The organism is Salinivibrio sp. SS3, assembly GCF_001722105.1.
Classification (GTDB): domain Bacteria; phylum Pseudomonadota; class Gammaproteobacteria; order Enterobacterales; family Vibrionaceae; genus Salinivibrio; species Salinivibrio kushneri.
This window is the reverse complement of sequence record NZ_MEBQ01000016.1, coordinates 1-90924: the sequence shown is the minus strand read 5'-3', so window position 1 is coordinate 90924 and position 90924 is coordinate 1. Positions and strand designations below refer to the sequence as shown.

The window sequence follows — 90924 nt, the reverse complement described above, 5'->3', positions numbered from 1 at the left end:
GAGCCAGAGCCAGAGCCAAGCAATGAGCCAGAGCCAGAGCCAAGCAATGAGCGTGACTATGAGTTTGACTCTTTCTCGCTTGATGAGCTGGGCGAGTTTGGCGAAGACGACGCACTAAGCGCTGCGCTCGAAGAGCAGCGAGAGCTAGAATCTTATTTAGATGAGCAGCAAGAGGGTGACGTCGCCAAGGAAACGCCTGAGCGTGATGAGCGAGATATCAGCGATCTCGACGATGACGATCACCAAGTGGGTGGCTTAAACATGGAGGCACTGCTCTCCGAGTCAGACGATGACACGCCACTGGATCTTTCCTCACTGTCCGATGAAGAAGCGGCAGTGTGGCAAGCTGATAATGAACCTGAGCCTGAAGCAGAGAGTGAAGACTGGAGTCAACAGCCCGCCATCGATCCGGCGTCATTGGAAACCTTTGAACTCGAGGAAGCCTTAGATGAGGATCTTCTGAGTGAGGGAGAAGCAGAGAGTGAGCTGATTGGTGAAGAGCAAGAAGAAGATGACTACATCAGCATTGAGGAGCTCATGCGAGATGATGGTTCTACGCCAGATATCGATCCTGATAAAGCGGAAATGAATCTGAATGTGGGTTTAGATGAGTTTCCTGATGTGTTAGAAGATATCAGTGCCATTGATGTGGATGGTGATACCGCGAGTACTGAAGCATCGACGAATCTTGACCTTGCCAAAGCGTACTTGGAAATGAACGATATCGATGGGGCGATTTCTTTGCTCGAAAAAGTGATGCAGTCGGGCAACAAGGCCTTACAGCAAGAAGCACGTCAGTTGCTAGAACAGCTGAGGTAGTGAAAAAACAGGTAGCGAATGCTGCCTGTTTCTTTATGGCGGCAGTGATGGCCAAGCACGCGCTTTTCACCTGCAACTCGAGGGCTTTATGGGTATAATGCGGCGCCTTATTGACGAGTAACGAGAAGGCAGGGCATGAGATTCGCGTTAGGCATTGAGTATGATGGCGCTCAGTTTTACGGTTGGCAGAGGCAACGAGAAGTCACCAGTGTACAGGAACACCTCGAGCGTGCTTTATCGACGGTCGCCAATCACCCTGTCGCCGTACAGTGTGCGGGACGTACCGACTCTGGCGTGCATGGAACAGGACAGGTAGTGCACTTTGACACTGATAATCAGCGTCCATTAAAAGCTTGGACCATGGGTGTCAATGCGAACTTGCCGGATCCGATTGCGGTGCGATGGGCGAAGCCTGTGACAGACGAGTTTCATGCCCGTTTTAGTGCGACCGCGCGACGCTATCGTTATGTGATTTATAATCATCCCTTGCGCCCGGCGATCTTAGCCAAGGGAGTCAGTCACTATCACGCTGAACTTGATGAAACCTTAATGCACCGAGCGGGTCAGTATCTCCTTGGGGAGAATGATTTTTCCTCATTCCGTGCCGCTCAGTGTCAATCGAAATCCCCTTGGCGGAATGTGATGCACTTATCGGTCAACCGTCAAGGACGCTTTATCGTGATTGATATTAAAGCCAATGCGTTTGTGCATCATATGGTACGCAATATTGTGGGGAGCTTAATGACGGTCGGTCGTCAAGAGCAGCCGCCTGAGTGGATGGCTTGGTTGCTGGCACAAAAAGATCGTACCCAGGCGGCTGCGACCGCGAAAGCTGAAGGCTTGTATCTGGTTGAGGTGGACTACCCCGACACATTTGGGTTGCCTCGTTCACCCATTGGCCCCCTGTTTTTGCCGGATTAGGTGATTGTGGCGGCAAGTACGCTGTACTCATAAAGCACGGAGAAAGAATAGGTAGTACCAGTTTTTTATCCCAAGTCTGACAGACTTGTGATTTAATTCGGTCTAATTTGTTACGAATCCAAGATAGTTGTCCGTTCGCGAGAGCTATCACTAAGTAAAGGTTGTCCATGAGCTGGCTAGAAAAAATATTAACCAAAAGTAATATTGGTTCATCACGCAAGGCGTCGATTCCAGAGGGCGTGTGGACCAAGTGCACGTCGTGTGATCAAGTTCTCTATCACGCGGATGTCGAGCGTAACTTGGAAGTCTGTCCAAAGTGTGAACACCATATGCGCATGCCAGCACGCCGCCGGCTCGACGTGTTTTTGGATAAAGACGGGCGTGAAGAGATTGCCAGTGAGCTTGAACCCAAAGATGTGTTGAAGTTTCGCGATTCGAAAAAGTACAAAGATCGTTTAGCGTCGGCGCAAAAAGCAAGTGGCGAAAAAGACGCCCTGGTGGTCATGAAAGGCAGCGTGCTTGATGTACCCGTGGTGGCCTGCGCCTTTGAGTTTAAATTTATGGGTGGCTCGATGGGAGCCGTTGTGGGCGCTCGCTTTGTTAAAGCCGTGGATGCGGCGATTGACAATAACTGCGGTTTGGTGTGTTTTTCTGCCAGTGGCGGTGCGCGTATGCAAGAAGCGCTCACGTCACTGATGCAAATGGCCAAAACAAGTGCCGCATTGGAACGCCTTTCTCGCCATAACCTGCCGTTTATCTCAGTATTAACCGATCCGACTTACGGTGGCGTGACGGCCAGTTTTGCCATGTTAGGTGATATCAATGTGGCCGAGCCTAGAGCGATTATCGGTTTCGCGGGGCGCCGAGTGATTGAACAGACCGTGCGTGAGAATCTTCCTGAAGATTTCCAAACCAGTGAGTTTTTGCTAGAGCATGGTGCGATTGACATGATTGTCGATCGCCGAGAAATGCGTCAACGCTTAGCGGGTCTGCTTGCCAAATTGAATAATCGTCACTCACCACTGGTGGTCGATGTAGAACAAGGCAAGCCTGATCTTGAGCCTGAAGCGGCACCGCCTTCTCAAGAGCAATAATTGACCGTGTCCCACGGCGCTATCCTTGGTATCATTTACCCATCATGGAGTAACTGACCAAGCCAATGTCTGAACAACAACACCCAACAGCCACGTCCTCTTTAACGACGTGGCTGTCTTATCTCGAAAGCATCCATACCCGTGCCATCGATCTTGGCCTTGAACGCGTCGCGGCAGTGGCCGAAAAAGCGCAACTGACTAAGCCAGCGCCGACAGTGATTACCGTCGCGGGAACCAATGGTAAAGGCACAACCTGTGCGCTGCTAGAATCGATTTTGCAGCATGCGGGTTATCGCACCGGTGTCTATAGCTCCCCGCATCTCATTCACTATAGTGAGCGCGTGCGCATTAATGGCAAACGGCTAGACGATGCCGCGCACAGCGAAGCGTTCGCGACGATTGAACAAGCGCGTGGTGATACGAGCCTGAGCTTTTTCGAGTTCGGCACCTTGGCCGCATTGCACTTGTTCAAGCAGCATTCGCTGGACGTGGTTATTTTAGAAGTGGGTCTAGGTGGACGCCTCGATGCCACCAACGTGGTGGAGCATGACGTATCGGTGATCACCAGCCTCGCGCTCGATCACTGTGATTGGTTAGGGGATGACATTAACCAAATCGGCTACGAAAAAGCAGGGATTTTCCGAGCAGGTAAACCCGCTGTTTGCGGTCAGCCCTCTCCACCGGCGAGCGTGGCTGCACATGCTGACAGCATTGGCGCCGAGCTACACCAGTTGGGCTATCAATATCAATATACGCTCACGGATAATACCTGGTGTTGGGCGGCAGGGGCGTTTGAGCTGACGGCGTTGCCTATCCCGGCAATACCGTTACAAAATGCCGCCACTGCCTTGATGGCTTTGGGGGTTGCCGAGCTGGAGATCGCAGACACACACATCTCTGACGGGTTAGCCTCGGTGTCGGTACCCGGGCGAATGCAGGTTGTTGCCAATGCGCCTTACACTGTGTTTGACGTTGCTCATAATCCGCACGCGGCCGCTTATTTGGCAGAGAAGTTGGCTGAGTGCAAAGCGGAACGCGGCGGACACGTGCATGCGGTGGTGGCCATGTTGTCCGATAAAGACATGGCGGGTACCTTAGCCTGCTTGGACGGAATCGTGGATCACTGGTATCCGGCATCGTTATCTGTGCCTCGAGGTGCACCCGCCGACAGCTTGCCTGTGCCGGCATCACAACAGTTTGCATCACCCAGTGAGGCTTATCAGCAGGCATTAAAACATGCTGAACCTGCGCGAGACTGTGTGGTCGTATTTGGGTCGTTTCATACCGTTGGGCAGGTAATAAGCGCGCTTAACTAAAACGGAGTCATTGTGGCCAGTAAGTTACAAAAAAGAATCGTGGGTACCTTGGTGTTGGTGTCTATCGGGGTGATAGTGCTGCCAGATGTGCTTGATGGCAAAAAAGAGCATTATCAAGAGAGCTATGAAAGTATCCCACTACGGGATGATTTTGATAGTGAGGTGAGCCAAGCACCGATTAAAGCCCCACAAGTGGTTGAGGTGGACGCGCCAGACACCAAGGTAAAAGAGCGTCAGACAAACGAATTGGACAACGAGCCTGCGCCTAAACCGGCGTCTAGCGACACCGCCTCTTCGTCAGCCAGTGCTCAAGAAGGGGCGTGGATGATTCGGCTTGGCACCTTTCGCAACCAAGACAACGCCCGACGTTTGGTCAAGCAATTACGCGAAAAAGGCTACCAAGCACATATCTTACCCAAAGCCATCCAACCGGGTGATTTAGCCAAGGTGGTCGTGGGGCCTCACGTCTCTAAATCGGCGTTAGAATCGCAACTGACTGATTTGCAATCTTTGACAGGATTGAAGGGTCAATTGCGTAAATTTGACCCACTCACCCAATAAGAAAACGTTTGCGTGAGCATTTTTTCTGTTAGAATGCGCACGTCTCGAGCAAGTGAATACGATGAATTGGATTGATTACCTCATTATTGGCGTCATTGGTTTTTCGGCGCTAGTTAGTGTGATTCGAGGCTTTGTTAAAGAAGCATTGTCATTGGTGATATGGTTTGGTGCGTTTTTTATCGCCAGTCAGTTTTATACGCAACTGGCGGTTTACCTGACCAATATTGAAGATGCCGTTATTCGTAATGGTAGCGCAATAGCCTTATTGTTCATTGCCACCTTAATCGTGGGGGCGGTGGTCAATTATGTGATTGCTCAGTTGGTAGAGAAAACCGGGTTGTCTGGTACCGATAGGGTGCTGGGTATGGTGTTTGGAAGTGTGCGTGGTGTACTCATTATTGCCGCAATGCTCTTCTTCCTGGATGCCTTTACGTCGGTCGCTCACACCCAAGCATGGGGGCAGTCGCAACTTATTCCTAACTTTGCGGTAGTGATTGAATGGTTTTTCCACTATCTCGAGAACAGTTCCAGTTTCTTACCTGAGATCGCCGGATCTTAGGATGATATTCGCGTAACAAGGAATCGCTGACATGTGTGGTATTGTTGGAATCGTTGGTAACACCCCGGTCAATCAGTCCATTTATGATGCACTGACGGTGCTACAACACCGGGGACAGGATGCAGCCGGGATTGTCACTATTGACGACAATCGTTTCCGGCTTAGAAAAGCCAATGGTCTGGTAAAGGATGTGTTTCAACTTAAGCATATGCAGCGCTTACAAGGCCAAGTGGGTATTGGGCATGTGCGTTATCCAACCGCGGGGAGTTCGAGTGCGTCAGAAGCGCAGCCGTTTTATGTCAACTCGCCTTACGGTATTACCCTGGCGCACAATGGTAACCTCACCAATGCCCAAGACTTGCGTCAGTCGCTATTCGAGAAAGATCGTCGTCACCTGAATACCACCTCTGATTCTGAAATCCTGCTTAACGTCCTTGCCCACCAGTTATCAACCGCGACATCGCATCCATTAACGGTTGACGATATGTTTGCCGCGGTGGCGTCGGTGCATCGCCAAGTGTCGGGGGCTTATGCGGTCGTGGCCATGGTCATTGGTCATGGTGTGATCGCGTTCCGTGACCCTAAAGGCATTCGGCCACTCTGTTTAGGTAAGCGCGATACGGAGGCGGGCACTGAATACATGGTGGCGTCGGAGACAGTGGCGTTGGATGCGGTCGGGTTTGATTTTGTCCGTGATGTGGCACCCGGTGAAGCTATCTATATCACGCTGGATGGGCAACTGCATACCAGTCAATGTGCGGATACGCCGAGTTTAAACCCCTGTATCTTTGAATTTGTCTACTTCTCTCGCCCTGACTCCTTTATCGATAAGGTTTCCGTGTACGGCGCGCGTATTCGTATGGGCCAAAAACTGGGGGCTAAAATTCAACGTGAGTGGGATGACGCTGACATTGATGTGGTGATCCCAATTCCAGAGACCTCTTGTGACATCGCTTTGGAGATTGCCCAAGTGCTGGGTAAGCCTTACCGCCAAGGCTTTGTCAAAAACCGTTACGTCGGGCGGACCTTTATTATGCCTGGGCAACAAATGCGTCGGAAATCGGTGCGCCGTAAACTCAATGCCATTCGTTCTGAATTTAAAGACAAGCGCGTTTTGTTGGTCGATGACTCGATAGTGCGCGGCACCACCTCGGAGCAAATTATCGAAATGGCGCGCGAGGCGGGAGCAAAAGAAGTGTATATGGCATCAGCCGCTCCCGAAGTGCGTTTTCCTAACGTCTATGGCATCGACATGCCCAGTGTCAACGAGCTGATCGCCCATGGCCGTGAAGTTGATGAAATTGGTCAACTGATTGGTGCAGATGGTTTGGTCTACCAAGATCTTTCTGACTTGGTGGCGGCGGTTGGCGAAGCGAACCCAGCTATTGAGCGCTTTGAGACATCCGTATTCAGTGGTGAATATGTCACCCAAGATGTCGATCAAGCTTACCTCGAGTATATACAAAGCTTGCGTAACGACGATGCGAAAACGGTACGCGAGCAGCAGCAAGAGCTAGCGAACTTAGAGATACATAACGAGGACTAACTGAAAACGCCGCGACAGTTATCGCGGCGCTTTTCACTGTGAGCCTGCTACGCCCATGTTGACTAATGGGTAAAGACAGGCCCCATGCCGACATTCCACAGGATGACCGAGGCAGCCAGAATCGCGACCAGCAATACTAACCCGCAAGTGACGACAGAGCTGGCATAGATGAATCCTCGCTCTTCAGGGATCTCCATCAATATCGGAACCCCCGTGTAGAGGAGGTAGACAGAGTAGGCAATACCAATCAAGCCGACGATCATCACAAACCACACCACTGGGTAAAGCGTGGCGAGTCCCACCATAAAGATTGGCGTTGCGGTATAGGCTGCCAGTTCAAGACACTGGGTGTAAGTCGGAGCGGAACCGAACGTACGACTCATCCATAATGTGAGATAGGCCAACGCCGCGACACCGCCCAACAAAGCAAGATACATGGCACTGGCGATGAACAGGGCGCTTTGCGGGGTCATAAAGATGGGATCCCCCGCGCCGATTTGCCAACCAATGTGGACGCTCGCGTAGTAGGCACAAACAGGCGGGATTAACGCGAGTAACAACGCGTGACCAATGCTGTTTGAAGCGGCCTCGTGGCGCTCGCCAATCGCTTTCCATTCCTTTTTGGGATGGGTATATAACCCTAGTAAATGACTCAAAATCATAGTAACCCCGCTCGTTATTCCCTCAGTGAAGTCAGGTGCAACGGTTGGCGCACGACGCCTCAAGTAACTGCTTCTTCTCTGCTCGTATGCGGAGGATAGATGCCGTGTACACTCTTCTTTAGTAACGAATAGTTGTTGGTACCTGAATTGGCAAGTTTTCTTCTCGACAAAAATCGCCTTTCTGCGCATGGCTCACTGGCGCGATATTGAGATAATGCCGATATACATTCTTGTGATAGACATCATGTATTAATTGTTACAAGTCTTACTTTTAATACAGAGTAGCGTACTCTTATAGTGTCATTGATTTTCAAGCCTTTTTTATGCTGCCGATAAATGGCTTTGACGGCTCACCTGCTTGAATGCTAAGAAAATTATTATTTTAAACAGCTGTTTATAGAGCGCTTCTGAATTAAATCTCATTAGCGATCACAGGTGTGCCTGAATTCAACTACGATTAGTGCAGTGAGAATGAAAACAGCCGCTGCTTTGCAGTCCTGGAGGAGAGCGTCGTGTTGCATAATAAAGAGATCTTAATCGTCGAAGATGATCCCGTCTTCAGTCGGATGATTGCGTCTTTTCTCGAAAGAGAGGGAGCGGTAGTACGTGAGGTCGAAAATGGTTTAGAAGGGTTGCAAGCGCTGAGGCAATCGATTCCTGACTTATTGATCAGTGATCTATCGATGCCGGTAATGACAGGCTTAGAATTCGTTGAGGAGGTGAGCCTTGAATACCCAATGCTACCTATGATCGTGATCTCTGGCACCGGGGGGATGGCAGATGTAGCTCAAGCGCTTCGCTTTGGGGTGAAGGACTTTTTGATCAAACCGATCGAAGATATCAATGTGGTCAAAAAAGCCATCGAAGCGGTGGTTGATGATGCCAACGACGATGTACACGCCAGCGATGATTTTAGTCAACAATGGTTTAAGGTGAGTGAGGACGCGGATCGCGGCGCATCAGAGACGGAACTGAAATGGCACCTTGATGCCTTACGCCACAACCCAGGTAGCGCACGTGAACTATTAATGGGGTTGATGCCAGAACCCGACTCGCAACAAGGTGCTTGGCGTCTTTCCTATCACTCACTGCAATCGGCAGATACCAACCCCATTGTGTTGGATTATGCATGGTTGATGGGCGGGAAAATGGCATTTTATGTGGTCGACTCTGCCTCGGCAGAGGAAGACGGTACCGCGACCACCTTGATGATCCGTGCGTTTTTTAATGATTTTGTCCGCTCAGGTGATGTTAATGAAAGAGGGTTTCTCACCCTGGTAAAACGGATCGAGGATGCGATTCGCGCCTCAGCCTATACGTCGCCGGTTCGTGCGATGTTCGGTGTGCTAAACACCGCCGATAATCAGCTTGATATTTTACCGGCGGGGATAAAAGCCACGGTGGATAGCTGCGGGTCGACAAGCCTGGTTCACAATGATCACTGGTTGGGGCGCGATGCGTTCTCGAGCCAGTTTCAAAGTGTTGATCTTCAATCAGGTGATGCACGTGTGTCATTGAGTGAAGTGGGCTTGAACAGTTTCAGTGTCGATATTCAAAAAATCGCTTAACGACCCAGCGATGCAATGTCGAATTGTCAACCCTATGTAAAGGTGAGTGGCCGTGATGGGTGCTCACCTTTGTTGCTGTGCGGGCTTAACATCCGTATACTTTCGTCGCTCTGGACAGGCTGCTACTGGCGATAGACATCAGGGACAGAACGACATGAAACATTGGTATCTACTTTATTGTAAGCGCGCGGAACAGCAACGCGCAGAGCAAAATTTGAAGCGCCAAGGCGTTGATTGTTACTACCCGATAGTGACTGTGGAAAAGCTGCGTCGTGGTAAGTGTCAGCACGTTGAGGAGCCGCTCTTTCCCAACTATATTTTTGCCGGTTTTGATCCCGACCTTGTGCAGTATACGAGTGTTCGCTCCACGCGTGGTGTGGTTGATTTCGTTCGCCAAGGTGCGTATCCCATCAAGGTCGACTTGGCATTGATTCAACAACTGATGACGATAGAAGACTGTGACGAACAACGCGACGCGCTCTACCAAGGCTTCAAGCCCGGACAGTCGGTGATGATTGAAAAGGGGCAGTTTGCAGGCACGGAAGCGATCTTCAAAGAAAAAGACGGCGAGAAGCGCTGTATTTTGCTGATAAATATGCTTAGCAAGCAAACTGAACTTCATATCGATAACGCCGATATCAGTGCTTCCAGATAACCCGCTCTCCCGGTTTGGCTGCTACACTCGTTAAGGGGACAGTTTAAAGTAGGGGAGGCAGTCGTTGGAGTCGGTACTTATCGTTGAAGACAGCCGGTCGTTTCGCATGCTGGCTGAGCAGCAGGTGAAAAAAGCGGGGTTTGCCCCCGTGACCTGTACCTGCCTGGCTGAAACACGGGATGTGCTAGCTCACAACACCCCCTTTCTCTGTGCGATCCTCGATTATAATCTGCCAGACGCTCACCACGGCGAAGTCATCGATTTATGTTTATCCGCAGGGCTTAAAGTGGTTGTCCTCACCGCCTCGCAAAGTGAGAAAACGCGTGATGAGATCCTATCAAAGCCCGTTATTGATTATATCCTCAAAGACAGTAGTCATTGTATTGATGCGGTTTGCCGACTCATTAAGCGTTTAGCTGACAATCAAGGCCATCGTGTGCTGGTGGTGGATGACTCAGCCTCGATACGTCAACGTATCTCTGCGTTGTTGGCGCGCCAGTATTTAACAGTATTGGAAGCAGAAAATGGTGAACAGGCACTTGACGTGGTGGAAAAAACGCCAGATATATCGCTGGTTATCACTGATTACGACATGCCTAAAATGAATGGTCTTCAGCTTGTATCTGCACTTCGCAAGAGAGATACCGAGTGTTCCCAGGCGATCATTGGCTTGTCTGGACATCATGATAGTGCGCTAACGGCACGCTTTCTCAAAGCAGGGGCCAACGATTACCTGCCCAAACCGTTTAATCAGGAAGAGTTTTTCTGTCGCGTTCATAGCTGCTTGAATGCGATTGATATCGAATGGCGGTTATTTCTTTTAGCCAATACAGATTTTCTCACGCAGCTTTGTAATCGACGCTATTTCTTTGAGCGAGGGGAGCAGCTGGCGACTGAGGCGCGTAAGCATCTAGCGATTATTGATATTGATTATTTTAAACGCATTAATGATGAGTTTGGTCATCATATCGGTGACGATGTGTTGGTTGAGATCGCGCAAATGCTGGCAGACGCTTTCCCGGAGGACACGGTCGCCCGCTTGGGGGGAGAAGAGTTTTGTGTGTTATCACTTGGTGATTTGGCGGTGTTTCAGCAATCGTTAGACACGTACCGCCAATCGGTGGCTGATCGCCCCATACAGGTGTTAGATCAGACGCTGAAAGTTACGGTGAGTATTGGCGTGGACTCGCAAGCTGCTTCTCTTTCACGCCTTTTACACATGGCTGATAAAGCCTTGTATCAGGCAAAAGCGTCTGGTCGAAATCAAATGGTGGTATATCAAGGGTAAATGGCTGCATTGCCTAAAAAATGATACGAAATAACGCATAAAGTGTACGCTCAGTTGTAGGTGTTGCGTCAAATTTCTGCGAGATATGTGTCATTGTTGAGAAATTTGCGCAATTTCTGTCTACACGCACTGAATTGCCCTTACCCTGTATCGCTTCTTGCCCCGTTGCGTGTATTGTCGCGCAAAATTAACGTGAAGACGTGGTGCGTTGCAGATGGAATATAAAGTGTTGGTTGTGGAGGATAGTCGACCTTTCAGGCGGTTACTTGAAGCCGAGATACGAAAGGCCGGTTACATCCCATGTATAGCAGACTCAATCGAGCAAGCAGAGAAGATCCTCAACCAAGAGACCGACTTTCTTTGCGCTATCCTCGATTACTGCCTGCCCGACGGGCAGGACGGTGAAATCATTGATGTTTGTTTGTCGCTGAATATAAAAGTGATTGTGCTCACTGCGATGATGGACGCCCGGACTCGGGAGCGTGTGCTAGCCAAAACCGTTATTGATTACATCCCCAAAGATAGTCCTTCGTGCGTGTCGTCGATAGCGCCTTTACTTAACCGCTTGGAAAAGAACCATCAGCACCATGTGTTAGTCGTGGATGATTCACTGACGGCACGCCGTTACGTGCGTAGCTTATTGGAACGGCAATACCTTAATGTCCTCGAAGCACAAAATGGCCAAGAGGCCTTGGCTATGGTGCGGCGTGATAAGCGAATTTCTTTGGTGATTACTGATTACACCATGCCAGAAATGGATGGCGTGAGCGTGGTCAAGGCACTACGCAAGCTGAAGACAGACGGCCAGCTGGCGATTATTGGCTTATCGGGTGAGGAGGATTCCAGCTTAACGGCACGGTTTTTGAAAGCAGGGGCGAATGACTTTTTGGCCAAACCATTTAATCAAGAGGAGTTTTATTGTCGTTTGCATAGCACACTGAATGCGCTCGATACCGAACGTCGTCTATTTAATATGGCCAACACGGATTATTTAACCCAGGTGTGGAATCGACGTTATTTTTTCGAACACCCCCACACTCGCTCACACAAAGGGCCGCGGAATTTGGCGCTGATTGACATCGACCATTTTAAAAAGATCAATGATCAATTTGGCCATCATATTGGTGATATTACGCTGATTGAGCTGGCAAAAATGATGAAACGTTATTTTCCAGAAGGCATGGTCGCTCGCTTTGGTGGGGAGGAGTTTTGTATCCTCTACGGCAATGACGAGCTGGGCTTTGTGCGCCGACTTGAGGCCATGCGAGAAGAATTGGAAAAGACCGTTTGGTCACCCTACGACAAGACGTTTTCAATCACCATTAGTATTGGGATGGTCCATGCCGATGCGCATATTGATGAACTTGTTCAGCGTGCCGATTGGTGTTTGTACCAAGCCAAGGCAGGGGGAAGAAACCAGCTCATCCAAGACAGCCAAACGGATTTAGTCTCGTGAAAAAAGAGGGCCAATGTGACCCTCTTGCCTGCTAGTGACCGTCGTGGTATTGCTCACAGGCCATGAGCGTGTTTTCAATCAAGGTTGCGACAGTCATGGGGCCCACACCACCGGGGACAGGGGTAATATGACTGGCTTTTTCATAGGCGAGATCGTATTCGATGTCGCCAATCAGTTTGCCGTTTTCCATGCGGTTAATGCCCACATCAATCACAATCGCGCCGGGTTTAATCCATTCGCCAGGAATAAACTTAGGCTTACCGACCGCCACCACCAGGACGTCGGCCTGGCGAACATGCCCCTCTAAGTCTTGAGTAAAACGGTGGCACGTTGTGGTTGTGCAGCCAGCCAACAACAGCTCCAATGTCATCGGGCGACCAACAATATTGGAGGCGCCGACGACCACAGCATGTTTACCACGAAGAGGCACATTGTAGCGGTCTAGGAGGGTAATGATCCCTTTTGGAGTGCAAGAACGCAGCGTTGGCATGCGTTGACACAGGCGGCCGACATTATAGGGATGAAAGCCGTCGACATCTTTGTCTGGGCGGATGCGCTCCAACACGGACGTGGCATCAATCCCTGCAGGTAAGGGCAGTTGGACGAGAATGCCATCAATGCTGTCATCTGCATTCAAGGTGTCGATGAGTGAGAGTAACTCTTGTTGAGAGCAAGACGTGGGGAGGTCATAGGACCGTGATACAAACCCCACTTCATCGCAAACACGGCGTTTACTGCCAACGTAAACCTGTGACGCAGGATCGTCTCCAACCAGAATTACCGCCAATCCGGGGGCCCTACGTCCCGCTTGCGTGCGAGCAGAGACGCGAGCGGCAACTTCTCGGCGCACGGTTTGCGCGATCAGCTTTCCATCAATCAGTTGTGCGGCCATAACTATCCTTCGGCTAAAGCAATGTTGGCAATAGTGTGACAAAAAACGCGCCTAAAAGCTATTGCGCAAACGTTTGCTTTTGCACTTTAATGAGGATGAAGGAAAAAATAATAAGCCGTCCATGGCGGCACGATGCTTTGTTAGACGGAAACACGAAAAGAACAGGCTTAGCGCTCTTGCCTCCCTGCGTCGCATCAATGGATAACCAGTAAACGATGTGGTTTTGAGCAACCGCGTCAAGATTTTAGGGAAAAGCGTTGACGACGCCTAACGTCGCTTTATAATCCACGCTGCGTAAAGACAGTGCGCCCTTAGCTCAGTTGGATAGAGCAACGGCCTTCTAAGCCGTGGGTCACAGGTTCGAATCCTGTAGGGCGCGCCATTTTACTTTCTCCCCCGTTTCCTCTCCCAATTGCTCTGAAAATAACCAAACGCGCATAAAACCGTAAAAACTGTGATCTTACGCGGTTGAATTGTGAGATATCACCCCAATTTCGATATTGAAACGCCATCGGTCGCCCCTTGTCTCGACTCAGTTGACGGGTGCCGCTATAATAGCGCGTCTTAATTTTCAGTCTCGGATGAGATAGCTCGATACGCCAATCGCGTGTATCCGGATTCGCAGGGGCTATGACGGATTCATAGCTCAGATGATGCCACCAGTAAAACTGGTAAACATCACTCAGTACCCCTGAGTAAATTTGAGGTTAAATTTATAATGCAAGTTACCGTTGAAACCACCGAAGGCCTTAAGCGCCAAATGACCATCACAGTGCCTGCTGCCAACATCGATGATGCAGTCACTAAAGAGCTACGCAATATCGCTAAGAATCGTCGTTTTGATGGTTTCCGTAAAGGTAAAGTTCCATTGAAGATGGTGTCACGCATGTACGGTGACACAGTACGCCAAGACGTGCTGGGCGAAGTGATGCAGCGTCACTTCATTGAAGCGATGATCCAAGAAAAAGTGAACCCAGCAGGGGCGCCAAGCTTTACACCCGTTGAAAACGAAGCGGGTCAAGATTTGGTCTTTAAAGCTGACTTTGAAGTGTACCCAGAAGTGGAGCTGCAAGGTCTAGACGCGATTAGCGTTGAAAAGCCAAAAGCCGAAGTGCAGGAAAGCGATGTGGATGAAATGCTTGATACGCTACGCAAGCAACAAGCAAGCTGGGTAGAAGCAGACGGTGAAGCGAAAGAGAACAGCCGTGTCACCTTAGACTTTGTGGGTACCATCGACGGTGAAGAGTTTGAAGGCGGTAAAGCTGAAGGCTTCCAACTAGAAATGGGCCAAGGTCGTATGATCCCAGGCTTTGAAGACGGCCTAGTGGGTAAAAAAGCCGGTGAAGAATTCACTATCGATGTGAACTTCCCAGACGACTACCACGCTGAGAACCTAAAAGGTAAAGCAGCACAGTTCGCGATTAAACTGCATACAGTGGAAGAACAAGAGCTGCCTGAGCTGACTGAAGAGTTCGTACAGCGCTTTGGCATTGCTGATGGCAGCGTAGAAGGCCTGAAAGCAGAAGTGCGTAAAAACATGGATCGCGAGCTAAAGCAAGCGATCAAAAACAAGGTAAAAGAGCAGGTACTAGACGGCTTGGTTGAACAAAACCAAATCGATGTACCGTCTGCGCTGATTGAGCAAGAAATTGGCACCTTGCGCCAGCAAGCGGCACAGCGCTTTGGTGGCAACATGGACAGCGCGTCTCAGCTACCCCGTGAGCTATTTGAAGAGCAAGCCAAACGCCGTGTAAGCGTTGGCCTGCTGCTTGGTGAAGTGATCAAGTCGGAAGAGCTTGAAGCGGATGATGAGCGCGTTAAAGCACTGATCGAAGAAATGGCATCGGCGTATGAAGATCCATCAGAAGTTGTCGCTTACTATGAGAAAGACGAAAAGCTGATGGAAAACATGCGTAACGTCGCGCTAGAAGAGCAAGCGATTGATGCACTGCTGGCAAAAGCCACTGTCACCGAAGCTGAAGTCGGCTTTAGTGACTTGATGAACGCTTCGCAGCAAGCTTAATCAAGGTTAAAAAACGTTTGTGTCGCATTGACACTGCGTAAATGGATTTGCTTACAATGGCCCTAATGACTTGTCATTTGGGCCATTTTTTCCATCTACTGAGTCGCTATACGGGCCGCTTAGCCGTTGAGAGTGCGAGACGTTTTAGCCACAAAAAATCTTGTTGGATCATTAAGCTGCGTTCATCGATTTAAGATTTTAGTGACCTGTTACAGCGTTTTGTGCTAAACCTTGGTTAAGGCAAGAGTTATAACGAATTCGATTAGGGATATTACGCTATGAGCCAACAACACAATAATGCCATGCCGCCAATTATGGACGCCCTTGTCCCTATGGTGGTAGAACAAACCTCGCGCGGCGAGCGCTCTTACGATATATACTCTCGCCTGCTTAAAGAACGCATCATCTTCCTCACTGGGCAAGTGGAAGATCAAATGGCAAATTTGATTGTGGCGCAGATGCTGTTCTTAGAGTCAGAGAATCCAGAAAAAGACATTTATTTGTACATCAACTCACCAGGTGGCGTGGTCACGGCGGGGATGGCGATTTATGACACCATGCAGTTTATTAAACCAGATGTGAGCACTCTGTGTACTGGCCAAGCCTGCTCAATGGGGTCGTTCCTGTTGGCAGGGGGAGCGAAAGGCAAACGGTATTGCCTACCGAATTCACGGGTGATGATTCACCAGCCGCTAGGAGGCTTCCAAGGCCAAGCGTCTGACATTGAAATTCATGCCCAAGAAATGATCAAAACCAAGCACCGTCTCAACACTATATTGGCTGAACATACTGGCCAGCCGATGGAAGTGATTGAGCGTGACACCGACCGTGATAACTTCATGGCGGCGCAAGAAGCGGTGGACTATGGCTTGGTTGACGCCGTATTAAGTCAACGAGACTAAACCCAACATGCCTTAGGGCGTTGAAATCAAGCAAGCTGCGTGAACAAGTGCAAAGCTTGTCAGTGGTTGGGTCGGAAAAAGTGGCCGATTTGTTGTAAACTCAACATAAGGCAACGACGGGCAAATGCCCCAAAGAGGTTAGCGAATGACAGACAAGCGAAAAGACGGTGGAAGCGGAAAGCTGCTTTACTGCTCATTCTGTGGTAAGAGCCAACACGAAGTTCGTAAGTTAATTGCCGGGCCATCGGTCTACATATGTGATGAGTGTGTTGACCTGTGTAATGACATTATCCGCGAAGAAATCAAAGAAGTGATGCCGAAGCGCGAGGGAGATACCTTGCCCGCGCCGAGTGAAATTCGTGCACACCTTGACGATTATGTCATTGGTCAAGAGCAAGCGAAAAAAGTGCTCTCGGTTGCAGTATACAACCACTACAAACGCTTGCGAAACGGTGACAAAAGCGCAGATGGCGTGGAGCTGGGCAAGAGTAACATCTTGCTGATCGGCCCTACCGGTAGTGGTAAAACACTGCTGGCCGAAACGCTTGCGCGCTTTTTGGATGTGCCATTTACCATGGCAGACGCCACCACATTGACCGAGGCCGGTTATGTGGGTGAAGACGTAGAAAACATTATCCAGAAGCTGTTGCAAAAGTGCGATTACGATGTCGCCAAAGCGGAGCGTGGAATCGTCTATATCGATGAGATTGACAAGGTCTCTCGTAAATCCGACAACCCATCTATTACCCGAGACGTTTCTGGGGAAGGGGTGCAACAAGCACTGCTTAAATTGGTAGAAGGAACAGTCGCGTCGATTCCTCCTCAGGGAGGACGTAAGCATCCACAGCAGGAATTTTTGCAAGTAGACACGTCGAAAATCCTGTTCATCTGTGGCGGTGCGTTTGCGGGCCTCGATAAAGTGGTGGAGCAACGTGTCGACACAGGCTCTGGCATTGGCTTTGGTGCACAGGTCAAAGGTGCCACGGATCGTTCAGCTGACGAGTTCTTTGGCAAAGTTGAGCCTGAAGACATGGTGAAATACGGTCTGATCCCTGAATTTATCGGGCGTCTGCCCGTCACCGCGGTGTTGAGAGAGCTCGATGAAGATGCCTTGGTGCAAATTCTACGTGAACCTAAGAACGCACTCACGAAGCAGTATGGTGCCTTGCTTGAGCTAGATGGTGTCGAGCTTGAGTTCCGGGACGACGCACTGCGTGCTATCGCTAAAAAAGCGATGGAGCGTAAAACAGGTGCACGTGGCCTGCGCTCGATTGTCGAAGCTGTGTTGTTGGATACCATGTACGACTTACCGTCAATGAAAGACGTGAGCAAAGTGGTGATTGACGATTCAGTGATCCGAGGTGAATCTGCACCTCTACTGATGTATGAACACACGGATAACCAAGCGGCGGGTGGCGAGTAATATCGTTACATAAGGTTATCAGTGATATAGAAAAAGGGAGTGACAACTCCCTTTTTTATTTTCTGACGGTTGAGCCGTTGAAACCTGTCCAACAGACCCCATATACTCATAATCAGATTGAACGGAAGAGAGAAGCATATGAACTTGGAGCGTTCCGAGCGCATTGACATTCCGGTGCTGCCACTTCGGGATGTGGTGGTTTATCCTCACATGGTGATCCCGCTTTTTGTGGGAAGGGAAAAGTCGATACGCTGCCTTGAAGCGGCGATGGACAACGACAAACAGATTCTACTGGTTGCGCAAAAAGATGCCGCCACTGATGATCCAAGTATCTCAGATTTATACACCGTTGGTACGGTGGCAACCATTCTCCAGCTTCTTAAACTTCCAGATGGCACGGTGAAAGTGCTGGTTGAAGGGATGCAGCGTGCGCGCATCGAGCAGTTTAGTGAAGATGATTTCTTCACTGCGCAGGCCGAGTATTTGACCACGCCAAGCTTGGATGAGCGTGAGCAAGAAGTGTTGGTTCGCACGGCGATCAGCCAGTTTGAAGGCTTTATCAAGCTCAACAAGAAGATCCCGCCAGAAGTACTGACATCCTTAAATGGTATTGAAGAGGCGGCGCGTCTCGCTGATACCATTGCTGCCCATATGCCGCTTAAGCTTGAAGACAAGCAAAATGTGTTGGAAATCGTTGATATTTCCGAGCGTCTTGAATACCTGATGACCATGATGGAGTCTGAGATTGACTTGCTTCAGGTTGAGAAGCGCATTCGTGGCCGCGTTAAAAAGCAAATGGAAAAGAGCCAGCGCGAGTACTATCTCAATGAGCAAATGAAAGCCATTCAGAAAGAGCTGGGTGAGCTGGATGATGCGCCGGATGAGTTTGAAGCGCTGAAGCAAAAAATCGAAGAGTCAAAAATGCCGCAGGAGGCGCGGGAAAAAACCGAGCAAGAACTGCAAAAGCTGAAAATGATGTCTCCGATGTCGGCGGAAGCGACTGTGGTACGCAGCTATATCGATTGGATGATTAGTGTGCCATGGGCGAAGCGCTCAAAAGTGAAGAAAAACTTAGCCCGGGCGGAAGAAGTATTGAACGCCGATCACTACGGGCTTGAGCGTGTCAAAGACCGCATCTTGGAATACCTCGCGGTACAGAACCGGATGAAGAAGCTGAAAGGTCCGATTCTTTGCTTAGTGGGACCGCCAGGGGTGGGTAAAACCTCGCTAGGGCAGTCTATTGCGCGTGCCACCGGACGTAAATATACCCGTATGGCCTTGGGGGGCGTGCGTGACGAAGCGGAAATCCGTGGTCATCGCCGGACTTACATCGGCTCATTACCCGGCAAGCTTATCCAGAAGATGTCCAAAGTGGGCGTCCGTAACCCGCTGTTCCTGCTTGATGAAATCGATAAGGTATCGTCTGACATGCGCGGCGATCCATCATCAGCGTTACTTGAAGTGCTCGATCCTGAGCAAAACAACGCGTTTAACGACCATTATCTAGAGGTCGACTATGATCTCTCGGATGTGATGTTCGTGGCGACGTCTAACTCGATGAATATCCCCGGCCCGCTGCTGGATCGGATGGAAGTGATCCGGCTTTCAGGTTACACCGAGGACGAGAAGCTCAACATTGCTAAACAGCATTTGATTGACAAGCAAGTGGCGCGCAATGGCTTGAAAGCGCATGAGATCACCATTGAAGACTCGGCAATCATCGGCATTATTCGTTACTACACACGCGAAGCGGGCGTACGTAGCCTTGAGCGAGAGATTTCTAAGCTATGCCGCAAGACGGTAAAAGAAATCCTGCTTAATAGCGAACTTAAGCAAGTGACGGTAACGGATGAGAACTTGCCAGATTACTTAGGCGTCCGCCGCTTTGATTATGGTAAAGCGGATGAGCAAAACCGCGTGGGTCAAGTAACTGGGCTTGCTTGGACTGAAGTGGGTGGCGACTTGCTCACTATCGAGACCGAAGCGATGCCAGGTAAAGGCAAACTGACGCACACAGGCTCGCTGGGCGATGTGATGCAAGAGTCGGTGCAAGCGGCGATGACCGTGGTGCGTAGCCGTGCTGACAAACTGGGTATCAATAGCGACTTTTACGAGAAGCGTGATATTCATGTCCACGTCCCTGAAGGCGCTACCCCGAAAGACGGACCGAGCGCAGGTATCGCGATGTGTACCGCGTTAGTTTCAAGCTTAACCGGTAACTCCGTGCGTTCCGATGTGGCAATGACCGGCGAGATCACCTTACGTGGTGAAGTGCTCCCGATTGGTGGCTTGAAAGAAAAACTATTGGCTGCGCGTCGTGGGGGTATCAAAACCGTTGTCATTCCAAAAGAGAACGAGCGCGATCTGGAGGACATTCCTGCTAACGTCAAAGAGGATTTATCTATCCATCCAGTGCGCTGGATTGATGAGGTTTTAACCATTGCGTTAGAGAATAACCCACTCGGTATTGAGCTGGTTAACGCCGAAAAGAGTGACATGCAGCAAAATTAAGCAACGTAAAACGCTGACAGGCAGTAAAAGGCTTGTCAGCGTTTTTTTTGCTCGCTAACGTTGCTCTGACGCATTGCCTGCATGGGGCGGGCAAGCGCGCTTTCAACGTCTTTCGTCGACAAAGCGTCTGTTATTGAACACCGCAACATTGATAGGTTTGCGGAGATGTAATCTAAGGGGATGAAAAAGTGAATAAGTCGGAACTGATTGATCATATTGCAGAAGGTGCGGATATTTCTAAGGCCTCAGCAAACCGTGCATTGGATGCCTTCGTCGAGGCGGTGTCTGACACATTGAAGTCAGGCGACCAAGTCGCGCTAGTGGGCTTTGGCACCTTCTCTGTACGCGAACGTGCCGCACGCAAGGGCCGTAACCCGCAGACTGGCGCTGAAATTGATATCGCAGCGGCCAAAGTACCTGGCTTTAAAGCAGGTAAAGCGTTAAAAGACGCCGTTAACGAGTAATAATCACGTGACTCGCTGCCGAATTATTCGCGTTTGACGGGGCGTTGGAGCTGCAAAGCCACTAACAACCGCGTATAATTCTGCACACAAGAGCGTAAAGGCGCATCACATGATGCGCCTTTTTAGTTGAAAACCAACCAGCCCAAACCAGTTGGAGTACCGGCCAGTTATGATGGAACGTATACGCGAAGGCACCAATAGTCTTGCGGTGAAGATCATTTTAAGCCTTATTATCTTTTCCTTTGCTTTTGCCGGTGTCGGCAGCTATCTGGCAGGCGGTTCCAACCCGCCCGCTGCAACCGTCGGCGATAAAGAAATCAGCCGTGCAGAGCTCGATCGAGCTTATCAAAACGAACGTGCTCGTATGCAGCAACAGGCGGGAGAGCAGTTTAATCAACTGCTGGGTAACCCAGAGTATGTGAAGCGTTTTCGTCAAAACATCTTAGATCGAATGATCAATGACTTGCTGTTAGAGCAGGCAGCCAGCGACCTTGGCCTGCGTGTGAGTGATGCACAAGTCAAAGCCGCGATCCGTGCGATGCCACAGTTCCGTCAAGGCGGGCAGTTTAACAACGACCGCTACCAGGCCGCTCTGCGGCAAACGGGCATGAGTGCCGATGAGTTTGCCAATTACATGCGTACGGATTTAATGCGTCAGCAACTGGTAAATGGCTTACAAAGTTCGGGGTTTGTGTTACCGAGTGAGCTGGAAAGCCTGTATCGCCTAGAAGCACAGAGTCGGCAAGTGCGCACCATCACGCTCCCGGTAGATGATTTTGCGGAGCAGGTAACGCTCACGGACGATGAGCTAGAAGCATACTATCAAGCTCACCGAGAAGATTATATCCAGCCTCGCATGGTCAAAGTCGCTTATGTAGAGCTAACGGGAGAGGGACTGGCTAATGAGGTTCAGATCTCGGATGACGCAATCGCGACCTATTACCAAGAGAACCAGTCTCAGTATGGCTCACAAGAACGTCGTAAAGTCAGCCACATCCTAATTGAAGGAACAGGTGATGAGGCCAAAGCCAAAGCTGAGCAAGCGTTAGAGCGCCTGAACCAAGGCGACGCATTTTCCGCGCTGGCAAAGGAAATGTCTGATGACACCTTCAGTGCTGAGCAGGGTGGGTCACTGGATTGGATTGAACCTGGTGTGATGGATCCGGCGTTCGAGAAAGCGGCGTATGCGTTGTCAGAGAAAGGCGATATCTCTGGGCTGGTTCAATCTGACTTTGGTTATCATATTATCCGTTTAGATGATATTGATCCGGCGGATGTCACTCCGCTTGCAGAGGTAAAAGACGATATTCGTAGCGAATTGCAACAAGCGCGTGCGGCGGATCGTTTCTACGCGCAGTCTACCACACTGGCGGAAGTCGCGTTTGAAGAAGCGAACGGTTTGGAGCCAGCGGCTGACGCGGTGAATGGCAAGGTGCAGTATACTGATTACTTTGCGTTAGACGCGGCGACTGGCTTGATGGCTCGCCCTCAAATCCAGCAAGCGCTTGACAGCTATGATGTACGTGAAAACGGGCTCAACTCAGAGTTGATTGAATTGTCTGGCGAGCATGCCATTGTCGTGCGTCTTGATGATGTGAAGCCGGAAAAGCAGCTCAGCTTTGCTGACGTGAAAGAGCAAGTTCGCGAAACGCTTGCTGCCGAGAAAGGGCAAGAGCAGGCGAAAGAAACGGCTGGAGACTTGATTGCCCAGCTCGAAGAAAGCGGTGAGTTAACGGAAAGCGATTACACCTTTAGCGCACCGATGACACTTAACCGTGTGTCGCAACAACAAGCCGTCGCGGAACTGGCGTTTTCTCTGCCACAGCCTGAATCAGAGACGGCGAGTTATGGCGTCACACAAAACCGCCAAGGTGACGTAGTGGTTGTCGCACTGGACAAGGTGGTGACCCCTGAGGTGCCGGCTATCAGCCCGCAAAGTCAAATGGCGGCGCGTGTTCAACGCGCGATGAGTAATACGTCATTGTCTGCGACCTTACAAGCATTGCGTGAAGACGTCGATGTGACTTACGCGGAGTCAGATGCACAATAAGTGAGACGGCGACGAGAGAGTGAGATCTCTCGCATCCCATTCGCTTAAGCAATAGAAACGGCGCTAGGATTTTGTCCTGCGTCGTTTTTCTTTTATCACTGACATGCAAATAGGCGTGCGCGGACTTAGGGTAAGGTTGACATTTTTACAAGGAGTCAACCATGAAACACCTTTTATCCTGTCTGTTATTCACCATGGCGTTAATCACCGCCCCGGTCGCATGGAGCGCGGATGAAAACACCTCGCAAGCAACTGAGCAAGTTGAGCGTCTTTCCGTTAACATCAATACGGCGAGTGAGCAGCAGTTATCAGATCAACTCACGGGGATTGGTCCGGCGAAAGCCAAAGCCATTATTGAGTATCGCCAAGCCAATGGTGAATTTAGCTCGCCAGATGCTCTGATGGAGGTCAAAGGTATTGGCACCGCAACGCTGGATAAAAACCGTGATCGCATCAAAGTGTAACCAGGCTCGCGCAAAGTGGTGTTTGCCGCTTTGCGCGAATAATACTTGTGTCTGTTGGCCTGAATGCACACAATGACAGCGATGTGTAGCATGGTAGCAGGATGCGATGACTCAAAAACAAAGCCACTTTTTTGCCCACCTTGCGCGAATGAAGCTGATTTATCGTTGGCCTCTGATGCGCAATGTTTCCGCCGAAAATATCTCTGAACATAGCTTACAAGTTGCCTTTGTGGCGCATGCGCTAGCGTTAATCAATAACAAACGCTTTAATGGCCACTATCAACCCGAGCGTGTTGCGGTATTGGCGATGTTCCATGATTGCAGCGAAGTGATCACCGGTGACTTGCCTACCCCAGTCAAGTACTTCAACCCTTCGATTGCGGGGGAGTATAAAAAAATAGAGAAAATGGCTGAGAAAAAGCTTATCGCGATGTTGCCGCCTGAGTTGCAAGAGGAATATAGCGGGCTGATAGACTCAGATCACATCGCGCCGGATGATTACCAGCTGGTTAAACAAGCCGACACCTTATGTGCGTATTTAAAGTGCCTAGAAGAAATTGCCGCGGGGAACCATGAGTTTGAGCAAGCGAAGAAGCGGCTGGAAGCCTCGTTAGAAAAAAGGCGCTCCCCGGCGAGCGATTACTTTATGGCTACCTTTGTGGATAGTTTTACACTCTCGTTGGATGAGATCAGTGATGATGGATTTTGACCTGTCTGACGCCTGGCAAACTCGCCAGATGGCGAATGAGAAAAAAAAGCGTCGTCATGATAAGCGCACGGCCTATCAGCGCGATCGTGCGCGAATTCTGCATTCAGCGGCCTTTCGACGCTTGCAAGCTAAAACCCAGGTGCTCGGTGCCGAGCACAGCGACTTTTATCGGACTCGGTTAACCCATTCACTTGAGGTCTCGCAAATTGGTACCGGTATTGTCGCGCAGCTCAAAGAGAAACAACCCGCATTTCGCCCTCTGCTGCCATCGACGGGTTTGATGGAAAGCCTCTGTTTGGCTCACGATATCGGCCATCCGCCTTATGGTCATGGCGGTGAAATCGCACTGAATTACATGATGCGCGATGACGGTGGTTTTGAGGGCAATGCGCAAACTTTTCGCATTGTTACGCTGCTTGAGCCCTATACACAAGCTCACGGGATGAACTTGGCGCGTCGCACCTTACTGGGAGTGATGAAGTACCCTGCGTTGATCAGTGCCGCTCACAATGGCAATCAGCCTGCGCCGGTTAATGACTTTCGCCATCTTAAAGCGCGGGAGTGGCAACCTGCTAAGGGCATTTATGATGATGATAAAGCGCGGCGAGATTGGGTGCTTGCGCCGCTTAATGAAGCGGATCGCGCGTTATTTTTAACGTTTCGTGATCACCCGGCCGCCGACCAACACCGCAAAACACGCTATAAATCTCTCGATTGCTCTATTATGGAGCTGGCCGATGACATCGCTTATGGCGTCCATGACTTGGAAGATGCCATCGTGATGGGCTTGGTGACCCGAGAGCAATGGCAAGAGGCGGTCGCCAGTCATTTGGCAGAATGCGGTGACCCTTGGCTAGAGGCCAACATTGGCGAGTTGAGCGAGCAAATGTTTGGCCCACCGTACGAGCGTAAAGACGCCATTGGTGCCTTGGTGAATACCTTATTGACCTCGGTGGAAGTGGCGCCGAGCAATCAAGATGGCACCCACAGTTTCACCTCGCCGCTATTGGCGTGGAATGCCTATTTGACTGAGGTCATGGCCGGTGTTTTGGAGGTGCTAAAGCGCTTTGTCAGTGAGTTTGTGGTTAAACAGCCAGAGCTTCAGGTGGTGGAGTACAAAGGCCAGCAGTTGGTGATGGAGCTGTTTGATGCCTTTGCGTCTGATCCCGAGCGTTTGTTGCCAACCGACTATCGACGCGATTGGCTAGCCGCCAGAGAGCGGGGAGAATCAGGGATGCGGGTGATTGCTGATTACCTGTCGTCGATGACTGATAGCTTTGCGCAAAAGCTTCACAGCACCATGTTCACTGCCGCCAGCAATGGCCCGCTATACGCGATTCGTTAGCCATGGGCAGAGCGAGGACGTGGATTATAACGCCCTCGGTATAAGCAAGTCGCTTACTCAGTCGCGGCGTTGACTCGCATTGGGTAAAAAAGCGAGTTGGCGTGCAATCATGGTGTTGAAGCTATCGAGCAAAGGCTGGTAGCGTTTGGCATTATCCTCCAACTGACTCAGCGCTATGTAGCCGGCCTCGAGCGTGGAAAGCGCCCCTGGCTTGCGACTTTTACGAATCTGATAGTGGCTGGGCATCTTTGCGGCAATACTGACACTCGGAAGTGCCTGTAAATTGGTCGACAACTGATACATTTTATAGGCTTTCTTCCAGGTCCCATCCAGTAGAATAATCCCTTGTTTGGCACTCGCCCCTTCGGCCATCATCTCACTGAGTGGCAGTGCGTTTTCACCGGGGTAGAGCACGACATAATTGATGTCTGGATCCGCCAACAACCCATTCAGTTGGGGATGCTGGCTAAAATCTTCTCCGACTAGGGTAACGCAATGTTGTAGCGAAAGGCTCAGCAGGCAGGCACTGTTCTTAGGGTGTGAGACTTCATCAGGGTGCTGAAGCAGGATCACTGGATTGGGGTTATCAATCTTGGTAATGGCATCGCAAATGCAAATGGCGTGGGCTTTATGGCAGCGAGAGCAGTATCGAGACATACGAATCAGGGCGCTATAAATGGAATACGGCGATCAATAACATAACGCAAGCCGTGTCGCACGTACTTGCGTTATCAATGGCTTCGCGTGATCAGGCTTTTTGGCTGTACCCGCTCAGAAAGCGTTCAAAGCGACTGATCGCCATCTCCAAGTCATCCACACGGGGAAGGGTCACAAGCCGGAAATGATCGGGTTGATGCCAATTAAACCCCGTACCATGCACCATAAGCACTTTCTCTTGGAGTAAAAAGTCGAGCATGAGCTTTTCATCGTTATGGATGTTATACCGCTTGGTGTCGATTTTCGGGAAGAGATAGAGCGCGCCTTTCGGCTTTTTACAGCTTACCCCAGGAATTTGGTTGATAAGCTCATAGGCTTTGTCGCGCTGCTCCAGCAATCGACCGCCGGGTAAGATAAGCTCATTGATGCTCTGGTATCCCCCCAACGCGGTTTGAATCGCATGTTGCATGGGCACATTGGCACAAAGCCGCATTGATGCCAGCATTTCAAGGCCTTCTATGTAACCGCGTGCGTGTTGTTTGGGGCCGGTTACCAGCATCCAACCAGCGCGAAACCCGCAAACCCGGTAGGCTTTGGATAAACCGTTGAAGGTCAGGCACAGTACATCCGGCGCCAAGGTGGCGATGGAGTAATGTTGCGCGCCATCATAGAGAATTTTATCGTAGATTTCGTCGGCAAAAATGATCAGGTTATGCTGGCGCGCGATCTCCACCACTTGCAATAAAAAGTCGCGGCTATAGACCGCCCCTGTCGGATTATTGGGATTAATCAGGACAATCCCCCGGGTGTTGGGCGTGATCTTACGTTTGATATCCTCTAAGTCTGGATACCAGTCCGACTCCTCATCGCAAAGGTAATGGACAGGCTTGCCCCCTGATAAAGACGCTGCTGCCGTCCATAGTGGATAGTCGGGTGAGGGCACCAGTAACTCGTCGCCATTGTTAAGCAGCGCTTGCATGGCCATCACGATAAGCTCGGAGGCGCCGTTGCCCAAATAGACGTCTTCCACGTCTAAGTCCATCAAGCCGCGTTTTTGGTAGTGCTGTACCACCGCTTTACGGGCGGAATAGAGCCCTTTTGAATCGCAATATCCTTGCGAGGTCGGAAGATTGCGGATCACATCCACCAAGATTTCATCAGGGGCATCAAAGCCAAACGGAGCGGGGTTACCGATATTCAGCTTAAGAATGCGGTGCCCTTCCTCTTCGAGGCGTTTCGCTTCTTTCATGACTGGACCGCGAATGTCGTAGCAGACATCATCCAGCTTGGCGGACATTCCAATGGTTTGCATTAACGTTCCTGTAAATAAAAAGGTGAAAATTGTTATTAGGCTTTTTTGATAACTTACACTATTTGTTTGCCAATTCGAAAGACTTAGGCGGATAAAGTTTTACTGCTACGAATGGAACAAAAAAATCGACCAAGTTTGACAGATAACTGATCTAGCGCATATTTGTAAAAGACGCTCACAGGTAGACTGACAAGCAAGAATAACGTGCTACATAAAAAGAGTACGGATTGACTTGCAAAGAGCACTGCCGCTTAAGCGGTTGGAGGATGTCGTGACTACCTTGATTCAAGCGGCTAATCATTTACAAAGCCAAGTAGCGATCAGTCAAGCGCCTGTTCAACTGACCATGGCGTTTACTTGGCCAGGTGATTTATCGCCCGTTGCTTGGTTGGATGCACAGCCTGTTTACCCGAAAACCTACTGGCAATCACGCGATGGTCGTGAAGAGGTATTGGTACTGGGCGCTGGCCGCCAGTTTTCTCAATTGTCAGCGGCTCAAGCCAGTCTGTTGCCTGACCAGCGCATTTGGGGCTGTGTGGCCTTTGATGATGCGCCCGGTTATGGTGATTTTTTCTTACCGGTGGTGGAGCTCATTAGGCGCGATCAACAGTGGCACCTGAGCGTTAACCTCAGTGAAGCGTGCGACAGTCAAGCTGTACTGAATCAGATCATTTGGCAAGGCCGTCCTTTGGTGGCACAACATGCCGTCGTCCGTGAGGAAACACATACGCCCAGCCGCGTTCAATGGCGTCAATCTGTCCGTTGTGCGTTGACACACATGGAGCAGACCGCACTACAAAAAGTGGTGCTGGCGCGTCAAACGCGTCTGTCGCTCAATGCGCCGATCAGTGCCGGCCAGCTGTTACAGCATAGCCAGCAGCACAATGTCGAGAGTTTTCACTTCCTTTTTGCTACCGGCCCTGATGACGCTTTTGTTGGCTCAACCCCAGAGCGGCTATACCGCCGCCGCGATTGTCGTGTCACCACAGAAGCGGTGGCAGGGACGGTGCGTCGTGGCGCAAGCTTTAGTGACGATCACCGCCTTGGTGAGTGGTTATTGCGCGACACCAAAAACGTGCACGAGAATCAGCTGGTGGTGGATGATATTTTCGCCGGACTGCGCCGTCATGCGTTAACCATTACGGTTGACCCTGAACCGCACCTGATTGTGCTTCGCCATCTTCAGCATTTACGTCGTCGTATCAGCGCCATCATCGGACCTGGTGTCGATGATGCTGTGTTGCTCAGTGCCTTACAGCCCACCGCCGCGGTGGCCGGGTTGCCGCGTGAAAACGCGCGCACCTTTTTAGCCGAGCAAGGCATCGCACGTGGCCGTTATAGCGGTGCAGTCGGTTATCTGTCTCAGCGTGAAAGCCAGTTTTGTGTGGCGATACGCAGTGCCCAAGTGACCGAGAATACCGTGGATCTATACGCCGGCGCCGGGATTGTCCCTGGGTCGGATCCGGACGCTGAGTGGGAGGAGTTGGACAATAAGCTCACGACTCTCCGTCAGTGTTTGCCTGCTTGCACGATGCCGGAAAAAGACGCCATCAGACTCGGAGCCTGCTAATGTCGCTTTCTCTCACACACACTTGGGCAGAGGTGATGATAGAAGAGCTATCGCGCCTAGGCATTAGGCATATTTGTATCGCGCCCGGTTCACGTTCCACACCCTTGACGTTGGCCGCGGTGAAACAAAGTCAACACCCCCAACGTCCGGTGACAATCCACCGTCATTTTGATGAGCGCGGGCTGGGTTACCTTGCCCTTGGCTTGGCAAAGAGTGCCCGTGAGCCTGTCGCGGTGATTGTGACCTCAGGCACCGCGGTGGCAAACTTGTTGCCTGCCGTGGTAGAGAGTGGCTTAACCGGTGAACCGTTAGTGATTCTTTCTGCTGACCGCCCATTTGAATTAATCGATTGTGGCGCCAACCAAGCGATTACCCAATCAGGCTTGTTTTCGTCCCATGTGACCGCGGAATTGGCGCTTCCGGCACCGACCGCTGAGATCCCTTTGCCGGCACTACTAACCAGAGTGGATCAGCTACTTGCACGTCAGGCTGAGCAAGGGGGGAGCGTCCATATTAACTGTCCGTTTCGTGAGCCTTTTTATGGCGAACGCGATGAGACAGAGGAGAAAAAGCTTCGCGAGTCTGTTGCCCACTGGTGGCAAAGCGGCCAGTGTTATACCCGCTATCATCAAGCTCGCTGTTGTGCGATGTCTGAATGGTCGCCTTGGTTTAGGCCGTCTAGTGGGAGCCCGCGAACAGTGATTGTACTTGGTGCTGTGCCGGCGGGGCTGTCCGAGGCGGTGGAGTCGTTAGCGAGTGCGCTTCATGCCATTATCTTGGCCGATCCGCAGTCAGGGGTGGCGAGTAGCGCGCCAGGCTACGATCTTTGGCTTAACCACCCCGATCTTTTCCAGCAATTGAACCAAGCCCAATGGGTGATTCAGCTCGGGGGGCGCTTGGTGTCTAAACGCCTAGGCCAATGGCTGGCGCAAACGCAAGCTCACTACTGGCTGATCAGCGAACATACGCAAGCGCTTGATCCTAACCATCAGTCTTTAGAGCAATTTATTGTACCGCACCCCCATTGGTCGTTTTGGCTCCAGGCGTTGGCCGAGTCAGTGACCAACACTGACTCGGCACCTGGAGAGGATATTGATAGCGTCAAGACATGGCAGCAGACGTTGATACGAGAAGCCAAGCATCAGATGCAGCAGGCCGCCACAACCTTGTCCCACACGGCATTATCGGAACATAGCGTGTTTCAACAGCTCCCCGCTTTGCTTCCCAAGCGGGCAGATATTTTTATCGGTAATAGCCTAGCGATCCGCTTAGTCGATATATGGTCTGATCTTTCCGGCCATCGGGTGTTTGCTAATCGCGGCGCGTCTGGCATTGATGGTTTACTGGCCTGTGCCGCTGGGGTGCAGCGATACCGCGCTCAACCTATGTTAGTGGTGTTGGGTGATACCAGTGCCCTTTACGATCTTAATAGTTTTGCATTATGGCGAGAGACATCCGCGCCAGCCGCCATCCTTATCTTGAATAACAATGGCGGTGGTATTTTTGATGCGCTGCCGGTTGATCAAACCCTGTGTGATACCTACTACCGGATGCCACATGACCTCGGGTTTGAACATATCGCGGCGCAATTCTCTTTGGGTTTCCATCAACCCGCGACCCCAGATGATCTCGTGGTAAGCGTGAATCAGGCGCTCACTACCCCTGGTGCTGATGTGATTGAGGTGGTGACGCCAGCCGGAGAAGCCGGGCAGGTGCTTAGCGAGTGCTTAGCTGCCATGGCCGCAAGGGGGACATATGCTTAGTTACCAGCAAGGCGGCGATCGGCATGGAAAGAAAGTGGTGTTTCTCCATGGTTTTTTAGGTAGCGGAGCAGATTGGCGCACGGTGACCGATAAAATGCACCATTGTCATTGGCTGTGTATTGATCTGCCCGGTCATGGTGGCAGCTTGAGCTGTCAAGCCGTTGACTTTACCACGACTGTTTCAGCAATACGGCAAACGTGCCATCAGGTATGGGGGCACCAAAGAGCATGCTTGGTGGGATACTCGCTCGGTGCGCGTCTTGCTATGCACCTTGTCTGTACTCAACCTAGTCTCTGGCACGCAGTCTTCTTGGAAGCGGGTCATCCTGGGTTGACGGACAGCCACCAACGGCGCAAGCGGCTGGTACAGGATAGCCAGTGGGCGGAACGCTTCGCGCATCAAGCCATCGATGGGGTATTGGCTGAATGGTATCGACAACCGGTTTTTCATTCACTGACCGATGGGCAGCGGGCCGACCTTATCGCGGCGCGTCGTGATAATCATGGCCCTGCTGTGGCGAAAATGCTGATGGCGACCTCCTTGGGTCGCCAGGCGAATTTACGCGCGGGGTTGGGTGAAGCCTTTCGACAAGGCGTCGTCATTGACTACCTTTGTGGAGAGCACGACAACAAATTTACCTCACTTGCACACTCACTATGGCAACACACAGGGATCCCCGCCACGCCGATAGAAGGGGCGGGGCACAACAGCCATGTTGAAAACCCAGATAGGTTTGTGCAGGTACTGACGCAAAGTCACGCACTCGCTTGACTTTTTATCTTTATGACGGGCCTTGTCCCAAGCAACCGAGAAAAGGGAGACACTATGGCTGTCACGCCAGGGATCACCGAACAAGAGCTTTACGCGCCGATTGAGTGGGTACCCACCGAGCATACGTTTAGCGATATCCTGTACCATAAATCTGCCGACGGCATCGCTCGGATCACGATTAACCGCCCGCAGGTGCGCAATGCATTCCGGCCGCAAACGGTAAAAGAAATGATGCAAGCCTTGGCTGATGCGCGCTATGACAGCCGAGTGGGCGTGATTATTCTCACTGGGTTGGGAGAGAAGGCGTTTTGCTCTGGCGGCGATCAGTCCGTGCGGGGCGACTACGGCGGGTATCAAGATGATGAAGGCACGCATCATTTAAATGTGTTGGACTTTCAGCGTCAGATCCGAACCTGTCCTAAACCCGTCATCGCCGCTGTTGCAGGCTATGCCGTCGGAGGTGGCCATGTGCTGCATATGATGTGCGATCTAACCATCGCCGCTGATAACGCCCAATTTGGCCAAACAGGTCCCAAGGTCGGCAGCTTTGACGGCGGCTGGGGAGCCTCTTATATGGCGCGGATTGTGGGCCAGAAAAAAGCCCGTGAAATCTGGTTCTTGTGCCGTTTCTACAATGCGCAAGAAGCCGTCGACATGGGATTGGTGAACACAGTCGTGCCACTGGATGAGCTTGAGCGAGAGACAGTGCGTTGGTGCCGGGAAGTGCTCCAACACAGTCCCATGGCGCTGCGCTGCTTAAAAGCGGCGTTGAATGCAGACTGCGATGGGCAGGCGGGGCTGCAAGAACTCGCCGGTAACGCCACCATGATGTTTTACATGACCGATGAAGGGCAAGAGGGGCGCAATGCCTTTAATGAAAAACGCCGCCCTGAATTTGATCGTTTCCCACGTAATCCATAGAGGTCATTATGAGACAGGCACGGATCTATCACTACACCTTGCCAGTCAATGCCGGTTTATTTGTCCGTGATCAGCCGTTAACGGAGCGAGAGGGCTTGGTGGTTGAATTAAGCGAGGGGGCACAACGTGGCTGGGGAGAAATTGCGCCATTACCCGGCTTTAGCCAAGAAACCTTCGCCGAGGCACGTCATGCGTTAATTGCTGCCACCGCGGTTTGGTGTGATCATCGTAATATTGCCATGCCACAACTGCCGCCTTCGGTGGCATGGGGATTAAGCATTGCGCAAGCCGAGTTAGATAAATATTTGCCCACTCAGTCAGGGTTTCGTCATGTGCCTGTGTGCACAGGGGATCCGGATGCGCTGTTAATGACGCTGGGACAACAACCGGCGGGTCAGCCTTATGAGGCAAAAATCAAAGTGGGGGACTATGAGGTCGCCCGCGATCGGTTAATGATCGCGACCTTGTTAGAGGCATTACCGGACTTGAGGTTGCGTCTTGATGCGAATCGTCGCTGGCAGCCCGAGCAACTTGCCAGTTTTTGGAACGGCCTGAGTGAGGCACACCAAGCGCGAATTCACTGGATTGAAGAGCCTTGCCCCGATCCTCACCAGTCGCTCGTCCAAGCGCAGGCCTTAGGCTTTCCTTTGGCGTGGGACGAAAGCTTAACAGATAGCCGCGACAGTGCGTTGCTTGAACACGATTTGGCATCTGCCTGGGTGATTAAGCCCAGCTTGCTCGGCGATCTGGCCACCATTGAACAATGGGTGAGCCGAGCGCACGCGCTAGGGAAAACGGCTGTGATTAGCTCGGCATTGGAGACCAGTTTGGGCTTAACCCAATTATCTCGGTTGGCAAATTGGTTAACCCCGGGTACTGTGCCAGGACTCGATACATTGGGGATTTATCAGCATCAACTCGATCGCACCTGGCCAGGGGCGTCGCAGCCATTGCTCCCGCTCGACGATCAACCACTCGTGTGGATAAACACCTTATGAGTCAACGTATGTTTGGGTTTGATACGTGGCCATGGCGGCAGTGGGCGGCCATGGCACCGAACGCGAAAGCGATTGATGGCGATACGCCGCTCACATGGGGTGAACTCACCGCTCTCGTGGATGGCCAGCAAGCGCGACTGGGTGAGGCGCCCATTGTGGTGCTCGATAGCGCATTGTCGCAAAGGGCGCTGATCGTGGGGATGCTCGCGGCTTGGCAGGCGGGGAAAAAAACGCTGGTATTGAATCAAGCTTTAAGTGACGAGGTGCAAGCCACAGTGCTGAGTCAACTTGGTGTCTATCAATTTTTGCCTGACCGCTCGCGTGAACCGGATGTCAATGTGCTGCCAACGATGAGCCATTGGCAACCTGATCAGCCTTTGACGTTAACCTTAACTTCCGGGTCAACCGGTACGCCTAAAGTGATTGCTCATGCGGCTCATCAGCACCTCGCCAGTGCTGCCGGATTAACCCAAATGCTGCCTTTTTTGGGGCTGGCGGATAAGATGACCTCTCTAGAAAATCGCATCGACAGTTGGCTCTTATCTTTGCCACTATTTCATATCTCCGGCTTAGCCATTGTATGGCGCTGGCTGTATAAAGGTGCTCAGCTGGCTATCTATCCATGCCGTGGGGAAAGCATGGCATCGGCGCTCACACATGTTAGCCACGCCTCTTTAGTGCCCACGCAGCTCTATCGCGTGTTGCCCGTACTGAGACAATGCCTAGACACATCCACCTTATCTCACGTGTTGCTTGGTGGCGCCGCGATTTCCAGTGCACTGACGGAGCAGGCAGAACAACAAGGGATAAGCTGTTGGTGTGGGTATGGGATGACGGAAACGGCATCGACGGTCACCTTAAAGCGAGCCGATGGACAGGATGACGTGGGCATTACCTTGCCTTATCGCGATCTGATGGTGGCGGATGACGGTGAGGTAATCCATCGCGGGGAGACGTTAGCTTTAGGGGTTTGGCAAGCGGGTGCCCTGCATCCAATTGATGCTTCTACAGGGCTGGCCTCGCGTGATTTAGCCAGCTGGTGTACGGACGTTCAGCCGCCGACACTGCGTATCATCGGGCGGAAGGATAATCAATTTATCTGCGGTGGGGAGAACGTTCAGCCCGAGGTGATTGAGGCACATTTGCAACAGTGCGCCGAGATCCGTCAGGCCATGATCGTTCCGATTGACGATCGCGAATTCGGGGCGCGCCCGTTGGCGATTATCCAGAGTCGGGGCCACCTCAACGCCCAGCAGCTGGCTGACTATTGTCGGCGCTTGCCCGCTTATCAACGCCCAGTCGCGTTTTTACCTTGGCCATCTTTGTCGCCCGAGGCGGGAATTAAACCGTCTCGAGCGCTATTAACCCAATGGGCGCAACGCCAAGTGATTGACTAAGGCCGATCGGCGCGCAGACGAATGACTTCATTGCGCATATGCTCTGAGGTCGCTTGCTCAGGCTCAACGGCTGGACCGGCGACGACCGTGACTTTCGACCAAAAACGCTTGGGCAGTTTTAACATGGCTTTCCCGCCATGACGGCTAAAGTAGCTGCCCCAGAGACCCTGTAACGCCATCGGCACCACAGGCACCGGCGAGCGTTGCAAAATCATATCCATCCCGCGGCGGAATTGGTCGATTTCGCCGTCATAACTGAGATGCCCTTCTGGGAAAATCAGTACCACTTCGCCATTATCAAGCGCCTTTTGAATCTCGTTCATGGCGGCTCGGATCGTGCGGCCCCGATGGCTAATGGGGATCACTTTTGACGTTCGGAAAAACCAATGCAGCACCGGTAATTGATACAAATCTTCAAACATCACAAAACGGATAGGACGGTGACACGCGCCGGCTAACAGGAGCGCATCCATATAACTGACATGGTTACAAATCAGTAAGGCACCGCCTTTTTCAGGAATATGGTGTAAGTCTTGGTGTTTTACCCGATATAAGGTATGGGTGACCATCCAGGTAAAAAAGCGCAAGGCGAAAATGGGAACCAGCTTGCTGACATAGATAGCCACCAAGAAGTTGAGCACCGCCAAGACCAAGAAGAATTCCGCGATAGATAACTCCACCACCACCAAGAGGGTGATACCGAGTATCGCACTGCCCACCATAAATAAGGCATTGAAAATATTGTTGGCGGCAATCACACGCGCACGTGCGGCTTTATCGGCGCGTTGTTGCATCAGGCTATACAGCGGCACAATAAAAATCCCGCCACACACGCCAATCATCAATAGGTCGATAAATACCCAGGTCAGAGCTGGATCAGTGATAAAAGCAAGCAGGCTGGTGTGGAGCGTTGGATCGGCTGGCGTGGCAAAAAACAAATGTAAGCCAAAGCCGGTTAATCCTAAACTGCCCAAGGGGACAATGCCGGGCTCGATACGATGACCAGAAAGCTTATCGCACAGCAATGCGCCCACAGCGATGCCGACAGAAAACAAGGTGAGCAGAAATGATACGCCGATTTCACCGCCACCGATCGAGGCGGTGAATTTGGGAAACTGGGTTAAATAGCTGGCACCTAGAAACCAAAACCAGCTGATCCCGAGAATCGCCTGCAAGGTGACCTTGTCTTTACGCGCGAAACGCAGGGTTTGTCGCATCAAAGCAACGGGCCGGTAACGTAAATTGAGCCCAGGGTTCCCGGCAGGCGCAGGTGGGATGGCATAGGCAGACATGACGCCAAGCAATGCAAAACTTAATACGGCTACCCCAGAAATCAGGTTAGAGTCAGGATGATGGGCAATAAAGCCCGCCAGCAAGGTACCGAGCAGAATCGATAAGAAGGTGCCGGTTTCTACCAAGGCGTTGCCAGAAACAAGCTCTTTGTCATTGAGCGTTTGTGGCAGTAATGCGTATTTCACCGGGCCAAAAAAAGCCGATTGGGTGCCCATCAAAAACAGTAAGCCGAGTAACACATTCCAAGCGTGGAAATACAGCGCGACAGCGGCACTCGACATGATCACCACTTCCAACCATTTCACCCGCCGCATGATCAGCGCTTTGTCGTATTTGTCCGCAAGCTCGCCCGCAAAGGCAGAAAATAGGAAAAAAGGCAGAATAAACAGACCAGCAGCGGCGTTGATAAACAGCGTAGCATCCATCGGCAGTTGATCGGCCGAGGCGAACGCGACCATGATCACCAACACATTCTTATAGACGTTATCGTTAAACGCGCCTAATGCCTGGGTAATAAAATAAGGCAAAAAACGTCGCTCGCGTAAAAGCTGAAACTGTTGGCTCATTTAGGCAGATCCATTTCGCGTTGCAGTAAGCGACTTATACTAGCAGCGAGCGAGGTGTGCGCAACCTTGAATGCGTTGCGCATCGTTTAGTGAGTTGACAAAAAGGCAGACTAAGAGAATTTTTGCATGTTTTTAATCGACACTTGCTCATTGAGTGTCCAAAAATCATACAGCACACCAATTAAGAAAAAGCCACCGGTAAATAGGTAAATAAAGCCAGTGATCCATTTACCCATGTACATACGGTGAATGCCAAACACACCCAGAAAGGTCAGTAATAGCCAGGCAATGGTAAAATCCGTAGGGCCACTGCGAAAACGGAGATCGGCTTCTTTGTCCATGGCGGGAATCAAGAATAAATCCACAATCCAGCCGACAAAGAACAGGCCTAGGGTGAAAAACCAGAGGGTGCCAGTTACCGGTTTACCATAGTAAAACCGGTGGGATCCGAGAAAACCAAAGATCCAGAGTAAGTAACCAACAAATTTACTGTGGGTATCATTCATGGCTTGGTCCTATTGCAGTGAAAGAATACTAATGGCTTGGAGTCCCAGTGCGGCAAATGGTTCCTACTGACGACAAAACAGGGGTGTCTAGATGACGTTTGGTAACAATTATTCCTATTTTGCCAATTGACTTCATCACCAGAGACTCTAGCATGATAACGGTCTAAAACCACAGATGATGCGATAATGAAAAAATTATTCTCTGTTGCCGCCTTGATGTTTGTCTTTGTTGTGACAGCGCCCTACGCAGAAGCGAAACGCTTCGGCGGTGGTAAGTCTTTTGGTAAGAGCTTTAAAACCGCGCCTGCGCCAAAAAATAACACCACTAATACTAATACCCTTAAACAGAACACCTCGAAAACCAGTAAAAAAGGACTCGCGGGGGGGCTACTCGGCGGTTTGCTTGCCGGTGGTTTACTGGCCGCTTTCTTCGGCGGTGCCTTTGAAGGTATCCAATTTATGGACATCTTGATTTTGGGTGTCATTGCTTACTTTGCGATGAAGTTTCTCCGCGGGCTGACCCAAGCCAAAGCGGGCGCACAAGCGCAAGGGCCAGCGTACGCGGGGCAAAATAAAGGCTATTACCATGAGCAGCCTCATGCGTTTAGACAAGAGGCTCCGACAGCTGCCGGTGCGTCATCGAGTGGGTTTGGTGCCACAAACAATGACGTGCCATTTAACTTCCCGCCTCAGTTCGATATGCAAAGTTTCTTGAGCGGTGCCCGTGAGCACTACCGGATTTTGCAAGGTGCGTGGAACCATAATGAGTTGGATAAAATCCAAGAATATGTGACGCCTGAGCTTTATAACGATCTGGCTGCCGAGCGGGCACGATTGGGGAGTGAACAACATACTGAAGTTATGTATGTGGATGCCGAGATTGTGCGCGCCGATTATGACAGCCGCATGGCACAATTGAGCTTAAAATTCACCGGCCGTTATTGTGATCGCGTGGAGGGGGTCGAAGAAGATATTACCGATATCTGGCACCTAGAGCGTGACTTACGCCAGCCCAATGCACCTTGGCTAATCGTGGGCATTCAAAGCTAACAAGCTCGCGGTGATAATACGCTGATAGATATAGCGCTGGCTGAGACAAGCCAGCGTTTTTTTATGTCGCCGCTTCCAGATAAATCAGGTTGTCGAGCGCTTGCTGGTATGAGTTGCCACATACCTCGGGATCCGCATCGAATGCGGCACACACCTCGGGACGGGCCTCAGAGCCAAACAGCTTGCAGAGGTTGCGATCATCTAGCTGCACACAACGAGTGTGAGCGGGCTTACCGTTTGGCATACCAGGGATCGGTGATGAAATGCTAGGAGCGATACAGCACGCGCCACAGCCAAGGCGGCACGAAAATGGCGATGCAGTGGGCATAATCATGGCCTCCGTCAAGGTGCAAAGTCGGGCACTCTATCACTCACTTTTGCACTATCCAAGCCATACAAAGGCTTGCTTGCACTTTAGGCCGATGATGGTTATAACAAGCGCGCAATGTCGTTGCCGTGAACAGACGGCAATAAAAAAGAGATGAAGCATCATGAGCACGCCTTTTTGGCAACAAAAAACCTTGGCACAAATGAGTGATGAGGAGTGGGAATCACTCTGTGACGGCTGTGGCCGCTGCTGCCTACACAAATTAATTGATGAAGAGACCGATGAGCTTTACTACACCAATGTGGCGTGTAGTTTGCTCGATGATCAAACCTGCTCGTGCAAAGATTACCCCAACCGCTTTTCGTATGAAGAGTCATGCCTGAAGCTTACCCGCGATAAAATTGATGAGTTTTATTGGTTGCCGGAAACCTGCGCCTATCGCTTGCTGGCCGAAAATAAACCCTTGCCCGAGTGGCATCCTTTGATCACAGGATCAAAAGCGGCGATGCACAAAGCGGGGATCTCGGTCAAAGACAGCGTGGTGTACGAAATTGATGTGATTGATTGGGAAGATCATATCCAATTAACTCAACAACCGCGATAACTCCAGCGCCTTGTCACCCTGTGGTGCAGGCTCACTTATTGTTTAATTTCTGTTGTTGGGCATAATGATCGCCAACTCGACAGGAGGTGGAATGCAAAGGTACACGCATCGTTCAAAAGCTGGCTGGGCCCTCGCGATTGCGTTATGGGTTCTAGCAGTGTGTGCCTTACAAAACCAACTGAGCTGGCAATCAGGGGCGCAAGCGGTTTGCCAAGCAGTCAGTATTGGTGACGCCGAGGACGCAAAAAGCGCACTGGGTAAAAAATGTTCGCTTTCCGAGCAATTGATGCATCCGTCTGCGTTGGCATTAGACTGGCTACCGTCACCACTTTGGTGGCTGATTGTGCTACTGGCGGTGATGGCGACCGTTAGTGTATCGATCACCTTACCCACTCACGATCCACCGACCTATCGACGACGGCATCTTTGCTTTTGTGTGTTCCGAGAATAAAGCGCCTGCTTCTTAAATCGCGTATTTATTCTTAACAAGGAACAGACTTATGAATCGACTCAATGACTATTGGCACACTGTTAAACAAGGGCGCGCTTGGCAAGCTTGGGCCTTGCTACCGCTGCTGTTATTGTGCTTATTGTTACTCACTCCGACTGCTCGCGCCAATGCCCCAGATACCGGCTGGCTCAATAATCCTGACCACCCGCCGGTCACGGCGCGTATAGCGTTAACGGGGCAAGGGAGTTCAGACACTCTGCGCCTCGATGGGTTACTTTCTATCCGTTTGCAAGGCGATTGGAAAACCTATTGGCGCTCGCCAGGCGAGGGCGGGGTCGCTCCAGAGCTGATTATCAATGACAGCCAAAACCTGGACGATATTACCTGGCATTGGCCAGCACCGAAGCGCCACGAGCTACTTGGCCTGACCATGTTGGGCTACAAGGGGCAAGTGACCTTCCCACTGACCTTTGAGGTTGAAACCTGGCAACAGCCTGTGTCGCTCGATGCCACCTTGCGCTTGTCTTCATGCACCAGTGTGTGTGTGATCACTGATTATCCCATCTCTCTCGATTTTACTCCGAGTACGCTTGAGGCGGATGGTGAGCGGATGTATCAGTTCAACCAAGCGATGAGCCAAGTGCCTAAGCCTCTACCCAGTGTGCAGATTGAATCCGCGGTGTGGGATACCAATCAACAACAGCTCGCGGTCACCGTGACCGGCAACCAAACTTGGCAGCAACCCGATATGCTGGTGGATGGGGAGGCGGTGATCGATGATACCTTTGGCGTGCCGAGTATCCACCATGATGGCGACACCCTGACCGCCACGTTTGACGTGACCAATTGGATTGAAACGCCCAACCTGACTGATAAACCGATTAAAGTGACGGTCATGGATAAGCAACTGCTGGCTGAGCACGCCACCACCGTGAAGGCGGGCAATGTGGTTTCGCAAGCGGGATTATCAATATGGATGATTGGCGGTATTGCACTTTTGGGTGGCTTGATCCTCAACGTGATGCCCTGTGTGCTCCCCGTACTTGGGCTTAAGCTCAACAGTATCGTTGCCAATCCAGCAGCGACACGTGGCGCTATTCGCGGCCAGTTTTTGGCCTCAGCGGCGGGGATCCTGGTGTCCTTTTGGGCGATTGCGGGGCTGTTGATGGCATTAAAGCTTACCGGGCAAGCCGTGGGGTGGGGGATCCAGTTTCAAAGCCCGCTGTTTATTGGGGTGATGACGCTGGTGATTTGGCTGTTTGCCTTGAGTTTATTTGATGTGCTGCGCATTGATTTACCGCCCAGTTGGCAAACCTGGATGGCGACACGCGGCGGCCACACGACCAGCGGCCACTTTGTTCAAGGCGTGTTTGCGACCTTACTGGCCACACCATGTTCGGCCCCTTTCCTTGGGACGGCGGTCGCCTATGCGCTGGGAGGGTCGTTGACGGCGTTGTGGCTTATCTTTACCGCACTCGCCGTTGGCATGGCGCTGCCGTGGCTGCTGGTTGCCGCTTTTCCTGGTCTGACCCGCGCATTGCCCAAACCTGGCCCCTGGATGAATCATGTCAAACGGGTATTCGCATTATTGCTGGCTGGCACCACGGTGTGGCTCTTCTGGTTGTGGATGCCTTATCTTGGCGTTGCTGGCGCTATCGCAGTGGGAACGCTGCTACTGGTTGCCAGTGTGTGGCTAACATATCGCACCCTTGGAAAACTGGCAGCGATTAAAGGGACGGCTGGGCTGCTCGTGGTGGTTGTGCTTGGGTTGATTGGTGCGTCATTGACAGCGCCGCGGTGGGCAACGCCATTGAACTCGGACCCAGACTGGGTGAGTCTGGATGAAGCCGCGATCGATCAAGCGGTGGATCAGGGCAAAGTGGTGTTTGTTGATGTGACGGCGGATTGGTGCATTACCTGTCATGCCAACAAAGTGGGTGTGATTCTGCAATCCCCCGTGTATGACACCATCACCGCGCCGAATGTGGTGGCGATGCAAGGTGATTGGACCCGTCCGAGCGACACCGTGACCCAATACTTGCAAGAGCACCAGCGTTATGGCGTGCCGTTTAACATTGTCTACGGCCCTGGTGCGCCTGAAGGGATCGCTTTACCCGTCATTTTGACCGATAACGCGGTGATGACGGCGATTGAACAGGCGAAAACACCATGATGGCCAAGCAAAAAAAGCTGTCATGGCGTCAACGGATCAAACGCGGTGCGCGTGACATTTGCTGGCTCATCGTGTTTGTGCTGATATCGAGTACCGCGATGGATTGGTGGCGAAGCCGCGATATCGACACCAGTCAGGTGCCCGTCGAGTCGATGCGTTTGCTCGATGGTCGCCAACAGGACTTGGTTGCCATGTCGCAGCAAAAGCCAGTGCTTGTCTATGTATGGGCAAGCTGGTGCGGTGTTTGCCGTTTTGTGACCCCCTCGGTAGATTGGTTAAGTGGTCATGCGCAGGTAGTCTCGATCGCGTTACGCTCAGGCTCAGATAAACACATTGCTGGATACCTTGCTCATCATGGTTATGATTTTCCCGTGGTGAACGATCAGCATGGAAACCTCTCTAAAGCGTTTTCAGTGAAAGTGACGCCTACCGTGATGGTGGTCGAGCAAGGAAAAATCACGTCAATCACAACAGGCTTCACGACACCGCTTGGCCTATGGTTAAGGCTAGCGTTATGAATTTACATTTATCAAAAGGAAACCCGATGTCCTTATCTCGCTATATCGCCCCGCTTTGGGCTCTACTGCTTCTGGCTCTTCCTGTCAGCGCGAATGCGTTGTCCGATACCGAGCAAGCGCAATTGGATGACATAGTCAGCTTGTTGGAAGAGAACCCCAAACTGATCGCCAACCTTAACCAGAGTTTGCAAAAGTTTGTTGAACAACAAAAGACGTTAAAGGAAAACCTTGCCGCACGCCGTGACTGGTTTGAATCGGACACCCACAGCTGGATTGGCGCAGAGAACCCTGAAGTCACCGTGGTGAACTTTATGGACTACAACTGCCCATACTGCAAAAAGCTGGAAGAAGAGTTACAGAAACTGGTGGCCGCACATGATGATGTCAAGGTGATTAATATTGCCGTACCACTCAAACAGCAGAGTATCGAATCGCTCGGCACCAATTCTGCGGTGTATGCGATGAATGTGTGGCTGGAAAAACCGGAGGCCTTTGCGCAGGTTCATGAATTATTGATGAAAAAGCGCGGCATGCATGATGCCCGCTCGTTAGAGAAAATCGCCAAGAAAACCGGTACCGAAGCATTGCTGGAAGGTAAAGAAATGACCGGAAAAGCGGTCGCAGAAAACTATCGCGCCTTTGTTGAACTGGGGCTAAGAGGTACCCCAGCGATGATCATTGGCGAGCAGGTCGCACCTGGCTATTTGCCGTACCCGCAGCTAGAAGCCATGGTTGACGCGGCGAGATCAGACGGCTAATCCTGCCGGCGTCGCTAACGATTTGAAAGCCAGTCACTTTTTGACTGGCTTTTTTCTTAGCTGCGATTTGGTGTAAAAGCTGGCAAAATAGCGCGCCTTAATCGCGAAGGTATGGCATGAGTCAAATACATCAATCACCACCAGATATCGTCTTGGGCCCGATGGAAGGGGTACTCGACCCCTTGATGCGCAAGTTGCTCACCGAGATTAATCACTACAGTCTCTGTGTCACCGAGTTTGTGCGCGTGGTCGACCAACGCTTGCCGGAAAAAGTCTTTTATCGCTTTTGTCCGGAGTTAGCGCAAGGGGGCTTCACCACCGCGGGAACCCCGGTTCGCGTACAGCTATTGGGCCAAAATCCACATGCAATGGCGGGTAACGCGGTGCGTGCGATCGAACTGGGCTCGCAAGGGATTGATATTAATTTTGGCTGCCCATCGAAAACCGTCAATGGCAACCGTGGTGGGGCAGCGCTACTTAAAACCCCAGAGCATATGTTTGATGTGGTCAAAGCAGTGAGAGAGGCGGTTGATCCGGCTCATACGGTGAGCGCCAAAATGCGTCTTGGCTTTAATGATCTTGATGATTACTTGCTCATTGCCGAAGCGGTGGCCGACGCAGGGGCGGATGAGCTGGTGGTACATGGGCGCACCAAGCGCGATGGCTACAAAGCGGGCACTATTCGTTGGGATTTAATTGCTGACATTAATCAACACCTGCCCATCCCCGTCACGGCCAATGGGGATATTTGGCACCGTGAGGATGCGCTGCGCTGCCAAGCCCTCACCGGCTGCAACACCTTAATGGTGTGTCGTGGAGCGTTAAATATGCCTAATCTCGGTCAGCATATCCGTGATAACGTCGCGCCCATGCCTTGGCCTGCCGTGCTCGCATTGCTGATTCGCTATACCGAGCAAGAACGCCAAGGTGATAAGGCGCAGTATTTCCCTAACCGCATTAAGCAATGGTTTAAGTATTTGCGCCAATATTACCCCCAGGCAGATGCCTGCTTTAAGGTGATTCGCGTTCTCAAGCGCGCGGATGAGATAGTCCGTGCACTCGATAACGCACGTCAACAAACAGAATTCATGACACAGGAAAGTTTATGTCAACACTAGTGACACTCTCTGAACACTGGGAGGGGATGCCCGCCAGTTTTATTGAAGGTGCCCTCCTGGCCGCGAATATATGTCCGGCTCCTTTAGATCCTGATACCTGGCTGTCGGTGCTAGTGACTGCAGGGGTTGAAGAAGATGGGGAGGTAGTTAGCCTCAATCAAGACGATAAGCAGGTGGTGCTGGCACACCTTGAGCAGCAATATCACGCCCTGATGCGCAATGATTATGTATTGCCGGATAGCTTAATGTTGTCGATGCGCGGTGAGCACGCCCAAGCGTTCGCCGAGGGGTTTTTAGCGGTGTGGCCCTATGTTGAGCCGCACTGGCACGAGGTGACGCTCAATGATGGCAGTCGCCGGATGCTATCCGCCTTAGTCACCAGCATGCTGCTGCTACACGATGAAGCAGGCACATTAGCGCAGATGAAAGAGGTCGGCATTGATGTTGAGCCGGGCCAATATATGGAACAACTGGACTTAATGATCCAGGAGGTGGCGAAAGCGGCGGATGAAGCGCAACAAGGCACGCATGGTGCGCACCAGGTCAATCCATTTAAGTCGATAGGCCGCAACGATCCTTGCCCATGTGGCAGTGGTGCCAAGTTCAAAAAATGCTGTGGGCGTTAATCAGATGAAGCCGTCAAAACAACCCTCTCCGATACGTGTTGTCGCCGGCGTGGCGACCCAAGATCACCAAGTGTTGGTGGCACAACGCCAACCGGATACCCAGTTTATTAGCTGGTGGGAATTTCCGGGTGGCAAAGTCGAGCAAGGCGAGACTGACCAGCAGGCTCTCAAGCGGGAGTGGCGTGAAGAGTTTGGGGTGGATATCCATGTTGGGGCGCCGATTGTAGAAACCGAGTTCGATTACGGCGACAAGGTGATCTTATTGTGCAGTTTTTGGTGTGACATTCTTGATGGACCGCCCATGCTACATCAACATCAGGCCATCTATTGGAGTGAGCCTCGTCGCCTCGATGCTGGGGTTTTTAGTGGCGCAGATCGTCCCTTAATCAAGGTGCTGTGTGAGCGGTTCAACCACGTAGCAAGGAGCGAAAGCGCCGATAAAGCCGACGCTATCTTGCACAATCCGTCACCCGCCGTTATGAAAAAATGCGGCGAGGGGGGCGGCCAATAAACTGGGCAATTACCACTAACACCCAGACAAACAACATCGCGGAAAAGATACCGACCAGCCATTGAGGCATCGACCAGCCTAGCCATTGCCACACCACCTTGCTGCAATCACCGTAGGCTTCAAAGACGGAGGGCAGCCATTGGTTGAGTGGCGCCCAAGCAGGGAAGTTCACCGCCACATCGCAGGTGGCACCAAACAATTGGTTTGGATCAGGAAATTGATAACTCACGTGCTCTAACGAGAGCTTTAGCGCCCACCCGGCTGTGGCGCCATAGCCAAGCAAGCTAAGTGTGCGCCAAAAAGGGTCGTTAGGCGCGATTAAACCCAACAAGGCAGCCACGCCAATCCCTAATAGGGCAACGCGTTCATAAATACACATCACACAAGGTGCCAGCCCTTGATAGTGTTGAAAGTAAAGCGCGGTGGCTTCCAGCCCCACAACACATAGAAGCAACAACAGCCAGGACGCTCGGCTGCGAGAAAACTGGTTTAAGGCGCGCCACATAACTCACTCCTGATAAAAAACAAGGCCCTATATTGAGAGCCTTGCTATTCAATCGTTTGTTGAGACTAAGGTCAATGATAGAAGTGCGTTAGTGAGCGCTCGGTATGGCTTGCTGAGTCATATGGATGGTTTCGGAAATCCAACCTTGGTGTAGCATCCACTCTGTAGCGGGCACCAAGAAAAACTCAATGCCAATTACCCCCAGTAACCCCATGACAATGGTATAAGGCAACGCCATATATACCATGCGCCCGTAGGAAAGGCGCAGCAGCGGCGCGAGTGTGGAGGTGAGCAAGAATAAGAAAGCCGCTTGGCCATTGGGCGTGGCGACCGAGGGTAAGTTGGTGCCTGTGTTAATCGCAACCGCCAACATATCGAACTGCTCGCGGCCAATCACGCCATTGAGCAGGGCGGTTTTCACCTCGTTGATATACACGGTGCCGACAAACACGTTGTCTGACACCATGGAAAGCAGGCCATTGGCGATATAAAACATGGTCAGTTGCAGGTGACCTTCCAGCGACAACACCATGTCGATGACAGGTGCAAACAGGTGTTGGTCGATGATCACTGCCACCACAGAGAAAAAGACCGCCAATAGCGCAGTAAACGGTAGCGCTTCCTCAAAGGCTTTGCCGATATGGTGTTCATCCACAACGCCCGTAAACGCGGTGGCAAGGATAATGATACTTAGGCCAATTAAACCGACCGCGGCCAAATGTAAAGCCAATGCGGTGATTAGCCACACCGCAATCAGCGCTTGCACCACCAACTTGGCGATGTCTTGAGGCGTGCGTTTTGCTCGCTGTGCGTTATCGTACTCCACCAATATTTTTAATACATTTTGCGGCAGGTGTGCGCCATAACCGAACCAAGCAAACTTCTCGACCAGCGCACAGGTTAGCAAGCCAGCAAAGAAAACCGGCAGCGTGACCGGTGCCATACGTAAAATAAACTCACCAAAATGCCAACCAGCTTGGTCGGCAATGATCAGGTTTTGCGGCTCGCCGACCATGGTCATCACCCCGCCCAATGCGGTACCCACGCCAGCATGCATCAATAGGCTACGTAAAAACGCTCGATAATTTTCCAAATCGTTGCGGCTAAGCTCGTCGCTTAAGCTTTCATCTGAGGTATGATCATGGTTAGCGCCGAAGTCTTTCCCGGACGCCACGCGGTGGTAAATGGCGTAAAAACCGACGGCGACACTGATCACCACGGCAATCACGGTTAAGGCATCCAAAAAGGCAGAGAGCGCCGCCGCCGCGCCACAAAAAGCCAATGACAAGGCAATTTTGGATCGGATGCTCAACAGGATTTTAGTGAAAATAAACAGCAGAAGCTGCTTCATAAAGTAAATTCCCGCCACCATAAAGACCAGCAGCAGTAGGACTTCAACGTTAGCAACCAGCTCATGTTTGACCTGCGCAGGACTGGTCATGCCAATGGCGACCGCTTCAATCGCCAATAAGCCACCGGGTTGTAGCGGATAGCATTTCAAGGCCATCGCGAGGGTGAAAATAAACTCGACCACCAATAGCCAGCCGGCGATGAAAGGGTCGATTGCGAAAATGACAGGGTTGAGAATTAAAAAGCCGACAATGGCTAATTTATACCAATCAGGCGCTTTGCCGAGAAAGTTCTTAAGAAACGCAGTGCTGAGTGTCATGGTCTTCGCCATAGTGAAAGTCTCATTGTTATCTATGCCTACCTAGCGCACGGATGGGCGAGTAACGTGCCCGTACAAAATCGCCATACAGGCGAAATGGATGCGTGGCACAGTAAGAGGGTGACAGGTACAAGTAAGTGACGGAGGGTTACCGGTGCGCGTCGGTTAAGACAACAAATCTTGGGTAGCCTTGTCACGTATAATTGTGCGCTAGTTTGCCTCAGACATATTTTGTTACATCTTGTGTGGTTTAGTTTTGCGATTCATGCCCAGTTTTTCATTGATCTGGTACAAAAAGATAGCAGATGTCACGCGATATCCAGTGATCTCACTCAGCGGTTTCTGCTAGTGACGTCTAGTGGTATGATGAGTTATTAATCAGAGCAAGAAGCAAATTGGAATCTAGATTCAATGGTTATAAAGGCGGATAGCCCAGCAACGTTTGCTGAAAAATATATAATTGAAAGTATTTGGAATAATCACTTTCCAAAAGGATCAATTTTACCTGCAGAGCGCGAATTGTCTGAGTTGATTGGGGTCACTCGTACCACGCTACGTGAAGTGCTACAGCGTTTGGCACGGGATGGCTGGTTAACCATTCAACATGGTAAGCCGACACGTGTGAACGATTATATGCGTACGTCGGGGCTGAGTATTCTTGATACCCTGGTTACTCTAGAGGGGCAAGATGTTCATGGTGTCCTTGAGGACTTACTCGCAGCCCGTACCGATATCAGCGGCGTGTACATGCGTTATGCGGCGAAAAACCGCCCCGACGACTGCTTGAACCTTATCGACCATGTGATCAAGCGCTGTGAGCAAGTGCTCGAATGCGAGAGCTTTGAGCAGTTCTTGGAGCTTATTGACGAACAAAATGAAGTTTTAAAAGACGTTAAGAAGATTCAAGATAAATACGGCAAGCAAGATCCTGTTTTGTGTGAACGGATTTGTATGGGTCGCGCGTTTAATCATTTTGATTACCGGTTGTTCCAAGGTATGGCGCACTTTTCCGGAAACAAGGTGTACGTGTTAACCATTAATGGCATGCGACAGATATACTCTCGAGTAGGTGGTTATTACTTTATGGATCGCCGTGCCTGTGAGAACGCATTGAGTTTCTACAGTGATTTACGGGAGATGGTGGCCAATAACCAGCACCCCATGATTGGCGATAGGGTCAAGCAATACGGACGTGAGTGCGGTGGCTTGTGGTTTAGTAACCGTGAAACGATCGCGGCACACATGGCAGAAGAAGAAGCCTAACGCGTTCTGATACTTAAAACGTGAAAAGCCGCTTTGAACAGGGTTCATCGCGGCTTTTGGTTAGGGGAGCTATGTGTTTTAGTGGCTGCCCATTAACATATCAGGGTCAAACTGCGGCCGCTTGGGGCAGCTACTCAGTATCTTTCCTCGCCCTTCACTGGTTTCCTCTTCGAGGATCACTTCAAATCCCCACAATCGATGCACGTGCTTCAACACCTCTTCATAAGATTTAGCGAGCGGGATCCGGTTATGAGGGACATAGCGAAGTGTGAGTGAACGGTTGCCACGCAAATCGACATCGAACACTTGAATATTCGGTTCACGATTACTGAGGTTGTATTGCGCGGAGAGATCTTCGCGTAACTGGCGGTACCCTTGTTCATTGTGAATGCTAGTCACTTCAATATAACTTTGCCGATCGTCGTCATTGACGGCGAAAAACTTCATATCCCGCATCACTTTGGGCGATAGAAACTGGCTGATGAAACTTTCATCTTTAAAGTTTGCCATCGCAAAGTGTACGGTTTCGAGCCAGTCTTTTCCGGCGATATCAGGGAACCAGTACTCATCCTCCTCCGTGGGATTTTCGCAAATGCGACGAATATCTTGGAACATGGCAAACCCGAGTGCGTAAGGGTTAATGCCGGAATAGAACTGGCTGTTGTATGGTGGTTGTGCCACCACATTGGTGTGGCTATGTAAAAACTCCATAATGAAGCTATCCGTCACCAAGCCCTCGTCATACAGATGATTGAGGATGGTGTAGTGCCAGAACGTCGCCCAGCCTTCATTCATCACCTGGGTTTGCTTTTGCGGGTAAAAATACTGGCTGACCTTACGCACTATCCGCACGATTTCTCGCTGCCATGGTTCAAGCAGCGGAGAGTGTTTTTCAAAAAAATACAACAGGTTCTCTTGTGGCTCGGTCGGGAAGCGGCGCTTTTCTTCTTCTTGCTCTTTTTTACCGCCCGGAATGGTACGCCACAGCTCATTGACTTGTGTCTGCAAGTAATCTTCTCGTGCCTTTTGACGCGCTTTTTCTTCGGCGAGAGAGATTTTTTGCGGCCGTTTGTAGCGATCGACCCCATAGTTCATCAATGCATGGCAGGAGTCGATAAGGTTTTCTACTTCCGCGAGGCCGTACTTTTCTTCACATTCACTGATGTAATGTTTAGCAAACAGCAGGTAATCAATAATGGAGCCTGCATCTGTCCAGGTTTGAAACAGGTAATTGCCTTTAAAAAAGGAATTGTGGCCATAACAGGCGTGTGCCATCACCAGCGCTTGCATGGTGATGGTGTTTTCTTCCATCAAATAAGAAATACACGGATTGGAGTTAATCACTATCTCATAAGCGAGCCCCATGTAGCCGTGTTTATAGTTGCGTTCGGTCTCGATAAACTTTTTACCAAACGACCAATGATTGTAATTGATGGGCATCCCGACGCTTGAGTAAGCATCCATCATTTGCTCGGCGGCAATGATTTCGATTTGGTTTGGATAAGTATCCAGTTTGTAGTGTTCAGCGACTCGTTTGATTTCCTTGTGATACTGCTCGAGCAGGTCAAAGGTCCAATCGGGTCCATCATGAAGTGGAGTGTTACGTTTACCTTTGGTGACAGCCATACCATGTCTCCCTGATAAAATGCGTCTATGCCGGTATGGCGTCAGGCTTCGACCTGACGCTTGAACAGTTCGCGGAACACGGGGAAAATTTCCTCCGCTGAGCGAATATTCTGCATTGCAAAGTTGTCATGGCTTTGCGCCAACGCCTCATATTCTCGCCACAGTGTTTGATGCGCGCGGCGGGTAATCTCGATATAGGCGTAATAACGGCTGACCGGCAACAGGGTATTTTGCAATAGTTCTCGGCAGCCGGGTGAGTCATCGGCCCAGTTATCGCCATCCGAGGCTTGGGCCGCATAGACGTTCCATTCCGCCGGGTCGTACCTATCTTTGATGATTTCATCCATCAGCCGCAGGGCACTGGATACAATGGTGCCGCCTGTTTCTTGTGAGTAGAAGAACTCATGTTCATCCACTTCCTTCGCTTGCGTGTGGTGGCGAATAAAGACCACCTCCACGTTTTTGTAGGTGCGCGTCAGGAAAAGATACAGCAGGATATAAAACCGCTTGGCGATATCCTTGGTCGCTTGATCCATCGAGCCGGACACATCCATTAAGCAAAACATCACGGCTTGGCTACTGGGCTGTGGCCGCTTTTCGTAATTTTTATACCGTAAGTCAAAGGTATCGATGAACGGCACCGCGGCGATTTTGCGTTTCAATACCGAGATTTCTTCTTCGAGTCGTTTCACCTCAAGCGGTTGTGCTGGCTCGGCCTCGCGCACGCGCTCCAGCGCCTCTTCAAGCTCTGCCAGCTCTCGGCGTTTGCCGGCTGACATTGCTGTGCGTCGTGCCAGTGAGTTTTGCAGTGAACGTACAATAGCAATGTTCGAGGGCACCCCATTCGAGGTATATCCCGCGCGATGCGTTTTGTACTCCACCATTTTATTCATTTGGTTTTTCTTCAGGTTCGGAAGCTCAAGATCCTCGAACAAGAGATCCAAATACTCATCTTTTGATATTTGAAAGACGAATTCATCTTGGCCTTCGCCATCAGGGCTGGCTTGTCCTTCTCCGGCTCCGCCGCCTTCGCCACCGGGGGGACGAGCAATACGATCCCCTGGGCTAAATTGGTCGTTACCTGGGTGGACAGCATCACGCTGTCCCCCTTTGCCTTGGTGGAACGTCGGTTCACGAATGTCACGAGAAGGAATAGAAATATCCTCTCCACTCTCGACATCCGTGATCGAGCGGTTGTTGACGGCGTCAGCAATGGACTCTTTAATTTGCCGCTTGTGTCGGCGTAAAAAGCGTTGTCGATTGACAGTGCTTTTATTTTTGCCATTGAGACGACGATCAATAAAATGCGCCATATCTCTCTCCCGTCATCTGCGTCAGCCCGCGGGCTACGATGATTTACGCACGCGCAAATACCACTCTGCGAGCAAGCGAACTTGCTTGCGGGTATAGCCTTTTTCCATCATACGAGCGACAAAGTCGTCGTGTTTCTTCTGCTCTTCGCTCGAGGTTTTGGTATTGAAGGAAATCACTGGAAGCAAATCTTCGGTGTTAGAGAACATCTTCTTCTCAATGACGGTTTTCAGTTTCTCATAGCTGGTCCATGCCGGATTTTTACCCTCATTATTGGCGCGTGCACGGAGGACAAAGTTGACGATTTCGTTGCGGAAATCTTTTGGATTACTGATCCCGGCGGGCTTCTCGATTTTTTCCAGCTCTGCATTGAGTGCTGAGCGGTCAAACAACTGGCCAGTATCTGGATCGCGGAATTCTTGATCTTGAATCCAGAAGTCAGCATAGGTGACATAGCGGTCAAAAATATTTTGCCCGTATTCTGAGTAGGACTCGAGATACGCGGTTTGAATTTCTTTGCCGATAAACTCGATATATTTAGGGATCAAGTAGCCTTTTAAGTGCTCAAGGTAGCGCTCTGCCATCTCTTGCGGGAACTGCTCTCGCTCAATCTGTTGCTCTAACACGTAGAACAGATGCACCGGGTTTGCGGCGACTTCGGCGTGGTCAAAGTTAAAGACTCGCGACAAGATCTTGAACGCGAAACGGGTCGATAGCCCATCCATGCCTTCATCAACACCGGCAAAATCACGGTACTCTTGGTAGGACTTGGCTTTAGGATCCGTATCTTTCAAGGTTTCACCATCATACACGCGCATTTTTGAATAAATGCTCGAGTTTTCAGGATCTTTCAGCCGTGAAAGCACAGAGAAGCGCGCCAGAATATCTAAGGTGCTGGGGGAGCAAGGCGCATGGCGTAGCTCACTAGAAGACAGCAGCTTGTTGTAGATTCGAATTTCGTCTGACACCCGCAAGCAATAGGGCACCTTGACGATATAGACACGGTCAAGGAAAGCCTCGTTGTTTTTGTTGTTGCGGAACGATTGCCACTCAGATTCGTTTGAGTGCGCGAGAATGATGCCATCAAACGGCAGTGCTGACAGGCCCTCGGTGCCGTTGTAGTTACCTTCTTGGGTCGCGGTCAACAGTGGGTGGAGCACCTTAATCGGGGCCTTAAACATCTCCACAAACTCCATCATCCCTTGGTTAGCGCGACACAGCGCACCGGAGTAGGAGTAGGCATCGGGGTCATCTTGTGAATAGTGTTCGAGCTGACGGATGTCAACTTTACCCACCAAGGACGAGATATCTTGGTTGTTCTCATCCCCAGGCTCGGTTTTTGCTACCCCGACTTGGTTAAGAATCGATGGCCGCAGTTTCACCACTTTAAACTGGCTAATATCGCCACCAAACTCTTTCAACCGTTTCGCCGCCCAAGGTGACATAATATGGCGAATATAACGGTGGGGAATATCATACTCTTTCTCGAGTAAATGGCCGTCTTCTTCGGCATCAAACAGACAAAATGGGTGATCGTTCACAGGACTACGTTCGCCGTTCGCGGTCAGCACGTAGATAGGCATTTGCTGCATCAAGCTCTTTAGCTTCTCGGCCAAGGATGATTTACCCCCGCCGACAGGCCCGAGTAAATAGAGAATTTGTTTTCGCTCTTCCAAACCTTGGGCGGCGTGCTTGAGGTAAGAGACGATTTGCTCAATCGAGTCTTCCATGCCATAAAAGTCTTCGAAGGTTTTATAGCGGGAAATTACTCGGTTGGAGAAAATACGGCTGAGTCGCGGATCAAGCGAGGTATCAATTTTTTCTGGCTCGCCAATCGCCATCAGCAAACGCTCTGCCGCATTGGCATACGCGCCGCGATCCTCTCGGCAAAGATCCAAGAATGCTTGAAGGCTCATTTCCTCGTCTTTCGCTTCTTCGTAACGCTGACGATAGTGATCGAAAATAGTCATGGTCCTGCCCCCTAAATCGTCTAATAACTCAAAAAGAAAAGGTGCAAAATTGGCTGAATGATCCCTTTCCTTTCAATAAGGTTAGACCTGATTTGCCGATTTTGCGTGAAAGAATTGTTTGTTTTTTCGATAATTTTTGTTGCCGGATCCGTACGCTTTTCTTGTCAAGATATTGACAGCTGGCGTTCAAACGAGTGAGGTATGATAACGGTGATATTTTTATCCGTTAGGGCGACTAGGTGGACGTTTGCCAGCCGTCAAACAAGAAGGGAATAGATGATGAACATAGCGAGAGAAACGGCTTGGGTCGCTTGCGCCCTTATGCTAACCGCCAGCAGTGCTTACGCTGAGACGCGTGTCTCTGCTGGCGTGATAGGCGCATTTTCACCTCAGGTCTATAAAGACACGGATACCGATCCGCTGGTCGTGCCGACGGTCAATGTTGAGACTGACCATTTTTATTTTCGTGGCCTGACGGCGGGCGCGCGACTGGCACCGAAAGGATCGACCCATAACCTTGTTTTATCTGCCACTTATGATCCACGTCGCTTTGATCCCGCAGACACTGATGACCCACAACTCAGTCAACTTGATAAACGTGATACATCCATCGTTGCTGCACTGGCTTACCAGTACCATTCTCCGATAGGGCGTTTTCAGGTGCTAGCTGGGGAAGGCGTGACCCATGATAGGGACGGGGTGTATGGCGAGGCTAGCTGGAAATACGCGTTCAACCATCCTCGCTGGGGCGTGTCACCGGAAGTGGGTTACTCCTATAACAGCCATGAGCTAAACCAGCACCTGTACGGGATCAGCGATAGCGAAGCGGCGCGTTCCGGTTTATCGGCGTATGAGCCAGGGTCTGCGGGTCATTACTTTGTTGGTGCCAGTGGCTATTTCATGCTGACTGAGCGTATCCAACTGCTTGGTGGCGTGCGCTATACCAACCTCGATGATGAAATAGCGAACAGCCCAATGGTGGATCAATCGACTGCCGCCTCGGGCTACTTAGGGGTTAACTACATTTTTATGTAGCCTTGTTAGCCATTAAAACAGGCCGCTTGGGTGTAAGGCGGCCTGTTACGCCCGTCTAGCTTGAGTGGCGCTCATCCATTAACTGGGTTGCTAATGTGTAGCTTTGACCTGGATGGACAACTTGTGTGGGTTGTTCAATCGCCGCTTCGACACAGACAAACTTGAGGTACCCGTTATCGTCCATATCTGCCATCTGAATGGACGCCGCCTGACCCGGGTTCCAGATAACAGCGCTGCTTGCACCTTGATTGTTGACTTTGAGACGACGGTTTCCCATCGGGTCGGTGACAGTGAGGGTGTTGTCAGCCCCCGTATAAATCCTATCAACCGGCTCTTCGAAGGTCACTTTGCCCGTCGCTGGCACGGCCTTGCCTGCCGCAAAGTTATCAAGATACTGACAACCCAGCCCTTCCACGTTCGCTTGCTCGCTATCTTCTACCGCAAGATAGCTGTGCAAGGCGCCACCCATGGCCCAAGCGTGTTGATCTGTATTGGTCACCGTTAATGCAATGTCGGCGTGATGAGTTAGCGTAAAGGTCACCGTTGCATGAAAACAATGTGGCCATAGTGCTCGCGAGGCGTCTGAGTCGGATAACTGCAGTTGAATAGTGACGCCTTTAGGGGTTTCTTCAATGTTCGCTAACTGCCACATTTGACGGCGAGCAAAGCCATGAGAAGGTTGCCCGGTGTGACCAAACCATGGCCAGCAAATGGGGACGCCGCCTCGTAATGGGGTGTTGGCATCGTAGATAGCGTTATCACTCATCCAAGTCAGTGACTTTTCACCCGCAGGGGCAAAGGTGATGAGGTGTCCGCCGAATAGGCTAATAGTGGCTGAACACGCAGGGTGAGTAACACGAAGAATCGGAACGGACTGGCGATAGCAGAGATCGACAGATGCAGAAAGTTGACGTTCAACATGCAGGGTGGGAGAAGTCATAGCCTGATCCTCTTGGGTAAGTGTTCCTTAATCAGTTATCGAAGACACGTTCACAGACAGCGTGGTCGCGAGTCATGGGCCTGATAAACAAAAGGCGGCCAATGGCCGCCTTTAACTTGAATAGGGTTACATGCGCATTATTTAGCGATGTGTGCAACCAGATCCAATACTTTGTTTGAGTAGCCGATTTCGTTGTCGTACCAAGAAACTACTTTCACGAAGTTGTCAGTCAGTGCGATACCTGCTTTAGCATCGAATACAGACGTTTGTACTTCGCCGATGAAGTCTTGAGAAACCACGGCATCTTCGGTGTAACCTAGAACACCTTTCAGCTCACCTTCAGACGCTTCTTTCATCGCCGCACAGATTTGGTCGTAAGACGCTGCTTTGTCAAGGTTTACAGTCAGGTCAACAACAGACACGTTGGCGGTTGGTACGCGGAACGCCATACCAGTCAGTTTGCCGTCTAGTACTGGCAATACTTTACCAACCGCTTTTGCAGCACCGGTTGAAGATGGGATGATGTTTTGAGACGCACCACGGCCACCGCGCCAGTCTTTCGCAGACGGACCATCAACGGTTTTTTGCGTTGCAGTGGTGGCGTGAACGGTGGTCATCAGGCCAGATACGATACCGAACTTGTCGTTCAGTACTTTCGCGATTGGCGCTAGGCAGTTAGTCGTGCAAGACGCGTTAGAAACGATGTCTTGACCCGCGTAATCGCTGTGGTTAACACCCATAACGAACATTGGCGTCGCATCTTTAGATGGGCCGGTTAGAACCACTTTCTTCGCACCCGCTTGGATGTGTTGACGCGCGGTTTCGTCAGTGAGGAAGATACCGGTTGCTTCAGCAACAACGTCAACACCCACTTCATCCCACTTAAGGTCTGCTGGGTTGCGCTCTGCAGTGACGCGTACGGTTTTACCGTTAACGATAAGGTTACCACCTTCTACTTCAACTGTGCCGTTGAAGCGACCGTGGGTTGAATCGTACTTCAGCATGTAAGCCATGTACTCAACGTCGATAAGATCGTTGATTGCTACCACGTCGATGTCGTTACGCTCGACAGATGCACGGAATACGAAACGGCCGATACGGCCAAAACCGTTAATACCTACTTTGATAGTCATTATGTTGCTCCACAACTTAATTTCTAGTGAGATGAAACTGGTAGTAAAATTACAGAATAGGACCCCGCCATGCAAGGGTAATCGCAGCCAAAATTGTTTAAAGTCAAAAAAAAGTACGGATTTTTTTTACATCGCCTAAACATTTGACCCCTTGCCGCCATGTCTGTATGCGCTTTAACCGCGTGCGATTAATGCGACGGCTGCAGACACGGAGCGACCGCTGGTAATTGTTAGCGTAGAAGCAGAACCGCGATCGTGAAAGTTAAAGTGGTATGACAAGCGAGACGGTGGAACGGAAGGAAATCGGTTTCCCGCACCGCGCACCAGTGAGGGTGATGCGCAGGCGTTATACTAAAAGAGGCTGTGCTATGAGGCATGGTCCCCTTTATCAAGTGGCTGCAACAGGGTCGCCTCAAACTCACCATCTTCAATCGCGGCGGCAATCTCAAACGCAAGGGTTTGTAGGTTTTTTTGTTGTGCGTCGGTCAATGGGTAAAGTCGCGATAGGCGATCACCGCGCGCAATCGGCAGGTTGTAACTTTCCCCCACTTTTGCCCATAAATAAGCATGTTCAAAGCGTTTTAGCGCATGATTGGTGGTCGCCAGTGACTTAATGGCTTCTGGGATCACCGCTTTACGAACGGTCTCATTGTCACCATCATACAGTTCTAACGCATGGCGCAGGATCTCTACTGTTTTCGCTTTATTGCGCGACACATAATAGGTGGCAAGCCCCAGCTGTAATTGTGGCGTTTCGAGATGTCGTGTTCCCTCTAGCTTTAAAAACTGCGGTAACGCGCTGTTGTCGCCTTGAGACCAGCGATAGTAAATCACGGGTGGCTGGTAAGAGTCTTTCAGTTCGCCCTCTAGCCGTTCAATCGCGTCGTAAGCATGATACACCGCTTCGGTGCGCTTGGTTTTGCGCTGTTTTAAGGTGGTGGGCTCTATTTCGGCAACCAGCTCCATGCAGCGAAGGTAGACTTTGGTTTGTTTTAGCTCGGTAAGCTTATTCAAATCACTGGGGTTTTGATAGACAGATAAGCGATCAAAAATCAGATCAGAGCGCTCAAATCGGCATTGTCCATCACCGGTGTTTAATCCTGCGCATAGCTCTGGGTGGGTTTCACAGACTTGATTAGTGGTGGGCTCGCCTTCACAGCCAGTAAGAAGCAGTACACTCGCAATTAACCCCAAGGGGCAAAAACAACGTATGAGTAATCGTAAATCCATGGTTTATCGTATCCTGAGTCAATTGCGATGAGTATACGTGATATTTTAGTGTAGTTGATGGTCGAAAGCGTGATAAAGCGCACTGAACCAAGCATGCCGTCCACCCACCCAGTTCAGGCATAATAGCCTAATGAGGATCGCCAAGAGGTAATCATGGATATTGAACAAGTCTTAAAAGCAATGACGCCTGAAGTGTATGATCGGTTGTGTTATGCCGTGGAGACGGGCAAATGGCCGGACGGCACCAGCTTGAACCAAGCGCAACGCGACCAAGCCTTGCAAGCCGTGATGTTGTATCAATCACGTCACAACAGCCAGCCCCAGCACATGACCGTCGCGAAAGGGGGCAATGTGACCTGGAAATCGAAAGCGGAACTAAAACGTGAGTTTGCCCGTCCAGATGAAACCCGGATTGAGGTGGCGACTCAGGACAGCAATACTAAACATTAGCGCGCACAGCTCAGCGATCACGGCGATGGCCGCGTCTATCATTGAATCGGCCATTAGCATGCTGGTACCTAGGTTGTCGCTAGGCTAATTGGGCTGGCGAAAAACGGAGTTAGTTGATGATTTTCCTCCTGCGCATAGGCATCGAACAAGGGGAGTTGGTCGAGAGCTGAGAGGTAATCACTCAGCGCCGCGAATCGGTCGTCCAACACCAACCCTGCCATTTTTGCGCAACGAAACAGACTCCACACGCTGATACCTGCCATCGTCACCGTCTGGGTGGGCATTGCTTTTACTTGCTCCCCTAAATATTGGCAGCAGGCGGGTAATGTTTGCAGAGCTTGGTTCACGGCCTGATGATCGACCGTTTTGTCTAAAATATGCCCGCGTACCACCCGTTGGTAAAACAAGGTATCTGTGATTAAGGGATCGAGCTGATAGCGACAAAACCACTCAATCCAGCGGATCTGGGCGCGATGGGTGGGGTTGCCTGGATAGAGCAGCGGATCAGGGTAGGCATCATCAAGGTAGGCCGTAATCACTGTGTCTTGGTAAATGGTATGTGATGCCTCGGCGAGTGCGACCACAGTTTGCATCGGAGGGTGGTGGATGACGCGCTCGTGTGCCTCGAAAGGGGAAGTGGGGGCGAGTTGATAGTCTAAATGCTTTAACCTCAGCGCCAGCGCGATTTTTCGCGTATGGGGCGACAGCGAGTCACCATGTAATACCCTCATTATGCGCTCCTTTTAATGACGACCAACAGTATGGTTACCCCTCTGTATACGTTAGCAAATAAAAACGCCGGCAACCTTGCCGACGTCACACACTGAAAGATTCGTGAAACAGTAACAAGCTAGTAGTAACTGAGTTCTCCGCGGAGATCTTTTTGTACCAAGGTACGCAGGGTCTCAAACGGCAAGGACTGACTCAGCAGGAAATGAAGCTTTGCCAACGCCGCCTCTGGCGTCATGTCATAGCCGCTCAACACACCGGCGTCAGCCAATGCACAGCCTGTTGCGTAGCCGCCCATATTCACGCGTCCTGCCAAACATTGGGTCAAGTTAAGCACCAAGACACCCCTATCGGTGGCTTGTTTGAGCAAGTCCAACAGTTCGGGGTGCTGAGGCGCGTTGCCTACCCCAAAGGTTAACAAAATCATGGCATTCACTGGCTGCTTGAGTGCGTTTCTTACCACGTCCGGTGAGATGCCGGGATACATCATGATCACTGCAACCGGTTGATCATTGATGGTATGCACCTTAAAAGGGCCGGCGGAAGGCTGGTTGAGCTTATCTGCTTTTACTTCGATATGAATGCCGGCTTCAAGCAGCGCAGGCAGGTTAGGCGAAGTAAAGGCATTAAAGCCATCGGCATGGGATTTGGTGCTGCGATTGCCACGTAATAACTGATTATTGAAAAACAAGGTGACCTCATTCACCGGATAGTTAGCGGCAATATGAAGGGCATTGAGTAGGTTGGCTTGCCCGTCTGAGCGCAACTCTGCAATCGGAATTTGCGAGCCGGTCACGATCACGGGTTTTTCTAGGTTTTCCAGCATGAACGACAGGGCTGACGCAGTGTAAGCCATGGTGTCGGTACCATGTAAGATCACAAAGCCATCGTACTTGTGATAATTGTCGCCAATATCGTCCGCAATCCGTTGCCAATCCGTTGGCGTCATATCCGATGAATCAATGAGTGGTTGGTACTCATGAATAGTAAAAAGCGGCATTTCTGGACGATGGAATTCGGGCATCTTCTCCAACTGTTGTTGCAGAAAACCAGACACAGGGACATACCCATGATCGGACTTTTGCATGCCGATCGTGCCACCTGTGTAAGCGATATAAATGTGTTTACGTTCCATCATGTCAAATCTGCATTAAATGAGCGTGAGCACAGTATACATGTAACGATTACATCGATAACACCGAGCGACACACAGAATAGAAGAAAAACAGAGAAAAGCCCTGACTGTAGGGTCAGGGCGAGTCGATTTTATTGGTATTGGCAGTTCAAGCAGAATAAGTAACGCCCTTGGGGGTCGTTAAATTTTTCCAACAAGGTCAATGACTGCCACTGTGGTGACGACGCCAGTTGTTGAGCGATCGATGGCATGCTCGCCTGGACGGTTTTGCCAAGCACACTCGCACCTTGTCCGAGCACGTCGTTAATAAATTGCTCAAAGGGGGTGAGTGGCTGTTGCATCCAATCGAGCTGGTAGTCCTCAATCTCTGCGAGATCGGCGGCTGTTGATACCGCATCGTCAAAGTCACCCAGCTTATCCACTAAGCCGAGGTTCAGGGCGTCTTGCCCCGTCCAGACGCGGCCTTGCGCGACCTGATCGGCTTCTTCCATCGACATATTGCGGTGGTGACTGACGACCGAGAGGAAGCGGTGATAACCGTGCTCAATGCCAAGTTGCATGATGTCTCCCACCTCGTCAGGGAGCGCGCGAGTCAGTCCCACACCGGCAAACGGCGTGGTGCCGACACCATCAGACTGCACGCCGAGATCATCCAGCGTGTTCTCAAAGGTGGTGAATAGGCTGAAAATGCCAATCGAACCTGTGATCGTGGTAGGTTGGGCAATGATTTTATCGGCACTGGCCGATAGCCAATATCCCCCCGAGGCGGCTACGCTCGACATCGATACCACGACAGGTTTGCCGGCCTCACGCAATGCGTCTACCTCATTGCGAATGACTTCAGAGGCGAAAGCGCTGCCTCCCGGGCTATCAACACGCAGCACGACGGCTTTAACACTGTTGTCTAGGCGCGCATCGCGAAGCATTGCCGCGGTGGTATCGCCACCCACCGTCCCCGGACGTTGATGTCCGTCCATGATGGGGCCGCTGGCGACGACGACAGCAATGTTATTGTTGCCCGGCAAGCTAAAGCCACTTTGTATCTTCGGCAGGTAATCGTAATAACCTGTGTATTCAAAGCTGTCTTTGCCATCGCTCCCGAACTTATCGGCGAGATAGCGACGGATTTGCTGGCGCGTCATTAATTTATCGACGATCCCCACGTCCTTAGACAATGCGGCGAAGTCACCCTCGAAACGGCGTAATCGCGAGAGCAGTTGCTCAGCGCTGGGAGAGAGCATATTGGCTTGGATACCACGGTTCTTGGCGACATCACTCACATACGCCTGCCACAGCTGAGACAGCCAGGCTTGATTCGCCTCGCGGGCGGCATCAGACATGTTGTTGCGCGTGTAAGGCTCGACAAACGATTTATAGGTCCCCACACGGAACACATGGGTAGAGACGTCCAACTTATCGAGTAAGTCTTTCCAATACAGATTGTAGCTACCATAGCCTTGCAGCATCACCATGCCATCAGGCGACATTAGCACCTCATCAGCATAGCTAGCTAAATAGTACTGACTTTGGCTATAGGTGCCGCCAATGGCGATCACGGGTTTGCCGCTTTCTTTAAAGGTATTGATGGCTTTGGCGATATACCGCAGCTTGGTCAAGCTGGTGGACGGCATGTCGCCCAAGCTGAGCACAAGCCCATTGACCTGCTCGTCAGTGGCGGCATGGCGCACGGTGTCGACAATGTCAAACAACACATTTTCACGCTCAACCGGTTGACCGAGTGCGTTGCGCGATAGCGTATCAATTGGGCTAATACGTTGACGCTGCTCAACAATCGGGCCATCAATGTTCAGCAAGAGGGCGCGTGGCTCGGGCTCAGATTGAGCGACCTTGACCGATTCAGCGTCTTTTGGCGTCAAGGGGGTTTCCGACGTCAGCGCATAGTAGATGGCAACAATGACGCCTATGAAAAGGACGTTTAACAAAAGCTGCCGCGCGAAACTGAGCGCACGCCACAGCCATTTAAAAAGGGATGCAATAAAGCGGAACAGTTTTTTCATACTTGAGTCCATCGGTGCATGTCGCTGATATCCTAGCTGATCAGAGCCAAGAGCGATAGGTGCGAGCGATTATCGATATACGCCAATACTGGGTGAAAGTCCTACCCAGATCATAAATCGCGACACCATGTTGCTAACTTGTAAACGAATGTTTGAAATCACGTGTCTGTCAGCGCTATAGTCTGGTCAGACCACAAAACAATAAGTGAGCAAGCAATGGAACAGCACCCTTATCCCCACATGCTAGCCCCCCTCGATCTTGGGTTTACCACCCTAAAAAATCGCGTGCTAATGGGCTCTATGCATACTGGGCTTGAAGAAGCAAACGATGGTTTTAAAAAGCTAGCGGCCTTCTACGCCGAGCGTGCGAAAGGCGATGTAGGGTTGATTGTGACGGGTGGCTTCTCGCCCAATTTTCGCGGTCGTTTGACGCCATTTAGCGCCCAGTTCAGCTCTGGACGCGCGGCACGTGCACATCGTGCCATTACGGAAGCGGTCCATGCCCATGGCGGGAAAATTGCGCTTCAGCTTTTGCACGCGGGGCGTTATGCCTTTCATCCTTTCGCGCAAAGTGCATCAGCCATTCGCGCCCCCATCAGTAAATTTACCCCGTTTGAAATGAGTGAGCGGGCGATTTGGCGTACCATTAAAGCGTTTGGGCGTAGTGCTGCGCTTGCCCGCGAAGCGGGCTATGATGGCGTTGAGATCATGGGGTCGGAAGGCTACCTCATTAACCAATTTTTCTGTCACCGCGCCAACCGTCGTTACGACCAGTGGGGCGGAACGGTTGAAAATCGAATGCGCTTTGCCGTTGAAGTGATGCGCGCGGTGCGTCAGGCCGCTGGCGACGACTTTATCGTGATATTCCGCCTATCGATGCTGGATTTGGTCGAGCAAGGCAATACCTTCGAGGATGTGGTTGCCTTAGCGAAGGGCCTTGAACAAGCGGGCGTGACCATTATCAATACGGGGATCGGTTGGCATGAAGCCCGTGTACCCACCATTGCTACTCAGGTACCACGAGGTGCGTTTAGCTGGGTGACGGAAAAATTAAAAGGTGAAGTGTCGGTGCCCTTGGTGACCTGTAACCGCATCAATACGCCTGAGGTCGCTGAATCGATTTTGGCCAGCGGGCAGGCGGATATGGTGTCGATGGCGCGACCCTTTTTGGCCGACGCTGAGTTTGTCGCCAAGGCCAAGGCGGGGCAGCCGGATGATATTAATACCTGTATTGCTTGTAACCAAGCCTGTCTTGATCACGTATTTAAAGGAAAACGGGCAAGTTGCTTGGTGAATCCGAAAGCCTGTTACGAAACCGAACTGATCGCCACACCGGTCCGGCAAGTGAAACAGGTGGCGGTGATTGGGGGTGGCATGGCAGGGATTAGCTGTGCCACCGAGGCGGCCGAACGCGGCCACGATGTGACCTTGTTCGAAAAGTCGGATCGTCTAGGCGGGCAATTCAATTTGGCGATGGCCATTCCAGGAAAAGAAGAGTTTAAAGAAACGATTCGCTATTACCTCCGAAGGTTGGAAAAAGCGGGAGTGACGGTCAAACTCAATCAAACAGTGGATGTGGATACATTAAGTGCCTTTGATGACGTTGTGGTGGCGACAGGGGTGAAACCGCGTCGCCCTGCGATTGAAGGGATCGAGCATCCAAAGGTGATTGACTACCAAACCTTTATTCGTGACAACCCGGCCTTGGGTAGCCATGTCGCGATTATCGGCGCGGGAGGCATTGGAGTGGATGTTGCCACCATGATCACCGAGCCCAAGGATCAAAGCTTGGATGATTGGCTCAAAGAGTGGGGCATCGATAAAACCATTAGCCACGAAGGCGGCTTGTATCCTGGCCATGATACCCATAGCGATAAGCAGGTTTGGGTATTACAGCGCCGAGAAGGCCGAGTTGGCAAAGGGCCGGGCAAAACCACAGGCTGGATCCATCGTAAAACCTTGCAAAAACGGGGCGTGAATCTTGTGGGGGGGGTGACCTATCACAAAATTGATGATGAGGGACTACATGTAAGTATCAAAGACGAGGCGCACTTGATTCCTGCCACTCAGATCATCTTGTGTGCCGGGCAAGAGTCGGTTAATCAGCTTGCAGAGCAGTTGAAACAAGCTAATCTGTCCTATCACTTAATTGGTGGGGCAGAGCATGCGGGCGAGCTTGATGCGAAGCGTGCGATTCGCCAAGGGATTGAAACGGCGTTGGCGCTCTAAATCCATACACTTTGCACGATTTTATCCGTTTCAGGCTGTGTTAACCTGTGATCACCGAGTTATACATGGCCGTTTAACGGTAAAAAGGATGAATCATGGACGCACTTGAAATGCTCTTACAGCGCCGCTCGATACCGCGTCTCGCCGCGCCCGCACCGAGCGGTGACGTGCTTGAAAACATTATTCAAGCAGGGCTGCGCGCCCCTGATCATGGCGCGTTGACGCCGTGGCAATTTGTGATCTGCGAAGGTGAGGGGCTTACCCGGCTTTCCACTATTCTTGCCGACGCCGCACAAACTAATGGCGCGGATGAGGCGGCGATTGAAAAAGCGCGTAACGCCCCGCTTCGAGCGCCTATGGTGGTGGCAGTGATTGCCCGCACGCGTCCGCACGATAAGGTTCCTACCATTGAGCAACATATTTCGGCGGGATGTGCCACACAAGCGATGCAAATGGCCGCTGTCGCGCAGGGCTTTCAAGGGTTTTGGCGCACTGGCGCGTTTGCTTATCATCCTGCTGTGCGCGAAGCGCTGTCGGTAGAAGGTGACGATCAAATTGTCGGCTTTTTATACTTAGGGACGCCTGATTGCGCCCCAGCTAATGCTCCTAAGCGTGATACCAGTAAGTTTGTGACCTACCTGTAAACTAGGATAAATCGCGTTTACCTCGAAAAAACCTGTGCATATGTACAGGTTTTTTATTGCGCCCTGATCGGCCTTTGCATACCATGCGCTCAGCGACGGTTAAAAAGGCTTTGTCATGGCACGATTGTTTATAGCGGAAAAACCCAGTCTCGGGCGCGCGATTGCGGCGGGACTGCCTAAACCGCACAAAAATCACAAAGGGTACATCGAGACCGCTCAAGGCGATGTAGTGACCTGGTGTATCGGCCATTTGTTAGAGCAGGTTGAGCCGGATGCGTATGACAGCCGCTATAAAAAGTGGGATTTGGCTGATCTGCCGATTGTGCCTGAAAAATGGCAGCTCCGTCCTCGTCAAGCCGCCGCGGCGCAACTGGCAGTCGTCAAAAAACTGATCAAACAGTTTGATCAACTGGTGCACGCGGGTGATCCCGATCGAGAGGGGCAGTTGTTGGTTGATGAAGTGATTGACTACGCCAAGGTCAGTGCCAACAAAAAAGCTAACATTAAGCGCCTTTTAATCAGTGACTTAAACCTTTCTGCGGTGAAGAAAGCCCTCGCGCAACTGCAAGATAACAAAGCCTACATGCCACTGTCCGTATCGGCTTTAGCGCGTTCACGCGCCGACTGGTTGTATGGAATGAATCTGTCTCGCGCCTATACCTTGTTAGGGAAACAGGCCGGCTACCAAGGCGTGTTATCGGTTGGACGTGTGCAAACGCCAGTGTTAGGACTGGTGGTGCGCCGTGATCAGGCGATAGACAGTTTTGTACCTCACCCGTTTTTTCAACTGGATGCGATCATTGCTCATCCAGAGGGAGAGATACGGGCACGTTGGCAGCCCAGTGAAGCGTGCGCAAAGTGGCAAGATGAACAGGGACGCGTCCTGTCTCGTCCCTTGGCAGAGAACGTCGCACAACGCATCGCAGGACAAACCGCGACCGTCACTGAAGCGGAGCGTCAGCAACGTAAACAGGCCGCGCCGTTGCCGTACAACTTGTCGGCACTACAAATTGACGCTTCAAAGCGGTTTGGTTTTAGTGCACAAAAAGCACTGGATGTGTGCCAACAGCTTTACGAACGCCACAAACTGATCACTTATCCGCGCTCAGACTGTCGCTATTTGCCCAAAGGCCATTTCGCCGAGGCAAATAAGATACTCGGTGCCATTAAGCAAGGCTGTGAGACGCTTAGCCAAGCATGTGAGGGAGCTGATACCAAGCGCAAAGGTAAGGCATGGAACGACAGTAAAGTAGGGGCTCACCATGCAATTATTCCCACAGCGAAAGTCGCGCCGACAAGCTTGTCAGCCGATGAAGCAAAGATTTATCAGCTCATCGCGCGCCAATACGTGATGCAGTTTTACCCGGCCGCTGAATACGCAGAAGGGAAGCTCATCTTTGATATCGCAGGTGGGTGTTTTATTGCCAAAGGGAAGGTGCTGACGTTGGCCGGCTGGCGTGCTTTGTTGCCGACAAATAACACCGCTGACAGCGACGCGGCTCCCTTGCCACTAATGGAGAAAGGCGAACAAGGACGCTGTGAACGCGGTGAGATTAAAGATTGCATGACAGAGCCGCCGGCGGCGTTTACGGAATCCACGCTGCTGCAGGCGATGACAGGCATTGGTCGCTATGTACAAAACAAAGCGCTGAAAGAGATATTGCGCGAGACCGACGGCTTAGGCACTGAAGCCACCCGTGCCGGTATTATTGAGTTATTGGTGAAACGTGGCTTATTAACGCGGCAAGGAAAGACGTTGCACGCTAGCGCCAGTGGTAAAGGGCTTATCGCGGCGCTGCCAGACAGTGCCACCTATCCGGATATGACCGCGGATTGGGAGCGGCAACTGCAAGATATGGCGGATCGTCAGTGTGCGTATCACCCTTTTATGCAAGAATTAACGGCACAAGTGACAGGCTTAATTGAAACCGTAAAAACATCGCCCCCACCGGCCTCGTTAAGCGATTTGCCTGCCGCCCCCACTAAATCGTTCGCGCGCAAAGGGCGGCGCACGTCCGGCTACCGAAAACGGACAGCGAAAGCAAAGCCGGCAGCTAATACAAAGTCAACGGCGACATCAGCGCGCGCCACGAAAGCGAGACGCAAAGCCGCAAAATAATGTTGTTGGTGCGGTACGCCATATTACCACCACTATGGCGACAGCTTGCATGTGAAGCATGTGGCGAGCAAACGTACAAGGTGACCTGTTAGAACGCATACGCGGCGATGCAGCCGATCAAGGTCATCACAAACAAGAAGGCTTTCAGCACCTTGGGGCTGGCGGAAATGGCAAAGCGAACGGCCACTCGTGCGCCCAACATGGTGCCAATGGCTAAAATCAGCCCTGGTACCCAGCGCACCAGATCATCGGCAATAAACACCACTAAAGATAAGCTGGTGAAGGCGAGCGTACAGGCCAGCTTGAGCGCATTGCCACGCACTAGGTCGTAGTGAAGCGTGCCGCAAAGGGCTGCCAGTAGTACAAATCCTACCCCGGCTTGCACGAAGCCGCCATAGAAGCCTGCCAGCAAGAGACCCAACCAAGCCATGGGGGTATCTTTAACGCGCTTCGTTGGTGTTCCCTCTGGAGGGCCAAAGGTCGCCGGTTTAATCAGCATCACTAGCGTCATGGTCAGCAAAGTGCCAAGCAACAAGGGTTTCACCCAGCTTGCCGGTAGCCAAGCGGCAGCTAATGCGCCGCAAAGGCCACCGAGTAAATTGGGGAGTAAAACGGGGACAATGTCTTGTGTCTCCAACTTATTGTGGTGGCGAAAGCCTGACATGCCAGATACACACTGTAACCAAACCGCCACACGGTTGGTGGCGTTGGCGACATCAGCTGGCATGCCCATCACCATTAACGCAGGTAAGGTCAAGTTCGAGCCACCGCCCGCTAATGTATTAATGATCCCCGCGATCAGTCCTAAGCTGACCAGTAGCAGACCATACTCGAGGGTCATTGCCATGCACACTCCTTGTTTAGCATCGCTGCGTTGGTGTGGTTACCTTGAGTGAAAGGGGTAACCGCTTGATAGAAAAGCCCCATCAAGCATACTGTTTATGCGCAATGTTGTGAAACCTAATAGTAATACTGGCGAATCTGTTCACGCCCTTTATAATCACGTGCTACACCTGAAGTTTGGTTATTTTCGCCCTATTAGTCGTGCGAAATAAGGTTATATCACGTCATGCAGCAAGCTGTTCCATCCGCGCTTGATAAAGTTGCGCGCCGCTCCGCGCGAGTGGGGTTTGTTTATAATGTGCTTATCTCCATCATGGTCTTTGCTTTCTCTGTGGTCTCGGTGGAGTTTTGGCTTTACCAGCAAGCGCATGACCAAGAGGTGAAAGAAGTGCAGCGTGCGCTATTGGCCTATCGCTCTCGTATTGAGCTGAAAGTGACGCAGAATTTGGATTTAAGCCACGGGCTTGCCACCTACATCAGCCTTAACCCGGATTTGGACCAAGAGGATTTTTCTCAGTTTGCGGGCCAGCTTCAAGACAAAACCCCCTATATTCTTAATTTTGGTGCCGCGCGAAACTGGGTGATCAGCCACGTTTACCCCAACACGTTAGAAACTTCCGTATTGGGTACCCATTATCATGATATTCCCGAGCAACTAGAGAGTGTTCGTGCCGCCTATGGCTCGAGACAGCCGGTCATCTCCGGCCCTGTTGAGCTTATACAAGGCGGGACGGCGTTGATTGCCAGGCAGTCAATCGTTAACCAAAACACCGGTCTGCCTTGGGGGGTGTTATCCACGGTGTTAGATATTGATGGTTTGTTCTCCGCCAGTTTTAAGCAAGGTGAAAACTATCCTGTCCGCGCGGTATTACAAGAAAAACGCGAATCTGACCAAGTGTTTACCACGGTTTATGGTGACACGTCAGTACTCAGCCAGTCGCCTGAGACGGTCACGGTCAATTTGCCCTCGGGGGATTGGCGTTTATTGGGGGTACCGCAATCGGGGTGGAAAGGGTTGCATCCTCACCCCACGGTCTGGGTTGTGGGTACAATTATTTTGCTTTTTTGGCTGGGTGGCCTGTATGGCCGTTACAATGCGGGGCGCAGTTTTGCCCAATCGATCGGGCGTGTGGTGGATGATAGCTACCGCTTTAGAAGCATTTTTAAACGTCACGATGCGGTGATGATGCTCCTCGATGCGAAAACGGGCGATATTCTTGATGCCAATGACAGTGCGCAGCAGTTCTATGGCTATGACCATGCTGCTCTGACGTCGATGCAGATCAGTGATATCAATACCCAAACCGATAGTGTCCTCAGAGAAAGCCTCTCGCAGGCACAACAGCGCGCGAAAAATTGTTTTATCTTCTCACATCGGCTGAAAAGTGGTGAGGTGCGGCAAGTGGAAGTTCATTCTTCACCGATCACCATTGGTCATGCCAAGCTGCTTTTTTCTGTGATTCATGATGTGTCAGAACGTCTTGAAGTAGAGAGAAAGCTGATGCTGAATGCAAAAATTTTCGAGCAGTCCAGTGAAGGGGTGTTGATTACCGATGCGACGGGAAGGATCGTGACGGTAAATGGTGGCTTTAGTGCGATTACCGGGTATCAAGAGGAAGAAGTGCTTGGTGCCACGCCGGCCATTTTGAACTCTGGACGTCATGACAAATCGTTTTTCGCTGAAATGTGGCAGCAAATTACCGACCACGGGCGGTGGAAAGGCGAAATATGGAATCGGCGCAAAGATGGCGTAGTGTATCCCCAGCTACTCTCTATCAGCGTGGTGAGAGATGAGGCTGACAATGTGGTCAATTATATTGGGGTGTTCTCGGATATCACTAAGCTGAAAGATTCAGAGAAAAAACTGATTGATTTGGCCCATTACGACGCGCTAACCGAGCTACCGAACCGCCTGTTGTTAACGTCCCGCGTTCGTCAAGCGATGAATAGGCAGTCCGTTCAGCGCAATCAGATCGCTTTGATGTTTCTGGATCTCGACCAGTTTAAGTTCGTCAATGACAGCCATGGCCATGCGGTGGGCGATGAGTTGTTGAAGTTGGTCAGTGAGCGCTTACATGGCTTGCTCGAGGAAGGCGACACCTTGGCGCGTTTAGGGGGCGACGAGTTTGTTATCCTGCGTTTGGTTCATACTGATAACACGGCGTGTATTCGCTTGTCAGAAGATGTGATCCATGCCATGAATCGTTTGTTTGTCCTCGATGGCGGCATTGATGCACAAATTGGGGTAAGCATAGGTATTGCGCACTACCCAGACGATACGTCAAGTACCGAAGAGCTCCTTACGTTCGCCGATTCAGCCATGTATCACGCCAAAAAGTCGGGCCGCAATACCTATGCGTTCTATGATGATGCGTTAACCATTAATGCCAACCATAAACTACGTTTAGCGGTGGAGTTACGCCAATGTGTACAAAACAATGAACTGGCGCTTTATTATCAGCCACAAGTGGATCTGGTGACGGGGCAAATCATTGGTGTCGAGGCGTTACTGCGCTGGCATCATCCCGAACGTGGCTTGCTGTCTCCTATTCATTTTATCGAGGTCGCGGAAGAGCGCTCAATCATTCATGATATTACCCGATGGGTGGTGGAAACCGGTTGCCAGCAATTAAAAGCGTGGCATGATGCGGGTGCGCCGATCTCCATGGCCGTAAACATCTCTCCCCGTAACCTTGCTGACGTCACTTTTGTCCAAGTAGTGGCTGAGGCATTAGATAAAACCGGCGCGGATCCGCGCTTTTTAGAATTAGAGATCACAGAAAATACCTTGATCGAAAACCAAGCCAATGCGTTACGTGTTCTCGAACAGTTGCGTGAAAAGGGGGTTGGGATAGCGATCGATGATTTTGGTACCGGCTATTCGTCCATGGCGTACCTAAAACGTTATCCGATCTCGAAGCTAAAAATTGACCGTCACTTTATCAAAGATATTCAAAGCCAATCGCCCGATGAAGAAGAGGTTGCCATTGTTTCAGCAATGATAGCGATGGCGGATAGTCTCGGGATCGGCGTGGTGGCGGAAGGAATTGAAACGCTACATCAACAAGCCATACTGCATGAGCTTGGCTGCACCTTTGGGCAAGGTTATTTATATCGTCGTCCAGCCCCTGCTGCCGATATTGGCGAGCTTTTGGGTGTGGAGAATGATTGATGTTTCACCATGCTGTTGCTGATCAAACGGTTGCCGATTAAACAGAGCAATGACTGACTTGACTCATCCTTGGATGGTCATGGCTCACATTTTTAGGGCGCAGACGCAGGAATGATGTCAATCGCTTGCGGGTTTTTTACCCTAAAAGAAAATCGCAAGGAGCACGATCATGACCCCTGTATTTACTTGGCAGCGGCTCGCTATCGCGATAGCCGCGTCGCTCTCAATGACAGCCGCAGCCTCTCCTCATATCACGGTGACCACCTCAACCACACAAGCTGATAAACCACTTGATGTAGACGCACCAGCGGTCTTCGCATTGGGAAAGAACACTTACCAAATCACCGTGGATGGCGTTGAGGGGGACTGCCAAGCCGATACGCCAAACAAAGCCAAGTTTAATACGCCGATACCGCTTGAGTGCGATACGGCCAGCACCTTTGATCTCACCATTCGCTTTGCTGGTGACTATGGCTTTTATTATCAAGCGGATACGCGCACATTACGGGTAAAGCGTGAGCCAAAAAAGACGGCCTCGACCTTTAAGCGGCCTTTGCCAGATGTGCAATGCCAGCAGTATCAAGGCGGGCCGGTTACTCTGCAACTGGGCGATAGCTTTGCCGAAGGGACCCGTCTAAAAGAAGCGCTCAGTGGCCAGGTGGTGCGTGTAAAGGATCACAGTGTCACGCTGACGCCGGCACCGAACAGTGGTGGCTTGGTACTCTTAGCCCCGGTTGACGCGCCTTCTCCTACGTTTAGCTACCGGAATGCCAATATCTATTTTGTGATGGTGGACAGGTTTAACAATGGCGATCCGAGCAATGATCACAGTTATGGACGCCATCAAGATAACGCACAGAACATCGGCACCTTTCATGGCGGAGATCTGCAAGGGGTGATCGATAAACTGGATTATATCCAGTCGCTCGGCACAGATGTGATTTGGTTGTCGCCGATTGTCGAGCAAGTCCATGGCTTTGTGGGCGGTGGGAGCAAGGGCAGCTTTCCTTTTTATGCCTATCATGGCTACTGGTCACGTGACTTTACCCAAGTAGACAAAAACTTTGGTGATGACACTGTACTCAAAACCCTCATGGATGAAGCCCACCAGCGCGGCCTGAAAGTGTTTCTTGACGCTGTGGTTAATCACCCAGGTTATGCCACGCTCGCGGACTTACAGCAAGATGGGATTAACGTCGTCAATGACGCTGAGTTGCCAGAAAAATGGCAAGATTGGCAGCCCGATAAGGGGCAAAGTTGGCATGACTTCCATCAGGCCATTGACTACAAGAGCACCCACTGGCACCAATGGTGGGGCAAAGACTGGGTGCGAGCTGGGTTACCTGGTTATGATCAGCCCGGCAGCAGTGATAAAACCCTGACACTGGCTGGGCTACCCGACTTTAAAACGGAATCCGATCAGCCAGTGACGCCACCGCAATGGTTGCTCAACAACCCAGGTACTCGCGTTGAAGCGCGCGATAACTATACCGTGAGTGATTACTTACTGGAATGGCAAACCCAATGGGTAGAGCGTTTCGGTATTGATGGTTTTCGGGTGGATACGGTCAAGCATGTCGATGGCGAGGTATGGCGAGCATTGAAATCGCAAGCCTCGGCGGCGTTAGAGACGTGGCGGCATCAGCATGGCAAAACGGGAGAGCCGTTTTGGATGATGGGAGAAGTGTGGGGCCACCGTGCTTATCGCAGCCCTTATTTTGACCAAGGCTTTGATGCCTTGATTAATTTCGATTTGCAAAAGCAGATGGACAAGGGAGCGTATTGCCTCAGTGAAATGCAAGACACTTATCAAGCGTATGCTGACACCATGGCAAAAGAGGGCGATTTCATTCCGGTAAGCTATATGTCGTCCCATGATACTGAGCTTTTTTTCAGTCGCTTTAAAGACGCCAGCATGCAGCGTGGTGCCGCTAACGCACTCTTGCTGGCGCCCGGTGCGGTACAAGTGTTCTATGGTGATGAAGTCGGGCGTGACTTGGGTCCTTACGGAGACGATTTCCATCAAGGTACCCGTTCAGACATGATATGGCAGCGCAATGATATGCAAACAGATTTGCTAAACCATTGGCGTAAAGTAGGCCAGTTTAGGCAAGATCACCCGGCGATTGGGGCAGGTACGCACCAAGTCATCCCCCAAGCGGGGGCCTATGTGTTTTCTCGTCAACGCGGCGAAGATACCGTGGTTGCGGCATTTGTCGGGCGGCAAGCGAAGTAACCGCCTTTAATGCGCACACACGAAAAAACCCACCGTTCGATGAACGGTGGGCTTAAATATTGGTCGGTCTGACTGGATTTGAACCAGCGACCCCTGACACCCCATGACAGTGCGCTACCAGACTGCGCTACAGACCGACTAAGCGCTATATTACGAATCGGCCTAGTGGGTGTCAATTGCCAAGGGGCATTGTTTTTCGGTTTTTCAACCGTTTGGCTATTAAAGCGTCAACCCACCGTAGCGATGTGACATTTTACTCTGCCTCTTGCTCATCACGACGACGGCTCTTCGGGATAATAAAAGCGTTTCAGTTCATGCATCACTTGCATCAGCAGTGACAACTGCGGTTTCCCCTCTGGCAACGGTGTATAGTGCTTATCAAACACCTTATAGTTGCCAAACTTATCCACCACGGTGGTTTTTTGCGGTTGTACCACCACGATATCTCGGCTATCGCCGGCGAGCACCCACTTGCGTGGACGGTTTTTAAGCTCGAACAAGTTGGTTCCACTGCTATACGTCTCCGCCGGAGAGCTGACCGATAACATGGATTCCATCAATGTGGGGGCCACATCTAGGTGGCTACTATAATGCGCAGTTTGCTCCGCATTTTGGTTGGGCCAATGCATAATCATGGGCACTTGTAACTGATATCGGCTGTAGTTTGAGTTTGAGCCCCAACTGTTGAGTCCGGTCTCGTTAAACTCCATCCCGTGATTGGCGGTGATCATCACCACGGTATTGTCCAATTGCCCTGACTGGCCTAGATGCTCAAGCAAGCGGCCAAGTTGGTCATCGACATAATGCGCGGCGTTGTTGTAGCTGTTTTTTAATACCAAGCTTGTCTGAGTATCGACCCCTGCCATGGCGCTATCCAGTGCCGGTTGAAAAGGCTGTGGGTAGTCACCACCTTGCTCGTATTCATTCACGGTTGCTAATTCTAGGTAACCAAACCATGGCTTGTCGGTTTCGCGACTTCCCAGCCAGTTTTGCATCGTGCTGACGGCCTCGGCATCGGCTTGCCAAGCGGGTTTGTCCGATTGACTATCGCGTTCAAGCGCTTGGCTGAAAATACTTTGATAATAAATGGGATTGGCAAAATGATCGCCACTAAACAACCCCAGTTGATAATCACGCTGTTTGAGTGTTTCTATCAGTACCGGACGCAGCCCCTCGGTACGGGCGCTTTGCGCATAACTGCCAGGCAAGCCGTAGAAAAAGCCAAACAACCCCGCCATGTCGTCATTGCTGCTGCTAAAGTGATTTTTAAACCACAGGTTTTGATTAGCAAACTGGTGGAGGTGAGGCATGGTGACTGGGTTTACCATATCCGCACGCAGTCCCTCTACCATCACCATCAGTAAGTTTTTCTGGTATTTGTTGGCATCTGGCGCAAAGGCAAGCGGCTGAAGAGGGTACCGGATCACTTCGCTGGTTTCTTGTCCACGTTGTTCACGCAAACGTTGGTACTCTTGCCTGTCGAGCAAGCCGTACTTTTCCATAAAGGTTTTCGCAGTCATTGGATAGGAGACCGGGAAGGTAGAGCGCTGTGCGGTGACCGGGCTATATATGAAGGCGTCCGCCCAAATATGGATAAGATGGCTAGAGATAAAGCAAAGCGCAAAGACGGTAGCCACGGGGATACCAATCCGTTTACGCGTCAGTTTACGCAGTTTGCGCCACACCCATTCGGCAATAATCAACTCTAAGATGAAAATAGCAGGCACGGCAATAAACAAGTACTGCCAATGCGCATTCATATCGGTTTTTTCGCCGCTTAACAGCAGCTCCCACACCAGCGGGTTAAGATGAAGGTGCAGGGTTTGGTAGGCGTAAATATCGAGCAGCAGCACCATCATCCCGACAGTGGCAACCAGTACGGCAAACAGTCGCATTAACCGCTGGGAGGGGATAAGAAAACTGGCCGGGAAAATAATCAGAATATAAAGCGCAAACACCAGAAAGCCAAAGTGTCCAACCCAGTTGAATACCAAGTAGCTTTGCCCTAATAGGGTTTCAGGCCATCCCGATTGGCTGATGTAGCGCGTGCCCAGCAACATAGCGGCAATGATGTTAAAAAAGCTAAACCAATGCCCCCAACTGATAAGCTGGGATACTTTGTCACGATACGATGTTCCGCTATCAACCATACAAATTTATTCTTCTCTTATTAGCGACTGCTGCTTTATGCATTATTGCTTATCGATAGATGCCATTAATGCCTGGGCAAACTTGTCGGCAAATGCCTGGCGTTGGGCGGCAGGGATATTGTGATTAAGGATGTTGGTGGCGACATTCCCGATCACCATCAGCGATAAATCTGTCGATGCATCGTGTTGCTCTAACACGTTGACAACATCGTTGATAATACGTTCCACTTGCTCGTCGTCATATTTTGAAGTTACAGGCATAAATTCGTCTTTTATTCTTAAAACCAAAGCAGCGTATAATAACTCACACTTTAGTCTTACTGAAAATCTTTTCAATCATGACCCTCACGCTTTCTAACGTAATATTGCATCAAATCGTTAAGCAAGATGATGATTCGCTTAACGTTCACCTTCGAGACGGCCCGTTGCCGCTGACTGAGCAGACCGAAAACCTGATGGGAGACATTCATCGGGTTTATCATGCAAAAGCAGGCAAAGGGTTTGCTTTGTTTGACACCGAGAGTGACTTCCAGCAGTGGTTAAAGGCTTATCGTACCGGTGAACTCGACTTTCAAGCCTTGTCCGAAAAAGCGGTGGAGCGCTTGCGTGCTGAACTAGCCAAATACCCTTTTGCCGATAATGGCACCCTGGTGATGGCGCACTACCGAGCGCTCGCGACGGATTATCTGTTTATCGGCGTGCTTGAGTCCAAGCACAGTTTACGCGTCACCGATGAGTTGGAGGTAAATGCCACCGAGTATCTCGATGTGAGCAAGATGGATATCGCTGCGCGCATTGACTTATCGACGTGGGAGACGGACGCCGAGTCAAACCGTTACCTTTCCTTTATCAAAGGCCGCGTGGGGCGCAAAGTCGCTGACTTCTTCCTCGACTTTCTACAAGCGGAAGTGGGAATGGATAGCAAGCAGCAAAACCAGGTGCTGATGCAAGCGGTAGAAGACTACTGCGACGATGCTCGCCTCGACAAGGAAGAAAAGAATAACTATCGCAAACAAGTTTTTGATTATTGTAATGATCAGCTTAAAGCGGGCGATGAGGTGGTGGTGAAAGAGCTGGCGGGCGAGTTGCCGGCCACCCCCGAAGGCACTGACTTTTATCAGTATGCTAACCAGCAAGGGTATGAGCTTGAAGAGCAGTTCCCGGCTGACAGAACCACGATGCGAAAGCTCACTAAGTTTGTCGGGGCCGGTGGCGGTTTGTCGGTAAACTTTGATGCCATGCTGTTGGGGGAGCGTGTGTTTTATGATCCAGAGACAGATACGCTGACCATAAAAGGCACGCCGCCGAACTTGCGCGACCAGCTTCAGCGCCGCTTGTCGAGTCGAGATGACGACTAGCGTCTAAATCACTGGCCTTGGTTGGGTCAGGTTTATCTTGATGATAAAAAGCGGGACACCTGATGGTGTCCCGCTTGTTTCTTTACTTTGCCTCGTGCCGTGTTCGCAACAAAACCTTATCGGCGTTTTTATGCGCGCTCGGGCTGAGCGTCTAGGGTCGCAGCGTCATCAGTCTGCACGGTTTGTGCTGGATCGACTTTATCAACAAACCAACCCATATAGCTGGTCACGATAGTCACAGCGATACAAACAAAGCTTAGCCACATAAACGGCGCATACGACAAGGTGGCGACCCCTAAGATGCTTGCCATATAAATGCCGTTGTCACTCCAAGGCACCATCCCGGATGTCAAGGTACCACCGAACTCGGCGTTACGTGACAAGTTCTTACGCTGATAACCCAAGCGGTCGTAGTTTTTCGCACAAATTTTGGGGGTCAGTATCAGTGACACGTACATCGCTGAGCCAAAAATGTTGCCCATAAAGGCTGTGCCGATGGTGGAGGTGGCCAAGCTTCCAGCACTGTTGACGCGACGCTCAAAGAGGCTGGCGATGGTATGGAGGACGCCCACTTTTTCCAGTAACCCGCCAAAGCCGAGACCAAATACAATCACTGCCACAGACCCAAGCATCGACGACATGCCGCCACGATTGAGAATGGCATCAATGAAATCTACCCCTGATGCGACAGAGAACGGGGCCCAAGCGGTGTTAATCGCCGAAACGGGAGCCATGTCTTGCAACATCACTGCCCACACCACGCCCAGTAGTGAGCCAAAGCTGATCACTGGGAAGGATGGAAGGCGCATGGCGAGCAGCGCGAGTACGATGAGCACAGGAATAAATGACGTCGGGGTGATCACAAACTGATCCTGCATCGCCTGTTTCACCATTTCTACCTGGCTCATATCGACATTGCCGGCGTAGTGCCAGCCGACCAGGGTAAATAGAATGCCGGTAATGATGTAGCTAATAAGCGCAATCGGAAGCATACCTTTAATATGCTCGACAATTTCCACGCCTGACATGGATGAAGCCAGGATCACCGAATCAGACAGCGGGGACATTTTGTCGCCGAAATAACAGCCAGAGAGCACCGCACCCGCGGTCATTGGTGCGGGGATCCCAAGGCCTTGGCCAATCCCCATCATCGCAATCCCCGCGGTACCCGCCGCGCCCCAAGAGGTCCCCGTCGCCAAAGCGGTTAACGAGCAAATCAACATGGTCGCTAAAAGGAAGATAGAAGGATGGATAGCTTTCAGACCATAGTAAATAATAGTGGGGACAATGCCGCCGGCAATCCAGGTACCCACGAGTGCGCCCACGGAAAGGAGAATTAACACCGCGCCAAGGCCGTTGGAAATGCCTTTGGTCGCTGCCGACTCAAGATCTTTGTATTGATGGCCTAATTTGAGCCCCAAGCCCATGATCACAAACCAGCCAATAAACAGTGCCAGTTGGATAGGTAAATCGAGTTTTGCGGTAAACGAAAACGCGAGCGCCAAAAATGCACCCAGCGCTAGAATGACCTGAACGATGGATGGTAATCGAATTTGATGTGTTGTCATAACTGAACCTTCTTCACGTCGCACTCGGTGACAACCGATAGGGCGAACGTATCAATATCATTATCGGAAGGTGGATCGTCTGTGATTGCGCGACTACTCCCTGCGCGATTTAGCGATGCAACTAGCAACAACCAAACTCACATCACTGTCCGTGTGTCAGTATCCTTTGTTCCATTTGTGAGGCGTCATACTCTAGCTAACAGAACAATGAGATGGGAAACATTTTTGTCGCTTATGTGAGTCAAACGCGAGCTGAGTTAATTGTCATCATGAGTTGTTGTTACCGTGTTTTTCAAAGGTTACCTGCGTGTTTTTTATTAATGATTTTTATGTGTATGAGGGCAGTGTTTTTCGACGTATGTACGTTAAACCAAGTAAGGGATCAGTGACGGAATGTTTAAAAAATGGTGGATAATTGAGCAGAAAAAGGGGCTAACCTGACGACTGAGAAAAGACGTGTTAGTATCAAAAACGTTTTTTCACTGACTGTCGAACTTTATACGACGGTCACACAACATGGAGTGTGAAAATTATGATGCGAGTAGGTTTAGTTGGCTGGCGCGGCATGGTGGGATCGGTGCTGATGCAGCGCATGGTAGAAGAAAAAGATTTCGACCATATCGAACCTGTCTTTTTTAGTACCTCTCAAGTGGGTATCGACGCACCGAACTACGGTAAGGATGCGGGCACCTTAAAAGATGCTTACGACATTGAGATGCTAAAAACCCTCGATGCTATTATCACCTGCCAAGGCGGAGACTACACCAACGATGTTTACGCAAAGCTGCGTGAATCAGGTTGGAAAGGCTATTGGATTGATGCGGCGTCATCACTACGAATGGCAGATGATAGTATCATCACCTTGGATCCGATTAACTTCAAACAAATCCAAGCGGGTATTCATCAAGGCACGCGTACCTTTGTGGGGGGTAACTGTACCGTCAGTTTAATGCTGATGGGCTTGGGCGGCTTGTACCAAAACGGGTTGGTCGAGTGGATGACTGCCCAGACGTACCAAGCTGCGTCTGGCTCAGGCGCCAAGCATATGCGCGAATTGATCAGCCAAATGGGTGTGATCAACGATGCCGTTAATACCGATTTGGCCAGCCCTGCTACCTCTATTCTGGACATTGACCGCAAAGTCGCGCAAACCCTACGCTCGGGTGATTTCCCAAGTGACAACTTTGGCGTGCCGCTTGCCGGCTCACTGATCCCTTGGATTGATGTGAAGCGCGACAATGGTCAAAGCAAAGAAGAGTGGAAAGCTTCGGTGGAGACTAATAAGATCTTAGGGCTAGACCACAATCCGATCCCTATCGACGGTACGTGTGTTCGTGTCGGGGCGATGCGTTGTCACAGTCAGGCACTGACCATTAAGCTGAAAAAAGCGGTGCCAATGGATGAAATTGAAGACATGATTGCATCACATAACGACTGGGTCAGTGTGGTGCCTAATGAGCGGGATGTCACCATGACGGATCTGAGTCCGGCTAAAGTGACAGGCACCATGTCTGTGCCTGTGGGCCGTTTACGTAAACTGGCAATGGGTGACGATTTCCTCAATGCCTTTACCGTGGGTGACCAGCTGCTGTGGGGCGCGGCAGAGCCTCTGCGTCGTACATTGCGTATTATCTTGTCGGAAAAAGCGCAAGACTAATCACTGAGCGATAACCACCGCAAGCCGCCAACGTCGTTGGCGGTTTTTTTGTGTCCGGCGTTCTGTATCGCTTAGTCCTAGCGTTTCAAGCGCGCATAAAAAAGGAGGCGATGGACGCCTCCTTAGCTTCAAGCTTTTTCGTAAGCTGACTTAGCCTGCGAAGTTTTTCGCCACGAAGTCCCAGTTAACCAGCTTCCAGAAGGCAGCCAGATAGTCTGGACGCACGTTGCGATAATCGATGTAGTAAGCGTGCTCCCAAACGTCCACAGTCAGTAGTGGTGTTTCACCGTCGTGAGTCAGTGGGGTTTCAGCGTTTGATGTGTTGACGATCGCCACTGAACCATCTGCTTTTTTCACCAGCCACGTCCAGCCAGAGCCGAAGTTGGTGACTGCTGCGTTGGTGAATTGCGTTTTAAACTCGTCAAAAGAGCCAAAGGCTTTCGTGATTGCGTCTGCAACGTCACCAGTAGGCTCGCCGCCACCGTTAGGGCTTAGGCAGTGCCAGTAGAAGGTGTGGTTCCACACTTGCGCGGCATTGTTGAATACGCCGCCTGAAGAGTTTTTGATGATCTCTTCGAGTGACTTACCTTCAAAATCAGTCCCTTCAATCAGACCATTAAGCTTCACGACATAGGTGTTGTGGTGCTTGTCGTAGTGATAGTCCAAGGTTTCTTTTGAGATATGTGGTTCTAGTGCATCTTTTGCGAACGGGAGTTCTGGTAGTTGGAATGACATTGCTTATATCTCCGTTTTTATCGTGAGAGTGCTTCCTGTAGTCCATCACCGGCGCTCAAGAGTGTGGTTTGTCATCAATGATCACATGAACCACCCATCACCTAAGCATCGGTTGTGGCTACTATTTTCGTTTTGCTCAGTGTAGTTTAGCAAGTTTTTACTTTATTAAAAGGATCGCGGTAAAATTTTTATGCCTAATCCCACAAAAGATTTAGGCATTTTTTTCCGGCTTGTTAACCAGTAGAATCAAGACAAGATTCACAGACAGTGTTCGAGGAAGCAATGGAAACAACGGACAAAATCAAGCAGCAAATCGAAGAAAATGCGATTCTGCTTTACATGAAAGGGTCGCCAAAACTGCCAAGCTGTGGTTTTTCGTCACAAGCCTCTCAAGCGCTTATGTCGTGTGGTGAAAAGTTTGCATACGTGGATGTATTACAAAACCCAGATATTCGCGCAGAGCTGCCTGTATATGCGCAGTGGCCAACCTTTCCACAACTTTGGGTTGATGGTGAATTAGTCGGTGGTTGTGACATCATTCTGGAAATGTTCCAAAAAGGTGAGCTACAGCCACTGGTCAAAGAAGCGGCCGAGCGCCGTGATGCGAGCGAAAACGAATAACGCGGTTACTGATGTGACAGGCCTTGAAAAAGCCACGTCTTGGACGTGGCTTTTTGTATTCATCGGTGCGTGAAATTGCGCGTTACGTTTGTTGGCGCCCCCGCTTAGAGCACCATGGCCGCGAGCCAGCCAAACGCAATTAATGGCAAATTGTAATGAATAAAGGTGGGGACGACCGTATCCCAAATATGTTCGTGCTGACCGTCGGCATTCAGTCCGGACGTGGGGCCCAAGGTAGAGTCTGACGCCGGCGAGCCTGCGTCGCCCAACGCGGCTGCCGTGCCTACCAACGCAATTGTTGCCATCGGTGAAAAACCAAATGCCAGTGAGAGGGGCACGTAAATCGTCGCGATAATGGGAATGGTCGAGAAGGACGAGCCAATCCCCATGGTGACCAGTAGACCCACCACCAACATTAGAAAAGCCGCCAGTGGCTTATTCTCACCAATGGAGCCAGACAGGGACGCGACCAAGGATTCGACACCCCCTGTCGCTTTCATGACGGCGGCAAAGCCCGCGGCGGTGATCATGATAAAGCCAATCATCGCCATCATGTGCACGCCTTTGGTAAACACATCTTGGGTGTCTTTCCAGCGGATCACGCCACCAAAGGTAAACACCATAAAGCCAGCCAACGAGCCCACAATCATTGAGCCGGCCATCAGCTGAACACTTAGCGCGGCAACAATCGCAATCGCGGCGACCCACAAGTTGCGCGATTGAATGCCTTGGTTTTCCGGCTCAGCGCTGAGTACGTCTTTTTCACTGTATTGGCGAGGCTGACGGTAGCTGATAAAGGTGGCGATCAACAGGCCAACGACCATACCCGCCGCAGGCAATAACATCGCGGTAGGGACTTGGCTTGCGACCACATCGAGACCATTGTCATTGAGGTTTTTGAGCAAAATGTTGTTCAAAAAGATGCCGCCAAAACCGACCGGTAACACCATATACGGCATGATTAAGCCAAAGGTGAGTACACAGGCGACCAATCGACGGTCGAGCTTTAAGCGTTGGAACACATGCAATAGAGGGGGGATCACAATGGGAATAAAGGCAATGTGGACCGGGATTGCGTTTTGCGACGAAATCGCTAACAGGCCTAATAGGACTAAAACAACGTATTTAAAGGTGGCGGTATTGGCATCGGTGGGACGCGCGTTTAACTTGCGGATCACCGAGTGCGCAAGCACATCCGTGATCCCAGAACGGCTGATAGCGACCGCAAAGGTGCCGAGCATCGCATAGCTCAGGGCAATGGTGGCGCCGCCACCCAGTCCGCCCTCAAAGGCACTAATGGTGTCGGAAATACTAAGACCACCGACCAAGCCACCAAGGACGGCGCTGAACGTGAGCGCGACAACGACATTTACACGCATAAGCGCCAATGCCAGCATGACGCAGACTGAAATGACTACCGGGTTCATTAAACATTCCTGTTATGGGTGTGGTGACTGCAGCTTCACTGCAGGGATTATCTATGGTTTTGTAATTAAGCTACCCAGTTTGCGCAAAATTTTGTCCGTGTCGAGGGGTAATCGGTTTTTTTTGGTTACTTTCTTTCATGCTTGTCAGCGTTGCTGCAATTCGCGACCAGTAAAGTAGGCAAAAAGGGACGGCTGCAAATGCTAGTGGTGTGAAGAGCAGTGGTGTGGGGGAGCAATTGCAGGCCACTCGCAGGCACACCGTGAACCCATCCCTGGGGGCTCCGCCGCGCCGTCCTTGGCGCGGAGGGCCTGCTTAGCGGCCAGCAATCGCTTCTAATGTCATTCAGGGCAGAACATAGATCGAAAAAAGCCGGCCTATGTAGGCCGACTTGTTGGGTGATGGCTAAGTTGCAGGGCTTAGAACAAGTAGTTCAGCTGCAAACCATAGATATAAGCATCGCCGCCAGCTGAGAAATCAGTATCAGATGAGGTCGTACTAGTTAGTGCTTCCGTACCATCAACTTGATCACCGTCTAAGTAAGCGAAACCGAGGTCAACCGACAGATTTTCGTTCGCCGTATAGGTTGTGCCTAAGCTCCACCAGTGACGGTCTGAGTCAGGAATGCTTAGCGTACGTTTTTCTGCAGGTACTGGACTTTCATCATAGGCATAACCGGCGCGGAACGCCCATTGCTCATCCATGGTGTAGGTGGCACCCAGCGCATAACGCCAGCTGTTGTCCCAGTCTTCTTCTTTTTGGAAACATACATTGTTATTGGCAGAGCACCCTGAACCCGTTGCTTTCAGCTCTTTTAGGCTATCCCAACCAGTGTACATGGCACTATAATGAACTGCGAGTTGTTGGTTTAACTGATGAAAGCCAGAGAACTCGATGATTTCAGGTAAATTAAGTTCCAACTCACCATCCACTTCAGTCCCAGGGCCTCCTCCAGTTGGACCACCCGCCAGTGCAGGTAAGCCATCTGTAAACTTGCCATCAAGCGTCACGTCTGTTTGCGAACGGTAAGTTAAACCGAATCGGTTATCTTCATTAATTTCCCACAGCAAGCCAAGATTCCAGCCGAATCCCCAACCATCGCCGGTTAGCTTTGCTACTTGATCACTGGCATTACCTCCCAAACCATTAGGCGGATTTTGTAAGCTGAGAGCCCCTTTCTGACGCTTAAGTTCTGCATCGGCATAAATAGCACTGATACCGGCACCGATGCTCCACTGATCATTAAGCTTGTAGGCAATATTAGGATTGAAATTCATGGTCACGAGTTCGGTTGACCCCGCAATGGAACCGGCATGAAAATCTTTCGGATAGTCGGTTGATAGGCCAAAATTGGAGAAGGCAGAGAAACCCACCGCTAATTTATCATCAATCGGCTGAATGATATGGATGTTAGGTACATACTCAGTCGGAGCAATATCTTTTGCGTCCGTTGTGAGTGGTGAAGTTGCCTCCACATCCGCATGCACATCTGGGTCAATGATGCTTAAGCCGCCCGAGAACGCGGTGGTGTTAAAACGGGTTAGGGCAGCGGCGTTGCGTGCGCCCACTGCGGCATTATCTGCGATAGCGGCTTCACCGGCAAAAGCACGCCCCAAACCGGATACCGAGGTTTCTGATACTTGGAAGCCGGCACTGTGTGCTTGCACGGCTAACAAAGATAAACTGGTTGCCACTAGCGATTTCTTAAATAGTGATGACATAACGCGCCTCACTCCTTTGTTAATAAGCTTCTTGTTCTTTGGGGCCGCCGCTTCAGTGCCCATCTTACGTGGGCGTGAGAAGTGGTCGGATGTTCTACCGGTTCAATAGTGGCACCAATTTCACGTTTGTTAAAGGTTGGTTTCAAAACGGGTAACACAATATTTCACCTGGTTAGGCTAGCAATGTTTCTATCGGCTGTTTTAAGTAAAAACTCTATTTGCCTAATAACTATGCTCAACCCCTATTTAACGTGATTTTTACATTTTTATTTTGTCGCTCACTCCTTACGTGTCTGTTTAATAGTGGTTAGTCTGATCGCCAAATAAAGGTCAAAAGAAGATCACAAAAATGTGACCGCAAACAAATTGTTAACAAGTCTAAGCGGAACTTTTTGTGGTTTGTGAATACGTTTGGCGTCAATCAACCAGGGTCGGTCGCAACGCAAAGGTTGCGTTGTTGCCGACCTGGCTGCGCGCATGTGGTCTTTACATCAGCGTGATTAGGTAGAGGGGGACGCTGTGCTCTCCGAGGTGGAGGGAAGTGGCCAACCGCCTAAACGTTTCCAACGATTGACGATTTCACAGAATAGCTCAGCGGTGCGCTCGGTATCATAGAGTGCACTATGCGCCTCTTTATTATCGAACGGGATCTGCGCCGTTTGGCAGGCTTTCGCCAATACCGTTTGCCCGAGCGCCAGTCCACTCAGGGCGGCGGTATCAAAGGTGGCGAAAGGGTGGAACGGGTTACGCTTGAGCTTGGCACGCTCGGCGGCGGCCATCACAAAGCTATGATCGAAGTTGGCATTGTGAGCGACCATAATGGTGCGTTGGCATTCCGCTGCTTTTTGCTCTTTACGGATCAGCTTGAAGATTTCCCGCAAGGCCTCGCCCTCATCAACCGCGCCACGTAGTGGGCTATAAGGGTCACGGATGCCGGTGAACTCTAGAGCGGCTGGCTCGAGGTTAGCGCCTTCAAAAGGGGTGACATGAAAGTGCAGCTTTTTGTCTGGCATTAGCCAGCCCTGCTCATCCATTTTTAGTGTCACGGCACATATTTCTAGCAGTGCATCGGTTTGGGCATTGAAGCCGGCTGTCTCAACGTCGACAACGACAGGGAAATAACCACGGAATCGGGCTTTGAGACTGTTTGGATCACTTGCTTGGCTCATGCTGATGTCACTTTACTAACAATAAGAAAAGCGTGATTATCGCAAATAGTGGCGTTAAGCTAAAGTCGGCGTGTCACGCGTCGATAACTTTATAATCATTTGTTTGTGTCTTAGTCATGTTTCGGTCACTGTCCTAGCGGTGACGTACGCAACCTTGCAAGCAGTAAACTGTGCGTGAAGACAGAATCACGCGACGTACGGAGTCTGTAATGGCGTTTTGTCCTGTTGATTTAATAAAATGGCGCTTTACCTCAGCGGTGGTGTTGTCATGTGTTGGTCTGCTTCTGCCCAACCAAGCGTCTGCCAACAAGCAGTACGTGGCATCCTTGGGGGAGTCAAACTGGACAGTGACGATTGATACGCCAATCGAGTGCCGGCTAGAGCATGACGTGCCAGGGTACGGGCAGGCCTCGTTTACGTCGCGGGCGAGCAAAGACATGAATCTCGATTTCTCGCTCGATATGCAGCGGCCCATGGGTGAGACCGCGCAGGTGTCGCTGCTTTCCATGCCCGCTGACTGGATGCCCGGGGAGCCGGCACGTTATATGGACCAGCTCAAATTTTTCAAGCAATTTAATGGTTTTGTGGGCGGTCAAACGGCTTGGGCGATGCTGAGTGAGTTAGAGGCAGGTCGCTTCCCTACGTTTAGCTTTAAAGATTGGCGGCGTCAGCGGCAGCAGGTAGATGTGGCGTTGTCGGCGGTAGCATTTGGCTCGCCATATAATGAATTCAGCCGATGTCTGAATAAGCTTTTGCCTTATGCGTTTGAGGATATTTCTTTTACGGTGTTGCGCTACCAAGAAAATAGTGATGAGTTGACCAAAGCCAGCCGCCAGCGACTCACGCAGATAGCCGAGTTTGTTCGTTACAGCGACGATATCGATTTGGTGTTAGTGGCGACCTATTCAGATGCACGAGGCACCCGCGAAGCCAACCAGCAAATGTCAGAGCGGCGGGCGAAGAAATTGCGCGACTACTTTACCTCGCTGGGCTTACCTGAAGATCGGATTACCGTTGAGGCTTATGGCGAACGCCGTCCGATTGCTGACAACGACGACCCAATTGGGCGCAGTAAAAACCGCCGTGTGGTGATTTCGTTAGGAAGAACCTTGTTATAGGCGACAGCCACAGAGGTTATCACAGACAGTGTATGCCTCCGATACAACATAGACAGCACGAAAAAGCCCGGCATCGAATGCCGGGCTTATTTTTGTGACGTGTCTTGCTGTGTTAGCCGTTCAGCCCCGCAGAGGCACTTTTGTTTTGGATAAGCTCCAATTTGTAGCCATCAGGGTCAGTCACGAAGGCGATTTCAGTACTACCGCCTTTGACTGGGCCTGGCTCACGGGTGATGTTGCCACCCGCTTGGCGGATTTGATCGCAAGTTGCGTAAACATCATCGACCCCAATGGCGATATGGCCAAAGGCGTTACCGTGATCGTACTCGCTTTCACCCCAGTTATAGGTCAGCTCAATCACGGCACCTTCTGATTCGTCGCTATAGCCGACAAACGCGAGGCTATATTTATACTGCTCATTTTCATTGGTGCGTAACAAACGCATTCCCATCACTTCGGTGTAAAACTTGATAGCACGGTCTAGATCACCGACGCGGATCATGGTGTGTAGAATTCTGCCGTTTGACATGACGTTGCTCCTTTTTTGCTTGCCAGTGCTCGCCCTCGATGGCGTTAGCTATCTGGATAAACTTTTTCTTTGTACTCACATAAATCTTCAATGATGCAACTGCCACAGCGAGGTTTTCGTGCGAGGCAGGTATAGCGTCCATGCAGAATTAGCCAGTGGTGCACATCGACCTTAAATTCTTTCGGCACCACCTTGATCAGTTTTTCTTCTACGTCATTGACGTTTTTACCCATTGCGAACTTGGTACGATTGGACACGCGAAAAATGTGGGTATCGACAGCGATGGTGGGCCAACCAAACGCGGTGTTGAGTACCACATTGGCGGTTTTGCGTCCCACGCCGGGCAGGGCTTCTAGCGCCTCTCTACTTTCTGGTACCTCGCCATGGTGTTGTTCAATCAAGGCGCGGCAAGTTTTAATCACGTTCTCGGCTTTGGAATTAAACAGGCCAATATTTTTGATATAGGACTTCACCCCATCCACGCCCAATGCCAGTAGCCCTTCGGGCGTATTGGCCACTGGATACAGCTTATCGGTGGCTTTATTGACACTCACATCGGTTGCTTGCGCAGACAGTAACACCGCGATTAGCAACTCGAAAGGGGTTGACCAATTGAGTTCCGTTTGCGGGTTTGGGTTGTTATCGCGCAGGCGTTCCAGAATTTGCCGTCGTTTTTCTTTATTCATTTATCCTATCCTGTCGATCATTGATTACCCGTCACACGCGCGCGCTCAATCACTGGCTTGTCGTCTTTTTCTGTTTTACTGGCAAGGTGTGTATCAATGATGTTCTTCAACGCGATCAGAAAGCCGACCGCGAGAAACGCGCCTGGTGGCAATATCGCTAGTAGAAACTTGGTGTCGAATTGAAAAATTTCAATCCGCAGTGCGGCAGCCCAATCACCGAGCAAGAGGTCGGCGCCATCAAACAAGGTGCCATTGCCGATGATTTCGCGAATAGCGCCGAGTACCACCAAGGCTGCTGTCATGCCGGTGCCCATCCAAAAACCATCGCTCACTGACAAGCCAACAGGATTTTTGGAGGCAAAGGCTTCGGCACGGCCGATGATAATACAGTTGGTGACAATCAAGGGGATAAAAATCCCCAGTGATTGATAAAGGCCGTAAGCATACGCATTCATGACCAGTTGCACGCAGGTCACCAGTGAAGCAATCACCATCACGAAAATAGGAATCCGTACCTCTTTAGGTACCCAGTCTCGGATCAGTGACACAATTAAATTAGAGCCAACGAGTACGGCCAAGGTAGCGATTCCTAGGCCAAGTGCATTGGTGACGGTAGCGGATACCGCCAATAGTGGACACAGCCCCAATAACTGCACAAACGCTGGGTTATTACTCCACAAGCCATTTTTCATTAGCTCTTTGTGGGCGCTATTCATGACGCTCCTCCGCAATTAACTGGTTGGTTGATCAGCGCTTCTTGGCGTTGACTCACAAACCAAGCCGCCTTTTTGACGGCGCCGACAACCGCGCGCGGGGTAATGGTGGCACCGGTAAACTGATCAAACTGCCCGCCGTCTTTTTTCACCGCCCAGCGCGCATCATCCTCACTGGTGACGGTTTTGCCGCTAAAGCTATGGATCCAATCTGACACCCGCAAGCTCACTTTATCACCCAGCCCCGGGGTTTCGTTATGCTCGAGAACCCTTACGCCCAGCACCTGGTGACTAGTCGCGTCCATACCGATCAAGACCTTGATAGCACCATTGTAGCCATTAGGGGCGATGGCTTGGATGGCAACGGCGCTGACCTCACCGCCTAGGGTAGCAACATAAAAAGGCAGCGCGTCATCGGTCCCCAAGGCGTCCTTATTTTCGACAAGGCGACAGCTTTGATGCAGTGCATTATCGTGCCTGTCTTCAGGGATCACCTGATTGAGCGCCTTTGATAATTGAATTTGCTGCTGCTCTTTAATGGTGTCTTCGGTCAGTGCGTGAGTGACCGCAACCAGTGCTGTCGACAAGAGGGCAGCGATTGCGAGAATGCCCCCATGTTTTTTTATGGTCTCAATCATGATTTTGACTTCTTCTCTGCACGGTTTGTGGCATGCCCATACGTTCTTGGCTTGGTGTAATAATCAATCAAAGGGACGCACAAGTTGGCAATGATCACCGCAAATGCGATCCCATCAGGGTAGCCGCCCCACGTACGGATTAAATAGACCAATACGCCAATCAGGCCCCCAAACCATAAGCGGCCACGGTCGGTCGTGGAAGCAGAAACCGGATCGGTGGCGATAAAAAATGCCCCGAGCATGGTGGCACCGGATAACAAATGGATCAGAGGCGAGGCGAGTTGATCCGGTGCGATTAGGTGGCCGAGCAATGAGCATGCAAGTAAGGCGGCGAGTACCGCGACCGGAATATGCCAATTGATAATGCCACGTTGGATCAGCACCAAACCGCCGAGGAGATAAAGCGTGTTGACCCACGCCCAACCTTTACCGCCTAGCGCTGAGAAAATGGGCTGCTGCAAGGCTTCACTCACAGTTTGGCCGCCGGCCAGTGCGGTTTTTATGGTATCCAGAGGCGTTGCCATGGTGGCACCATCCACGGTCATACGCAATTGGTTGACGCTAAAGCCATCTAAGGTATAGCCGCCAAAAATTGCCGCGAGCGTATCGGCAATGGTCAAGCTATGGGTGGCGAGACTCTCCGGTGGTAACCAGGTGGTCATTTGCACTGGAAAAGCGATGAGCAGTACCACATAGCCAACCATGGCAGGATTGAAGAGGTTCTGTCCTAATCCGCCGTAGATATGCTTGGCAACAATAATCGAAAACGCGGTACCTATGACGATCACCCACCAAGGTGCCATCGGCGGGATCGCGACCGCCAACAAAAACGCGGTGAGGAGGGCACTGTTGTCACGCAGGTAAGCCATTACGGGGCGACGTCGTAGCCGCATCACCAGCGCTTCGGTTGACCATGCCGTGATAACTGCCAAGGTTAATTGAACCAGCACGCCCCAGCCGAAGAAATACCACTGTGCGGCCAAACCGGGTAGGGCACAGAGGAGCACCGTCAGCATAAGATGGCTGGTGGAACGTTTGTTGTGGGCGTGTGGTGAACTTGCGATGAAAAACGCCACGTGGGTTATTCCTTATCTTCTTGTGATTGTTGTGCCGCTTTACGTGCTTTGGCACGGGCAACCGCGGCGGCGACAGCGGCTTTTTTGTCGTTAGCCTCGTCAGCTGCCGGCGCGGTGTCTGCAGCATCGGATGGCGTATCGGCAGCCGTCTCAGGTTGTGCCTTGGTATCGCCTTGCTGAGCCGCTTTACGCGCTTTGGCACGGGCAACGGCGGCCGCGACGGCGGCTTTTTTGTCGTTAGCCTCGTCAGCTGCCGGCGCGGTGTCTGCAGCATCGGATGGCGTATCGGCAGCCGTCTCAGGTTGTGGCTTGGTGTCGCCTTGCTGCGCCGCTTTACGCGCTTTGGCGCGGGCAACGGCGGCGGCGACAGCCGCTTTTTTGTC

78 protein-coding genes, 2 tRNA genes and 1 pseudogene are annotated in these 90924 nt (G+C 51.1%); 48 read left to right on the top strand and 33 right to left on the bottom strand.

All coding sequences use genetic code 11. The features are described 5' to 3' along the window. The 7 genes from BGL48_RS07460 to purF form a co-directional block, all read left to right on the top strand. A partial coding sequence (locus tag BGL48_RS07460) for a FimV/HubP family polar landmark protein (protein WP_304441059.1) occupies nucleotides 1-819 on the top strand: 819 nt, incomplete at its 5' end. Between the two features lie 135 nt (nucleotides 820-954). Then, nucleotides 955-1740 carry a tRNA pseudouridine(38-40) synthase TruA gene (truA, locus tag BGL48_RS07455; protein ID WP_069362067.1) on the top strand — a complete coding sequence of 262 codons (786 nt, stop codon included), beginning with the start codon at nucleotides 955-957 and terminating at the stop codon, nucleotides 1738-1740. A gap of 167 nt (nucleotides 1741-1907) precedes the next feature. Further along, complete coding sequence (accD, locus tag BGL48_RS07450) at nucleotides 1908-2834, top strand: acetyl-CoA carboxylase, carboxyltransferase subunit beta (RefSeq protein ID WP_069362066.1); 927 nt, start codon at nucleotides 1908-1910, stop codon at nucleotides 2832-2834. Nucleotides 2835-2899: 65 nt separating this feature from the next. Continuing rightward, nucleotides 2900-4150 carry a bifunctional tetrahydrofolate synthase/dihydrofolate synthase gene (folC, locus tag BGL48_RS07445; protein WP_069362065.1) on the top strand — a complete coding sequence of 417 codons (1251 nt, stop codon included), beginning with the start codon at nucleotides 2900-2902 and terminating at the stop codon, nucleotides 4148-4150. A gap of 12 nt (nucleotides 4151-4162) precedes the next feature. Further along, nucleotides 4163-4711 carry an SPOR domain-containing protein gene (locus BGL48_RS07440; protein ID WP_069362064.1) on the top strand — a complete coding sequence of 183 codons (549 nt, stop codon included), beginning with the start codon at nucleotides 4163-4165 and terminating at the stop codon, nucleotides 4709-4711. Between the two features lie 61 nt (nucleotides 4712-4772). Continuing rightward, nucleotides 4773-5270 (top strand): CvpA family protein, encoded by a 498-nt coding sequence (locus BGL48_RS07435; RefSeq protein ID WP_069362063.1) that lies wholly within the window; start codon nucleotides 4773-4775, stop codon nucleotides 5268-5270. Nucleotides 5271-5301: 31 nt separating this feature from the next. Continuing rightward, nucleotides 5302-6816: an amidophosphoribosyltransferase gene (gene purF / locus BGL48_RS07430; RefSeq protein ID WP_069362062.1), complete on the top strand. Its 1515-nt coding sequence runs from the start codon at nucleotides 5302-5304 to the stop codon at nucleotides 6814-6816. Nucleotides 6817-6878: 62 nt separating this feature from the next. Here purF and BGL48_RS07425 read toward each other — a convergent pair whose 3' ends face one another. Then, nucleotides 6879-7478, bottom strand: a complete 600-nt coding sequence (locus tag BGL48_RS07425) for a Yip1 family protein (RefSeq protein ID WP_046075248.1) — start codon at nucleotides 7476-7478, stop codon at nucleotides 6879-6881. Nucleotides 7479-7990: 512 nt separating this feature from the next. On the opposite strand from BGL48_RS07425, the gene BGL48_RS07420 reads away from it, so the two are divergent. The 4 genes from BGL48_RS07420 to BGL48_RS07405 all read left to right on the top strand — a co-directional run bounded on the left by BGL48_RS07420 (nucleotide 7991) and on the right by BGL48_RS07405 (nucleotide 12445). After that, the gene (locus BGL48_RS07420) at nucleotides 7991-9046 is read left to right on the top strand and encodes a response regulator (protein ID WP_069362061.1); all 1056 of its coding nucleotides are present in this window, start codon (nucleotides 7991-7993) and stop codon (nucleotides 9044-9046) included. A 154-nt stretch (nucleotides 9047-9200) separates the two neighbouring features. Beyond that, nucleotides 9201-9701 carry a transcription/translation regulatory transformer protein RfaH gene (rfaH, locus tag BGL48_RS07415; RefSeq protein WP_069362060.1) on the top strand — a complete coding sequence of 167 codons (501 nt, stop codon included), beginning with the start codon at nucleotides 9201-9203 and terminating at the stop codon, nucleotides 9699-9701. A 64-nt stretch (nucleotides 9702-9765) separates the two neighbouring features. Next, the gene (locus BGL48_RS07410) at nucleotides 9766-10989 is read left to right on the top strand and encodes a GGDEF domain-containing response regulator (RefSeq protein WP_255377353.1); all 1224 of its coding nucleotides are present in this window, start codon (nucleotides 9766-9768) and stop codon (nucleotides 10987-10989) included. A 214-nt stretch (nucleotides 10990-11203) separates the two neighbouring features. Next, nucleotides 11204-12445 (top strand): response regulator, encoded by a 1242-nt coding sequence (locus tag BGL48_RS07405; RefSeq protein WP_069362059.1) that lies wholly within the window; start codon nucleotides 11204-11206, stop codon nucleotides 12443-12445. A gap of 31 nt (nucleotides 12446-12476) precedes the next feature. Here BGL48_RS07405 and folD read toward each other — a convergent pair whose 3' ends face one another. After that, the gene (gene folD, locus BGL48_RS07400) at nucleotides 12477-13337 is read right to left on the bottom strand and encodes a bifunctional methylenetetrahydrofolate dehydrogenase/methenyltetrahydrofolate cyclohydrolase FolD (RefSeq protein WP_069362058.1); all 861 of its coding nucleotides are present in this window, start codon (nucleotides 13335-13337) and stop codon (nucleotides 12477-12479) included. 305 nt (nucleotides 13338-13642) lie between these two features. On the opposite strand from folD, the gene BGL48_RS07395 reads away from it, so the two are divergent. From BGL48_RS07395 to BGL48_RS07350, 10 genes are all read left to right on the top strand, one after another. Then, a tRNA-Arg gene (locus BGL48_RS07395) sits at nucleotides 13643-13719 on the top strand. A 336-nt stretch (nucleotides 13720-14055) separates the two neighbouring features. Beyond that, a complete protein-coding gene (gene tig, locus BGL48_RS07390) occupies nucleotides 14056-15360 on the top strand; it encodes a trigger factor (protein ID WP_069362057.1) in 1305 nt (434 codons plus the stop codon). 278 nt (nucleotides 15361-15638) lie between these two features. After that, the gene (gene clpP / locus BGL48_RS07385; protein ID WP_069362056.1) at nucleotides 15639-16262 is read left to right on the top strand and encodes an ATP-dependent Clp endopeptidase proteolytic subunit ClpP; all 624 of its coding nucleotides are present in this window, start codon (nucleotides 15639-15641) and stop codon (nucleotides 16260-16262) included. A gap of 145 nt (nucleotides 16263-16407) precedes the next feature. Continuing rightward, nucleotides 16408-17685, top strand: a complete 1278-nt coding sequence (gene clpX, locus BGL48_RS07380; protein ID WP_069362055.1) for an ATP-dependent protease ATP-binding subunit ClpX — start codon at nucleotides 16408-16410, stop codon at nucleotides 17683-17685. Nucleotides 17686-17823: 138 nt separating this feature from the next. Beyond that, nucleotides 17824-20196 carry an endopeptidase La gene (lon, locus tag BGL48_RS07375; protein WP_069362054.1) on the top strand — a complete coding sequence of 791 codons (2373 nt, stop codon included), beginning with the start codon at nucleotides 17824-17826 and terminating at the stop codon, nucleotides 20194-20196. A gap of 188 nt (nucleotides 20197-20384) precedes the next feature. Continuing rightward, entirely contained in the window at nucleotides 20385-20660 is a 276-nt protein-coding gene (locus BGL48_RS07370; RefSeq protein WP_046075257.1) for an HU family DNA-binding protein, read from the top strand. A 169-nt stretch (nucleotides 20661-20829) separates the two neighbouring features. After that, on the top strand, nucleotides 20830-22710 hold the full coding sequence (gene ppiD / locus BGL48_RS07365) for a peptidylprolyl isomerase (protein WP_069362053.1): 1881 nt from the start codon (nucleotides 20830-20832) through the stop codon (nucleotides 22708-22710). A 161-nt stretch (nucleotides 22711-22871) separates the two neighbouring features. Beyond that, nucleotides 22872-23174: a ComEA family DNA-binding protein gene (locus BGL48_RS07360; RefSeq protein WP_069362052.1), complete on the top strand. Its 303-nt coding sequence runs from the start codon at nucleotides 22872-22874 to the stop codon at nucleotides 23172-23174. A 106-nt stretch (nucleotides 23175-23280) separates the two neighbouring features. Then, nucleotides 23281-23883 (top strand): 5'-deoxynucleotidase, encoded by a 603-nt coding sequence (yfbR, locus tag BGL48_RS07355; RefSeq protein ID WP_069362051.1) that lies wholly within the window; start codon nucleotides 23281-23283, stop codon nucleotides 23881-23883. Then, on the top strand, nucleotides 23870-25228 hold the full coding sequence (locus BGL48_RS07350; protein WP_069362050.1) for an anti-phage deoxyguanosine triphosphatase: 1359 nt from the start codon (nucleotides 23870-23872) through the stop codon (nucleotides 25226-25228). The genes yfbR and BGL48_RS07350 overlap by 14 nt, the downstream gene beginning before the upstream one ends. 57 nt (nucleotides 25229-25285) lie before the next feature. Here BGL48_RS07350 and BGL48_RS07345 read toward each other — a convergent pair whose 3' ends face one another. Then, nucleotides 25286-25885: a tRNA-uridine aminocarboxypropyltransferase gene (locus tag BGL48_RS07345; protein WP_069362049.1), complete on the bottom strand. Its 600-nt coding sequence runs from the start codon at nucleotides 25883-25885 to the stop codon at nucleotides 25286-25288. Between the two features lie 91 nt (nucleotides 25886-25976). After that, nucleotides 25977-27197, bottom strand: coding sequence for a pyridoxal phosphate-dependent aminotransferase (locus BGL48_RS07340; protein WP_069362048.1), 1221 nt, complete (start codon nucleotides 27195-27197; stop codon nucleotides 25977-25979). Between the two features lie 271 nt (nucleotides 27198-27468). Between BGL48_RS07340 and BGL48_RS07335 the strand changes: the two genes are divergently transcribed. From BGL48_RS07335 to BGL48_RS07310, 6 genes are read left to right on the top strand one after another with little or no spacing between them, the layout of a single operon-like run. After that, nucleotides 27469-28767, top strand: a complete 1299-nt coding sequence (locus tag BGL48_RS07335) for an isochorismate synthase (protein WP_069362047.1) — start codon at nucleotides 27469-27471, stop codon at nucleotides 28765-28767. Continuing rightward, complete coding sequence (gene menD, locus BGL48_RS07330; protein WP_069362046.1) at nucleotides 28767-30530, top strand: 2-succinyl-5-enolpyruvyl-6-hydroxy-3-cyclohexene-1-carboxylic-acid synthase; 1764 nt, start codon at nucleotides 28767-28769, stop codon at nucleotides 30528-30530. The genes BGL48_RS07335 and menD overlap by 1 nt, the downstream gene beginning before the upstream one ends. Further along, nucleotides 30523-31302: a 2-succinyl-6-hydroxy-2,4-cyclohexadiene-1-carboxylate synthase gene (gene menH / locus BGL48_RS07325; protein WP_069362045.1), complete on the top strand. Its 780-nt coding sequence runs from the start codon at nucleotides 30523-30525 to the stop codon at nucleotides 31300-31302. Before menD ends, menH begins: the two co-directional genes overlap by 8 nt. 54 nt (nucleotides 31303-31356) lie before the next feature. Then, nucleotides 31357-32223 (top strand): 1,4-dihydroxy-2-naphthoyl-CoA synthase, encoded by an 867-nt coding sequence (menB, locus tag BGL48_RS07320; protein WP_069362044.1) that lies wholly within the window; start codon nucleotides 31357-31359, stop codon nucleotides 32221-32223. Nucleotides 32224-32231: 8 nt separating this feature from the next. Then, nucleotides 32232-33221: an o-succinylbenzoate synthase gene (gene menC / locus BGL48_RS07315; RefSeq protein ID WP_069362043.1), complete on the top strand. Its 990-nt coding sequence runs from the start codon at nucleotides 32232-32234 to the stop codon at nucleotides 33219-33221. Continuing rightward, a complete protein-coding gene (locus tag BGL48_RS07310) occupies nucleotides 33218-34618 on the top strand; it encodes an AMP-binding protein (RefSeq protein WP_069362042.1) in 1401 nt (466 codons plus the stop codon). The genes menC and BGL48_RS07310 overlap by 4 nt, the downstream gene beginning before the upstream one ends. Here BGL48_RS07310 and BGL48_RS07305 read toward each other — a convergent pair. Beyond that, entirely contained in the window at nucleotides 34615-36477 is a 1863-nt protein-coding gene (locus BGL48_RS07305) for an MFS transporter (protein ID WP_069362041.1), read from the bottom strand. The two genes, BGL48_RS07310 and BGL48_RS07305, sit on opposite strands and share 4 nt — an antisense overlap. 110 nt (nucleotides 36478-36587) lie before the next feature. Further along, complete coding sequence (locus tag BGL48_RS07300) at nucleotides 36588-36983, bottom strand: NINE protein (RefSeq protein WP_069362040.1); 396 nt, start codon at nucleotides 36981-36983, stop codon at nucleotides 36588-36590. Between the two features lie 186 nt (nucleotides 36984-37169). On the opposite strand from BGL48_RS07300, the gene BGL48_RS07295 reads away from it, so the two are divergent. After that, complete coding sequence (locus BGL48_RS07295) at nucleotides 37170-38033, top strand: Tim44 domain-containing protein (RefSeq protein ID WP_069362039.1); 864 nt, start codon at nucleotides 37170-37172, stop codon at nucleotides 38031-38033. A 61-nt stretch (nucleotides 38034-38094) separates the two neighbouring features. On the opposite strand, the gene BGL48_RS07290 is transcribed toward BGL48_RS07295, so the two are convergent. Continuing rightward, on the bottom strand, nucleotides 38095-38361 hold the full coding sequence (locus tag BGL48_RS07290; protein ID WP_069362074.1) for a YkgJ family cysteine cluster protein: 267 nt from the start codon (nucleotides 38359-38361) through the stop codon (nucleotides 38095-38097). Between the two features lie 163 nt (nucleotides 38362-38524). Between BGL48_RS07290 and BGL48_RS07285 the strand changes: the two genes are divergently transcribed. The 8 genes from BGL48_RS07285 (at nucleotide 38525) to BGL48_RS07250 (ending at nucleotide 45120) form a co-directional block, all read left to right on the top strand. Next, complete coding sequence (locus BGL48_RS07285) at nucleotides 38525-38965, top strand: YcgN family cysteine cluster protein (RefSeq protein ID WP_069362038.1); 441 nt, start codon at nucleotides 38525-38527, stop codon at nucleotides 38963-38965. 91 nt (nucleotides 38966-39056) lie between these two features. Beyond that, nucleotides 39057-39416: a hypothetical protein gene (locus tag BGL48_RS07280; protein WP_069362037.1), complete on the top strand. Its 360-nt coding sequence runs from the start codon at nucleotides 39057-39059 to the stop codon at nucleotides 39414-39416. Between the two features lie 49 nt (nucleotides 39417-39465). Then, on the top strand, nucleotides 39466-41589 hold the full coding sequence (locus BGL48_RS07275) for a protein-disulfide reductase DsbD family protein (protein ID WP_083238476.1): 2124 nt from the start codon (nucleotides 39466-39468) through the stop codon (nucleotides 41587-41589). Continuing rightward, nucleotides 41586-42107, top strand: coding sequence for a protein disulfide oxidoreductase (locus tag BGL48_RS07270; RefSeq protein WP_083238475.1), 522 nt, complete (start codon nucleotides 41586-41588; stop codon nucleotides 42105-42107). Before BGL48_RS07275 ends, BGL48_RS07270 begins: the two co-directional genes overlap by 4 nt. A 26-nt stretch (nucleotides 42108-42133) precedes the next feature. Beyond that, nucleotides 42134-42865 (top strand): DsbA family protein, encoded by a 732-nt coding sequence (locus tag BGL48_RS07265; RefSeq protein ID WP_069362036.1) that lies wholly within the window; start codon nucleotides 42134-42136, stop codon nucleotides 42863-42865. A 116-nt stretch (nucleotides 42866-42981) separates the two neighbouring features. Continuing rightward, nucleotides 42982-43983, top strand: coding sequence for a tRNA dihydrouridine(16) synthase DusC (dusC, locus tag BGL48_RS07260; protein ID WP_069362035.1), 1002 nt, complete (start codon nucleotides 42982-42984; stop codon nucleotides 43981-43983). Beyond that, nucleotides 43971-44609 (top strand): YecA family protein, encoded by a 639-nt coding sequence (locus BGL48_RS07255; protein ID WP_069362034.1) that lies wholly within the window; start codon nucleotides 43971-43973, stop codon nucleotides 44607-44609. The genes dusC and BGL48_RS07255 overlap by 13 nt, the downstream gene beginning before the upstream one ends. Before the next feature lie 4 nt (nucleotides 44610-44613). Further along, complete coding sequence (locus BGL48_RS07250) at nucleotides 44614-45120, top strand: (deoxy)nucleoside triphosphate pyrophosphohydrolase (RefSeq protein ID WP_069362033.1); 507 nt, start codon at nucleotides 44614-44616, stop codon at nucleotides 45118-45120. On the opposite strand, the gene dsbB is transcribed toward BGL48_RS07250, so the two are convergent. Beyond that, a complete protein-coding gene (gene dsbB / locus BGL48_RS07245) occupies nucleotides 45086-45625 on the bottom strand; it encodes a disulfide bond formation protein DsbB (protein WP_069362032.1) in 540 nt (179 codons plus the stop codon). The two genes, BGL48_RS07250 and dsbB, sit on opposite strands and share 35 nt — an antisense overlap. A gap of 88 nt (nucleotides 45626-45713) precedes the next feature. Next, on the bottom strand, nucleotides 45714-47306 hold the full coding sequence (nhaB, locus tag BGL48_RS07240) for a Na(+)/H(+) antiporter NhaB (protein WP_255377347.1): 1593 nt from the start codon (nucleotides 47304-47306) through the stop codon (nucleotides 45714-45716). Nucleotides 47307-47705: 399 nt separating this feature from the next. Between nhaB and fadR the strand changes: the two genes are divergently transcribed. Beyond that, nucleotides 47706-48557, top strand: a complete 852-nt coding sequence (gene fadR / locus BGL48_RS07235) for a fatty acid metabolism transcriptional regulator FadR (RefSeq protein ID WP_069362031.1) — start codon at nucleotides 47706-47708, stop codon at nucleotides 48555-48557. 78 nt (nucleotides 48558-48635) lie between these two features. Here fadR and BGL48_RS07230 read toward each other — a convergent pair whose 3' ends face one another. The 3 genes from BGL48_RS07230 to BGL48_RS07220 are packed head-to-tail and all read right to left on the bottom strand — an operon-like array spanning nucleotide 48636 to nucleotide 53464. Next, on the bottom strand, nucleotides 48636-50183 hold the full coding sequence (locus BGL48_RS07230) for a SpoVR family protein (protein ID WP_069362030.1): 1548 nt from the start codon (nucleotides 50181-50183) through the stop codon (nucleotides 48636-48638). 41 nt (nucleotides 50184-50224) lie between these two features. Continuing rightward, entirely contained in the window at nucleotides 50225-51496 is a 1272-nt protein-coding gene (locus BGL48_RS07225) for a YeaH/YhbH family protein (RefSeq protein WP_069362029.1), read from the bottom strand. A gap of 33 nt (nucleotides 51497-51529) precedes the next feature. Further along, nucleotides 51530-53464 (bottom strand): PrkA family serine protein kinase, encoded by a 1935-nt coding sequence (locus BGL48_RS07220; RefSeq protein WP_069362028.1) that lies wholly within the window; start codon nucleotides 53462-53464, stop codon nucleotides 51530-51532. Between the two features lie 276 nt (nucleotides 53465-53740). On the opposite strand from BGL48_RS07220, the gene BGL48_RS07215 reads away from it, so the two are divergent. Continuing rightward, a complete protein-coding gene (locus BGL48_RS07215; RefSeq protein ID WP_069362027.1) occupies nucleotides 53741-54499 on the top strand; it encodes a MipA/OmpV family protein in 759 nt (252 codons plus the stop codon). Between the two features lie 55 nt (nucleotides 54500-54554). Here the strand turns inward: BGL48_RS07215 and BGL48_RS07210 are convergent, their stop codons facing one another. The 3 genes from BGL48_RS07210 to BGL48_RS07200 all read right to left on the bottom strand — a co-directional run bounded on the left by BGL48_RS07210 (nucleotide 54555) and on the right by BGL48_RS07200 (nucleotide 57802). Continuing rightward, nucleotides 54555-55439 (bottom strand): D-hexose-6-phosphate mutarotase, encoded by an 885-nt coding sequence (locus BGL48_RS07210; protein WP_069362026.1) that lies wholly within the window; start codon nucleotides 55437-55439, stop codon nucleotides 54555-54557. A gap of 137 nt (nucleotides 55440-55576) precedes the next feature. Further along, nucleotides 55577-56572, bottom strand: coding sequence for a type I glyceraldehyde-3-phosphate dehydrogenase (gap, locus tag BGL48_RS07205; RefSeq protein WP_069362025.1), 996 nt, complete (start codon nucleotides 56570-56572; stop codon nucleotides 55577-55579). A 366-nt stretch (nucleotides 56573-56938) separates the two neighbouring features. Further along, on the bottom strand, nucleotides 56939-57802 hold the full coding sequence (locus BGL48_RS07200; RefSeq protein ID WP_069362024.1) for a DUF2989 domain-containing protein: 864 nt from the start codon (nucleotides 57800-57802) through the stop codon (nucleotides 56939-56941). Between the two features lie 153 nt (nucleotides 57803-57955). On the opposite strand from BGL48_RS07200, the gene BGL48_RS07195 reads away from it, so the two are divergent. Beyond that, nucleotides 57956-58252: a YeaC family protein gene (locus BGL48_RS07195; protein ID WP_069362023.1), complete on the top strand. Its 297-nt coding sequence runs from the start codon at nucleotides 57956-57958 to the stop codon at nucleotides 58250-58252. 68 nt (nucleotides 58253-58320) lie between these two features. Here BGL48_RS07195 and BGL48_RS07190 read toward each other — a convergent pair whose 3' ends face one another. The 3 genes from BGL48_RS07190 to sppA all read right to left on the bottom strand — a co-directional run bounded on the left by BGL48_RS07190 (nucleotide 58321) and on the right by sppA (nucleotide 62134). Then, nucleotides 58321-58983 carry a glutathione S-transferase family protein gene (locus tag BGL48_RS07190; protein ID WP_069362022.1) on the bottom strand — a complete coding sequence of 221 codons (663 nt, stop codon included), beginning with the start codon at nucleotides 58981-58983 and terminating at the stop codon, nucleotides 58321-58323. A gap of 119 nt (nucleotides 58984-59102) precedes the next feature. Continuing rightward, nucleotides 59103-60116: an asparaginase gene (gene ansA / locus BGL48_RS07185; RefSeq protein ID WP_069362070.1), complete on the bottom strand. Its 1014-nt coding sequence runs from the start codon at nucleotides 60114-60116 to the stop codon at nucleotides 59103-59105. A 131-nt stretch (nucleotides 60117-60247) separates the two neighbouring features. Beyond that, entirely contained in the window at nucleotides 60248-62134 is a 1887-nt protein-coding gene (sppA, locus tag BGL48_RS07180; RefSeq protein ID WP_069362021.1) for a signal peptide peptidase SppA, read from the bottom strand. 216 nt (nucleotides 62135-62350) lie between these two features. Between sppA and BGL48_RS07175 the strand changes: the two genes are divergently transcribed. The 3 genes from BGL48_RS07175 to BGL48_RS07165 all read left to right on the top strand — a co-directional run bounded on the left by BGL48_RS07175 (nucleotide 62351) and on the right by BGL48_RS07165 (nucleotide 67126). Further along, nucleotides 62351-64363, top strand: coding sequence for an NADPH-dependent 2,4-dienoyl-CoA reductase (locus BGL48_RS07175; protein WP_069362020.1), 2013 nt, complete (start codon nucleotides 62351-62353; stop codon nucleotides 64361-64363). 95 nt (nucleotides 64364-64458) lie between these two features. After that, the gene (locus BGL48_RS07170; RefSeq protein ID WP_069362019.1) at nucleotides 64459-65007 is read left to right on the top strand and encodes an NAD(P)H nitroreductase; all 549 of its coding nucleotides are present in this window, start codon (nucleotides 64459-64461) and stop codon (nucleotides 65005-65007) included. Nucleotides 65008-65122: 115 nt separating this feature from the next. Then, nucleotides 65123-67126: a DNA topoisomerase III gene (locus BGL48_RS07165; protein WP_069362018.1), complete on the top strand. Its 2004-nt coding sequence runs from the start codon at nucleotides 65123-65125 to the stop codon at nucleotides 67124-67126. An 88-nt stretch (nucleotides 67127-67214) separates the two neighbouring features. Here BGL48_RS07165 and BGL48_RS07160 read toward each other — a convergent pair whose 3' ends face one another. Beyond that, nucleotides 67215-67973, bottom strand: coding sequence for a sulfite exporter TauE/SafE family protein (locus tag BGL48_RS07160; RefSeq protein WP_069362017.1), 759 nt, complete (start codon nucleotides 67971-67973; stop codon nucleotides 67215-67217). 222 nt (nucleotides 67974-68195) lie between these two features. Between BGL48_RS07160 and BGL48_RS07155 the strand changes: the two genes are divergently transcribed. Beyond that, nucleotides 68196-71141 carry a bifunctional diguanylate cyclase/phosphodiesterase gene (locus tag BGL48_RS07155; RefSeq protein ID WP_069362016.1) on the top strand — a complete coding sequence of 982 codons (2946 nt, stop codon included), beginning with the start codon at nucleotides 68196-68198 and terminating at the stop codon, nucleotides 71139-71141. 169 nt (nucleotides 71142-71310) lie between these two features. Further along, complete coding sequence (locus tag BGL48_RS07150) at nucleotides 71311-73377, top strand: alpha-amylase (protein WP_069362015.1); 2067 nt, start codon at nucleotides 71311-71313, stop codon at nucleotides 73375-73377. Nucleotides 73378-73437: 60 nt separating this feature from the next. On the opposite strand, the gene BGL48_RS07145 is transcribed toward BGL48_RS07150, so the two are convergent. The 3 genes from BGL48_RS07145 to BGL48_RS07135 all read right to left on the bottom strand — a co-directional run bounded on the left by BGL48_RS07145 (nucleotide 73438) and on the right by BGL48_RS07135 (nucleotide 75788). Continuing rightward, nucleotides 73438-73514 (bottom strand) — tRNA-Pro (locus BGL48_RS07145). A 135-nt stretch (nucleotides 73515-73649) separates the two neighbouring features. Next, the gene (locus BGL48_RS07140) at nucleotides 73650-75527 is read right to left on the bottom strand and encodes a DUF3413 domain-containing protein (RefSeq protein WP_069362014.1); all 1878 of its coding nucleotides are present in this window, start codon (nucleotides 75525-75527) and stop codon (nucleotides 73650-73652) included. A 42-nt stretch (nucleotides 75528-75569) separates the two neighbouring features. Beyond that, on the bottom strand, nucleotides 75570-75788 hold the full coding sequence (locus BGL48_RS07135) for a YejL family protein (RefSeq protein ID WP_069362013.1): 219 nt from the start codon (nucleotides 75786-75788) through the stop codon (nucleotides 75570-75572). 77 nt (nucleotides 75789-75865) lie between these two features. Between BGL48_RS07135 and yejK the strand changes: the two genes are divergently transcribed. Continuing rightward, on the top strand, nucleotides 75866-76885 hold the full coding sequence (gene yejK / locus BGL48_RS07130) for a nucleoid-associated protein YejK (protein WP_069362012.1): 1020 nt from the start codon (nucleotides 75866-75868) through the stop codon (nucleotides 76883-76885). A gap of 128 nt (nucleotides 76886-77013) precedes the next feature. Here the strand turns inward: yejK and nhaC are convergent, their stop codons facing one another. Next, entirely contained in the window at nucleotides 77014-78453 is a 1440-nt protein-coding gene (nhaC, locus tag BGL48_RS07125; RefSeq protein WP_069362011.1) for a Na+/H+ antiporter NhaC, read from the bottom strand. 535 nt (nucleotides 78454-78988) lie between these two features. Here nhaC and asd point away from each other — a divergent pair. Beyond that, nucleotides 78989-80110, top strand: coding sequence for an aspartate-semialdehyde dehydrogenase (asd, locus tag BGL48_RS07120; RefSeq protein WP_069362069.1), 1122 nt, complete (start codon nucleotides 78989-78991; stop codon nucleotides 80108-80110). Nucleotides 80111-80260: 150 nt separating this feature from the next. On the opposite strand, the gene sodB is transcribed toward asd, so the two are convergent. Next, nucleotides 80261-80845 (bottom strand): superoxide dismutase [Fe], encoded by a 585-nt coding sequence (gene sodB, locus BGL48_RS07115; RefSeq protein WP_069362010.1) that lies wholly within the window; start codon nucleotides 80843-80845, stop codon nucleotides 80261-80263. Between the two features lie 282 nt (nucleotides 80846-81127). Between sodB and grxD the strand changes: the two genes are divergently transcribed. After that, nucleotides 81128-81466 (top strand): Grx4 family monothiol glutaredoxin, encoded by a 339-nt coding sequence (grxD, locus tag BGL48_RS07110; protein ID WP_069362009.1) that lies wholly within the window; start codon nucleotides 81128-81130, stop codon nucleotides 81464-81466. Nucleotides 81467-81570: 104 nt separating this feature from the next. Here grxD and BGL48_RS07105 read toward each other — a convergent pair whose 3' ends face one another. The 3 genes from BGL48_RS07105 to rnt all read right to left on the bottom strand — a co-directional run bounded on the left by BGL48_RS07105 (nucleotide 81571) and on the right by rnt (nucleotide 85781). Further along, nucleotides 81571-82893: a Na+/H+ antiporter family protein gene (locus BGL48_RS07105; RefSeq protein WP_046075305.1), complete on the bottom strand. Its 1323-nt coding sequence runs from the start codon at nucleotides 82891-82893 to the stop codon at nucleotides 81571-81573. A gap of 417 nt (nucleotides 82894-83310) precedes the next feature. Then, nucleotides 83311-84612 (bottom strand): outer membrane protein transport protein, encoded by a 1302-nt coding sequence (locus BGL48_RS07100; RefSeq protein ID WP_069362008.1) that lies wholly within the window; start codon nucleotides 84610-84612, stop codon nucleotides 83311-83313. Nucleotides 84613-85112: 500 nt separating this feature from the next. Continuing rightward, complete coding sequence (rnt, locus tag BGL48_RS07095; protein ID WP_069362007.1) at nucleotides 85113-85781, bottom strand: ribonuclease T; 669 nt, start codon at nucleotides 85779-85781, stop codon at nucleotides 85113-85115. Nucleotides 85782-85990: 209 nt separating this feature from the next. Here rnt and motY point away from each other — a divergent pair, with 209 nt between their 5' ends. Then, on the top strand, nucleotides 85991-86899 hold the full coding sequence (gene motY, locus BGL48_RS07090; RefSeq protein WP_083238474.1) for a flagellar protein MotY: 909 nt from the start codon (nucleotides 85991-85993) through the stop codon (nucleotides 86897-86899). A gap of 112 nt (nucleotides 86900-87011) precedes the next feature. On the opposite strand, the gene gloA is transcribed toward motY, so the two are convergent. The 6 genes and pseudogenes from gloA to BGL48_RS16210 all read right to left on the bottom strand — a co-directional run. Then, nucleotides 87012-87428, bottom strand: a complete 417-nt coding sequence (gene gloA / locus BGL48_RS07085) for a lactoylglutathione lyase (RefSeq protein ID WP_046075308.1) — start codon at nucleotides 87426-87428, stop codon at nucleotides 87012-87014. A gap of 44 nt (nucleotides 87429-87472) precedes the next feature. Then, on the bottom strand, nucleotides 87473-88114 hold the full coding sequence (nth, locus tag BGL48_RS07080; RefSeq protein ID WP_046075309.1) for an endonuclease III: 642 nt from the start codon (nucleotides 88112-88114) through the stop codon (nucleotides 87473-87475). A gap of 17 nt (nucleotides 88115-88131) precedes the next feature. Beyond that, a complete protein-coding gene (locus BGL48_RS07075; RefSeq protein WP_069362006.1) occupies nucleotides 88132-88830 on the bottom strand; it encodes an electron transport complex subunit E in 699 nt (232 codons plus the stop codon). Next, the gene (gene rsxG, locus BGL48_RS07070) at nucleotides 88827-89465 is read right to left on the bottom strand and encodes an electron transport complex subunit RsxG (RefSeq protein WP_069362005.1); all 639 of its coding nucleotides are present in this window, start codon (nucleotides 89463-89465) and stop codon (nucleotides 88827-88829) included. The genes BGL48_RS07075 and rsxG overlap by 4 nt, the downstream gene beginning before the upstream one ends. After that, nucleotides 89462-90541 carry an electron transport complex subunit RsxD gene (gene rsxD, locus BGL48_RS07065; protein ID WP_069362004.1) on the bottom strand — a complete coding sequence of 360 codons (1080 nt, stop codon included), beginning with the start codon at nucleotides 90539-90541 and terminating at the stop codon, nucleotides 89462-89464. The genes rsxG and rsxD overlap by 4 nt, the downstream gene beginning before the upstream one ends. 5 nt (nucleotides 90542-90546) lie before the next feature. Then, nucleotides 90547-90924, bottom strand: a pseudogene (locus tag BGL48_RS16210) (electron transport complex subunit RsxC); the annotation flags it as partial.

Excerpts from the sequence above, each read along its gene's own strand:
- BGL48_RS07140 (WP_069362014.1), bottom strand. The coding sequence starts at position 75,527 with ATGGTTGATAGCGGAACATCGTATCGTGACAAAGTATCCCAGCTTATC.
- BGL48_RS07105 (WP_046075305.1), bottom strand. The coding sequence starts at position 82,893 with ATGAACCCGGTAGTCATTTCAGTCTGCGTCATGCTGGCATTGGCGCTT.
- folD (WP_069362058.1), bottom strand. The coding sequence starts at position 13,337 with ATGGCCGCACAACTGATTGATGGAAAGCTGATCGCGCAAACCGTGCGC.
- BGL48_RS07270 (WP_083238475.1), top strand. The coding sequence starts at position 41,586 with ATGATGGCCAAGCAAAAAAAGCTGTCATGGCGTCAACGGATCAAACGC.
- motY (WP_083238474.1), top strand. The coding sequence starts at position 85,991 with ATGGCGTTTTGTCCTGTTGATTTAATAAAATGGCGCTTTACCTCAGCG.
- BGL48_RS07285 (WP_069362038.1), top strand. The coding sequence starts at position 38,525 with ATGAGCACGCCTTTTTGGCAACAAAAAACCTTGGCACAAATGAGTGAT.
- sodB (WP_069362010.1), bottom strand. The coding sequence starts at position 80,845 with ATGTCATTCCAACTACCAGAACTCCCGTTCGCAAAAGATGCACTAGAA.
- BGL48_RS07310 (WP_069362042.1), top strand. The coding sequence starts at position 33,218 with ATGAGTCAACGTATGTTTGGGTTTGATACGTGGCCATGGCGGCAGTGG.
- BGL48_RS07250 (WP_069362033.1), top strand. The coding sequence starts at position 44,614 with ATGAAGCCGTCAAAACAACCCTCTCCGATACGTGTTGTCGCCGGCGTG.
- sppA (WP_069362021.1), bottom strand. The coding sequence starts at position 62,134 with ATGAAAAAACTGTTCCGCTTTATTGCATCCCTTTTTAAATGGCTGTGG.
- BGL48_RS07170 (WP_069362019.1), top strand. The coding sequence starts at position 64,459 with ATGGACGCACTTGAAATGCTCTTACAGCGCCGCTCGATACCGCGTCTC.
- ansA (WP_069362070.1), bottom strand. The coding sequence starts at position 60,116 with ATGGAACGTAAACACATTTATATCGCTTACACAGGTGGCACGATCGGC.
- nhaB (WP_255377347.1), bottom strand. The coding sequence starts at position 47,306 with ATGGCGAAGACCATGACACTCAGCACTGCGTTTCTTAAGAACTTTCTC.
- BGL48_RS07405 (WP_069362059.1), top strand. The coding sequence starts at position 11,204 with ATGGAATATAAAGTGTTGGTTGTGGAGGATAGTCGACCTTTCAGGCGG.
- rfaH (WP_069362060.1), top strand. The coding sequence starts at position 9,201 with ATGAAACATTGGTATCTACTTTATTGTAAGCGCGCGGAACAGCAACGC.
- BGL48_RS07360 (WP_069362052.1), top strand. The coding sequence starts at position 22,872 with ATGAAACACCTTTTATCCTGTCTGTTATTCACCATGGCGTTAATCACC.
- rnt (WP_069362007.1), bottom strand. The coding sequence starts at position 85,781 with ATGAGCCAAGCAAGTGATCCAAACAGTCTCAAAGCCCGATTCCGTGGT.
- BGL48_RS07135 (WP_069362013.1), bottom strand. The coding sequence starts at position 75,788 with ATGCCTGTAACTTCAAAATATGACGACGAGCAAGTGGAACGTATTATC.
- tig (WP_069362057.1), top strand. The coding sequence starts at position 14,056 with ATGCAAGTTACCGTTGAAACCACCGAAGGCCTTAAGCGCCAAATGACC.
- BGL48_RS07295 (WP_069362039.1), top strand. The coding sequence starts at position 37,170 with ATGAAAAAATTATTCTCTGTTGCCGCCTTGATGTTTGTCTTTGTTGTG.
- nth (WP_046075309.1), bottom strand. The coding sequence starts at position 88,114 with ATGAATAAAGAAAAACGACGGCAAATTCTGGAACGCCTGCGCGATAAC.
- BGL48_RS07275 (WP_083238476.1), top strand. The coding sequence starts at position 39,466 with ATGAATCGACTCAATGACTATTGGCACACTGTTAAACAAGGGCGCGCT.
- BGL48_RS07200 (WP_069362024.1), bottom strand. The coding sequence starts at position 57,802 with ATGGATTTACGATTACTCATACGTTGTTTTTGCCCCTTGGGGTTAATT.
- BGL48_RS07230 (WP_069362030.1), bottom strand. The coding sequence starts at position 50,183 with ATGGCTGTCACCAAAGGTAAACGTAACACTCCACTTCATGATGGACCC.
- BGL48_RS07345 (WP_069362049.1), bottom strand. The coding sequence starts at position 25,885 with ATGTCTCGATACTGCTCTCGCTGCCATAAAGCCCACGCCATTTGCATT.
- BGL48_RS07290 (WP_069362074.1), bottom strand. The coding sequence starts at position 38,361 with ATGCCCACTGCATCGCCATTTTCGTGCCGCCTTGGCTGTGGCGCGTGC.
- menD (WP_069362046.1), top strand. The coding sequence starts at position 28,767 with ATGTCGCTTTCTCTCACACACACTTGGGCAGAGGTGATGATAGAAGAG.
- BGL48_RS07155 (WP_069362016.1), top strand. The coding sequence starts at position 68,196 with ATGCAGCAAGCTGTTCCATCCGCGCTTGATAAAGTTGCGCGCCGCTCC.
- BGL48_RS07210 (WP_069362026.1), bottom strand. The coding sequence starts at position 55,439 with ATGACTTCTCCCACCCTGCATGTTGAACGTCAACTTTCTGCATCTGTC.
- yejK (WP_069362012.1), top strand. The coding sequence starts at position 75,866 with ATGACCCTCACGCTTTCTAACGTAATATTGCATCAAATCGTTAAGCAA.
- BGL48_RS07165 (WP_069362018.1), top strand. The coding sequence starts at position 65,123 with ATGGCACGATTGTTTATAGCGGAAAAACCCAGTCTCGGGCGCGCGATT.
- BGL48_RS07280 (WP_069362037.1), top strand. The coding sequence starts at position 39,057 with ATGCAAAGGTACACGCATCGTTCAAAAGCTGGCTGGGCCCTCGCGATT.
- gap (WP_069362025.1), bottom strand. The coding sequence starts at position 56,572 with ATGACTATCAAAGTAGGTATTAACGGTTTTGGCCGTATCGGCCGTTTC.
- dusC (WP_069362035.1), top strand. The coding sequence starts at position 42,982 with ATGAGTCAAATACATCAATCACCACCAGATATCGTCTTGGGCCCGATG.
- BGL48_RS07215 (WP_069362027.1), top strand. The coding sequence starts at position 53,741 with ATGATGAACATAGCGAGAGAAACGGCTTGGGTCGCTTGCGCCCTTATG.
- gloA (WP_046075308.1), bottom strand. The coding sequence starts at position 87,428 with ATGTCAAACGGCAGAATTCTACACACCATGATCCGCGTCGGTGATCTA.
- BGL48_RS07435 (WP_069362063.1), top strand. The coding sequence starts at position 4,773 with ATGAATTGGATTGATTACCTCATTATTGGCGTCATTGGTTTTTCGGCG.
- BGL48_RS07255 (WP_069362034.1), top strand. The coding sequence starts at position 43,971 with ATGTCAACACTAGTGACACTCTCTGAACACTGGGAGGGGATGCCCGCC.
- BGL48_RS07160 (WP_069362017.1), bottom strand. The coding sequence starts at position 67,973 with ATGGCAATGACCCTCGAGTATGGTCTGCTACTGGTCAGCTTAGGACTG.
- ppiD (WP_069362053.1), top strand. The coding sequence starts at position 20,830 with ATGATGGAACGTATACGCGAAGGCACCAATAGTCTTGCGGTGAAGATC.
- nhaC (WP_069362011.1), bottom strand. The coding sequence starts at position 78,453 with ATGACAACACATCAAATTCGATTACCATCCATCGTTCAGGTCATTCTA.
- fadR (WP_069362031.1), top strand. The coding sequence starts at position 47,706 with ATGGTTATAAAGGCGGATAGCCCAGCAACGTTTGCTGAAAAATATATA.
- BGL48_RS07350 (WP_069362050.1), top strand. The coding sequence starts at position 23,870 with ATGATGGATTTTGACCTGTCTGACGCCTGGCAAACTCGCCAGATGGCG.
- purF (WP_069362062.1), top strand. The coding sequence starts at position 5,302 with ATGTGTGGTATTGTTGGAATCGTTGGTAACACCCCGGTCAATCAGTCC.
- grxD (WP_069362009.1), top strand. The coding sequence starts at position 81,128 with ATGGAAACAACGGACAAAATCAAGCAGCAAATCGAAGAAAATGCGATT.
- clpX (WP_069362055.1), top strand. The coding sequence starts at position 16,408 with ATGACAGACAAGCGAAAAGACGGTGGAAGCGGAAAGCTGCTTTACTGC.
- rsxG (WP_069362005.1), bottom strand. The coding sequence starts at position 89,465 with ATGATTGAGACCATAAAAAAACATGGGGGCATTCTCGCAATCGCTGCC.
- BGL48_RS07175 (WP_069362020.1), top strand. The coding sequence starts at position 62,351 with ATGGAACAGCACCCTTATCCCCACATGCTAGCCCCCCTCGATCTTGGG.
- BGL48_RS07220 (WP_069362028.1), bottom strand. The coding sequence starts at position 53,464 with ATGACTATTTTCGATCACTATCGTCAGCGTTACGAAGAAGCGAAAGAC.
- yfbR (WP_069362051.1), top strand. The coding sequence starts at position 23,281 with ATGACTCAAAAACAAAGCCACTTTTTTGCCCACCTTGCGCGAATGAAG.
- dsbB (WP_069362032.1), bottom strand. The coding sequence starts at position 45,625 with ATGTGGCGCGCCTTAAACCAGTTTTCTCGCAGCCGAGCGTCCTGGCTG.
- BGL48_RS07075 (WP_069362006.1), bottom strand. The coding sequence starts at position 88,830 with ATGAATAGCGCCCACAAAGAGCTAATGAAAAATGGCTTGTGGAGTAAT.
- BGL48_RS07190 (WP_069362022.1), bottom strand. The coding sequence starts at position 58,983 with ATGAGGGTATTACATGGTGACTCGCTGTCGCCCCATACGCGAAAAATC.
- menB (WP_069362044.1), top strand. The coding sequence starts at position 31,357 with ATGGCTGTCACGCCAGGGATCACCGAACAAGAGCTTTACGCGCCGATT.
- BGL48_RS07265 (WP_069362036.1), top strand. The coding sequence starts at position 42,134 with ATGTCCTTATCTCGCTATATCGCCCCGCTTTGGGCTCTACTGCTTCTG.
- BGL48_RS07340 (WP_069362048.1), bottom strand. The coding sequence starts at position 27,197 with ATGCAAACCATTGGAATGTCCGCCAAGCTGGATGATGTCTGCTACGAC.
- BGL48_RS07225 (WP_069362029.1), bottom strand. The coding sequence starts at position 51,496 with ATGGCGCATTTTATTGATCGTCGTCTCAATGGCAAAAATAAAAGCACT.
- menC (WP_069362043.1), top strand. The coding sequence starts at position 32,232 with ATGAGACAGGCACGGATCTATCACTACACCTTGCCAGTCAATGCCGGT.
- clpP (WP_069362056.1), top strand. The coding sequence starts at position 15,639 with ATGAGCCAACAACACAATAATGCCATGCCGCCAATTATGGACGCCCTT.
- BGL48_RS07425 (WP_046075248.1), bottom strand. The coding sequence starts at position 7,478 with ATGATTTTGAGTCATTTACTAGGGTTATATACCCATCCCAAAAAGGAA.
- BGL48_RS07150 (WP_069362015.1), top strand. The coding sequence starts at position 71,311 with ATGACCCCTGTATTTACTTGGCAGCGGCTCGCTATCGCGATAGCCGCG.
- menH (WP_069362045.1), top strand. The coding sequence starts at position 30,523 with ATGCTTAGTTACCAGCAAGGCGGCGATCGGCATGGAAAGAAAGTGGTG.
- lon (WP_069362054.1), top strand. The coding sequence starts at position 17,824 with ATGAACTTGGAGCGTTCCGAGCGCATTGACATTCCGGTGCTGCCACTT.
- asd (WP_069362069.1), top strand. The coding sequence starts at position 78,989 with ATGCGAGTAGGTTTAGTTGGCTGGCGCGGCATGGTGGGATCGGTGCTG.
- BGL48_RS07305 (WP_069362041.1), bottom strand. The coding sequence starts at position 36,477 with ATGAGCCAACAGTTTCAGCTTTTACGCGAGCGACGTTTTTTGCCTTAT.
- folC (WP_069362065.1), top strand. The coding sequence starts at position 2,900 with ATGTCTGAACAACAACACCCAACAGCCACGTCCTCTTTAACGACGTGG.
- BGL48_RS07300 (WP_069362040.1), bottom strand. The coding sequence starts at position 36,983 with ATGAATGATACCCACAGTAAATTTGTTGGTTACTTACTCTGGATCTTT.
- truA (WP_069362067.1), top strand. The coding sequence starts at position 955 with ATGAGATTCGCGTTAGGCATTGAGTATGATGGCGCTCAGTTTTACGGT.
- BGL48_RS07100 (WP_069362008.1), bottom strand. The coding sequence starts at position 84,612 with ATGTCATCACTATTTAAGAAATCGCTAGTGGCAACCAGTTTATCTTTG.
- BGL48_RS07195 (WP_069362023.1), top strand. The coding sequence starts at position 57,956 with ATGGATATTGAACAAGTCTTAAAAGCAATGACGCCTGAAGTGTATGAT.
- accD (WP_069362066.1), top strand. The coding sequence starts at position 1,908 with ATGAGCTGGCTAGAAAAAATATTAACCAAAAGTAATATTGGTTCATCA.